Here is a 115,343-nt window from a genome sequence, read left to right on the forward strand (position 1 = left end):
TTTTCGTATGGCGCGCATATTTTTCGTATGGCGCGCATATTTTTCGTATGGCGCGCATATTTTTCGTATGGCGCGCATATTTTTCGTATGGCGCGTTCAGCGAGTATAAATCTCGCTGAACACGCAGCCATTAACAGAAAAAGGACCCGAGATAGCGCATCATTTGCACTTTCCTGAATCCTTTTACTAAAATTTTTATTCTTTTACAACATTACCGCCAGCCGATTTTTCAAGCCGGTTCATAATCGCCACGCCAACTCCGGTTTTCGGAAAAACTTCCCCAAAAATCTTATCCACACCTGCCTCGTTAAACGAACGCAATGCTTCATATAGATGCTGGGCAACTGTTTCTGGCTGCGATCGCTTTCCAGATGGGATAATGGTATCGGCTTTATAAACAGACATCCGTTCCTCTGTTGTTAATATCCCGATTTTCTTTCCTGCTCGTCTCTCGTTATCCACAAGCTGCTGAATAAACTCCGCAGATCCGTCTACTAAAACAAACGGTGCATCAGGTGCATAATGTGTATATTTCATACCGGGGGACTTCGGGGCTAGCTCCTTGTTTTCGATTCCCGGATCAACTTTTACATTCCCGCTTCCGACGATTTTTTCTAAATCTTCTTGTGTAACGCCGCCAGGTCTTAAGATCGTTACCACATTCCTTGTGCATTCCACAACAGTCGACTCTACCCCTACTCCTGTAGAACCGCCATCCACAATTCCTGGAATTCTGCCTTTTAAGTCCTCATAAACGTGGTCTGCTGTTGTTGGGCTAGGCTTCCCTGAAAGGTTGGCACTTGGGGCTGCAAGAGGTACACCAGATGCTTCGATTAATGCGAGTGCCACGGGATGATCGGGCATTCTAACCGCAACTGTGGATAAACCTGCTGTCACTTTTTCGCTCACTTGCTCGCCTTTAGGCAACACGATGGTCAGGGGTCCCGGCCAAAAGGCGTTCATCAGCTTTTTCGCTGATTCAGATACAGAAGAAACTAGTCCTTCTAATTGTTCATGGTTGGATATGTGGACAATTAACGGATTATCGCTCGGTCTTCCTTTTGATTCGAAAATCCGTGAAATCGCTTGGTCGCTCTGGGCATTTCCTGCTAATCCATATACGGTTTCTGTCGGCAATGCTATTACTTCATCTTTTTTTATCCACAGAGATGCTTGGATAACCTGTGGATGATTAGTTAAATTCTTTTCGTTTTTATCCACAAACCAACGTACAGTTTGGAAAGTTTTCATGATTATAACCCTTTCTATTGCTCAGGTTAGCCTTATTTCTAAATGGTCTATGCACAAAACTTTTATATCCACAGAGTTATGCACAATTTGTCTTGGATTGTGGACAAGTTGTTGAAAACTCATCATGAATCTAATGCATATGCTAAAAGCTCTGCTCCTGACGCTGCATTATTTTTTACATGTTCCGCATTTTCGATATGTGAAGGCACTTGATCTTTTGGAACAATTTGAAAGGACAAGGCTTCAAACATATGAACAGCTTTTGTAAGCAAGTATAAAGTCTCGACTCCTTTATCTTTTGAGTATACCAAAATTTTATCGATCAGTTTAAGGAGTAGTGTTTCTGATGAATACTTCTGCTTTAATACGAAAGACCGCAGCAGTCCATCATTTCCGATCCGTTCAAGGCCCACTGTTCCTATTGTTTCTCCTTCACCGCTCACGACAACTAAATAATTTTCGATGCTGTCTGTAATCCCTTCTGACTGAAGCCCCGCCTTTCCTACGAGCTGCAGCAGATCTTTCGCTTCATGCCTCATCGCTTGCCTTAAAATAATTGTCATAATAACCTCTCCCTTACTTTACTATAGTAGCAGTCAACCGACTGTTTTCTTATTTTTTAAACGCTCTTTTCTAGAAGATTGTTGCTTTAGAACATTTTGTTACTTCTCTCCATTGACAAGTTGATTGGAGTGCAAGGTGTGAGACTCCTGCGGGATCAGTGTGACAGGTGAGACCATTCAATGTCGCATGCGACGAGTGGGCTCACCGCGCGCCCCGCGGAAAGCGAGCATCCTGAAACGGAAATCAACCACTTACAAGACCATCAATGCGAAAACAGCTCTATTTGCAAGAAAAGAAGGTATACCTCCAGCTAAGGCTTACCTTCTTTTTTTATAATCTATGAAAATAGGGAGGAAGTTATGCAGAGTTTTAAGAGAATAGCGATCCGACAGCTTTTACTAGGCTGCTGAAGAGTTCTAATACGAAGAACTTCGTTTCGATTTGGTCTGTTCCTTGATCTGGCTGGTCTTGCGTTTGATCGATGGAAGCCGTGGCAGTATGATCTGCTTTCCCGTCTTTGTCTTCCTTAACCGCATCGCCATTTTCAAAGTCTAAGAAACATAGCGGCGGAAAAAGCACACACCACCAATTCTTGCCTTCACCTTCACCAAGCTTGATCAGGACAGCTTCATACTTACCAGCAGGGTAAATATATTCACCATAAATTTTAGTAGGAAAAGCTACTTGTCCGAGTTCAACTGAAAACTTTTTATTCACACCTGACTTCTTGAGCTCGTTTTGTACGATTTGTTCAATAGCCGGAAGCTGTTTACGGATGATTTTACGCGCTTCCTTGATATCAGTAAGCTCACCGACCCAAGTTGTGATCTGTGCGTTCACTTCGTCTCTGATTTTGCGCTTTAGCTGCTGATCAGCAACTGTGTCGCTGTTTGCAAGGATGCGCAGTCTGATAGATTCATCGGGAATCTTTACAGAACCGTTCATGACTGACTCACTCATTGATGCGTTGGCTACTTTTGTCTGTGTTTCAAAAAACAAAAATAAAATAGCTAATGGAATAAACAAGAATATAACGATATAATTGCGTTTCTTCATTTGATTTTTCATTTGTATTTCCTCCCCTTCGCCTCTAACCACAGTTTGGACAGAGGGGGGAAAAAACATACTAGCAAACTACTAAATTATTTTCTGTCTGATTCGACAGAAACTCTTGGGAAATAAAACGGGAAATGGGGTCAGACCCCATTTCCCGATTATTTCCCAATGACAGCAAACACCATTCGGTCCTTGCCATTTATGTCTTCTTTTACGTATACATAAGCTCCCGGGAAGGTGACTCTCAGCATTTCAGCTACAGTCGAACCTTGTCCTGCACCTACTTCAAAACCAACAAGTGCTTTCTCTTTTAAGACGAGAGGCAGTTCCTTCATAAACCTTCTATAAAAGTCGTATCCATCCTTACCGCCGCTTAATGCTCTCATCGGTTCTCTGTCTTTTACAATCGTATCGAGCACAGCAATCTCCTCGTCCGGAATATAAGGAGGGTTTGAAACGACAACGTCCAATTTCTCTCCCTGTTCGATAAATGGCTGAAGAAGGTCGCCATGAACGAACTGGACGCTTGCACCTAGACGCTGCGCATTTTCTTTCGCTACTTCGATCGACGCTTCTGCGATATCTACAGTATATACATCAAGACGCTGATTTTCGAGTGCGAGTGTCACTGAAATGGCGCCGCTACCTGTTCCGATGTCAGCAAGCTTGATCTCATTGTCCAAAGGAAAGTGCTCCTGAATAAGCATCAGCGTATGCTCTACCAATTCTTCGGTTTCAGGTCTTGGAATAAGAACCTCTTTGTTCACGATGAACGGCCTGCCGTAAAAATCTTCTTTTCCGATAATGTACTGAACGGGTTCGCCTTCAACATGCCTCTCAACTGCTGATTTCAGCTGTTCCATCTCGTCAGCTGTTATCACATCATGCATGCGCATCATCATGTCTGTCCGGCTGATCCCGCCTAATACATGTCTTACTAACAGTTCTGCCGCAAATGACTCTCGTTTATTTTCAGCTAAAAAAGAAGAAGCCCAAGAGAGGGCTTCGTGTACTTTAAGACTCATTTTACGCGTCCGCCTGTGCTTTCATCTTGCTCGTCTGATCTTCTGTAATGAGTGCTTCAACAAACTCATCCATTTTACCAAGAAGAATTTGATCCAGCTTTTGAATAGTTAGGCCGATTCGGTGATCGGTAACACGGTTTTGCGGGAAATTGTACGTGCGGATACGCTCTGAACGGTCACCTGTACCAACTGCGCTCTTACGTGTTTCATCGTACTCTTTTTGCTTTTCTTGCTGAATCTTATCGTAAACACGCGCACGAAGAACCTTCATCGCTTTATCTTTGTTCTTGATCTGTGATTTTTCATCCTGACAGGATACAACTGTACCCGTCGGAATGTGTGTTAAACGAACCGCAGACTGAGTCGTGTTAACAGACTGCCCCCCAGGACCAGATGATGTAAACGTATCAACACGAACATCTTTTTCGTGGATCTCTACTTCTACTTCTTCCGCTTCTGGAAGCACAGCTACTGTAGCGGTTGACGTATGAATACGTCCGCCTGATTCTGTTGAAGGAACACGCTGAACACGGTGTGCCCCGTTTTCATATTTAAGCTTCGAATAAGCGCCGGCTCCGTTTATCATAAAGATGATCTCTTTATAGCCGCCAAGCTCTGTGTAAGAAGCTTCAATAACTTCAGACTTCCATCCTTGCATTTCCGCATAACGACTGTACATGCGGTATAGGTCGCCTGCAAACAGTGCTGCTTCATCTCCGCCGGCAGCACCGCGAACTTCCACGATAACGTTTTTGTCATCGTTCGGGTCTTTTGGAAGCAATAAAATCTTCAACTGGGCTGTAAACTCTTCGATTTGATCAGAAAGACCGGAAATCTCTTCTTTTACCATCGCCGTCATTTCAGCATCAAGCTTTTCTTCGAGCATCATTTTGGCTTCGTCCAGCTGTTCTTTCGCTTCCTTATACTCACGGTAAACCGTTACGATATCTTGAAGTGCGGATTGTTCTTTCGAATACTCACGCAGCTTGTTTGTATCATTTATTACTTCAGGATCACTTAATAATTCGTTCAATTTGTCATAACGAACTTCAATTGTCTCTAACCGTTCTAACATGGTTTTTCACCTCTGTTTTTGATGCATAACATGATAATTATAGTCGTAACAGGCGAAACTCTCAATGACTTTCAAGAGAATAATTGCCGCATATACATTCTAACTAATTTTCAGCAGTTTAATTCCACTTTCTCAACATGATTTCTTCCCCACTCACTCATGAGGTTTAAAGTGGACTCTAGTTCCTCTCCGTACTCTGTTAATGAATACTCTACCCTCAGAGGAACTTCCGCGTATACTTGCCGGTGGATCAGTCCATCAGCTTCTAATTCTCTTAGTTGAAGAGTTAACGTTTTCTGTGACACTTTTGGGATCAGCTTTTTTAACTCACCAAACCTTAAGATTTTATTTTGCTGCAAATGGCAGAGTATGACCCCTTTCCATTTTCCGCAAACGACTTTCAACGTGATTTCAATTGGATGAGAATAATCTTTTTCCACCCTAAAACTCCCCTTAGTTTCATTTGGTTACCTATGTAACATTATTGTACCTTCTTGCGTATGGAAACTATATCTTATTATAATAATTAATACATGAATTGACTATAAAAAAATATTGGGGACCTGCCGATGTCTAAAACGATTCGAATCGTAAAGAACGGAGAAAACCGGAAAGTACATCCCGAAGACTTGCCCTGGGTCATACATCAATTAGAAAAAGGCAAAGATAAAGGTCTGATTGAAACGATCGAACATACTCCTGCGATAATGGCATACCGCAAAATCGGTTACGTTTTTGGTTCTACAATCTTCAGCTGGAATCAGCAAAACGAAGGCCAAATCTATTTCGATTATTATCAATTCAAGGTTTTCTGTGAGGATCTGGATTTACGGGTTTATTATACAGAAGTAAAGTAACTTGAACTGCCTCAAAGAGCACATTTTACATACGAAAAAGCAGATTTCCCGTTTGGGAACCTGCTCTTTTTTAGTTTTCACTTTTTTTCAATAATGACTGTCTCATATCTTCTGCGAGTTCTTTTACTTCAATTAATCGTTTTATTTTCTCTGGATCTTTTTCAAAGCCGTATTTAATCTGGTTCGATTCAGTTAGTGTTATATCTATCGGATGCTTTTCGATCAGAACGATCTCATCATCTGCTCTAACCAGTCCTTCTTGAAGAACTCGAAGATAATAGCCGGTTCTCCCTGTCTGAACGACTTTCTTGATCATATCTGGCCGGTTTAAAATGCAGGCAAGGGTATGGCAAGGCTGGCGAGGCTGTGTGATCTGAACGACCGCTTGCCCCATCTGCAAAATGTCTCCTATGCAAACCACATCCTCTAAAAAACCTGATGGCGTGATGTTCTCTCCAAAAGAAGGAACGGCTAGAGGGCTCCTAAGCTGAAATTCGTTGTTCCACTTTTCATAATGCTCAAAAGGATAGACACAAACAGCCTGATCCAGGCCTCCGTGGTGAACGATATCACCTTGTCCATCGCCTTCAAAATGCGTTTTATGTAAAAATACAGGCTCTTGCTGCGGTTTTTTATTATAGCCGGTAAAAAAAGTATGGCCGGAAGCTTCAACGTGTACGGGAAGACTGACGTTTAACGAAACCACTTTCCCTCTCATATCAATCACCTCTTCCAAAGCATAGCACATCAGAAAAGGAAATTAATAGGAATAAATGTTTCGGCGCAATGTTTCGTAATCCAATCGTTCCTGATTCATTCTTATCGCTTTCGTAAGCTCTTCAATAATCACTTTTTCATCCGTAATCACGCTGAACACATAAGGAGTTGTAGCGAAATGCCCCAAAAAGTGCGTGCATCCAATATAGCGCCGGTTATCCACTTGTCTTTCACTTTTGTATTTAATAATAAAATTACCCATGTTCTCATAAACAGGGTCTAATGGTTTTTGACCGAGTTTCTTCAGCAATGTTTGTATCGGTTGGACAGGTGAATTCCAGTCTGTTCCGTTTGATTTAATTTCTAGCACAGGTCAACACCTCTTTCTACTATCATATTTCGTTTTCGAGACCTGCTTCTTGTTGGTCACACTTAAAGATCACACTCATTTCTTTAAACAAATCGTTACATTTTTGTTTATGATGGGAATACTATATCGTTAGAAGCAAGAGAAGGAGGCTGATCAGATGAAATATTGCATTATTGGAGGAGACGCGGCCGGAATGAGCGCTGCGATGCAGATTGTGAGGAATACTGAAATGGCGGAGATCACCGTCTTGGAAAAGGGCGGAATCTATTCCTATGGCCAATGCGGCCTTCCTTATGTTATCGGCGGACTCATCCCTTCTACTGATAAACTAATCGCGAGAAGCATTGAGACATTTCGCGAAAAATACGGTATAGATGCGCGAACCTATCATGAAGTTACGGCTGTGGACACGGCTGCTAAAACTGTTTCAGGTGTCCAAACGAAAACAGGAGAATCCTTTGAAGTTACATATGACAAACTGCTCGTTGCAACAGGTGTAAGAGCGGTCATGCCAAAAAACTGGACGGGTGTTCATTTAAAAGGAATCTATTCTCTAAAAACGATTCCAGATGCAGATGATCTGATGGCCGGTTTAAAAAAAGACGTTCAAAACGTCACGATCATAGGAGGCGGCTATATCGGTCTTGAGATGGCGGAGAACGTAAAAAGACTCGGAAAGAGTGTCCGCATCATCCAGCGCAGCAAACAGATCGGCAATCTCTTTGATGAAGATTTGGGCATGTTTATACATGAAGAAGCTATCAAACAGGGAATCGAGCTTTGTTTAGAAGAGGAAGTGCTGGGCTTTAAAGGCGATGACCAAGTGCAATTTGTAAAAACGGCCAAAAAAGATTATCCGACAGACCTTGTCATTGTAGCGGTAGGGGTAACACCGAATACAGACTTTCTTAAAAATACGGAAATTTCACTAACAGAAAATGACGTTATCATCGTAAACGAACAAATGGAAACTAACGTAAAAGATGTTTATGCGGCAGGAGACTGTGCGACACATTACCATCGGATCAAAAAACAAAATGATCATATTCCATTAGGAACTACAGCGAACAAACAAGGACGAATCGCAGGGTTGAACATGGCTGGCTTCGAAAAACCGTTTAAAGGAATCGTCGGTTCATCAATCATTCAGTTTATGGATGTAACGCTCGGTAAAACAGGACTTTCCAATAAAGAAGCGGAGAAACTCAAGATTCCTTTTGATGAAATAAAAATAACGGCCAAAAATCACGCAGGCTACTACCCAGACGCTCAAAAATTAGAAATCAAATTAACATACCATAAAGAAACCAAACAATTGTTAGGCGGCCAAATCATTGGCGGAGAAGGTGTCGATAAACGCATCGATGTGCTCGCCACTGCCCTTTTCCACGAAATGAAAGTCGATGAATTGGAAGATTTGGATTTGTGCTACTCCCCGCCTTATAACGGTTCATGGGACCCCATTCAGCAGGCCGCAAGAAGAATCGGGAAATAATTTGGGAAATGGGGTCTGACCCCATTTCCCGTTTTATTTCCCACTAATGATCGATTTTGATAGAATAGTTATACCTCGGAACAGTCGTTTCTACCGCATCCAAAATCTTGCGGTACATAGCTGCCCGTTCCTTTTTCGATACATCACTTGGCACGTTCACGTGTATATGCGCATAATTCCCGTTAATGGTAACCATTTGCGGATTAATTCCCGATGCATCTTTAACAGCCTTACGAATCATATCCTGATCATCGCCTAAATCAAAGCGTGTTTGATTCATGGTTCTATAATCACTCGGATTCATATTGGTATCAAAGCTGTAATTATAATGGGGTTCATTTTTGGTCAGATGATAATTAATAACACCATGCCCAAACAGGTTATCCCGAACATTCCGCTGGTTTTCATAAGCGGCTGGCTCCGTTTTCCCCTTTAAAGATTGCATCGGAGAACATGCAGTAATCGTGAGCGCCAAAAGTGGAAACAGGAAAGCTTTTTTCATATAAAACCCCTCCCATATGCTTAGAATTTCCGATAAGGGAGCGGATTATTAAAAATGAGACCGTTTCGGATGACCGAAACTTACAATATTACGGGCTAAAACCACTCTCGATCAATTAATCCACCGAGTTTTGCTCTTAATCCACCGGAATTTACTCATAATCCACCGAGTTTTTACCATAATTCACCGAAAAAACAGCATATACTCCCGAGTTTACAAAATTCCCCTGGTTTCGACACCCGCGTCAGGATATCGAAACCCAAAAAAGCCCGAAAGCATCGCTGCTCCCGGACCTTTCATCTACATTAGTTCCGTCCTTCTTGGCCCTCTACGCCTGAAAGGAGGTTTCGTTTTTTGCCTGGTACTTCATGGCAATGACGGCAGCGGGGCTCGTACGATTCAGAAGCACCCACTAAGATAACCGGATCATCATAAGATGCAGGCTTGCCGTTGATTAAACGCTGTGTACGGCTCGCTGGTGATCCGCAAGACATGCAGATCGCCTGAAGTTTTGTTACGTGTTCCGCAAGAGCCATCAATTTTGGAACAGGTCCAAAAGGCTCTCCTTTAAAGTCTTGGTCCAGTCCTGCTACGATTACACGCAGACCTTGATCTGCAAGCTCTTGAGCAACTGGAATAACGTCTTCATCAAAAAATTGTACTTCATCTATAGCAACCACTTCTGTTTCAGGTGATACATTTTTCAATATTTCAACAGATCGTCCAACAGGCTCAGCCAATACGGCTGTTCCATTATGGGAAACAACTGATTCTTCGCTGTATCGGTCATCAATTGCCGGCTTGAACACCTGTACTTTTTGTTTCGCATAGGTCGCTCTTCTTACACGGCGAATCAATTCCTCCGACTTACCAGAGAACATGCTGCCGCAGATCAATTCAACCCAGCCATTTTGTTTCATCACATACATGGCTTGATCCCCCTTCGTTACAATCTTTCTGTTAGTATGTACGTTTTTTGCCTTTACTCAAGGTTCTGTACTGGAGTCTTTAACTCCTTTTATGCTTTTTCGGCGTATAAAAAACCCGGTCCATCAACATACATTTACCGAGTTTGAAAATTTGTTTTTTATAAAATAAAAGAAAAAAAAGAGCAAGAAAGACCTTGCCCTTTTGCTTGCAACAAATTACTTAAGATTGTATTTCTTCTTAAAGCGATCCACACGTCCACCAACATCAGAGAACTTCTGACGTCCAGTGTAGAACGGGTGAGTATCAGAACTTACATCCACTTTGATTACTGGATATTCGTTACCGTCTTCCCATTTCATAGTCTCGTTTGAGTGCAACGTAGAACCTGAAAGGAAGCTGAATCCGCTTTGAGCATCAACAAAAACAACCTTTTTATAATTCGGATGAATTCCTTGTTTCATGTCAATTTCACTCCTTCTGCCCTGATTCCTTAAGAAACAGAGTTAAATAAACACATAAAGACAGTATAACAGGGACAAACCCCATTTGCAACCACTGTTTAACGCGATTATTCCGTTAGTTTGTAACGGTTTTAACGCGCTTCGTGGTTCCCTTTTTTTCTGACTCAAACAGCTCGAAAAACTCTTCGTTATTTTCTGTTTTACGCATACGTTTCATAAATTTATCGACGAAATCAAATGAGTCATCCATCGTTTTACGAATAGACCATAGTGCCTCAAGATGATCTTTGGCGATAAGCATTTCTTCTTTTCGCGTTCCAGACCGGCGAATATCGATCGCCGGGAAGATACGGCGTTCAGCAAGCTTGCGGTCTAAGTGAAGCTCCATGTTCCCTGTACCTTTGAACTCTTCATAAATGACATCATCCATACGTGAACCTGTATCTACTAATGCTGTTGCTAAAATCGTTAAGCTGCCGCCTTCTTCAATGTTACGGGCAGCACCGAAGAATCGCTTCGGGCGATGGAAAGCTGCCGGGTCGATACCACCGGAAAGAGTACGTCCGCTTGGTGGAATCACCAAGTTATAGGCACGAGCAAGACGTGTGATGCTGTCGAGCAGAATAACAACGTCTTTCTTATGTTCAACAAGTCTCATCGCACGCTCTAGCACCAACTCCGCCACTTTAATATGGTTTTCAGGTACTTCGTCAAATGTGGAACTTACTACGTCCCCTTTTACAGAGCGTTCGATGTCCGTTACTTCCTCTGGACGCTCATCGATTAAAAGAACGATCAGTTCAACTTGCGGATTGTTCGTTGTTACACTGTGTGCGATTTCTTTTAAAAGACTCGTCTTACCTGCTTTTGGCGGGGCAACGATCAATCCACGCTGACCAAAACCAACTGGAGCCATCATATCGATGATTCGCGTTGAAATATTGTTGCTCGTCGTTTCCATTACCATTTTCTTTTCTGGATAAAGAGCTGTTAATGCAGGAAAGTGAACACGTTCCTTCGCTGTTTCCGGGTCTTCACCGTTTACAGCATTAACTTGTAAAAGGCCGTAATAACGCTCATTTTCTTTTGGCGGACGAACTTTACCCGAAACTTTGTCCCCGTTTCTTAGATCGAATCTGCGGATTTGTGACGCAGATATGTAAATATCCTGAGAGCTCGGTGAATAGTTGATCGGTCTTAAAAAACCGAATCCTTCATTAGGAATGATTTCTAAAACACCTTCCATGAACGAATAACCGTCCAGTTCTGCCTGTGCTTTTAAAATCGAAAACATTAATTCCCGTTTTGTTAATTTACCGTAATACTGGATATTGAACTGTCTAGCAAGTTCATATAGCTCTTTTAATTTCTTTGTTTCTAAAGTTGCTAAATCTATCCCCATAGTGACACCACGCTTTTCTATTTTTACTATTTATTTATGATTAATAATGAATTGGGATTCAATGTGTTTGTTTATTGGAAGGAGACGTTAAGTTAAGGGTTGTTAGTGGGTTTGAAGAAAATGAATCATGTAATCATACTTCTTATTTTAACCACAAAAATAGCGTTTAATCAAGTTACATCTTTCTCTGTAAAAGAGTGGAAAGACCGAACAGAATGTCCGGCCCTTCTACTTATTTATTGGCTGTTTCCTTAAGCTTTGTTGCTCTTTGGAGTGGTTGATTTTTGCTCCAGGCTGCTCGCTTTCCGCGGGGCGTCCGGTGAGCCCATTCGTCGCTTTGCGACATTGAATGGGCTCTCCTGTCCCACTGATCCCGCAGGAGTCTCACACCTTGCACTTCAATCAACTTGCCAAGAAGCTTTTACCAAAAAGATTCAAAAGAAACTACCTTTTAGAAACAAGCTACTTATTTAAGGTTTAATAACAAGATCTGGCTTCTTTTGCAGGCTGTGTCTACCGTCAATAAAACGAACTGTTCCTGACTTCGCGCGCATGACGACTGATTGTGTAGTTCCGATTGAACCGTTGAAACGAACACCTTTCAATAGCTCACCGTCTGTTACCCCAGTTGCAGCAAAAATGGCGTCGTCCCCTTTTACAAGGTCGTCCATGTATAATACGCGGTTCACATCTGTGATGCCCATTCGCTTGCAGCGCTCTAATTCCTCATCGTTTTGAGGAAGCAGTTTCCCCTGGAGCTCTCCTCCAAGACATTTTAAAGCAACGGCTGCGATTACGCCTTCAGGTGCACCGCCAGATCCGAATAAAATATCAACACCTGTGTCATCGAACGCTGTGTTAATGGCTGCCGCAACATCGCCATCAGAAATGAGTTTGATTCTTGCACCCGCTTCACGGATATCTTGAATGATTTGCGCATGGCGCGGACGGTCTAGAATAACCGCAACTAAGTCTTCAATATTTTTGTTTTTCGCTTCTGCTACCGCTTTTAAGTTATCAATGACTGGTGCATTGATATCTACTTTCCCGACACTTTCACGGCCGACAGCAAGCTTATCCATATACATATCAGGCGCATGAAGCAAGTTTCCATGGTCAGCGATCGCTAATACGGCAAGTGCGTTCCAAGTCCCAGAAGCAACGATATTTGTTCCTTCTAATGGATCAACGGCAACGTCCACGCGCGGCCCGTAGCCTGTACCTAATTTTTCGCCGATATAGAGCATAGGAGCTTCATCCATTTCTCCTTCACCAATGACAACTGTTCCTTTCATTGGTACTGTATCAAAAACATTTCTCATAGCGGTTGTTGCTGCATCATCCGCCTCATCTTTCTTGCCTCTTCCCATCCATCTTGCTGAAGCCAAAGCTGCCGCTTCTGTTACACGAACAAGCTCCATTGATAAACTTCTTTCCATAACTTGGTCCCCCTTCCAAATCTAAACCGCTTACAATTATTCTCAAGAAAAATCACCTTTAACAGGTGATTTCTTTTTAGGCTTTTTTCGCAAACTTTGTCGCTCTTGGAAGTGGCTGATTTCCGCTTCAGGATGCTCGTTTTCCGCGGGGCGTGCGGTGAGCCCACTCGTTGCTATGCAACATTGAATGGTCTCACCTGTCCCGCTGATCCCGCAGGAGTCTCGCACCTTACACTCCAATCACCTTGTCATTGGAGTTAAATTACAGAATTTCACCATTAGCAACAAGCGCTTAGAAAAATAGAGCCTTTTTTCATTATGAATTCTTTAATTCTTCCATTTCTTCTACGTCCATATTTTCACGCCACACTTTAGCACCAAGCCCTTTTAACTTGTCTACTAAAGATTCGTAGCCGCGGTCGATATGTTCAAGACCAGAGATTTCTGTGACGCCTTCAGCCATCAGTCCTGCGACAACTAGTGCTGCTCCTGCTCGAAGATCGGAAGCTTTCACTTTCGCTCCTTCGAGCTTTGCAGGTCCGTTGATAATTGCTGATCGGCCTTCGACTTTCACGTTCGCACCCATGCGGCGAAGTTCGTCAATATGCTTAAAACGTGCACTGTAGATTGTATCTGTCACAATGCTCGTTCCTTCTGAATTCGTTAACAGCGATGTAAATGGCTGCTGAAGATCTGTTGGGAATCCTGGATATACGAGTGTTTTAATATCGACACTCTTTAGCGGATCTTTTCCGCGGTAAACAAGAACTTGGTCATCCTTTGTTTCAATGAAAACGCCCATTTCTCTTAATTTCGCGATAAGAGACTCCAAATGAAGCGGGATAACGTTATCCAGCAAAACTTGCTGACCCATTGAAGCGGCTAAAATCATATATGTTCCTGCTTCAATACGATCTGGGATGATCGAGTGACGGCACCCATGTAAACTTTCGACACCATCGATTCTGATTACGTCCGTACCCGCACCCTTAATTCTTGCACCCATGCTTGTTAATAATGTTGCTACATCAATGATTTCCGGCTCTTTCGCGGCATTTTCAATGATAGTCTGCCCTTTTGCTCTTACTGCAGCAAGCATGATATTGATCGTCGCTCCAACACTTACAACGTCCAGGTAGATTCGTGCTCCAACAAGTTCATCGGCACGTAGATAGATCGCACCTTGCTCGTTCGTTACTTTTGCACCAAGCGCCTCAAAGCCTTTAATGTGCTGGTCGATCGGACGCGGTCCAAGGTTGCAGCCCCCAGGCAAGCCGATTACAGCTTTTTTGAATCGGCCAAGCATTGCACCCATCAAGTAATAAGAAGCACGAAGCTTTTTCACCTTTCCGTTTGGAAGCGGCATTGCGATCATTTTTTCAGGATTAACCGTGAGAGACTGATTTTCATCAAGGTAAGCTTCCCCTCCGATTTCCTCTAACAAATCACGTAAAATTCGCACGTCAGATATGTTAGGTAAACCATCAATGGTAACGGTTGATTCCGCTAGTATCGTTGCGGGGATTAGCGCCACCGCACTATTTTTTGCTCCACTAATTTGGACCGTTCCTTCGAGAGGATAGCCCCCCTCAATCATCAGTTTTTCCATGGTAAACTCCTTTCAGTAAGAGTCACAAATGACATATATAAAGTAATTTAGAATTATTATTTACCAAATTTTTCTTGTCATGTATGAGATTTATTCATTAAGCTGTTTTCGTATTCATTGTCGCTTTTGAAGAGGTTAATTTCTGCTACAGTGGCTCGCTTTCCGCAGGGTGTGCGGTGAGCCCCTCTGCACTGCGTGCCTTGAGTGGTCTCACCTGTCCCACTAATCCTGCAGGAGTCTCGCCCTTTCGCTCCAATTAACTATCTAAGAAGAAAAGGCAACAATCTTTTACGAAAACAATTATTTATTATTTGCTTGCGTTATAATCAGCAAGGAATTTCTCGATCCCTTGGTCCGTTAAGGGATGCTTCACAAGACCTTTAATGACGTTTGGCGGAATCGTTGCGATATGAGCTCCGCGGATCGCTGCTTCTGTCACATGAATAGGGTGACGAATAGATGCCGCAATAATTTCAGTCGGAATTTCATGGATCGCAAAAATTTGAGCGACTTGTGAAATGAGCTCTAATCCATCTTGGCCAATATCGTCTAATCTTCCTAAGAATGGAGAAACATACGTTGCACCAGCACGAGCAGCTAATAACGCTTGATTCGCATTGAAAATAAGCGTTACATTCGTTTTAATGCCTTCGTCAGAGAATGTTTTTACGGCTTTTAGTCCGTCAAGAGTCATAGGAACTTTAACCGTAATGTTAGATGCGATTTTTGCAAGTTCGCGTCCTTCTTTTACCATATCTTCATAAGAAGTTCCAATCACCTCGGCACTTACTGAACCCGAAACAAGGCTTGTTATTTCTTTTAATCGCTCTGGAAAATCAACGCCTTTTTCTTTTGCAACAAGCGAAGGGTTCGTTGTTACTCCTGATAAAATGCCCAGGTCATAGGCTTCCTTAATATCATCAATGTTAGCTGTATCAATAAAGAATTTCAAAATAATCACTCCTGTTTTTTTAGGTTATCTCGATCTTTATTATTCTTTTATAAGATGTACTCTTTCATTCACTTGTCGAGTACCTATTTGCAAACACAATACTACATTACACTTGTTTTTTAAAGTAAAGCAGGCTGACTTGACGTACTAAATTCAGCAGACTGCAAAATTCACACTCCTATAGTGTAAAGGAAACCGCCTATAATGTATAGGCGGTTTCAAAGAAAGGTCTATTTTTTTGGTGTAACAATGGAGTTTATTACGCCTTGTTTGAAGAACCAAATTCACGCATTTTGCCTTGTACTGTTGTTTGGATCGCATCGCGAGCAGCAGTAAGGTATTTACGCGGATCGTATTGATCCGGATTAGCTGAGATATATTCTTTTACAGCTTTTTGTGAAGAAATTTGGTTTTCAGTATTTACGTTGATTTTAGCAGTTCCTAAAGAGATCGCTTTTTGGATATCTTTCGTTGGAATGCCCGTACCACCGTGAAGAACTAAAGGTACACCAGTTAGCTCCATTACTTCTTTCATGCGGTCAAAGCCAAGGTTTGGTTCACCTTTGTATGGCCCGTGAACAGAACCTAAAGCAGGTGCAAAGCAATCTACTCCAGTTTCACGAACAAGCTGATCGCACTCAGATGGAACCGCGTAAGCAGCTTCTGCATCGTCAACGACTAAATCATCTTCTTGTCCACCGATACGGCCAAGTTCTGCCTCTACAGAAACACCGTGGATGTGAGCAAGCTCAACAACTTTTTTCGTTAACTCAATGTTTTCTTCTAACGGATGATGAGAACCATCGATCATTACTGATGTAAAACCAGCGTGAATCGCTTCGGCACATTTTTGGAAGCTTGAACCATGGTCTAAGTGAATAGCTACAGGAACCGTTACTTTGTACTCTTCCATAAGTGCTTTTACCATAGCAACAGTCAGCTTAAATCCACCCATGTAACGAGCAGCACCTTCAGAAACCCCAAGAATTACAGGAGAGTTTTCTTCTTGTGCAGCTTTCAAGATCGCTTGAGTGAACTCAAGGTTGTTCAAGTTAAATTGACCAACTGCATAATTTTCCGCTTTTGCTTTTTCAAGCATTTCCTTCATTGAAACTAAAGGCATGTTACAGTCCTCCTTATGATTTGGCACGAGCAAACCAACTACATTTGTATATTTTTGAAACGTTGTACAGCAAAAAGAAGCCACTTTAGTTTTCCTTTCATGGCGACTTGCTAAACATTTCATTTTGCTCATTTTCATTCCTAGTATAGCATACCAATATCACCGGAAAACCGCAACAAATCAACGTTTCGGAGGTGTAACCGCTATCATTGGCGACATGACTGACTTTTTCTTTTTTTCTTACGAAGGAGTATTTAATGGAAGTTCTTTCCTGACAGCTGCACGTATTTCGTCAATGTCAAAAGGTTTAGCAAAATGAGTAATTGCTCCAAGATTCATGGCTTCATGAATCATGTCTAACTCACCATACGCAGTCATAATGATGACCTGGATCGTCTCGTCGTGCTTTTTAACACGGCGCAAAATTTCAAGCCCATCCATTCCAGGTATCTTCATATCCAAAATAACAAGATCCGGACGGTCCTTCTCTACAATTGATAACGCCTGTACGCCATTTGCTGCTTGATACGTTTTATAGCCTTCTTTTTGAAAAATTTCGTTCAAAAGAATCCTTATGCCATATTGATCGTCGACAATTAAAATTTTCGCGCTCATTATTGCTCACCTCATTAAGTTCATTTGTGTATGTAATACTTTTCGCTATATTCTAGGATTTTCCTGCTTCTTCCCGTGAAATGGTTTGTTAAATTCAGTATACTAAATTAAAGTAACATTACAGAAAAATAATTGTCTGTATTTCATGTAAGGGAGCAGCAGCATGTTAAAAATATTTTCTACGCAAGTTTCAGGATTGTTAAAATCCATTTCCGATAAAGAAGAACAGCAGATCGAAGAAAGTTCACGCCTTCTTGCACAAACCATTTTGTCTGACGGGACGGTTTATTTTAAAGGATTTGGTGAAATGGAGGCTGTGGTAAGTGAGGCGCTTCACGGTGAGAACCCGTTTAAAAAAGCCGAGAGATTTCGTGATGATTCCTTGGATGAGCTGCTTCCAGTCGACAGTGTTGTTATAGCATCTCGATTTCAAACTGACGAAGGAGCGTTCGCTTTTTGCGAAAGAATTAAAGAAGCTGCCGATTGCCATGTCATTTTGATTGGCGGCCACAAAAAAGAGGAAGAAAATTCGGATATAAAAGCTGATATCATGATCGACACGAAGGCTGTTCGCGGTTTAGTGCCGCTGGATGACGGCTCACGAGTAGGTTTTCCCTCAGGATTAGCTGGATTGTTTGTTTATTACGCCTTATTTTTGACGACGGAAGAAATTCTTGAAGAATATGTATTGGATAAGGAATAAGCTTGGCAGCGGGCCAAGCTTTTTTCTTTATAGAAGAAAGTTGACAGCAGGAATCCTCTTGAGACATACAATTTACTTGAAAATGTATTGATGAGAAGAACACTAGAAGTTGTCATATTAAATATCGATAAAAAAACAATGTATATCGAGACTTTTCTGTTAGATATCCACCTTTTAAATGGGATATCGCCAAAAAACAATATAAAATCGACGAGATACAAAAAACCGGCACATGCACATAACGCGCACGGCCGGTCTCTACATCAATTCTTTAATTGTGTTACCGCACCGATAAAGTCACGGAACAGTGCTTGCGGGCGTGTAGGTCTTGATGTGAATTCCGGGTGGAACTGAGACGCTACAAACCAAGGGTGATCTTCTAATTCGACGATCTCAACAAGACGTCCGTCTGGTGAAGTTCCGGAGAAGATGAATCCTGCTTTCTCCATTTGTTCACGGTACTCATTGTTGAACTCGTAGCGGTGACGGTGTCTTTCATAAACCACTTCGTCTTGATAAGCATCGAACGCTTTTGTATCCTCTTTAATTTTACAAGGATAAAGACCAAGTCGAAGTGTTCCTCCTAGATCTTCAATATCCTTTTGTTCAGGAAGAAGATCGATGACAGGGAATGGTGTTTCAGGCATAAGTTCAGAAGAATGTGCACCTTCTAATCCAAGAACATTACGTGCAAATTCAACAGATGCAAGCTGCATGCCTAAGCAAATTCCCAAGAAAGGGACTTTATTTACACGTGCATATTGAGTCGCTAAAATTTTGCCTTCTACTCCTCTGTCGCCAAATCCGCCTGGTACTAAAATACCGTCCGCGTCTTTCAGCAGTTCAGTTACGTTTTCAGGTGTAACTGTTTCAGAGTTGATCCAGTCGATTTCGATATCTGTATCAAAGTTGTAGCCCGCATGACGAAGTGCTTCAACAACAGAAATATAAGCATCTTGAAGAGCTACATATTTACCGACCAATGCGATCTTCACTTTTCCAGAAAGGTTCGTAACACGCTTGATCAGCGCTTTCCACTCGTCCATGTCAGGTTCGTGAGTTTCTAATTTCAAGTGCTTGCATACAAGCTCGTCCATCTTTTGTTCTTGAAGGTCGATCGGCACTTGGTAAAGTGTTTCCGCATCACGTGCTTCGATAACTGCTTTCGGATCGATGTCACAGAACAAGCCGATTTTATCCTTCATATCTTGTGGAACAGGGAACTCCGTACGTACAACGATGATGTTCGGCTGAATTCCTAGGCTGCGAAGTTCTTTAACACTATGCTGTGTCGGCTTCGTCTTCAATTCACCCGCTGCACGGATATACGGAATCAATGTACAGTGAATGTACATCACATTCTCAGACCCAACATCACTCTTGATCTGACGGATCGCTTCTAAGAATGGCAAGCTTTCGATGTCACCAACTGTACCGCCGATTTCCGTAATCACAACATCTGCATTCGTTTCACGGCCAGCACGAAATACACGCTCTTTGATTTCGTTCGTAATATGCGGGATAACTTGAACCGTTCCGCCAAGATATTCACCGCGGCGCTCTTTTCTAAGTACAGTAGAATAAATCTTACCTGTTGTTACAGAGCTGTATTTGTTTAAGTTGATATCGATAAAACGCTCATAATGACCTAAGTCCAAATCCGTTTCAGCGCCATCATCTGTAACAAAAACCTCACCATGCTGATAAGGACTCATTGTCCCTGGATCGACATTGATGTAAGGATCGAACTTTTGTGTCGTTACTTTTAGTCCGCGGTTTTTAAGCAAGCGTCCAAGAGATGCTGCTGTGATCCCTTTTCCTAACGAAGATACAACCCCGCCAGTTACAAAAATGTATTTTGCCATGATTTATTCCCCCTAATTTTTCTAAAATAAGTATGTGCCTTTAAACCTTTTTCTACTATCGGGAGTGGCCTGATGCACAAATTCTGTAAAAATAAAAAGCAAAAGTGACACTTCCCCTATGGTTAGGGGGCACTTTTGCTCAGTTCATCATATAATTTAAATCTTTATTTAAAATAAGATACAGGAATAGCCCAAAAATGATATTACCGGACTCCACTCACTGTGTCAAGATGCTTTAAGTAGTGAGAATATTTTTACAGCCTGTATTTCGGCGGTACTGCCAGAGATTGAACATTTTCCTGATTCCCAAATAAAAAAACCGGCAATCTGTAATTACCGGTCTTTACCAATCTTAGAGCTCTTCTTCTTCCTCGTCTGCATCCTCATCGTCTTCGTCATCGAAGTCTTCATCATCGTCTTCGAATTCTAGCTCTTCATCGTCATCGTCGTCATCACTGTCATCATCTGCTAAGTCGTCGTCTTCTTGTACGAACTCGTCCTCAACATCTAATTCATCGAAGTCTTCATCATCGAAGTCCTCTTCGAAATCATAATCGTCTTCAGAAGCTTTTTTACGTTTTGTCGGTTTATTTGTAGCCCCCAGCTCTTCTTCACTGCTTTCTACAGGGTACCACGTTTTTAATCCCCATTGGTTGTCTCCTAAGGAAACGAAACGTCCATCAATATTCATATCTGTGTAAAAGTAAGCAATACGAGCTTCTACTGCTGTTTTAGTTAATCCTTTAATTTCAGTAATTTGTTTTACTAAATCATAGAATTGAACAGGTTTCTTTTGATCTTGTAAAATTTCGAATGCGATTTCTACCATAGACATTTCAGAAACTTGCTCTTTCGTATACGTCTTTAAAATAGCCACAGCGGCACTTCCTTTCCTTCTTCTCAACACTCATTTATATCAACACATTGTGCTCATTCTCTAGAAGAATCATACTCTTCATTATAAACAAATCTATAACCGATATGCCAGTAGTAATCTATCTTTTTTCCATAAAAGGTTAAAAGAATGGTTATTATCGTATACTTTGTTGCTCCTGAAAGTGGTTGATTTCCGCTGCAGGATGCTCCCTTTCCGCGGGGCAGGCGGTGAGCCACATTCGTACGTTTCACTTTTAAGTGTCTCACCTGCCTACCTGTCCCGCAGGAGTCTCGCACCTTCCACTTCTATCAACTTTTCAATGATGTCTCTTTATGCTCTTTACGAAAACGACCTACATATAACAATCTTTTAGAGTAAACTTCATAGCTTTTGAAGGATGTTAATTTCCGTTTCAGGGCTCGCTTTCCGCAGGGTGTGCGGTGAGCCCCTTCTGTACTGTGTACCATGAAAGGTCTCACCTATCCCACTCATCCTGCAGGAGTCTCGCCTTTCCACTCCAATTAACAATTCAATGAAGAACCTCTTGAAAATCCTTTTATAGCAACAATTGTTTAGATTAAAGCTGTTTTCGTAAACCTTGTAGCTTTTGTAAGTGGTTGATTTCCGCTACAGGCTCCTCGCTTTCCGAGAGGCGTGCGGTGATCCTCAGGAGTCTCTCGCACCTCGCTCTCCAATCAACTTGCCAATAATGAAAATGAAAATTACGTGACCAAAGTAAAGAAAAGAACCGCCTAAACGGTTCTTCTCATGATAAAACTACATATTTCTGCGATACTTGCCACCTACTTCATAAAGGGCGCCTGTGATCTGGCCTAGACTAGCGTATTTAACAGTTTCCATGAGTTCTTCGAAAATATTTCCGCCGTTTAGCGCGACCGTTTTCAGTCGTTTGATCGCCTCTACAGATTGATCTTTGTTCGAATCTTGGAACGCGTTCAGGTTCGTGATCTGCTGTTCTTTCTCTTCTTTTGTTGCACGTGCGAGTTCCATGTTGAACTCTTCGTCTGAAGGCTGGTTCGGATTCAAGTACGTATTAACACCGATGATCGGAAGTGATCCATCATGCTTCTTCATTTCGTAATACATTGACTCTTCTTGAATCTTTCCGCGCTGGTACTGTGTTTCCATCGCACCGAGCACGCCGCCTCTTGTGTTCATTCTTTCAAACTCTTGAAGAACCATTTCTTCGACAAGGTCTGTTAATTCTTCAATGATGAACGACCCTTGAAGAGAGTTTTCATTACGAGCAAGGCCAAGCTCTTTCGTAATGATCATCTGGATCGCCATCGCGCGGCGAACCGATTCTTCTGTTGGTGTCGTGATTGCTTCATCATAAGAGTTCGTATGAAGTGAATTACAGTTATCCTGCAGAGCCATCAGTGCTTGAAGCGTCGTTCTAATGTCATTAAAATCAATCTCTTGTGCGTGAAGAGAACGGCCTGACGTTTGAATATGATACTTCAGCTTCTGGCTTCGCTCATTCGCTTTATATTTATCACGCATAACGGTTGCCCAAATTCTTCTTGCCACACGGCCGATCACACTGTATTCCGGATCCAGTCCATTCGAGAAGAAGAACGATAAATTCGGAGCAAATGCATTAATATCCATGCCGCGGCTCAAGTAATATTCAACATACGTAAACCCGTTTGCCAGTGTAAACGCCAGCTGAGTAATTGGATTCGCTCCCGCTTCTGCAATATGGTAGCCAGAAATGGAAACGGAATAGTAGTTGCGCACTTCATGATCGATAAAGTACTGCTGAATGTCACCCATCATGCGCAGTGCAAATTCAGTAGAGAAGATACACGTATTTTGACCTTGATCTTCTTTTAAAATATCAGCCTGAACCGTTCCGCGAACAGATGCCAGCGTTTTAGCCTTAATGTCAGCAGTCTCTGCTTCATTCGGCTGTCTGCCATTTGTTTCATCAAATACCTTCAATTGCTGTTCGATCGCCGTGTTCATAAACATCGCTAGAATGATTGGCGCAGGTCCGTTAATCGTCATCGAAACAGACGTAGAAGGCGCAATCAGGTCAAAGCCGTCATATAGTTTTTTCATATCATCAAGCGTACAGATGCTTACGCCGGATTCTCCAACTTTCCCGTAAATATCAGGGCGGTGGTCTGGATCCTCACCATAAAGCGTTACAGAGTCAAACGCTGTACTCAAGCGTTTCGCGTCATCGTCCTTAGAAAGATAATGAAAACGGCGGTTCGTTCTTTCAGGTGTTCCTTCACCCGCGAACTGACGCTTCGGATCTTCTCCCTTACGTTTGAACGGGAAAACACCAGCTGTATAAGGAAATGAGCCGGGAACGTTTTCTTTCATGACCCATTTCACGATTTCTCCCCAGTCCTCGAACTTAGGCAGAGCCACTTTCGGGATGTCGAGACCGGAAAGACTTTTCGTCGTCAATTCCGTTACGATTTCTTTGTCACGGATTTTCGTTACAAACTCTTTTCCGCTGTACATTTGTTTCAGCTTCGGCCATTCTTTTAGCAATTTTGAAGTCAACGGATGGATTTGTTCTTCTACCTTTTCAAGTGCTCTGTTTAATGAAGACTCAACTTCTTCACCTGCTGCGTTATATTCCTTTACCGTTTCAAGTGTTCCTTTCAGCTGGAATGCTTTACGCGCGAGCGTTGATTGCTCCTCGACCGTTTCGTGATATTTACGAACGGTTTGTGAGATTTCATTCAAGTATTGTGCACGGTCACCCGGGATAATGACGTTCTTTTTCGCTGTCATCGCTTCAGCAGCAGACTGGATTCCCCAATTCACACCGCTCTTCTCTTCAATCGTTTTCATTAAATGATAGAAAAGAACATTCGTACCAGCGTCGTTAAATTGACTCGCAATCGTTCCGTACACAGGCATTTCATTCAAATCTTTGTCAAACCAGTTACGAGAACGCTGGTATTGCTTTTTCACATCGCGAAGCGCATCTTCAGAACCTTTACGCTCGAATTTGTTGATGGCAATCAGGTCTGCATAATCGATCATATCGATCTTTTCCAGCTGTGATGGAGCACCAAATTCACTCGTCATCACATATAAAGCAACATCAGAGATCTCAGCAATTCCCGCATCCCCTTGACCGATCCCACTTGTTTCAACAATGATCAAGTCAAAATTAGCGGCTTTCGTTACAGCGATTGCATCTTTGATCGCATCTGACAATTCAGAACGTGAACCACGTGTCGCCAAGCTTCTCATATAAACACGCGGATGATAGATTGCGTTCATACGGATCCGGTCACCTAAAAGAGCTCCGCCTGTCTTTTGCTTCGTCGGATCGATTGAGATAATCGCGATCGTCTTATCATCACATTCATTTAAGAAACGGCGTACAAGCTCATCTGTTAGTGAACTTTTCCCCGCTCCCCCAGTCCCGGTAATCCCTAAAATCGGCACTTTTTTCTCGAGTCCTTTTAAGGCCGAAAGTGTTTGTTCTGCTGTTGCTGCAATTTCTTCAGGTGCTTGTTTAAGGTTTTCAGCTAGTGTGATTAGACGTGATACTGAACGCACGTCACGCTCTTGAATTTTTTCCACTTCATCTGTTAATGAAGTAACTGTCTGAAAATCACATTCTTCCACCATCAAGTTAATCATACCTTGAAGACCTAACAGGCGCCCGTCTTCCGGTGAAAAAATTCTCGTCACGCCATATGCGTGAAGTTCTTTGATTTCAGGCGGGATGATAACTCCGCCACCGCCGCCAAACACTTTAATGTGGCCAGCTCCGCGTTCTTTTAAAAGATCAATCATGTATTTAAAATATTCTACGTGTCCGCCTTGGTAGGAAGAGATTGCTATACCTTGCACATCCTCCTGAATCGCAGCACTCACGACTTCGTCAACCGAACGATTATGTCCGAGATGAATGACTTCACATCCATTGGACTGAATGATTCTTCTCATGATATTGATGGAAGCATCGTGTCCATCAAACAAGCTGGAAGCGGTTACAAAACGCACCGGATTTTTCGGTCGGTAAATGTCTGTCTGGCTCATCGTTTTCATCCTTTCGTTACGCTCCTTTTATGCCGTGCATCAATTGTTGGAGCTGTAATTGTGTATATTCTTCAATCGTGTACATTTTTTGAAGGGCCCACCGTCTGAACGTCCACATCTGACCAATGATCAAAATGTTATGTGCAGCAGCCTGAATCTCTTTATCGCTTAAATCCAGCTCACCTTCTAAAACCGATTTAGCTAAAAGCTTTTCAAAAATCGCCGTCATCTCAAGCTCTTTTTTCAGCACATATGGCAATGCTTCGGCAGAAAGGGATTTTGCTTCCTGATACATGACAAGCACTTCATCCTGCATGTCGTCCATCACTTTAAAATAAGCCGTGATCGCTCTTTCCACGCCTCTTATCCCGCTGTCATCTGCGTTAATATCCTGCTGTAGCCGTAATTTTACGCCGTCATAAATGCTGTCACAGACGAGATACAAAATATCTTCCTTGGAGCGGATATACTCGTATAATGTTCCAATGCTGAAGCCTGAAGCTTTTGCAATCTCACGGGTCGTTGTCCGGTGAAATCCGTTCTTTTTAAAAAGGGATACCGCCGCTTTCACCATCTCTTCACGGCGTTTTTGTATTAACTTTTCGTCTTTAACAAGTGAAGGTACTTCTTTTTTCAATGGCCTCCCTCATTTCTCACTCTTTTCTCCCTTTTTGTCTGCCGGCTGATTTCGCAGTGACAGGATTTGTTCTGCGGCTGTATAAGGGTCTGTTGTGCCGTCTTGTAAGTCGGCCAGCCAGGAGAATCCGTTTTTTTGTTCTTGTGTCCAAATTTGCTGGAAAAGTTCATGCTGAACTACTTCCATCACTTCGGTTTTCAAATTGGCAAGCTTCCGTTCTGTTCCTTCTCCACTATCTATTAAATACGTTTTGTGAGCTAAAAGTGCCTCCCACATTTCTTTTAATCCTATATTTTCGGTAGAAATGGTCTGAACGACAGGCGGACGATACGGGCTGTCATGCTTCACGAGATCGAGCATTGCCTCAATTTCTGCTAATAGCTTCGGTACGCCTGGCATATCCGCTTTATTAACGACAAAAAGATCTGCGATTTCCATGATCCCCGCTTTGAACACTTGAACGACATCCCCGCTCCCCGGATTCAGTACAACTGCTACCGAGTCTGCGAGTTTCATAATGTCGAGTTCAGATTGGCCGACTCCGACCGTTTCAATCAATATCACGTCAAAACCATACGCATCCATCACCCTTACCGTTTCCTTCGTCGAACGGGACAGACCCCCGAGACTTCCCCGTGTTCCCATACTTCGGATGAACACACCCGGATCTGTAAAATGGTCAGCCATCCGCACACGATCCCCAAGGATGGAGCCTCCGCTAAAAGGACTCGTTGGGTCGACAGCTACGACTGCTATTGTTAATCCTTTTTGGCGAAGGAAGGTAATAAGGCGGTTGACGAGAGAGCTTTTTCCGGCGCCAGGAGATCCAGTAATCCCAATCCAGTGTGCTCCTTTTTGCATCGGATAAATGCTTTTTAAAAGCTCTAGCCGATCAGGGCCGTTGTTTTCGGCGAGTGTGATTGCTTTCGCGAGTGCCCTGACATCATTTTTCTCGAATCTTGCGGCTAATGGATGCATGGTTTCCTCCTACTGAACATTAAATCGATTTGGGAGCATTTGATTTCCGAGGACAAACCGAAAAACTCTTGCTCGTTCCTCATAAAGGTGTTTCGACAGCCTTGTATCTCAGATTCCCTTGAAATCATGTCGCCAAAATCCTTCTTAATCTTTTAAAAGCATTTTCGAAATGACGAGACGCTGAATTTCTTGTGTGCCTTCGTAGATTTGTGTGATTTTCGCGTCACGCATGTAACGTTCTACTGGATATTCTTTTGTATACCCGTATCCGCCGAATACTTGCACGGCATCTGTCGTTACTTCCATTGCAATGTCTCCAGCAAAAAGCTTCGACATCGCTGATTCTTTTCCGTATGGAAGGCCTTCTGACTCTCTCCAAGCTGCTTGATAAGTCAGTAGTCTTGCTGCTTCTACTTTAGTCGCCATATCGGCAAGCTTGAATCCGATTCCTTGGTTCGCACCGATTGCTTTCCCGAACTGTTTGCGTTCTTTCGCATACGTTACGGATGCATCGAGTGCTCCTTGCGCGATCCCTACAGCTTGAGCCGCGATTCCGTTACGGCCGCCATCAAGTGTCATCATCGCGATTTTAAAGCCTTCCCCTTCTTTACCTAAAAGGTTTTCAGCAGGCACACGGCAATCTTCGAAAATAATTTCTAATGTTGGTGATGAACGAATGCCTAGTTTCTTTTCTTTTTTACCAAACGAAAATCCAGGTGTCCCTTTTTCAACGATGAATGCTGAAACGCCTCTTGATCCCGCTTCAATATCTGTACGAGCAAACACGACATAGATCTCAGCGTCGCCAGCGTTTGTGATAAAGATTTTTGATCCATTGATAATGTAGTGATCTCCGTCTTTTTTCGCTGTCGTCTTCATGTTTCCAGCATCAGAACCTGAACCCGGCTCTGTTAAACCGTAAGCTCCGATTTTCTTTCCTTCTGCCATCGGACGAAGGAACTTTTGCTTTTGTTCTTCATTCCCGAATTTGAAGATCGGCCATCCAGCTAGTGATGTATGTGCAGAAAGCGTTACTCCTACTGACGCACAAACGCGTGAAAGCTCTTCTACTGCGATTACGTAACCAAGATAATCTCCGCCGATTCCGCCGTATTCTTCTGGCCAAGGAATTCCGCAAAGTCCAAGCTCACCCATTTGATCAAAGATCGCGCGGTCAAAACGCTCTTCCTCGTCACGTTCTGCTGCTGTCGGCTCTACTTCGTTCTTTGCAAAATCACGCACCATCTTGCGGATCATTTCATGTTCTTCTGATAATAAAAATTGCATCTCTATTCTCTCCCTCTTACCCTAGTAGGTGTTTGCTGAGTACCATACGCTGAATTTCACTTGTTCCTTCGTAGATCTGACACACTTTTGCGTCTCGGAACAGTCTTTCCACCGGATATTCCTTCGTGTAGCCATATCCGCCATAAATTTGTACAGCTTCAATCGCTGATTTCATTGCCGTTTCTGAAGCATATAATTTTGCCATCGATGCTTCTTTTCCGCATGATAAGTTATTGGTTTTCAAATCTGCTGCACGATATGTTAAAAGTTTAGCCGCTTCTACTGCTGTCGCCATATCTGCCAGCTTAAATGCTAATCCTTGGTTCGCCCCGATCGGCTTCCCAAATTGTTTTCTCTCTTTTGCATATTTTGTCGCATATTCAAGAGCAGCTTCTGCAATTCCGAGTGATTGTGCCGCGATTCCGATTCGGCCCGTATCCAAGTTGCTCATCGCGATTCTAAAGCCTTCCCCTTCATTGCCCAGCAAGTTTTCAGCAGGTACACGTGCATCTTCAAAAACGATTTCGCACGTATTCGATCCGTACAGCCCCATTTTTTTCTCTTTTTTTCCTACTGAAAAGCCTGGTGTATCTTTGTCTACAATAAAGGCGGAAATGCCATAGCTTCCTTTATCGGGTGCGGTCGAAGCAAACACGATATACACATCTGCTTCACCGGCATTTGTTATAAAGATTTTTGAACCGTTCAACACGTAATGATCACCATGCTTTACCGCTCTTGTTTTTAAGCTTGCTGCATCAGAACCTGAACTAGGCTCTGTTAATCCGAACGCACCAAGGTATTCTCCACTCGCTAACTTAGGAATGTATTTTCTCTTTTGTTCTTCATTCCCAAAATAAAGAATCGGATTCGTTCCAACGCTTGTATGAACAGATAAAATGACACCAACTGTCGCACTGACCTTCGATAACTCGTTGATCGCGATGATGTAGGAGGTGAAATCCATCCCTGCTCCGCCGTACTCTTCGGGAATCGGGATTCCCATAAGTCCAAGCTCTGCCATCTTATTGATCAGATGACGCGGAAACTTTTCCGTCTCTTCCATTTCTTCGATGGCCGGTCTAATCTCTTTTTCTGCAAAATCCCGTACCATCTTTTGCATCATCTTTTGTTCTTCCGTAAACACGAGGTTCATGGACTCTCCCCATTTCTATCAAACTTTCTTTCCCCTTTTTCCATTAAAGCTGTACTCATAATCTTTGTTGTTTTTGGAAGTAGTTGATCTCCGCTCCAGGATGCTCGCTTTCCACGGGGTGTGCGGTGAGCCCATTCGTCGCAATTGCTACTTTGAATGGTCTCACCTGTCCCACTCATCCCGCAGGAGTCTCGCACCTTCCGCTCCAATCACCTTGACAATGAAGGCTCTTTAAAAACTTTGTAAAACTAGGAGACGCGAGAAGTTCGAGGCGGCAAAGTTCCGAGGAGCGGATTGTAGATTACCTACATGAGCACCGGAGGAACGAAGACAACGACGAAATTCGATGTGTATACTAGTTTTTAAGCATAAGTGTAGAAACCTTTGCCGGACTTCTTACCCAGCCACCCAGCTTTAACGTATTTACGAAGAAGCGGACATGGACGGTACTTATCGTCACCGAAGCCTTCTTGCAGTGTTTCCATAATGTACAGACATGTGTCGAGTCCGATAAAGTCTGCGAGTGTCAGCGGCCCCATCGGGTGGTTCATTCCTAGTTTCATAATTTCATCGACCGCTTCTGGAGTTGCCACCCCTTCATACACAGCGAAAATCGCTTCGTTGATCATCGGCATTAAGATTCGGTTTGAGATAAACCCTGGGAAGTCGTTTACTTCTACAGGTACTTTTTTCAACTTTTTCGAAACCGCCTCGATCGTTTCGTACACATCATCTGCTGTTTGCAGACCGCGGATGATTTCTACAAGTTTCATAACCGGAACCGGGTTCATAAAATGCATGCCGATTACTTTTTCTGGACGAGCTGTCGCTGCTGCGATTTCTGTAATCGGAAGTGATGAAGTATTGGAAGCCAGAATCGCATGGTCTGGTGCAAATTGATCCAGCATCTTAAACAGCTGTGTCTTCACATCCATGTTTTCAACGATTGCTTCGATAACAAGGTCTGCCTTTGAAGCATTTTCTAACGAAATAGAAGAAGTCAGGCGAGAAAGGATATCTTCTTTCTCCACTTCCTCCATCCGTCCTTTTTCAACTTGACGGTTTAAGTTTTTTTGGATGGTTCCGATCCCTTTTTCTACAAATTCATCCTTAATATCATGCAAAATAACGTCATAGCCTGCCATCGCACATACTTGGGCGATCCCTGAACCCATTTGTCCTGCGCCGATCACCATAATGTTTTGAATGCTCATTGTGTTTGCCTCCCTTATGCTTTTACTTCAACCAAGATCGCGTCACCTTGACCGCCGCCTGAACAGATCGATGCGATTCCAAGTCCACCGCCGCGTCTTTTCAATTCATGTATTAATGTAAGTACGATACGTGTGCCGCTTGCACCGATCGGATGACCGAGCGCAACTGCACCGCCGTTTACGTTTACTTTTTCGAGGTCAAGTCCGGCAAGTTCTGCACTTGTTAAAGCAACTGCAGCAAATGCCTCATTGATTTCAAAAAGATCGATTTCTTCAAGTGTTTTTCCTGTTTTCTTCAAAAGCTCTGTGATTACAAGGCCTGGCGTTTTCGGAAAATCCTTCGCTTCTACTGCAATGGCCGTATGACCTAAAATCGTCGCCATCACGTCCTTTCCTTCTTTCGCTGCTCGTTCCTCACTCATTACGACAACCGCTGCCGCTCCATCATTTACGCCGGGGGCATTACCTGCTGTAATCGTGCCATCCTGCGAAAATACCGGACGTAATTTTGCTAAAGATTCTACTGATGTGTCTTTTCGCGGTGATTCATCTTTAGATATAACAATCGGATCACCTTTGCGCTGCGGCACTTCTACCGGAACGATTTCTTCTGCAAAAACACCGTTTTCGATCGCTTTATTCGCTAAATCATGGCTGCGATATGCCCACTCATCTTGACGCTCACGGGAAATCTCCATCTCTTTTGCTACATCGTTACCGTAGATTCCCATATGAACACCCGTAAAGGTACACGTTAATCCGTCATGTACCATCAAGTCTTTTACTGAGCTGTCACCCATTCGAAGACCCCAGCGTGCTTTCGGCATAATGTATGGCGCATTGCTCATTGATTCCATTCCGCCCGCAACGATTACTTCTTCATCACCTGCACGGATGATCTGGTCAGCCAGTGTGATCGAACGAAGTCCTGAAGCACAGACTTTGTTGATTGTTTCCGTTTTTGTCTCCCACGGCAATCCTGCTTTTTGTGCGGCTTGTCGAGAAGGGATCTGACCTTGGCCGCCTTGAAGCACACAGCCTAAAATCACTTCATCCACCGCTTCTGGTGCAACATTTGCGCGTTGAAGGGCTTCTTTAATCGCGATTCCGCCAAGATCTGAGGCTGTTAATGTACTTAATCCACCGCCGAACTTTCCAACTGGTGTACGTGCACCGCTGACGATTACTGATTTTGCCATATAAAAAACCTCCTTTTATTAAAAACACCTAAAAATTTTATTGATATTTTTGAAAGGGATTGCTCTTAGAGGTGGTTGATTTCCGTTTCAGGATGCTCGCTTTCCGCGGGGCGTGCGCTGAGCCCCCTCGCCGCTGCGCGACTTTTAGTGGTCTCAGCTGTCCCGCTTATCCCGCTGGAGTCTCGCACCTTACTCTCCAATCAACTTGTCAATGAAGAGGCTTTAAGAAAACGATACTTTAGCAGTCTGTTTTCGAAATAAAGTAACCGCTTTCAATTTGTGTATAAGACAAACCGAGCGAACGCTCAGTCGACTCCTGTTCAATAGGGAAGTCACCGTCATTTTAAAACGGTGACTTTATTCATTTACTGAACCACTTCTTGCTTTTGTGTTCCAAATAATGATTTTTCTAAAATTTCTACTACGTCTAATGTTTGAACTTGATCTTCTACTTCTTTCGCTTTTGTTCCATCGCTCAGCATCGTTAAGCAATAAGGACATCCGCTTCCAATCATGGTTGGATTAACAGCAAGCGCCTGCTCTGTTCGAGCTACGTTCACGCGCGAACCTGCTTTTTCTTCCATCCACATCATTCCGCCACCAGCTCCACAGCACATACCGTTTTGACGGTTACGGTCCATTTCCACAACTTTTACGCCCGGAATCGCTTTTAGAATATCGCGCGGCGGTTCATAAACCTCGTTGTATCGGCCTAAGTAGCATGAATCATGGTACGTGATCGTTTCATTTACTTCATGCTTCGGCTGAATCTTCCCTTCTTTGATCCACTCGGCAAGAAGTTCTGTATGATGATACACTTCAGCTTCCAGACCAAATTCAGGATATTCATTTTTAAATGTATTGTAAGCATGCGGATCAATCGTAATAATTTTCTTCACTTCATGCTTTTTAAACAATTCGATATTGGCATTCGCCATCTCCTGGAACATGAACTCGTTTCCAAGACGACGAGCTGTATCACCGGAGTTTTTCTCTTTGTTCCCTAAGATTGCGAACGTAATTCCTGCTTCGTTCATAATCTTTGCTAATGAAAGAGCAATCTTTTGCGAACGGTTATCGTAAGCACCCATGGAGCTTACCCAGAACAGATACTCGAATTCTTCTCCCGCTTTTTCCTTCTCTTTAACAGTCGGGATGACGATATCTTCTTTAAGTTCACGCCAGTTTTCACGCTCTTTTTTCGAGATTCCCCAAGGGTTTCCTTGCTTCTCGATATTTTTGATTGCACGCTGTGCCTCAGGATCCATCTTTCCTTCTGTCAGCACAAGGTAACGGCGCATATCGATGATTTTATCAACGTGTTCGTTCATAACTGGACATTGATCTTCACAGTTACGGCAAGTTGTACACGCCCAAATTTCTTCTTCTGTCATCACTTCGCCGATCATTGCCACATCATATGAAAGGGCAGATGAACCATCAACGCCAGCCGCTGTTTCCTGTGCTCCCTGTCCTCTGGCTGCAAAAGCAATCTGGTTGCCTTTTGTGTTTGAAAAAGCAAAGGCAGGCATCCAAGGTGTACGGGAAGTAACAGCCGCACCCTTCTCTGTTAAGTGATCGCGCAATTTTACGATCATGTCCATCGGAGACAGCATTTTCCCTGTTCCAGTTGCGGGACATACATTTGTACAGCGTCCGCATTCTACGCAAGCATACAGATCAACGAGCTGCTTTTGGTTAAAGTCCTCTATTTTGTTAACTCCAAAGACTTCTTGTGTTTCATCTTCAAAATTAATCGATGAAAGTTTTCCGACCTTATCTTTTCGGCCAAGCCATACATTCAGCGGCCCGGCGATTAAATGTGCATGCTTCGATTGAGGCACATACACAAGGAATGTTAGCAAGAACAATAAGTGAATCCACCAAGAGATGTAGAACAGGACGATCGATCCGGTTTTCCCTATAAATCCAAGGACAAATGCAAGTCCTGATGCGATAGGTGCTGTCCATTCATACGGCATGTCGTGCCAGATGATCTCAGACGCATTTCCTAACAAGACGGAAAGCATGAGACCGCCAATGAATAATAAAACCATCCCCGCTTTAAAACCGCGCTTCAGACGGACGAGCTTTTCGACATATCTTCTATAGAAAGCCCAAACCACTGCGACCAAAATCATTAACGTGATGATTTCCTGAAAAAACGTGAACCCAGGGTAAAGCGGTCCTAGAGGCAAATGAGATCCTGGATTGAGCCCTTTCCAGATAAAATCAATCGCTCCAAATTGGACAAGAATAAATCCGTAAAAAAACATGACGTGAATGATTCCGCTTTTTTTGTCTTTTAAAAGCTTCTTTTGTCCAAATACGTTCACTAACACAGCTTTAATTCTTTCTTGTACCGTGTTATCAAACTCTACTTTTTTCCCCAGCTTGATATATTCGTATCTTGTTTTAACCACATATGCGAATAAAAAAAGTGCGTAAGCGGTTACAAAAAGAAATGCAAGCCAGTTCGCTATCATTAAGCCGTTCATCCCTTATCTCTCCCTTCCCATCGCTGCAAACCTTATTCTTTCTCTTCCCATTATTCAAAAAGAAATTAATTTTCTGACATCATTATATCACAAAAAATAAATGAATGAGCATTCAGTCGACATCATCTTAAAAATTTTTTTCAAGGCTGCGGGTATACTAAAACAAAGTGATGTAATGAGGAGGGGCTTACTATGTGGATCGTGCTGATGCTGGCACTCTTAGTCATTTTAGTGGGGATTGATTTTTATTATGGACATAAAAGAATGATCAGCTTGGAGAAGCCTCCATTCCGGGCAAAAGGTGATATGCAATTTCTATCGACCGGGTATCATTTGTTCGATGCCCTGTTTGAAGACGTAAAAAACGCCGAGCATTATATACATATGCAATTTTATATTTTCCGGGATGACGAGTTAGGTACTGAACTTTGCCAGCTTTTACGAAAAAAAGCCCAAGAAGGTGTCGAAGTCCGTTTACTCGTTGACTATTTAGGGAGCAGAACGATAAATAAACAAACAATCGCTGACCTCACACAAGCCGGCGTTCACTTTCAATACAGCAATAAGCCCGGATTCCCCTTCTTCTTATACCGGATTAATCACCGAAACCATCGTAAAATAACTGTGGTTGACGGTGTTTTAGGTTTTATCGGCGGCTATAATGTCGGCAATGAATATCTCGGTAAAAACACGAAGTTCGGAGACTGGCGGGATTATCACCTTCGACTGGAAGGTCCGATTGTGTCCGGTTTAGAAAATGCTTTTATAGCCGATTGGAACCTTGCATCAGGAGAAGAAATACAACCGACGTGCTGGACAAATAAAGAAACAGCAACCTCTCATAATAAAGATTTTATGCTTGTTGGTTCGAACGGAAAAACAGCTTATCGGTTTTTTTATGAAAAAATACAGCGCTCACGAAAAAGTATATTTATTGGTTCACCATACTTCATTCCGGGTAAAAAGATGAATGGTGCTTTGCTTCGCGCACTCCAAAGAGGCGTATCTGTAACACTTCTCGTTCCGATGCATCCCGATCACCCTTTTGTACAGGAAGCTTCTTATCGTTATTTAGAACCGCTGCTTCAAGCGGGTGCTGTTATTTATCAATTTCACGAAGGATTTTATCATTCGAAAGTTCTCATTTTTGATGAAGCGTGGTGCGATATCGGGACAGCAAACTTCGACTTCCGCAGCTTCTTTTTTAACGATGAAATCAACTGCATCATAACTGATAAAAACGATATCCAAGAAGTAAAAAAGGGAATTGAATCAGACCTTGCCCGCTCAGAAAAATTAACAATTCAGCGGTTGGAAAAGACTCAGACACTTTGGGTGCGGCTGAAAGAAGGAATCGCTTTTATCCTTTCACCCATGTTGTAGCACAGAGATTAGAGGGGGACATACATGATTGTATCATTTGGATTTGTTTCGACCGCGTTGAATTTATATGAAGCTTCACCAGCCAAAACGATGACCTTTGCGACGTATCAAAAGCGTGAAAAAGAGGAAAGAGAAGCACAGCTCCTTTCCATCACAAAAAACAACCTGCAGCGCACGTTGCGGGTTCTTCATTATTGTGTCGCACACGAACTTCCCCTTTATCGTATGTCATCATCCATTGTCCCATTAGCCACACATCCGGAAGCGGGTTGGGATTTTTTGAAGGATACCGTTGATGAACGGAAAGAAATTGAACACCTCGTAAAAAAATACAACTTACGAACGAGCATGCATCCTAATCAGTTCACACTATTTACGAGTCCGCGCAAAGAAGTAACGTTAAACGCCGTAAAAGACATGCAATATCATTATGACCTTCTAAAAGGAATGGGGATTGAAGACCGAAGCTATATCAACATTCATGTTGGCGGTGCTTACGGAGATAAAGAATCTGCGTTGAAGCGATTTTATGAAAATATTACATTGCTGCCGGCTGATGTTAAAAAACGCATTACACTCGAGAACGATGATAAGACATTTACAACGGAAGAAACTTTGGCAGTATGCGAAAAAGAAAATATTCCGCTCATGTTTGATTATCATCATTACAAAGCAAACCCTGGAGAGACGCCATTAGAAGAATTATTGCCGCGATTTGTTGAAACATGGAAAAATACGGGCAGACCGCCAAAAGTACACCTTTCCTCACCTAAAGACGAAAAAGCGTACAGAAGTCATCACGATTATGTGAGCCCTGATTATGTTCTGCCGTTTTTTAAAATGATTTCTGATTTCACAGACGAGCTGGACGTTATGATCGAAGCGAAACAAAAAGACCGCGCAGCACTGAAACTCATCGAAGAGCTTTCAGGCGTACGCGGTTTTAAGAGATTAAATGGCGGTACGATTTTGATGTGAGGCTGTTTTTGCATACTTAGTTGCTCTAGTAAGTGGTGATTTCCGTTACAGGATGCTCGCTTTCCGCGGGGCAGGCGGTGAGCCACATTCGTACGTTTTACTTTTAAGTGTCTCACCTGCCCGCCTGTCCCGCAGGAGTCTCGCACCTTACACTCCAATCAACTTTTCAATGATGAGAAAGAGCTATACGAGCCAAAAGCAACAATCTTTTAGAAAAGAGCATGTTAATATACTCCCTTAGCTCTAAAGTGGGGATCAACCAATCCTCTCTTTGGTTACGAAAACAGCTTTATTTTAAAATATTTGCCGCGATCCAAAGGTAAAACTGATAGCCTAAATAAATACCGATAATTCCCATAATACCCGGAAGAGCTGGAGGAGCTGGAATCGGCAGTTTAAACAAGGCGAATACAAAACCGACGACTGCACCTGTAATTAAAGATAAAAGAATAATTTTCAAAAGAAATAGCCCCCATAACTCATTAAATTAGCAATCTTACATTATTAATATGGCACGGGCGGATAAGTTTATCCCTATTACCTCTTTGTTTCCTGTGATAGCTTGTAGTATTTCTTAAGTAAACGGATCTGTCCGCAATGTGCGATTTCATCTTCAAATACATGAAACCACTTAAAGTAATTATTGCTGGGCAGCTCCTCCCACCAAGGTGTTGTCTCATATAGCCACGAATCTGGAAGCTCCTGAAAAAGGCTTAACGTTTTTTCGCGCGTCTTTTTCAAATCTTCTATGTAAAAATCAGCTGTGTTTCCTGAGATGACTGTGGCAGCTTCCCCCAAACTTATTGCAGGTTCAAGTGTGTCTGCATATCGGTCGATCTCTTCTTCAGAGAGATGTGCGCCTTCAATACTTAAAAATTGATAGATCTTCTCGACCGCATTGAAATGAGCTAACAGCATCCCGATGGAGTTGCCTATTCCATTGATTCTGTAGTCCAGAGCTTCAGTGGATAAATCCTGAACGTGTCTTATTGTCATTTCTCTCGCATAGTTCATCATACTGATTAAAATGGAAAAGTCTTTCGAATAACCTTCGATCTCATCGATGATATATCGGTTTTTGTCAGATAGCTGCATAAAAAACCCCTCCTTTACTCTCTACTACTGAATTCAAGATAGTGGAGGGTTTTCCTTTTTCAGTTTTGTATGTGTTTCTCATATTTCGCATACTTTGTTGCTTTTGTAAGTAGTTGATTTTCTTTCCAGGTCTCGCACCCTCCCCTTCAATCAACTTCACAATGAAGGACTTCAAAAAAACCTCTCTGTAGCGACAATCTTATAGAAAGGCTGTTTTCGTATTCATTGTTGCTTTTGAAAGTAGTTGATTTCCGTTACAGGTTGCTCGCTTTCCACGGGGCAGGCGATGAGCCACATTCGTACGTTTCACTCTTAAGTGTCTCACCTGCCAGCCTGTCCCGTAGGAGTCTCGCTACCTTCCACTCCAATCAACTAGCAAAGAAGACTTTAAAAATGAGTTATGAAGCAACAATCTTTTAGAAAAAGTGCCTTAGAAAAGAGCCTCAAATAAAGAAAAAAACCTGCCAAATGACAGGTTTATCATCACTTTGTTTTGTTGATTCAGAAGCAAGAAGGTCTAGGAAGTAAAGTTTCGAGGAGCGGATAGTATTTTATATACTTGAGTACCGCAGAAACAATGCACCTGCGATTACTCGGTGCAACTCGTAGTTTTCGTGCAAGCTTTGCTCGTCACTGACGACGAGATTCGCAGCTTATCAATCAACAAATATTACATACGCTCAGGTGCTTCTACTCCAACAAGTTTCAACGCATTTTGAATCGTAATTTGTGTGGCTTTCATCAACGCGAAACGCGCTTCTGATTTTGTTTTGTTTTCTGGATCAAGTACACGCTCTGCGTTGTAGAAGCTGTGAAGTGCAGATGCGAGCTCGAATACATAGTTTGTTACACGGTGTGTAAGAAGCTTTTCTGCCGCCTCGTTAATCACCGCAGGGAATTCACCGATTTTCTTCAGCAATTCGAACTCTTTTTCAGAGTCGATCTGTGATAGATCAAGATTTCCCGTATAAGAAAGACCCATTTCCTCACCTTGGCGAAGCATGCTGCAAACGCGGGCATGCGCGTATTGTACGTAGAATACTGGGTTTTCGTTCGATTTCGAAACCGCTAAGTCCATATCGAAATCAAGATGTGTATCATTGGAACGCATCGCAAAGAAATAACGAGTTGCATCGATTCCTACTTCTTCCATCAGTTCACGCAACGTTACAGCTTTACCTGTACGTTTACTCATACGAACTTTTTCACCGTTTTGGAATAGTGAAACAAGTTGAATGATCATGACATCCAGCTGTTCTTTTTCATAGCCTAGTGCTTGAATAGCTGCTTTCATACGCGGAATATAACCGTGATGATCCGCTCCCCAAATATTGATCAGCTTGTCGAATCCGCGGTCAAACTTATCATTATGATACGCAATGTCAGGAGTTAAGTAAGTGAAAGAGCCGTCATTTTTGATGAGAACCCGGTTTTTATCATCACCATAGTCAGTCGTGCGGAACCATGTTGCTCCTTCTTCTTCATACACTACGCCTTTTGCTTTTAATTTTTCTAAAGCAGCATCGATTTTACCGTTTTGGTAAAGAGAAGTTTCAGAGAACCACACGTCAAAAGGAACACGGAATTCCGCTAGATCGTTCTTGATCTTTTCCAGTTCACGTTTCAAACCGTACTCACGGAAAAAGCTGATACGTTCGCTCTCTTCTTTTTCTAATAAAGAATCTCCGTACTCTGCAGCCAGGTCTTTTCCGAACTGAATAATATCCGCTCCGTGGTAGCCGTCTTCCGGCATTTCTTTATCTTGGCCAAGTGCTTGAAGGTAACGTGCTTCAATAGAGAAAGCCATGTTGTTGATCTGGTTTCCTGCATCGTTAATATAAAACTCACGGGATACTTCATAGCCTGCAAAATCTAAAATGTTGCAGATTGAGTCACCTACCGCTGCACCGCGGGCATGACCTAAATGAAGCGTTCCTGTTGGGTTCGCGGAAACGAACTCGACTTGGATCTTTTTATTGTTGCCATGCTCTGTACGGCCATAGTCTTTGTCCGCCTTAATAACCGTTGGAACCAGGTCTGTTAAATAAGCATTGTCCATATAAAAGTTAATAAAACCAGGGCCAGCGATCTCAACTTTTGCAATAGAGGCTTTGGATTTATCAAAGTTCGCAACCAATTCCTCTGCAATCGTACGAGGTGCTTTTTTTGCGATACGTGCAAGCTGCATCGCCATGTTCGTTGCATAATCACCGTGAGCTTTCTCTTTTGGTACTTCAAGAACAACTTCTGGAAGCTCTTCTTTTTTAGCAAGTTCTGCTTTTACTGCTGCATTTTCGATTTCGTCTTTTAAAAGCTGCTTGACCTGGTCAAGAATATTCATTTATTCTGCCTCCTGAAAATTTATTTTTATCCGATGTTTCCCTGTATGTTCACCTTGAAGAACCAGTTCATACGCAAGGTTCAGTTCCCCTGTCTGTTTTTGCTGGTTCCAGCGGAAATTCATTTGATGTGTGGTCGTTTCCATCCAAAGCTGGCCATATGGGCTGTCATACATCCCTTTAGTTGTCTGGCCAATCAAATATTTCTGTTTCATAGATACACTGCCTGAGCGGATGATCAGAATACCAGCGTGCGTGATTTTAATCACGTTGTTAACCATTCCTGCACCTTCGATCTCTTCTTTATACTGCAGGTATGTGACGTCGCCTTTTTTATAAAGTTTCCCGTCTGTCTTTGTGTGATGCTTTTCTTTCTCGCCGCTAAAATGGACTTCTGAGCTTATGGAAAGCGCAACAGACAATTCTGTATCTTGATCCATGCAAACAACACTTCCTTTTTTGTGTATAACCTTGTCTATAACCTATCCATTATAAAAGATTTAACCCGCATGCTTCAACCTTCTGAGGCTTTTTTGAAAAAACTCTTTAAATTATTGCCTTTAAACGAATGCTTTTACGATAAGATGAGTGCTTTTTTTTGGATTAGGGCCAAATTAAGCGTATGATAACAACGTGAAGATGAATTTAGATTTGAGGAGGATGAAGATGAATAACGAACGAATTTTACTTGTGAGCAGACCAAAAGGAACACCAGCGATGAGTGATTTCCGATACGAAGAAGCTGCAGTCCCAGAGCTTAAAGGTGATCAAGTACTCGTAAAAACAATCTATTTATCTGTTGACCCTTATATGAGAGGGCGCATGAATGACACAAAATCATACGTACCTCCCTTTGAATTAAACGAAGTCATTTCCGGCGGTATTGTTGGACAAGTCGTACAGTCTCTTTCAAGTGACTTAGCTGAAGGGGATTTTGTTATAGGCAACCTTCCTTGGCAAAAATATAATGTTGTAAACGATATTTCAGTACGAAAACTCGATTCAAATATCGCGCCGCTTTCGGCTAATCTTGGCGTCCTTGGCATGACAGGCTTAACGGCTTATTTCGGATTATTGGATATCGGGAAACCTCAAGAAGGTGAAACGGTAGTTGTGAGCGGTGCTGCAGGTGCAGTTGGCACGATTGTCGGTCAAATCGCTAAAATAAAAGGTGCCCGTGTTGTTGGAATCGCAGGTTCTGAAGAAAAAACGGCTTATTTAAAAAATGAATTAGGCTTTGATGAAGTGATTAACTATAAAACAGACAATGTTTTTGAGGCCTTGAAGGCTGCATGTCCTGGTGGCGTAGACGTTTATTTTGATAATGTCGGCGGGGAAATCTCTGACGCTGTCCTTCGCCTCCTTAATCATGGCGCTCGTATTCCAGTCTGCGGACAAATTGCTCTTTATAATCTTGAAAAAATGGACGTTGGTCCACGCATCCAAAGTCAGTTGTTAATTAACTCTGCTTTGATGAAAGGATTTATCGTGAGTGATTATGCGGCTCATTTTGAAGAAGGCGCGATGGAGCTCGCAAAATGGCTCATGGAAGGCAAGCTTTCATACAAAGAAAACATCGTTGAAGGTTTTGAGAACACAATTGATGCATTCCTCGGACTATTTAAAGGCGAGAATACAGGCAAGCAGCTAGTGAAAGTGGCTGAACCTGAGAATGTTTAAGATTGATTTTTAGTCAGGATTAACAAAAAAAGACTATGCAGGCGCTCAAGTGAGCAGCCTGCATAGTCTTTTTTCTTTATATTTCAAAAAGGGAAATAATCTTGATTAATACCAAGCACAAAAAGGAAAGCAGGCTTGAATATGCTGTGAAACCAAGTAAAATCACTTAGGCAGATCGGTAATAACAGGAAGGGAAATAAATTGTTTGGGGTCAGACCCCTACGTTAGTGGAAGGATCATCCTTACCGTCGTTCCTTCTCCCTCGACACTATCAAACTCAAGGTTTCCTCTATGCTCTTTCATAATCTTTGTGCTGACCATTAGACCAAGCCCAGTACCTTTTTCTTTCGTTGTGTAAAAAGGTTCTCCGATTCTTTTGAGACATTCAGCTGGAATTCCGCAGCCCTCGTCTTTTATTGAAAGCTGAATTTTGTTATCCTGTACTTCACCTTTAATATGAATAGTGCCTCCATCTTCCATGGCATCCATCGCATTTTTTACGAGGTTGATCAGCACTTGTTTCAGTTCATTTTCTTCTACTTTTATTAAAGGCAGTTCTTCACTTAAATCCGTTTCGATTTTAATATTTTGTACCACGGCCTCTGGCTGAAGAAGCGTTTCTACAAAAAGAAGAAGGTCATTTATTGATGTTTCTTTAAACAATTTAGCCTGTGGTTTTGCAAGCAATAGCAGCTGACTCATGATTTGATCGATTCGGTTTAATTCTTTATCCATGATCTTGTAAAATTGTGAAGCATCGAGGTGCTCGTTTTCTTGTATGAACTGGATAAATCCTTTAAGTGATGTTAAAGGATTACGGATTTCATGCGCAACAGAGGCAGCGAGCTGGCCGACGATCGAAAGTTTATCCGATTGTCTAAGAATCTCTTCTGATTTTTTCCGCTCCGTTATATCCCGGGTTACCCCAATGATCTCAGTTACTTGCCCCTCTTCATCAGTAATACTATTACAGGAAGTTTCGAGCCATACGTAATGTCCTTCTTTATGCTTCAGCCTGAACTGAACAATACAAGATGATGGCCCTGACATTAGTTGTTCATGACCTTTTAAAGAAGCTTCTTTATCATCTGGATGCAAAATACCATAACCCGTTTTTCCTATCATTTCTTCTGGATCTCTGCCTAAAAGAGCTATGCAAGCAGGCGAAACATACGTGTACGTTCCATCAGGCTTATGTGTTGTGATCATATCCATAGAATGTTCGGCTAACAGTCTGTATCTCGCTTCACTTTCTTCCAGGAGGACCCTCGATTCAATTTTTTCAGTTACTTCCCTGCCAAATACGAGTAGGTTTTTCCGTGTACCGTCCGGATTAAAGACCGGAATTTTATACACATCAAAAAAACGAAGCCCTCCGTCTTTTGCCGGAACATATTCATCACAGCGAACGATTTCTTTCGTTTGCCAAACTTGTTCATCTGTTTCGATACAATACTCAAAAACTTCACGATAGAACGGCCGGATCACCGCTAAGTCCGCATCTGTCTTACCTGTAAATGAATATCCTTTCAAATCAAACAGTTCGCCTACAAAGTCGTTCGCAAACACAAAACGCCCATCCCCGTCCTTTATTCCTATAAAGTCGGGTACGAGGTTCATTATTGTTTTTAACAAGGGCTCTTGTGTGGAAGGAATAATCGCAGGTTGCTGCTGGAATACAAAATAATGATACATTTCCTCATAAACAGGTAAGGCTCCCCTTTTTATTTCTACGGGCATTACGCCATTATTCGTGATCAGTGTACCTTCATTTCTTTCATGATGAAGCATTAAAAGGTCCGTAACCGAACGTCCTGCTTGAACATGTTCAAAACCGTACAATAACTTAAATTTTTCATTCACAGCTGTAATTTTGTTATCTGAATCTGCAAGAATGACAGCATCTGATAAATGATTAATGAAATCATAAACAAATTGCATTTCTTTTGTATCCGCTCCCAAGGTCGATTTCCCTCCTTTTTCTTTTTATTCTCATAATTTTACTATAGCAAAAAAGTCGCAATGGGATAACATAATTCGACAATAACCGATAAACACTTTACACATTTTATACATTTCGGTCTATTTTATCTGAACTTTCCATTGCTTTCTTTTGAAGCATTCGATATATTTATTGTTTGTAGGAGGTCTGACCTCTCTATCATGCATAAAACTACTTAACCTATTTAGTGAGGGATTTATATATGGGTGCTATTGGATTATTATTCTCAGGCGCAGCGTTATTTTTAAACAGTTTAATGCTGCTCGGAAAAGCGGAAGAAAAAAGTGTAGCGTTTTTTAATATATTGGTCGGAGCCCTTCAAGTGGTTACGCCGGTTTATCTCATTATGATTTCAGATCAATCAAACTGGTCTATGTTTAACAATGGGGCTGTTTTTTTATTTGGATTTACGTATCTTTATTTAGGAGCAACGATTCTAAAAGGATTCGATTCTAGCGGACTCGGCTGGTATTCATTATGGGTGGCCATGATGGCGCTCGTTTATGCAGCTGTTTATTACATTCAGGAAAATGATGTTTTGAACACGTTTATCTGGGTCATGTGGGCATTTTTATGGTTCCTATTCTATCTATCATCCGCTCTTAAAAAGCCGTATGAAGCATATATTGGAAAAGTCGCTTTTGTACAATCTTGGGTAACCTTAACGCTGCCATCCCTATTCATGCTGCTTGATCTTTGGCAGATTGAAAAACTTCAGCAGATTTGGATCTATGTATGTGCGGCATCTTGTTTTTATTTTGCCGTAACAGCCGTGTTGTTTTTCAGAACACAGCAAAAAGAAGAAGTGCTTCAGGAAGAAATCGCATAATAAAAGGACCGATCTCCATGCAGATCGGTTTTTTTGTGTTTTGAGGAGTTTTAAATTCAAATATGCAAATTAAGTGGTGATATAAGATGAAAATCGATATATTCGTCATTCAACAAAAAAATCCCGGACACAGCTGATAAACTGCGTCCGGGATTTTAATCAATCAACCGAAATTATTTCACCCAGCCAAGCAAAATTTCACGAAGGAACTTGCTCGCTGCGATTGGTGTTTGTTCGGATGAGTCGTAAATGGGAGCAACTTCAACTAAATCCGCTCCAATGATGTTAATGTCCGCTTGTGCGATCGATTGAATCGCTTCAAGAAGCTCTTTCGATGTGATACCGCCTGCTTCAGCCGTTCCTGTTCCAGGTGCTGCAGAAGGATCAAGTACATCAATATCGATCGTAACGTAAACATTATGGCCTTTTAATGTTGGAAGCACTTTTTTCAATGGTTCAGCCACATCAAACTTGAACATGTGCATGCCGCTTGTTTTTGCGAATTCAAACTCTTCTCGCATACCAGAACGGATACCGAATGAATATACATTTTCTGCTCCGATCAGGTCACACACTTTACGGATCGGTGTTGAGTGAGAAAGCACTTCTCCTTCATATTGCTCACGAAGGTCAGCATGTGCATCAATATGAATAACCACATAATCATCATATTTTTGCTTTAACGCTTTAAATACCGGCCAAGTTACAAGATGCTCTCCACCCATGCCAAGAGGGAACTTGTTGTCGTTCAATAATGTTGAAACGTACTCTTCGATCATATCTAGAGAACGCTGCGGGTTACCAAACGGCAATGGAATATCCCCTGCATCAAAATAGTTTACTTCTTCAAGATGCTTGTCCATGTAAGGGCTGTACTCTTCCAGGCCAAGAGAAGCTTCACGAATTCTAGCAGGTCCAAAACGGCTCCCCGGACGGAATGATACAGTCCAGTCCATTGGCATACCGTAAATAACAGCGTCCGCACTTTTATAATCAGGCTTACTTAAAATAAATACATTTCCAGAATAAGCTTCATCAAAACGCATATTCAAACACTCCTTTATAGGTAAAAAATTAAAATGCGGGGAGCTTCAAACAAAGCCCCCCTCACTAATTATTTCAATAGGTCACTTACAAACTTCGGCAGTGCAAATGCTGCTGTGTGAAGCTGTGGTGTCCAATATTTTGTTTCGATATCATGGAAACGCTCAGCAGGTACTTCTAATGGATCGTGTTTCTTTGATCCGATCGTAAACGTCCAAAGTCCGCTTGGGTATGTTGGAATGTTCGCTGTGTAAAGACGCGTGATTGGGAAGATCTCGCTAACATCACTGAAAACTTGAGAAATCAACTCAGGTGTGAACCATGGGTTGTCCGTTTGAGCAACAAAGATTCCGTCTTCTTTTAACGCCTTAGAGATTCCTTCATAAAATCCTTTTTCAAAAAGCTTAGCTGCCGGTCCAACAGGCTCTGTTGAGTCAACCATGATAACATCATACTCGTTTTGGCTTGTTGCGATGTGCATGAAGCCGTCGTCTACTTTTACATCAACGCGCGGGTTCTCTAATTCACCTGCGATTTCAGGCAAGTACTTTTTAGAGTACTCGATTACTTTTCCGTCGATTTCAACAAGTACTGCTTTTTCAACCGATGGGTGCTTCAGAACTTCACGGATAACTCCGCCGTCTCCACCGCCAACGACTAATACGTTTTTCGGGTTTGGATGTGTGAAAAGAGGTACGTGTGCTACCATCTCATGGTATACAAACTCGTCTTTTTGCGTTGTCATAACCATGCCATCCAGGATCAGCATGTTTCCGAATTCTTCTGTTTCTACCATATCCAGCTTTTGAAATTCTGTTTGCTCAGATACATACGTTTTGTTGATTTTCATTGTAATTCCAAAATTCTTCGTTTGTTTTTCAGTAAACCAAATACTCATATTGGTCTCACTCCTAATCTATATTTGAAATGCCAGGCATCGTTGTTTCAACTTTTTACAAACAAAATGATTATAGCATTCTCACCCTTAGATTCCAATTTAATTTTTGTAAAAGATGTCTTTATAATGTTCGGTGCCTTTGAAGGCGGTTAATTTCCGTTGCAGTGACTCGCTTTCCGCGGGGTGTGCGGTGAGCTCCCTTATCGCTTTGCAATAGAGTGATCTCACCTGCCCACTCATCCCGCAGGAGTCTCGCCACTTCCACTCCAATCAACTTTTCAAAGAAGCAATTCATAAAATCTTTTAGTAAGAACCTTACAGAAACTCCACAATGCATGTACAAGCTCCACAATAACGGTACCCTTTTGCGTCGATCAATATTCTTTATCTTTAAAATTAGGCATTTTACCCTGTTTCTTTAGTCAGGCTTATAAGGCTTCCAAAAAGTGCTATAATGATAGTAGCGCCAGAAGGACAGCGGCCGGCGCATTCCCTTTTTAAAACTGGAGCTGGACATCTCGCGGATATCCGCAGCTTTACAGTTAAGGGGGGGTGATGCCTCTGACGATTTTTGAGGCGTTGATGTTTGCGGTCGCTTTTAGCTCGCTTATCGTTACTGTCCTTACGTCTAAAAATAAATAGGCCTCTGTCATACTCGTAAAGGCGCCCTAAGTCTCTTCAGGCTTTGCGGTTAGCTTTTCCGGCTCGTGTGTTTTCTGGCGCAAAAATGCCCGTGTTTTTATGCACGGGCGTTTTCTTTTATTCTCCATAATTCTATTTTCGTTGCAAAAAATTATAGTCTCTCAACATTCAAAAAACAGCCGGCGGTACCCCGCTTCCGGCTGCTTTTCCACTCAATAATTGGAACTTACTTTAATGATCCATTCTATGACCGTGTCCCAATCTTCTATATGAATTTCATGTCCCGTTCCTTCAAGTTTTACGAATTCGGCATGCGGAATAGCTTTGGCAAGCGCCTGGCCATGCTCTATTGAAAGGGCAGGATCTTCTGTTCCGTGAATGATGACTGCCGGCACGCTGATTTCACCCATACGGTCCAGGTATTCTTCACCGCCGCCCAAGAATATATAGTTGAAACGGCTTTGAATTTGTCTGGAGCGATTGTACTCTTTTTCAGCAAGCTGGTACATTCTTTTCTTTTCAAAAGGCTTAGAACCTGATAGCGTTTCCCATCCGCCGGCCAGGTAAGCGATAGACGATGCTGAATCTGACCAATCGATCGCAGCACTTTTTGCATGATAAGCTAAGATCCTTTGATCCATCTGCGGCAGTTCAGCCTGTGCTTTTCCAAATACACTTGATGCGATAATCGTTAGGCTATGAATACGTTCAGGATACTTAACCGCTATAATTTGTCCTAACATCCCGCCAAGTGACATGCCTGCGATATGAGCTTTCTCAATCGAATAGGCGTCCAGAACTCCAATTGCATCATCTGCTAAATCCGTGATTGTATAGTTGGATGTACCTGGTTCATAAACTGTAGACATCCCCAAATCACGATGGTCATAACGAATTACGAATCTCCCTTGTTCAGCAAGGCGTTTACAAAATTTTTCATCCCACCAATCCAGTGAGGACATTGCTCCCATTATGAGCAGTACAGCTGGATCTTTAGAGTCTCCGAAGCTTTCAGTATAAATTTCTACTTTATTTGATATTAATAGTTGTTGTTTCATCTGTTAATCCTCCGTGATTTTATTTTCATATCGCTTTTTTACAGCGCAGAACAAATCATCTCTCAACGGAGTTTATTGGCCTGCACTTAGAATTATCGATGTTTGATCCACTTGATAATCATTTGCGTGGCCTCCTTCTTTATATTGTGCTGAGGGATTACTCACACAAAATAAATTTTAACATATTTTTCTAAATCCAAGCCTGACTATTTCCAAATTCATACAAATTGACTAGAAAAAAAGGACTTTATCCAAGTCCTTTTCAGCTTATGTTTCTCTATTTTTCTACTAAACACGTGCCAAAAGCTGTTTCGTCCGGTCTTTCGCTTCTGCCATTACTTTTTCTTCATCGATCATCGTCAGTTCACGGCCGCGCATTACCATTTTCCCATCAATGATGACCGTGTCCACATCTTGTCCTGTTGCTGAATAGACGAGCAGATTAGCAGGTTCATGACTCGGGGTTAAGTGAAGCTTATTCATGTCCATCAAGATGATATCTGCTTTTTTCCCTATCGTTAACGAGCCGACATCTTCCCCGATTCCTAAAATATCCGCTCCGTTTTGGGTTGCCATTGTCAGTACATCATGTGCACTTAAACTAGCAGCATCCTCATACTTCAGCTTCTGGAACCAGCTTGCGGCTTTCATCTCGAAAAATAGATCAAGAGAGCTTGCACTCGCAGGCCCGTCCGTTCCGAGACCTACTTTTACGCCAGCCTCTATTAGTCTTTTAACATCGCTGATCCCGCAGCCTAACTTCGCGTTGCTCACTGGGTTATGAATGATTCCGCCCTGTACTTTTTCTAACGTTTTAAAGTCTTCATCATTAAAATGAACCCCATGGGCCAGCAGTACCGGACGCTCAAAAACTCCAGCACTCTTCAAATACTCGACAGGCCGCATCTTATATTTTTCTAAAATCATGCGCTCTTCGTCTTTCGTTTCAGCGAGATGAATGTGCATCGGAACATTTTTCGCTTCAGAAAGCTTCACCGCTGCTTTTAAAAATTCAGGCGGACACATATACGGTGAATGCGGCGCAATCATCGTCGTAATCCTTCCGTTACCTTTTCCGTGCCAGCGATCCACTACATCTGACGCTTCTTTCAAACGTCCTTCATAATCGTCATCCATCGCGATCAACCCTCGTGCAATTACTGCGCGAATCCCTGTGGTTACAGCCGCTTCCCCTATTGTATCCATCCCGATGTACATATCCGCGTAAGACGTCGTACCGCTTTTGATCATTTCAGCCATTGAGATCATAGCACCTGAGTAGCGGTCCTCATCATTCATCTTCATTTCTACCGGAAGCATTTTTTTGTTCAGCCATGTCATTAGGGGAACGTCATCACTATAACAACGCAACAGTGACATTGGCGTATGCTGATGCCCGTTCACGAGGCCGGGTAACGCCAGCATCCCTTTGCCATCCACCGTCTCTTCCGGTTCATCATGAGAAAAATCTCCAATGTTCTCGATTCGATTTTCACGAACCAAAATATCGCCAGACTTCACTTGCCACTTACCGTTTTCACCGATCGTCATATATTGAATGTTTTGTATAAGCATTACCGTACCTCCTGTCTACCTGCCATTATAGCATTTCATTCCTTGCTTACGTTTAAGAGCCGCACTTTTTCACCATACTATCTAATAAAAAAACGGCTAATAAAAAGCGTTCGGATGATAAGGAGGGTCGGAAGGTGAAGTTTTGGAAGATCTTAAAGGAAGCGACGAAAGAACAAAAAATACGCTGGATCAAAAAATGGGGAGCCATCACCTTTGGAAGTTTTGTTTTAGGATTCATAGGATTGTTACTGCTTGCTAAACTCATGGGTCCGCCAGAGCTGCTCGTTCCGCAGACAACGACCCTTTACGCAGCAGACGGCTCGAAAATCGGTGAGATCAATAACAAAGCACAAAACCGGTATTGGGTTCCACTGAAAAAAATAGATAAAGACGTGATAGATGCAACGATTTCCATTGAGGATAAAAGCTTCCGCAAGCACCATGGGTTTGATCCAAAAAGGATCGCAGGCGCTCTATTAGCGGATGTTAAAGCTGGCGCTAAGGTACAAGGTGCAAGTACGATTTCTCAGCAATATGCGCGGAATCTTTTTTTAACACACGAAAAAACGTGGCGAAGAAAGTTGCAAGAAGCTTTTTACACGATGCGTCTGGAGATGAGCTATTCGAAGGATGAGATTTTAGAAGGCTATTTAAATACGATCTACTACGGCCACGGCTCTTATGGCATTCAGTCCGCTGCCCGCTATTATTATGGCAAAAACGCCGATGACCTGACACTTGGAGAAGCAACCATGCTCGCAGGCATCCCGAAAGGCCCGAGCTACTACTCTCCTATCTACAACGAGGATCATGCAAAAAAGCGACAAGATATCATCCTCACTTCTATGGTAGATGATGGACTGATTAAAAAAGAAACGGCCCTACAAGCTGAAAAGGAAAAATTACATTATGTAAGAGAAGAGAAGGAGAAAGTCACTGCAATCGCTCCTTATTTTCAGGATGCGGTTATGCGCACTTTGAAAAGCGAGCTCAACATCAACGCCAATTCCCTTCAATTCGGCGGATTGAACATTTATACAACGCTCGATCCTAACATGCAGGCAGTTGCCGAACACACGATTGAGAACCGAATTATCGATAATGAAAAAATTCAAACCGCACTTGTTGCCATGGATCCGCGTACTGGAAACGTAAAAGCACTTGTAGGAGGAAGAGATTTTGAAAAAAGTTCGTTCAACCGCGCTATCCAAGCAAAACGGGCACCAGGTTCAACATTCAAGCCCTTCCTATATTACACAGCACTCGAACACGGCTACACACCATCGACACCCATCAAGTCAGAACCAACAACGTTCGCAATGGCAGACGGGGTAACAGAATACAAACCGAAAAACTTTAAAAACCGCTACGCCAACGATTTTATCACGATGGCCCAGGCTTTAGCACTATCCGACAACATCTATGCGGTAAAAACAAATCTTTATCTCGGTCCTGAAAAGCTCGTCAAAACCGCAAAGAAATTCGGCATTAAAAGCCCGCTCGCAAGCATCCCTTCCCTTGCACTCGGTTCAAAAAGCGTAGGGGTGATGGAGCTGACGAACGCATATGGTGTTTTCGCCAATGGCGGCAAGAAAGTAGATCCCGTATTTATCACAAAAATCACAGACTCTAAAGGAAAAGTACTTTATAAAAAAGAGTACAAAAGCGACCAAGTTATCGATGAAAACAAAGCCTTTGTGATGACCGACCTCATGACCGGTACATTCGATGAGAAACTAAATGACTATACGAGCGTTACCGGGTCGAGCATCAATCAGTACTTAACACGGCCGATGGCTGGAAAATCCGGATCAACCCCGACCGACAGCTGGATGGTCGGTTACACTCCGCAGCTCGTAACAGGCGTTTGGGTGGGGTACGACGAAGGCAAAGAGTTGCATGATATTAATGACACTGGCTACTCCAAGCGAATCTGGGCGTATTTTATGGAAGGAGCATTAAAAAATAAACCGATTCTGTCCTTCCATCAGCCAAAAGGAGTCGTTGCTGTCACAATCGACCCGACAGACGGCAAGCTGGCAACCGACAGCTGTCCGGTTACACGCATCTCCTATTATGAAAAAGGAACCGAACCCGTCGATTATTGTGACGAACATGGCGTTTCAAAGAAAGTGAAAGAAAAATTGAAGAAAACCGAAGAGAAAAAAGGGTTTTTTAACCGGATTTTCTCTTGGTAAGCCAAAAACCCCCTGCCAGATGCTGATTTGCAGGGGGTTTATCATGTATAAGTTTCGATAAATTCAACATTATTTTCGATAAATCCAAATTATTTTCGATAAATTACACTTTAACTTCGATAATGCCACACTTTTGGTACATATAACCACGCGTCCGCATCAATCGACAACCGCCAAACTTCAAATTTAAAAGACAAAATAAAATGCCCGGAAGCTCACTGCGTAGCCCCGGGCACTTTATTGTCCTAGCACATTGTGTGTACAATGCTAACCTTAGTTTAATGGAAGTGCTTTCTTGTCACAAGTTTTTAAAAAAATGTTCAAAAAAGGTTCATAATTTTGCCATTTTTATTCCACTAATGATTTGATTTCATCACTCGAACGGTTGAACATTTCTTCATCATGCTCTTTTAAGAAATGACCAAGAATGCGTCTTGCATGATCATCCATGTTCTCAACCATTACACGGCCTTTCATGGATTTGTCCATGCGGTTTACGTGCTCTGGCAAACTTTTATAGCCCCGGCGCGCTTCCTTATCCACCTGCATCTCGCAAGCTGTCAATCCAAAATAATACGGACCATGAGCCCCGCGGTTGATCGTTACCCAAACGAGCCAATACAATCTTGGGTTTGGCGTATCTTCACGATTTGGAGTGAACTTCACTCTTTTTTCAACTTCACTTCGTGCATGCATCGCACCCATATCGATATAAGCAACCGCATCCTCCACGTCAACGATTACCGGAGTAACATGATCGAGTGTTAAACTTCCGACACCATAGCCGCCATGCCCATCTGTTGAATCACCGCTGATGATAGTGAACCCCATACCTTTTTTCTTTTTATCGCCGTCTTTGGCGTTATCATTGGAATTGAAAAAATCTTTCATACTTCCAGCTCCTCTAAACATTCATTATTAACACGTATTGTATCACAAATTGAAAGAATCTCTCAGTAAGATACATTCTAAAAGGGTGGTTCATATGCTTTGTTGCTCTTATAAGTGGTTGATTTTCGTACACGCCGATCAACCTGTCATTGGAGTCCAATTACAAAAATCCCAATCTTTTGGAAAAGAGAGTTTAGAAAAGTGCATTCGAAAATAGGTTGAACATTTCCTTAAAAACGAATATTATATAACATGTACTTATAAATCGTTCGTATTTCGGAGGTTAATACCATGCTTTCATCCTTTTTTAAGTTAAAAGAACTTGGTACAAATGTAAAAACGGAACTAATTGCCGGCCTTACAACATTTTTAACGATGGTCTACATCGTGATCGTAAATCCAATCATTCTTCATTCAGCCGGTGTACCCTTTAATATCGTATTCATTGCGACCATTATCTCAACCGTTGTTGGGACGCTTTGGATGGCCCTTTTTGCCAACTATCCGATTGCCATTGCACCTGGAATGGGGTTAAACGCGTATTTTGCGTTTTCTGTCGTCGGAAACCATACAAACATTAACTATCAAACTGCCTTTGGGGCTGTTTTTGTTGCTGGTATCTTATTTGTCATTTTATCTTTAACCCCTTTTCGTTCAAAACTAATCGAGTCAATCCCAGCTAACCTGAAACACGGGATCACAGCGGGGATCGGACTTTTTATTGCCTTTATCGGTATGCGTTTGTCAAAAATTATCGTGGCACATCCCGTGAACTTAGTTGCTCTTGGTGATTTGCATTCTCCAACCGTAATGCTTGCTCTCGCAGGTCTTGCTATCACATTAATCTTAATGGCACTTAACGTAAATGGCGCATTGTTCTTTGGAATGATCATCACAGGAGCAATCGCATACTTCACACATATTTTAAAATTTAAAGAAATCGTGGCAGCACCTAAAATGCCAACAGAATTTTTTATTTTTGGTGACCCAATCACTGCATTTGCCGATGTGTTCCACTATGGATTATACGCCGTTGTCTTCTCATTCTTGCTTGTTACGATTTTTGACACAACGGGAACGATGGTCGGTGTAGCAGAACAAGCAGGCTTAATGAAAGGAAACAAAATGCCTCGTGCACGCCAAGCGCTTCTAGCTGACTCTATCGCAACGACAGTCGGTGCTGCTTTCGGTACGAGCCCGACAAGTGCGTACATCGAGTCTTCGTCAGGGGTTGCCGCTGGCGGACGTTCAGGATTAACTTCTGTTGTTGTTGCCCTGTTGTTTGTTGTATCAGCCTTTTTCGCACCGCTCGTAGGCACGATTTCAGACCTTGCAGCAATCACAGCTCCAACATTAATTATCGTCGGAAGCTTGATGCTCGGTTCACTTAGCAAGATCAACTGGAGCGAACTTGACGAAGCGTTCCCTGCATTCCTTATTATTTTAACGATGCCGCTCACGTCCAGTATCGCAACTGGAATCGCGCTCGGATTCATTTCTTATCCGATTTTAAAAATCGTAAAAGGCAAGTGGCGTGAAGTTCCATTCCTCGTTTACTTGTTTGCTGTATTATTCTTGTATCAATTAGCGTTCTTGCCGCATTAAAAAAGGCGTTTTCGTAAACTTTGTTGCTTTTGAATGAGGTTAATTTACTCTGCAGCGGCTCGCTTTCCTCAGGGTGTGCGGTGAGCCCATTCGTCGCTTTGCGACATTTAATGGTCTCACCTGTCCCACTCATCCTGTAGGAGTCTCGCCCTTCCGCTCCAATTAACTTTTCAAAGAAGAACTGCTAAAGCAACAATCTTTAAGAAAAGAACGTTGAGAAATGAGCCAATAAAAAGACCGGACGCCCCACATCAAATTGGGTGCTCCCGGTCTTTTTTTCATTCTCTTTACTTCTTATCAAACACAACAGCAATATCATGCTTTTTTTCGTCTTCAAAAAATGTTTTCGTGATGCGGTAGGTTCCTGCTTCTTTTTCTTTTAATTCAACCGGCTGTTCATAAGCTTCTCCAGCTTTTACTTCGATCATCTGCTCGGTAAACATTTGATCGGTATTCACTTTTTCCCATTTGCCGTCCGTCCATTTTTCAATCTTATAAGCCGTTCCAGTACCGACGTTCTTTTCTGAACTGTTTTTCAAAATTAATTTTCCTTGGTTCTTGCCTTCTTCTCGTTTCCATTCCGCTTTCACACCCGCTTGTTCGGCAGGAATTTCGTTTTTCACTCCAGGTGCACCGCTATTCTTATCTTTTATAGGCTCTGGTTTATTTCCACAGGCCGCCAAAAGGACCATTAGACACGACATAATAATTAACCAATTTTTTCTCATCATGATGCCTCCTTTGTCCATTAGTCGCAAACTTCCATACAAAGGTTTCAATTTACACGCCGTTTATCTTTTATGATGAGTGGATATGCTGAATAAAGAAGGGGTGCACTCATGAAACTATGGCTTGCTGTATATCTCATTTCGCTATGTTTACTAGCTCTTGGAATTGGTTTTTATGCAACGAAACTCTATGAAAAAAATATATCATTAGGCTTTATCACTACGTTGCTCGCGATCATCTTTCCTTTTAGTATTTTCATATTCAGTGTGTATCTTTATGGCCTATACAACCATGGACACCCGCTGCAGTTTAGATGGTAAACAAAAAACCTGTCCTCTAGCAGACCGTGGATCGCTATCAAACAGGTTGATTTTCTATTGAATTTGGGTCTTTAAGTCAGCAATATAACCGAAAGCCTCTTCCATTTCTTCTTCCGTATACTTTTGCTTCGCTTTTACCGTCTGAACTTTTTCTTTGATTTCTTCTTTTTCCAGCTTATCAAAATACATAATCGTCGAAACGAGTTCCAAAAAACGTGAAGACTGTTCATTCATTGAACGAACACACGTCCCGAGCATCTCAATGGCAGTTCCGTAAGTCGAAAGAAGTTTGTTGCCTTCTTCGTTCACCTCATAGCGATATTGATAATACCCGCTCACTTTTTCTTTCACTTCATGTATGTATCCCATGTTGCAAAGCTCTTCAATTTTCAGTGTCAGCTCTTCTGAATACGGTCCGTAAAAGTGAAATTGATACTTTTCTTGAAAAGGAAAATTCAGCTTTTTTGCGATGTACACCATCTTTTGAAGCTTCTTACGTCCAATTACTTCTCCGGCTTCTTGTATCAGTGTGACAACCTTTAAATGATCCTCAAACACAGCACTTCCCCCTAACATCCTTTTTCGTTCTATTTATTTTGCTGTTTTCGTTAACTTTGGTGCACTTGTAAGCAGTTGATTTCCGTACCAGTTTGCTCGCTTTCCTAGGGGTGTGCGGTGAGCCCACTCGTCGCCTTGCGACATTGAATGGTCTCACCTGTCACACTAATCCCTAAGGAGTCTCGCAACTTCCTCTCCAATCAACTTAAACATACATGCACGTTAGTCTTTTTATTTATATAAAATCTCTTTTATCTGCTCTTTCAGTGTTTCGTCTTTGATTTGTTCAATTAAGTCAAGCGGATAATACAGCTTGTGATCTGTACGCCTCTTGCCCGAGATCGCTTCTACCACATCGGATTCCCGCGACAGCTCACGAATCTCACCGTTCGGCTTCAGCAGGTTGATCGGCAATCGTTCTTCTTTTTCACCCGGTCTATAAAAATCGTACGGGAGATCAGATGATGAATCGATGACTAAATAATATTTCGGGTTGATACCCGCCTGGTCAAAATAACCCGATAACAGATGGCCGTCTGTAAAAGAAACCATCTCTCTATATTTAAAAAGCTTGCGATTAATAAATCGGTGACATAAATCTTTTAAAATGGAATCTTCTTCGTCCATCCACGCCTGAAAATAAAAATGAATGGTCCCTTCGTCTAACGAAATATAATCTTCTAATGAAACATTTCCTTCAAAGAGCGTTTTAAAATGGGTAATCTCTCTTTTAAAGGTATACCTTGTTTCATAGAGCTCTTTCGCTCGATGCAAGATTTTACTTAAAATCACTTCTGCACTTCGAGTAACCGGATGAAAGTATACTTGCCAGTACATTTGATAGCGGCTCATAATATAATCCTCTACCGCATGCATACCACTGGATTTAATGACGACACCATCCTCAGTCGGCCTCATCACACGCAAAATCCGTTCAATATCAAAATTCCCATAGCTGACACCTGTAAAATAAGCATCACGAAGCAAATAATCCATTCTGTCTGCATCGATCTGACTCGAGATCAGACTCACGATCAGCTTGTCCGGATGTGTTTTCGCAATCACTTCGGCTACTTGCTTCGGAAAATCGTCTCCCATTTGCATAAGGATCTCATTTACTTCTGTATCGCCTAAAATAATCTCGCGGCTGAATTCCTCATGGTCCACGCCAAACACTTTTTCAAACGAATGAGAAAACGGTCCATGTCCCACATCATGAAGGAGTGCTGCGGATAAAACAAGCAATCGCTGTTCGGGATCCCATGTTTGTTTTTCCTGAAAAATATCAATGATTCGCCTTGTAATCTCGTAAACACCAAGAGAATGGCTAAAGCGACTATGTTCTGCTCCATGAAACGTTAAATAGGTCGTGCCAAGCTGCCTGATTCTGCGCAGTCTCTGAAACTCTCTTGTACCGATCAAACGCCAGATCAGTTCGTCACGAACGTGGATATAGCGGTGAACGGGATCTTTAAACACTTTCTCTTCGTGCATCTTTCCTAATGGTTTAGCCATTGAATTTTTCCCTGCTCCTTCTTACTGCATTTATAGGTAAGAGTTCTAGTAAAAAAGAAAAATCCCTTCCTCAATCATTTTGTTAAAGAAGGTATTTTCTGCTCGAAATTTGTCATAGATTCTATTAGAGTATACCCATTGTATCGTTTTACTAACTCGTAAAACAACCACTATTTTTTCTAGGACCACCGAGTTTATATCGGCAAAAAAAGCACAAAATCCACATTTTCTTACACTTTGAATTTGGGTTATACTAGATATTGCTTAATACGGAAATGATAGATTTATATAGATATGGCAGGAGGAACATTCGATGGATCAGGAAAGAAGAGAACGAAATGGACAAGCGTGGAGCAACAGTTCTTATCAGGCATGGGTCAACCGTTTTGGCGCGCCTGAAAAAGCAGTGACACGCATACAAAAAGATCCAAAGCGCCGTCTGCAGCCCTTAGATTCCTATATTGGTGATGTGTCAGGAAAAAAGATCGTGAATTTACTAGGTTCGCACGGCAGTAAAGCTGTTGCGCTAGCCATGCTGGGAGCGGATGCGACGGTTATTGATATTTCAGAATCAAATGCCGCATACGCCCGTGAGCTGGCCGAGGCTGCAAATGTAGACGTAAGATATGTGGTGAAAGATATTTTAAAACTGCCTGAAGAAGAAATGACGGGCGATTATGATATGGCTTTTATGGAAAACGGCATCCTTCATTATTTTACAGATTTAAATCCGTTTTTCGAGGTAGTTGCAGGACTGTTAAAGCCAGGCGGGAAACTGATTCTGCAAGATTTCCACCCTGTATCAACAAAGCTCATCGAATCACAAGGCAAGAGCCAGGCCGTTCGAAAACATAAAGTAGCCGGAGATTATTTTAGTAAAGAACTAGTTACAACTGATGTCGCTTATTCAAAATTTTTGCCTGAACTGCAATATGCAACGACGGAAGAACGAGCTCCTTTTCAAGTCCAGATCCGCCAGTGGACACTCGGTGAGATTGTAACGGCAATCGGCAGTCAAAATTTATGGATCAGACAGCTCGTTGAAGAACCACACCCTGATGAGCTCGACCGCGGCATCCCAAAATCGTTTATACTCGTTGCGGAGAAGCTGTGATGGCAGACCATCTTTTACACCAGCCAGCCTGGCGTCTGATTGACCAGTCGACCCTCGGCCCATCCTTTGATGCGAGGCAGTCATTTGCAACAGACGATACCCTCTGCACATCGATCGGCGGAGGAAACTCACCAGCAACAGCACGCACATGGGTGCATCACGATACGATTGTGCTTGGTATTCAGGACACGCGCCTTCCCCGATTGGCCGATGGCATTCAGTATTTGGAGGAGCAAGGATACCGCGTAATCGTTCGGAACTCTGGCGGACTCGCGGTTGTTTTAGATGAAGGAGTTCTTAATATCTCGCTCATTTTGCCTGAAAAAGAAGGGACAATCGATATTAACCAAGGGTATGACACGATGAAAGTACTTGTAGAGCAGCTTCTTGAGCCTTATGGCGCTGCCTTTGAAGCCTATGAAATCGTCGGATCCTATTGTCCCGGCAGCTATGACCTTAGTATCGGCGGACAAAAATTTGCCGGTATCTCACAACGGCGCATGCGCGGCGGTGTTGCGGTACAAATCTATTTATGTGTAGACGGCAGCGGTTCACAGCGCGCGTCACTCATCGGTGAATTTTATAAAAGAGGCCTCGCTGGGGAGACAACGAAGTTTCAATATCCTGAAATTAAGCCAGAAGTGATGGCGAGTCTCGCCGAACTATTGGGGATTCCGCTTACTGTTGCTGATATACATGTACAGCTCATGAAGGTATTGCATAAAAACAGTGAATTATTTTACAGTGGACAGCTTTCTACTGAAGAAAGCGAGCTGCTTCCCGGTAATATAAAAAGAATGTGGGATCGGAATGAGAAAGCACTAAACATGTAAACGCTCAGAATTAAATCCGAGCGTTTTTTTGATTGTGTCCACTCCACATGCACACTTTCTGAAGAAAAATAATTTTTCCAGGATTATCGTTTCTTTTTCCAGGATTAGACGATTTTTTTCCGGGATTATCTCTCATCTTTTTGGGATTATTAATATTTTTTCCGGGATTGTGTCCTTCTTATAAAAAAAACAGCTCCCAAACGAGAGCTGGTTTCCATTTTGCTATTTTACAGAGCTTGCATTGCTGTAATCAGAGCTAATTTGTATACATCTTCTGCGTTACAGCCTCGTGATAAGTCGTTTACAGGCATGTTCAATCCTTGGAGGATCGGACCGATTGCTTCAAAACCGCCAAGGCGCTGAACCATCTTGTAGCCGATGTTCCCCGTTTCTAAACTCGGGAAGATAAATACGTTCGCTTCCCCTTTTAATGGAGATTCAGGTGCTTTCTTGCTCGCAACCGACGGCACGAACGCTGCATCGAACTGAAGCTCTCCATCATAAGCAAAATCAGGGTTCATTCCTTTTAATACTTCCAATGCTTCTACTACTTTTTCAGTCTCAGGAGATACCGCAGATCCTTTTGTAGAGAAAGAAAGCAGCGCTACTTTTGGGTCGATTCCAAACACGCGTGCTGTCTCTGCACTCGCCATAGCAGATTCCGCTAAATCTTGTGCTGACGGTGCAATATTGATCGCGCAGTCTGCAAACACATATTTTTCTTCTCCGCGAACCATAATGAACGCGCCAGACGTTTTCTTTACGCCTTCTTTTGTTTTGATGATTTGAAGTGCAGGGCGAACAGTATCAGCTGTTGAGTGTGCCGCACCGCTTACAAGTCCATGTGCTTTTCCTGTGTAAACAAGCATCGTTCCGAAATAGTTGCCATCAAGCAATACTTTGCGCGCTTGTTCTTCCGTTGTCTTTCCTTTACGTCGCTCGACAAGTGCCTCAACTAAAGCATCAAACTCCGCATACTCTGATGGGTTGATTACTTCAACGCCGTCAAGAGAAACGCCAGCTGCTTTCGCTTTTGCTGCAACCTCTTCTTTATTTCCGATCAAGATCGGCTTTACGATTTTTTCCGCTGCCAGACGGCTTGTAGCCTCTAGGATTCTTTCATCTGTTCCTTCTGGAAAAACTATTGCTGGGTTTTGCTGCTGAACTTTATTTTTCAAATCTATAAATAAATCACTCATGATCCATCCTCCTAAAAACTAATTTATACACTGCATTTTGCATTCCCTACTAGGTTACTCCTTTTCTAGCACCTTTTAAACCTATCGATGCAGTTGTAAGCGCTCTATGAAAAAAGTTCTTTTATTTTGAATTTTTCAACGTTACTCGGTATTTTCATCTTAGCCGTTTAAATTTTTTACAGACTTTGAATCTTTTCTTTCTATGTATCGTAATGAATAGCAGAAAATCCTGAGGAGGAATGAATATGTCATTGGTAAATCGAATGTTGGCAAGTGTTGGAATTGGTGCTGCAAAAGTGGATACGATTTTAGACAAAGATACGTACTCACCTGGTGAGAAAATTTCCGGGATCATTAAGATAGAAGGCGGAAAAGTTGATCAAAACATCGATCACATTTCTTTATATGTCATGACTGAATTTTACCGGGAAGTGGATGATAAAAAAATTCGGGATACCGCAGCGATTGCGAAAGAAAATGTCGCTTCTTCTATTATAGTTGCAGCGGGAAGCTCGCAGGAAATCCCGTTTTCCGTCACGCTCCCTTATGACACACCTTATACACTTGGACACACTCCTGTTTGGATCAAGACCGGCCTCGATATTCAAATGGCTGTCGATCCAACGGACAATGATCAGATTCGTGTTCATCCTGATTCGGAAACGTCTGCTATTTTTGAATCGATCGAGCAGCTCGGTTTCCGCCTGCGCAAAGCAAACTGCGGATCAGCACCAAGGTACATGCGCCGCAGACTGCCGTTTTTGCAAGAGTTTGAGTACGTACCAACATCAGGTGCTTATGCTGGAAAACTTGATGAGCTTGAAGTCATTTTAGTTCCGCAAACGGATCAGATCGAACTTTTTATGGAGATCGACAAGCGTGGAAGAGGATTATTTGGCATGCTGGAAGAAGCGATGGATATGGATGAAACGAAAGTTCGAATGACATTGACTCGTGACGAACTTCGAAACACCGCACATGTCCGCAGCAAAATCGAGCAGACCCTCCGATCGTTCAGCTAATGTTCATTTTTTGATTCGTCCCTGTTGTGTTATATTGATAGGGACGTGTTAATATTTAGCAAGGAGTGAACATATACGATGAGTGAAGCAGCGATTACATTAGAGGGCTGGTATTGCCTGCACGATTTCCGTACGATGGACTGGGCCGCTTGGAAAACGCTTTCGAGTGATGCGAGAGAATATGCAATCAATGAGTTCTTAACGTTTCTTGAAAAGTGGGAAAATGTAGAGGCAAACAAAGCTGGAAGTCACGCACTATACAGCATTGTCGGTCAAAAAGCTGATTTTATGATGATGCTTTTGCGCCCTACGATGGAAGAATTAAACGAGATTGAGAATGCATTCAACAAAACCGCTTTTGCACAATATACAGTAAAAGCTCATTCTTACGTTTCTGTCGTTGAGCTTAGCACATATAACCCGCAAAATGAGAGCGGCGAAATGGATCCGATGATTAGAGCTCGTCTGTTCCCTGAACTGCCAAAGTGGAACCATGTATGTTTCTATCCGATGGATAAGCGCCGTGATGGTGACGACAACTGGTACATGCTTTCAATGGAAGAACGTAAAAAGATGATGTACTCTCACGGTATGATTGGCCGCGGATATGCAGGTAAAGTAAAGCAGATCATCACAGGGTCAGTCGGATTCGACGACTGGGAATGGGGCGTAACACTATTCGCGAACGATGTGCTTCAATTTAAAAAATTAGTTTACGAAATGCGCTTTGATGAAGTAAGTGCACGCTACGGCGAATTCGGATCTTTCTTTGTTGGAAACATCCTGAAAAAAGAAGCAGTGCCTTCTTTCTTACAAGTGTAATTTAAATAGAAATTAGGAAACCCACCAAATAATTGCGATTATTTGGTGGGTTTTTTTGTTGGATTTTAAATTGCTTGATTAAGTTATGATGAAATTGAGCAAATTCACAGGGCCTCATGCGTAAACGGCCAAGGGAAATAAATTGTTAGGGGTCAGTCCCCCCTTTTTTACTTTGGTGGTCTAGTTTTTGAAAACAGCTCATACACATATATCGAATGTTCTGTTTTCCCTGCTTGTACATCGAGAATCTCACATAGAGGGGGAAGAAATTTGGCAGTCATTAAAGTAAACAACAAAGATATTTCACTTCTTGCCCGTTTAATTCGGGCAGAAGCGGAAGGTGAAGGCGATCAAGGGATGCTCCTGGTAGGCAATGTTGGAGTTAACCGGATCCGCGGCAACTGCCTTGATTTCAAAAATATCCGGACGATGCAGCAGATGGTTTTTCAAAGACCAGGAGGATTTGAGGCAACAATCAAAGGCTATTTTTATCAAGGGGCTCGAGAAAATGAAAAAAGACTCGCCAGAAGAGTAATAAACGGTCAGCGCTTTCGTCCGGCACGGAATGCCTTATGGTTTTTTGATCCAAGCGGAGCTTGTCCTCCAACTTGGTATAATCAAGCGCATTCAGGAAGCTTTAAGGCTCACTGCTTTTACCAGCCGAAACAAAGTGATTGTCCGAGTGTGTATAACACCTTTTAGGGAGGATTGTTGATGAGCTATTATAATCCGTATTATCAGAATTACAGAGCACAAAATGGCATGGGCACGATGGGAAGTATGGGGGGCATGGCAGGTATGGGAGTGCCGCAGGATATGGCACAAAGCCAGCAAGCACCTGGAATGGGCGGCGGACCAATGGCCGATATCGGTGCACCTGGCCAGCTTCCAATCGAGCAATCGTATATCGAAAATATTCTACGAATGAACAAAGGGAAAGTCGCGACCGTCTATATGACATTTGAGAACAACGAGAAATGGAACGCGAAAGTATTTAAAGGAATTATTGAGGCAGCAGGTCGCGATCACATCATTTTAAGTGATCCGCAAACAGGAAAACGCTATTTGCTCCTTATGGTTTACGTAAACTACGTAACATTTGATGAAGAAATCAATTATAGCTATCCATACAACGGAACTCAGCAACAGCAGCAGTCCGGACAAGGACAATCCGGACAAATGGCACAATACAGTCCGCGTTGATAAATCATTTATTGTCTAGGATAGACAGCAATCATACTCATAAAAAAAAGGCACCTGGGTTCAGGCGCCTTTTTGCTATGCTTTTACAACCGAAATAATGAGCAGGATCCATCCAACGATGAATGCAAGACCTCCAAGTGGTGTAATCGGCCCGAAAAACTTCATACCCGTGTTGGAAAGAGCGTACAAACTTCCTGAGAACAAGATGATTCCGATAAAAAAAGACCAGCCTGCTCCGTTCAAAAGGGTTGAAGCTGGCCATTTTCCAAGCAAAACACCCACAGCCAATAATGCCAATGCATGATACATCTGATACTGAACACCAGTCTGATATACGTGCAGCATGTTTCGTTCTGTTAATTTCGCTTCCAAAGCATGTGCTCCAAATGCTCCTAATATGACAGCAAGCATTGCGTTAACCGCTCCTAAAATTAGAAAAAGCTTCATAGTTCCACTCCTGTTTTTCTTTTATCTTACCACTCTCAACTCCGAATCAAAAGAATGCCACAGGATTGTCAAAGAAAACTTGGTGGACGGCTGTCCATGATAAAAAGGCGAACGCTATCTTTTTTTCAATTCACGTTCGCTGTCCAGAACACGGACATATTGGTCAATCTTTCGTTCTAGTTCTTCTTTTTCAACAAGCTCTGAATGAAGTTCTCGAATAATCCCTTCCAAGCTTTGAATACGCTTTTCAAACTGAACGAGCAAATATCCCGCAATAACAATAGGAAAACCAACATTACCGAGGAGATTCACTATGTTTAACCATTCATTTGCTTGATTCATTTCTCATTCACCCCTCATTTTTATCGAACATATGTTCGTTTGTGTTCGTAAAAATAGTATAAAACGAAGGAGGAAAATTTACCATCATTCCTTTTACATATTTTAAAATTGAATCATTTGACCCATACAAATATTGGTTTTTTTGCTCTTTCCAAAATAATGGTTTAAAACTTACTTTTAAGTGGAAATAAACATACTAAGACAGAAACAGAAACTACAAAAGGAGGATCACCCAATGGAACTCTTTACTACAATGATTTATACAATTCTAGGACTAGCTGCTCTCAGTTTAATTGCAACCGCTACTGCAGTTTACTTTTCTAATAAAAAATTGAACGAAAAAATTGAAATCGAAAGACTTAAAGATGAAAGAATGGAAGAAAGAAATAGTTATGTTTCGATTTAACAGCGCCGATGAGGCGCTTTTTTTTTGCCTAAATGTAGAATTATGGAAATTTTAATATATAATTAAATAAGAAGATTGAAATGGTTATACAGAGGTAAAAGCGAAGTAATGAATACACGATAGAGGTGCAAGCTTGACTACAAGTCCATTTTATTTAATCGTCATTTTGATAGCCTGTCTTGTTTTATGGAGAAGAACAAGAAGTATGTACCGTCCAATCAAGGGAAAAGGCGGACGATTATTATTTCCTATTCTCTTTTTTATTCCTGCCATACAATTATTGGTTAGTTCTAAAGTTCACTTATCCCTATGGAGCGATCTCGGTGCCATTTTATTAGGATTGATCCTTTCCATCCCATTAATTTGGACGACAAGATATGAAGTGCGGGAAGACCAGTTGATTTATGCAAAAAAGGATTTTGTTTTTGTCGTCGCTTTTTTGGTCGTTCTAGCTATACGTTTCATACTCCGAAGACACTTTGGCTACATGGATGCGTACACTTTATCTGCCCTGTTTACGCTAGTTGCCATCAGTTACATTGTTCCTTGGAGAATTATTTCTTTTCTAAAGTTCAGGAAAATTTACAGAGCAGCTTATCAGGCAAATTATAAAGCATAGTGAAATAGGATAAGAGGCGCAGGGTCACTTCCCTATGCCTCCTCATTTATTTTCATTTAAGTTAAAAATCAAAAATAGAGTCGCCATTTCCATCTTCTTCGTCGTCATTTTGATCTTCCATATCAAAATCCATCATTGATTTTTTCGGTTTTGCAGGAGTCGAAGTCCCCATGCTTTTCGGCTTTTGTACCGGATATCCCGGAATCCATTCTTTCACTTCCAGATGATCCTCTTCCCCAGCTTCCAGCATTAATTCACATAAAGCATGAATCGCGGAGACGTGTTCACGAACTTTTGGAGAGTGTTCTCCGAGCTGCTTGATCTCCATCACGTGTTTTTCTATTTTTTTTGCAAACTGTCCAATAGGTATGTTCATATTCCATTCACCACGACTATCTTTTTTTCCTATTCTATCAAATGCGGTTCAATAAAGAAAACTTGGCTAATGGTTAGCCGCCTTATGTCTATACTTTTCACCTAAAATTCTTGATCTGCCGCTTTTGATTTGATTATTAAAGTTATATTCGTATAACGAAAGTGAAATAACGCAAAGAAGACAGCTCTGATTAGCTGCCTTCTTCCTTCAAAGTCCGCACATTAACCCCATTAACAAGCACACTTCCGGTGATCCAGGCCGCAAGCTGCGCAAGTGAATGTTTTTTATAAAGGCTGTTTATCCGTAATAGAAGTCCCCCTTTAAGCAAAATTTCTAAGTCTATACCTTTACACATGAAATACATTTATTTGGTTACGACGTATCAATCCAGCTGAATATCTGCTTGTTTTGGGTCTGCTTAACTGCCAGTGCTAACTCTATGACCTTCTCATTCTTTTTCTTCGTGCTAAATTTTAGAGTTGCCTTTTTGCGAGCCGCCGGCACAGCTTGTCCTGATTTAGGCGCAGAAATTAACAGAAGATGATTTTTCATGACAGACCCCACTAATAACAGCATCCAAAGAACGTACGTCATAACCTCCATTGCCCCTACCCCTTTCAAATTTAAAAGATAAAAGTCCCGATCTATTTAAAACCTACTGGCAAGTCTTTAAATTTCTTCCTCCTTTCGAACTTACCAATTTATGTGGTGTTAAGTGTGATTATACGTGCCTTATGATAAAATGTTTGTCACAATCTCGTTTTCTTTTAAAGTTTCTCTCAACAAAAACACAGTCTTACATACAAAATACTGCAGATTAATCACACTCTTTTGTATAATGGGATAATAGTGACTGAATAAGTTAGCGAGTTCAGGCTTATTATGAAAGAAAAAGACACATGTTTTAATACCATTTTATTTGTAGAAAATATTCTGTAGAAAAGCGGAGGAAAATCATGTCCATACTAAACGAAATCTTAGAGTATAATCATCAATTTGTTGAAAACAAAGAATATGAACCTTTCCAAACGACGAAATTCCCGGATAAAGGGCTCGTCATTGTATCTTGCATGGATACAAGATTAACGCAGCTATTGCCAAATGCGATGAACATCAAAAACGGAGATGTAAAAATTGTAAAATCTGCTGGGGCCGTCATCTCGCATCCGTTCGGCTCGATCATGAGAAGTATTTTAGTTGCGATTTATGAGCTTAAAGCTGAAGAGATCTGTGTTATCGGACATTATGATTGCGGGATGAGCAGTGTTGATCCTGACAAATTCATGGCTAAAATGAAGGATCGTGGAATTAGTGATGATACGCTCGATACACTGAAATATTCTGGACTCGATCTAAAAAACTGGTTAAAAGGATTTGACAATGTCAGTGATTCTGTACAAAAAAGTGTTGATCTAGTAAGGAATCATCCGCTTCTTCCTAAGGGAGTGCTTGTGCACGGACTTGTTATCGACCCTTCAACAGGTAAGCTTGATGTTGTAGATAAAGGCTAAAAATAAACAGCCGTTTTCGTAATCTTTGTTGTTTCTGAAAGTAGTTGTTTTCCGTTTCAGGATGCTCGCTTTCCGCGGGGTGTGCGGTGAGCCCACTCGTCGCCTTGCGACATTGAATGGTCTCACCTGTCCCCCTGTTCCCGCAGGAGTCTCGCACCTTACACTCCAATCAACTTGTCATTGGAGTTAAATTACATAATTACCTCATTAACAACAATCTAAAAAAGCGAAATAATAAAAGGCAAAGCAGAATTTTTTCTGCTTTGCCTTTTTCTTATTATTGATTGATTTTCGTAATACGGCCTTCGACTGCTCCTGTTACTTCATCACGTTTCTTAAAGTAATTTACGAGTGCATCGAGGTCAGTTACATTTATAGTTGGATTTTTTCCTTCTAATAAAACCGTATATCCGTCACCGCCGCCTGCCATGAAGTTGTTTACCGTTATCGTATATTCAGTTCCAGGCTCGATCGGTGTACCATCTGTTTTCGTCATTGAAACCGTACGTTCTCCCACAGGCTTTGCCATGTTATAAACCACTTTCAGGCCTGAAATCTGCAGGATCTTTTCTTCACTCGACCATTGTGATTCGAGCAATTGTTTGATTTGTGCACCTGTTAAAGACATTGTTACAAGGTCATTTCCGAAAGGCTGTACAGTGAAAAGTTCACCCCAGGTTACATCACCAGGTTCAATAACCGCTCGGATTCCGCCAGGGTTCATGAACGCAAAATCAGTTCCCGTTTGTTCCGTCATTGAATCAGCAATGATATTTCCTAATACAGTTTCTCCATTATAAGAACCTTCACCCGATAATAGTGCAGGGGCATGACCTACCACTTCATTAATGATTGGAGCTACTTGATCTTCTGCTTTTTTAATTAACGCCGAAACATTAGCATCTGGTGTGATACCGTTATGAAACGTCGTTACGATTTCTGCTTTTTTCTCAACGATATCTTTTGTACGGCGGTCAATCTTCAAATCTACATCCGAAAAAGCTGTTCCGTAAGAATAGGATTCTACTAAAAGCTTTCCATCCACGATTGCATTTGCACTTCTATGGTTGTGGCCGCCAAACATGACATCAACTTCATCATCAACGCCTTTAGCGATATCGACTAATTCACCAGATACTTGATCTCCGGTTTGATCAATTGGATTATGAGCGAGAACGACCATCGCTTTTACGCCTTTGTGTTTGAGTTCTTTTGCAGCTTTATTGATTGCTTCTGTTTCATCGGTAAACTCTACTCCTGCTGTTCCGCTCGGTGTAACAACATCAGGTGTATCAGATAAAGCGACTCCTATAAAACCAATCTTAACGCCATTTACCTTTTTGATTACATAAGGAGGCAGAATCGGTTTCTTCGTCTCTTTATCGATAACATTTGCTGCTATGTAAGGAAAGTCAGCACCTTCAAAGTAACCTGTTTTTGGATGCGATCCGCCATATATCAAACGTTTTAATTCATCCACACCTTCATCAAATTCATGATTTCCGAGTGTTCCTACATCAAATCCGATTTCGTTCATGATCTCAACAGTAGGTTCGTCCTGCAACAAAGCAGAAGAAGGTGTGCTCGCACCAACCATATCTCCAGCGTGAACAATTAATGTATTTTCATTTTCTGATTCTCTTTGCTTTAAATAAGCAGCCAAATAGTCTGCTCGTCCAACATCTTGTCCAGCTACTTTTCTAGTAACATCAATCTGACCGTGAAAATCATTCACACCGAGTAGCTGTACATTTAAATAGTGATTTCCTGTGTGTTTTGGTTTGTGCTCTTGATGCGTTTTTCCCTCTGCATTCACAACAGATCCCCATGGTGTCAAAGCCAATGATAACGCTAAAGCCGTTAACGTTTTTTTCATTTTCCCTACTCCCCTATCATTTTAATAATCACAAACTCAACCATTTCCATTATATAGATTCATTTTGTTATTTTTGTAAATTCACTGTGTTTTTCTTGTAAAAGAGTTATATATTCCTATAATAATTGCGCATATCAGTCGAATTAGTACTTTTGTCACACGCGATTGATGTTTAATGAACTGTCAAAGCGTGAATACATACTATAACTTCTTATAAGGGAGAGGATCTAACTAATGGGTAAACCAATAGTACATGAATTTAACTCTCAACAAGAATTAATTGCCGCGGCAAGTGATTTAAAGGCGAAAGGTATTCATGAAGACGATCTCTATGTTCTTTCACATGAAAGAGATGACACTCGTGATCTCGCGGATAACGCAGATGTAAACACGATTGGCTTAAAAGAAGAAGGACTTGGAACGGCAATATCCAATGTATTTGAGTCACGAGGCGATGAGCTCCGTAAAAAAATGACGGAGATGGGCTTATCCGATGTCGAAGCAGATCAATATGAGAAAAAATTAGACATGGGTAAAATTCTGTTAATCGTTCAAGATGGTGACAGAGTTACGAGTATTCCATAAGAAGATAAACAGAAAGAGCTGCTGAATCCTTTACTTCAAAAGGGCTGGCGGCTCTTTTTTTGTCGTTTCTCATTTTGATATTTACCAATATTTTTGTAAAAATATTATGTTCATACTGGTTTCTACTTCCTTTTTCCGGGGAAAGAATAGAGGACTAGGAGGAATGTAATATGAATTTGCACAACGGTGACCTATTTTGGCCAACCACATATACCAATGAACCCCAATATCCAATACTTGAAGAAAATATAAACTGTGATTGTTTAATTGTCGGAGGAGGAATGTCCGGAGCGTTGTGCGCTTATCTCTTAAGCAAAGAAACGGATTTGAATGTAGCATTGATCGACAGAAGAACCCCTGGTTATGGAAGTTCATCTGCTAATACCGGTCTTCTTCAATTTTCAAGTGATAAAATGCTTCATGAACTGATAGACGAAATCGGCGAACAAGATGCTGTTTACTTTTATAAATTGTGTCAAGATGCGCTTAAACAACTAACAGAAGCTGCTAATGACCTTTCCGAGGATGCAGAATTCAGACCCCAAAAGAGCCTCTACTATGCAAGCAGCAGTGACGACATTCCAAAACTTATAAAAGAATATGAAGCTTTAAAAAAGTATGATTTCCCTGTGGAGTTCTATGAACCCGAAGATATCTCCTCCCGCTTTCCCTTTTCAAAAAAGGCAGCTCTTTTAACAAGCGGAGATGCTGATGTAAATCCTTATAAATTCGTTCAGCTTCTCCTGAAAAAAGCAGCTGAATCAGGTGTGAAAATATATGAACAAACTCCTTTAATCCGGAAAACAAAAAATGTACATGGCTTTAACTGTAAATCGGAAAAAGGAACCATCCAAGCCCGGTATATCATTTTTGCAACCGGTTATGAAAATGATTTTCTCGCCCAGCAGTTAGGGGCAGATCTTAACCGCTCTTATGCCATTGCAACAAAGCCTCTTTCCCTCGAATCTTGGTACAAAGAATGGATGATTTGGGAAACAAAACGCCCTTATTTGTACATGAGAACAACAAAAGACGGAAGAATTATTGCCGGCGGTTTAGATGAAGAAAAATCTGAAGCCCCTTTAAATGAAGAGATCATAACCGAACGTGGAGAACGATTGATCGAAAAAATCAAAGAACATTTCCCAGATATGAATCCTGAAATTTCCCATTCCTGGTGCGCCACTTTTGGCGAATCTCACGACGGTATGCCATATATCGGTGAGCATCCAAATCGTCTTGGTGAATATTATTGTTTAGGGTTTGGCGGTAACGGAACTGTCTATAGCATGATGGGAGCTCAAATCATCAAAGACCTGATCACAAAAGGCTTCCACCCCGCTTCTAGATTGTTTACGATCGCACGGGCAGTAAATCTATAAAAGAATAAACCCCCTGTTCCAGACGAATGGACGGGGGGTTTTTGTGATTGATACAGGTTATACCACCATTTATTTTGTACATTCCCGAACTTTTGCTCATTTTAATTACCGGCCGACTCAATTCGGCAAAACTGAACAGAGCTAAATAAAAAAGCCCCCGCAAAGACAGGGACCTTAATATATCGTCTATGAAGCAGTTCGTGCTGCTTTTATTTGTTTTTGAATAAATTGAATCGACTTTTCATTAAAAATTTCCGGCTGATCTACATTGCAAACATGACCGCAATCTTTAATTGTCAAAAGCTTTGAATGTTTTTTGTTGCCGATAAACGCCTGAATCGGTGGCAAAAACATATAATCTTCCTCACCCATAATATAAAGAGTTGGAATCGGTATTTCTTTTTTTCGCAATGTTTGTAAAAACGGATTGATTTTCAGCGTTAACTTGAACCAGCGCTTGAACTCATTCTGACAGAGCTTCTTCGCCTCCCCAATAAAAAGAGAACGAGATGCTTCGTGCCTTTTCTTCGGCATGATCACCCAGGCAAACAAGCTATACAGCCACATATATGGAATAAATGATTTGCACAGATTTCCTGCGGCAATTAAAAATTGCGATCGGAAATTCATCTTCGTTACTGCCCCGCCAAGTGTCATTGAAGCAACACGTTCAGGCTTAAGTTCAGCAATCGTCTGGATCAAGATCGTTCCAAGTGAAATCCCTACAAAATGCGCTTGTTTAATTTTCAGATGATCCATAACTTCGAGAACATCCAAACTTACTTCTTTAAACGAATATTTTTTCAATAAAAATTTATCTGATTTCGATTTTCCATGCCCTCTTAAATCAACGAGCAATATATTAAAGTGCTGCTTATATTCTCTTAATTGTTTATACCAAATGGATGAACTGCCCCCTGCTCCATGGACAAAAATCACCCATTGATGATTTTTTTCGTTTTCATACGTCTTGTAATGAAGCAATCCGTACTCCTCCTAGTTGACAAGCATCTGTGAAATCCAGCCTTCATTTTATCATAAAATTTTAACTTTTGTACGCAATTCTCAGAGAAAAGAATGTGGACAAACTGGAAACAGAACTCGATAGTCTTTATACTATAATTATATAAACGTATATAACGCTAGGAGGTTTCAAAATATGAGTAAAGAAAGCTCTTTTGATATTGTTTCACAAGTGGATTTATCTGAAGTGGACAATGCAATCAACATTGCAACAAAAGAAATTACAACACGCTACGATTTTAAAGGCAGCAAAAGTGAGATCACGCTTGATAAATCAAGTGAAGAACTAGTTTTGGTTTCAGATGATGAATACAAGCTTGAGCAATTAAAAGATGTATTGATTACAAAGCTCATTAAACGCGGAGTTCCAACGAAAAACTTGGATTACGGCAAGATCGAGCAAGCATCAGGCGGCACAGTTCGTCAGCGTGCAAAGCTGGTGACGGGAATTGATAAGGACAACGCAAAGAAAATCAACACACTTATTAAAAATTCCGGGCTAAAAGTGAAAAGCCAAATTCAAGACGACCAAATTCGTGTTACCGGAAAAAACAGAGACGATCTGCAGCAAATCATCTCTGCTGTTCGTGAAGCAAACCTACCGATCGAAGTGCAATTCATCAATTACAGATAAAAAAACAAAAAGCCTCGCAATAAATGGAGGCTTTTTTATATGGACTTTTTTTGTTCAGCTGGATTCAATAACTTCATTTGTTCCAGCTCCAGCCTCATTTTTTGCGTTTCGATCACATAGTTGTCGTGTTTCAATCGTTCTAACTCTAATTCATCTTTAATCATTTTGTGTTTCAGCTTCGTCTGAGATTGAAAATGGCTTGTGATAATAGCGATGATGGGAATTGCGAAAACCATAATGACTGAAATTGTTCCTGTCATAGTGCTCCCCCTTGTCGAAATCAAAACTTTTTTTACCTATATAGAGATCATAACAAATATATCCATTTAAATATATGAAAAAAGCAACAAAGGTAATTCTCTACGTTATGTCTTTAGTTCTACATGTATGGCTACTTTATCTACATCTCGACATAATTTTACTCGCGATTCATAGACATCAAAATAAAAATCAGGAAAACAATCATCTTCCTGATTTTAATAAACCTCTTATATAAATTTCAATTCTCCAGAGTATCCACTGGGATCCTGCTCTAATTGATCTTCAGAAAAAATAAATGTCCATGGCATACTCGTTTGTGATGGAATTTCTAATGTATATTCTGATTCAAGTTTTGCGATCACTTTTCCACTTTCTACGTATACTGCTTTTTGATTCAAAAGTGAAAAAGACTCGTTCGAATAATTATTAACTAGTACCGTAACTAAGAATTGTAGTTTATGGTTAAACGCCGTTTTTAATAGGAAAGCATCTTGACCCTTTTTATTTTCATGATTCATTTCAGAGAATACTCGCTGTATCTCCAATCGGTCCTGATCCGCGATCGTTTTGTCCCAAGCTTGTTCAAATGCTAGTTTTTGCATGGACGTATCACCTCTTAGAACTATCATAACATATGAGCAATTATGCCAATTTCTACTCACAACACGTTGTTTTGAATGAAGTTGCTTTCCATTCCAGGTTGCTCGCTTTCCGCGGGGCAGGGAGCTTCACGTCAGCTATTTATTGTCATAAACCGAGCTGGCTGCTTTCAGAAGTTTTTCTTTTTCCTTCTTGCTGTCTGATCCTTCTCTAATTAAGTACTCCATCTTATGAAACAATCCATCTTCTTCCCATAATAATATAGGAAGATCGGCGTTTCCTGAAAAATAAGCCTCAGTGCCGTTTTCCAATTTCACTTTTGCCTTTGTCGTTTTTTCTTCCCCTTTAGGCAAAAAGTTAGAGACTCGGTAAGCTAAATACACATTCTTGCCTTCTTGCTTTGGATAAAAGACAGTATCGAGCAAAATATTTCTCTTTTCGCCCCAATCGGAAATTTGATATGTCGTCAATACCACTTTAAACGGCAGTTTTTTCGGCAGATTCATTGGAAAGGGAAGCGCTTTGCTTGCCGTTTCTTTAGAAACACGTTCATAATACCTCGGATAAGCACCTTTTGCATGGTCTTGCAGTTTCAATTTTTTATCATTTAATGTTCCGTTCGAACTGTTGCTTTGACAACTTACAAGAAAGACTATTGCTATGAAAAATAGAATCAGGCTTTTCCTGTTCAATCGCCCCACCCATTCTTTTATTTTTTAGAGGAAGATGGTACTATCACTTTCCAGTTATCATCACATGTTGCCTGTATTTTGCCTCGTTTTAACAAATAATTCGCCATTAATTCAGAAACATCGGTAGAGAGATCCTTGATGACGGGTTTTCCTTTAAACATTTGATAATCTCCGCCGCCCCCCGCACGGTAATTGTTCATGACAACGCGATATAATTCTGTTTCTCCAACTTCTTTCCCTTTATAGGACAATTCAATAACCCTTTCACCGAACGGCTTGGACAAATCAATCGTGTAGTGAATTCCTTCCCACATATCGTAGTTGTAATGCTGCGGCTTCGGAACAGAAAAATCCGGATTGACCGCAACCTCACCATCTTCTGTAATAACGAAATACGATGCAGACCGTTCTAATGCTTCTCTCATATTTTTTCCTGTTATCTCGACTACTTTTAGCGTGTTTGGGTAAATGTAGTTTGACACAATATCGCGCATCGTCACATGACTGCCGAACCCTTTTGAGCGGTTATCAAACAGTGCCGTGCTGGATATATCTGCACCGGCTGCATCCATCTGAACTTTGTTAATGAATTCGATCAGAGCACTATCTTTTAATCGTGTTTCCATCGGATTTGTAATTTCCATATTGCCTTCAATAAATCCAATTGGCTGATCCAGCCATGTTTGCGTTTTTTCCTCATAAGGAGCAATTAAATCCATGATTTTCTTATCTGGCTCATAACCCTTTGTAGAAAGCAATTTGGATTTCTTTTCAAACACTTTCCAAGTTGAATTTTCGCTCTTTATCTTTACTTCCACATGACCTACAGCAGTTCCTTGTGTTCCAGGCTGTACAACCGCAACACCATTCACTTCTAAACCCTCTATCAACCGATGCTGGTGTCCAGTCAGGAGGACATCAATACCTTCCACTTCCATACATAGCTGATATCCTTGGTTTTCACCCGTCAGCGTTTCAGTCGGCTTCCCTGTCTGTAAATCCCTTTCAAAACCGCCATGATAGGAAACAATAATCAAGTCTGCCTTCTCTTTTAAAAGAGGAACCCACTTCTTTGCCGTTTCGACCGCATCTAAAAACTGAATCCCTTCAATATGCTCAGGATTTTCCCAGTTCGGAATATAATGAGTCGTTAACCCCAGCACCGCGGTCTTTACTCCGTTCTCAAATGTTTTAATAAAGTAAGGCTGTCCGAATACCGGTTCTCCTGATTGCTGCCAGACAATATTAGCAGACAGCCATGGAAATCGCGATTGTCCTACTGTTTCCTGCAGCAGTGAAAATCCATAATTGAACTCATGGTTGCCGATCACCGCACCGTCGTACTCAAGCTCATTTAACAAAAGAATCATAGGGTTTGGCAAAGCATTGTCCAGCCTTGCGTAATGATAAGTGAGCGGCGTTCCTTGAATCAAATCGCCGTTATCCATCACCAAACAATTTTGATGTTTCTTTTTTTCTTCCTTTAATAAGGCTGCGGCTTTCGCAAGACCTAACTCTGCTTCTTCATTATTGCCGTATGTTAACGGGAGAACATTTCCATGCACATCACTCGTCACGTATATATGAATCGACTGTTCCACAAAAATCAACCTGCTTTCTCTTAAACTCTTATGTCAATTATACTAGTTTCCTATTGTTTTCTCCTTTACAAAAAATTTACTTTTAAAGTAAATAATTATGTTATTATGGAAAAGTAAGAAAATTTTACATATTCTATGGGGGTTCGACAATGTTTAAAAAATTAGCGACAGTCGGCATGTCCGTATTACTTGCCGGGTCAGTTTTAGCCGGATGCAGTTCCGACAAGAAAGAAACTTCTGGAAAGACTAGTGAAGGATACGCACCTAAAGAATTAACCGTACAATTTGTTCCATCTCAAAACGCGGATACACTTGAAGCAAAAGCAAAGCCGCTTGAGAAATTATTGAGTAAAGAGCTTGGAATCAACGTAAAAGTAAGTGTTTCTACTGATTACAATACAATTATTGAAGCAATGAAATCTAAAAAAGTGGATGTAGGGTTCCTTCCTCCAACAGCTTATGTATTAGCTAAAGAAAACAACGCAGCTGATGTAATTCTTCAAGCACAGCGTTATGGTGTAAATGAAAAAGACGGATCACCGACAGATGAGCTCGTTGATAGCTATAAATCTATGATCATCGTTAAAGCGAATTCCGATATTAAAGAACTTAAAGATCTTAAAGGCAAAAAAATGGGCTTCCAAAACGTAACTTCTTCTGCTGGATATGTATGGCCTGCAGTAGAAATGATGAAAGCTGGAGTTGACCCAATGTCTGATGTTGAAACAACAACATTAAAAGGACATGACCAAGCAGTTCTAGCTGTTCTAAACGGCGATGTAGATGCTGCTGCAGTATTTGAAGATGCTCGTAACATTGTAAAAGCCGATTATCCGAAAGTATTTGACGATGTTCGCGTACTTTACCGCACTGAACCAATCCCTAACGACACGATTTCTGTTCGTTCTGACATGACTGATAAATGGAAAACAAAAATCCAACAAGCATTCATCAACATCGCTAAAAGTGATGAAGGACACCAAATCGTGAAAGATATCTACTCTCACGAAGGCTATGTGAAATCAAAGGATAGCAACTTCGACATCGTTCGTGAATACGGTAAAAAAGTTTCTGAGTAATGTGAAGCCGTAAACCATAAAACCGCATGAGGCTACCTCCTCTTTGCGGTTTTTCTTTGCCTAATATTTTTCTTGAAAATGGCAGGGAACACATGTGATTTTGTCGAAATTTTCTATAATTACACGAATTTAGCAGAAAGTTGGTTACACATACATGATAGAGTTTAAAAATGTTTCAAAGGTATATCCAAACGGCACGATTGGTCTAAATGATATTAATCTCACAATCGAGCCTGGTGAATTTGTGGTGATTGTCGGTCTCTCAGGAGCTGGTAAGTCTACACTGCTCCGTTCAATCAACCGCCTCCATGAAATCACGGACGGTGAAATTGTTATCCATGGACAATCCATTACAAAAGCTGCAGGTAAAGAATTATTAAAAATCCGCCGCGACATCGGGATGATCTTTCAAAATTTCAACCTCGTAAAGCGTTCATCCGTATTAAAAAACGTTTTATCTGGACGTGTTGGTTATCATTCTACATTACGAACCGTACTAGGCATGTTTCCTAAAGAGGATATCGACCTTTCACTTCGCGCTTTGGAACGCGTAAATATTCTAGAAAAAGCCTATTCGCGTGCAGACGAGCTTTCAGGCGGACAACAGCAGCGTGTATCAATCGCACGCGCACTTGCCCAAGAAGCAAAAATCATTCTTGCCGATGAGCCTGTCGCATCATTGGATCCGCTGACAACCGTACAAGTAATGGACGACTTGCAGCGCATTAACCGCGAACTTGGCATTACTACAATTGTTAATCTTCACTTTATCGACCTCGCGAGACAATATGCAACACGCATTATTGGACTAAGAGCCGGTGAAGTTGTATTTGATGGTCCAGTTTCGGATGCAACAGACGAAAAATTCTCTGAAATTTACGGACGTGAAATCAGCAAAGATGAGTTATTAGGTGAACCTGTATGATCAACACAGAATTAAATTCCGGAAAACAGACACAAAAGCCTCTTGGCCATATCCCTTCACCGCCAAGCAAATTGAAACATTATTTAACGGTATTGATCGTTATCGGTCTTCTTTGGGCGAGTGCTTATAAAACGGACGCAACGTTTGAAGAATTAATTTTAGGGTTTCCAGAAATGGGAAAGCTTTTTAACGAAATGCTGCCGCCGGACTGGGCTTATTTTAAACCCATCATTGAGCCTATGCTTGAAACGATCCGCATGGCTGTCCTAGGAACAACATTTGGAGCAATATTAGCCATTCCGCTTTCATTGCTCGCAGCATCAAACGTTGTGAAGAGTAAAGTGCTTTTTTACCCGACTCGTATGCTATTGAATTTAAATCGTACTATTCCTGATCTACTGACCGCAGCGATATTCGTTTCCATCTTTGGACTTGGAGCGTTCCCAGGAATTCTGGCTTTAACTTTATTTTCTCTTGGACTTATTTCAAAGCTCTTATATGAAACAATCGAAGCGATTGATAAAGGGCCATTAGAAGCCATGACTGCTGTAGGTGCTAATAAAATGCAATGGATCTTTTTCGGTGTTGTGCCACAGATCTCAGCACATTTTATGTCATACACGCTGTATACTTTTGAGGTAAACGTCCGTGCAGCTGCAGTCCTAGGATTAGTTGGTGCCGGCGGGATTGGTCATTATTATGAAAAAACACTCGGCTTCCTTCAATATGACCGAGTTGCATCAATTATTATTTTCACACTCGTTATTGTTTTGATCATCGACTATACAAGCACGAAGATACGGGAGAAATTGCTATGAGTACGTATTCAGTTAAACGACCGCCTAGAAAAATCTTTTTCAAAATAACCATATTTGTATTATTGACCGCTCTTTATGTTTGGTCCTTTGCCGGTATTGATTTTAATGGATTTAAAGAAACAGCTGGTATTATCTCTCAGGCTATTATTAGAGGAATCTTCCATCCGGATTGGGATTATGTCTATTTACCAGAAGGAGAAGACCTTCTAAGAGGACTGCTCGACACACTTGCAATTGCAGTTCTAGGTACTTTCATATCAGCAATTCTTTGTGTTCCTTTTGCATTTTGGGCAGCAAACAACATCAGCAAGTTCAAACAAATTTCTGGCACAGGAAAATTCGCATTGAGTGTCGTTCGTACTTTTCCAGAGATCATTATGGCGATTATCTTTATTAAAGCTGTAGGACCTGGATCATTTGCAGGTGTATTGGCACTTGGACTTCATTCCATCGGTATGCTCGGCAAGCTTTTCTCTGAAGCGATCGAAAACATGGACCTTGGACCAACAGAAGCCTTGCTTGCAACGGGGGCAAACCGCTTTCAGGTTCTTTGGTTTGCTGTACTTCCGCAAGTATTTCCAGACTTCTTGTCCTATACGCTGTATCGCTTTGAGATTAACGTACGATCCGCAACGATATTAGGGGTTATTGGTGCAGGAGGTATCGGGACACCTCTAATTTTTGCTCTAACCTCTCGTGACTGGAACCGTGTAGGAATTATTCTGCTTGGTATTGTTGTCATGGTAACGCTGATTGATATGATTTCAGGATTTATCCGCAGAAAAATCGTTTAAAATAATAGATTTATTCGCAATTATTGTTGATCTTGAAGGCAGTTGTTCTACGTTTTAGGATGCTCGCTTTCCGTGTGGCTTGCGGTGTCAAATTATAAAATGCCTCAGAAGTAACAATCTATTAGAAAACAGCCAAAATAGTGAACCAGACAGATTTATAGGGCTGTCTGGTTTTTTTCGTCCAAATAACAGAAATTCCGACATTATTTCCAAGGGAATAATCCTATTTTTTGAGTGTTCATGATTCGTTGCTTGATAATTTAAAATAATTTTGAAACATTTTACAGGGATAATCGTCTAACCTATCGAATACTATAATCTTGTTCATTTTTAGAGAAAAAAGGGGGGCCTTTCTATGAACATTGATTCGAAACCAAAAAAGAAAAAGAAGAAAAGTTCGGATCGCAATCGCAAAGCAATGTTACTTCCAATTACAATTGTGATTTTGTTATTCGGTTTAGTTGTTTGGAATAATATTCGTCAAGAAACGAAACTTCCATCTGAAGAATGGAGCCGTTCCATCAGTGTACCAGTTGATTCTAATAGCACACAACCACTTGTATATAAGGAAAATAATCAATATGTCGTTTATACACATCAAAGCGATGGCATTAAAAAAGCCACATTAGATCAAAAGCTAAATGTGAAAGCAGAGAAAACGACTAAACTTCCAATTGATGAAAGAAGTCATTTTTGGTCGAATGGCGAAAAATATGCATTCATTTCAAGCAGCGGAGAGTTGATTTTATCTGATGGTAATAAGAATACGGTTATCGAAAAAAACGCTGATTATTTAGCAGCGGCAAAAGAACGTTTCGCTTATTCAAAAGGCAATGAAGTATATGTATATGATCCGAAGGCAAGTAAAAGCAAATTGATCTTTAAGGCACAAGAAAAACTAGCAGATCTAACCAGTCATCCTGATTCTTCCTCATTTGTTGCTATTGTTGGTGAAAAAGTTAATATGGAGTCCATTTATCTGCATGATGAGAACGGAAAGTATGAAGCTTCATCCATTTTAAGGTACGAGAAATCGAGTACAGATAAAATCTATAACTTCCGTTTTGCAGAATCAAAGGAAAAAGTTCATTTTCTCTATACTTTATACTCTTCCAAACAAGGAACGAAATCATTTAAAACTTATTATGGAGCTGTATCCATCTCAAATTTAAATAAACTATCATTTAATGAGATTTCATTTAAAGACAAAGCTTATCATTCTAATTTAGAAAATCCGAATTATCAGCAGCTGAATATCGAAAATGGCAAACCTGCTGTACTTTTTGCAGCGAGTGGGCCAATTTCAAATAAAAAAGAAGCAGGAAATATTTATAACGCTGTGTTGGAGAACGGAAAGTGGGAAACCAATAGAATCAGTACAACAAAAGATTATTCCACTTATCCATTAAAAGCTGATGATCAAACCGTTTTCTGGCTAAAGGCAAATTCGATAGCCGATTTTCAATTATATGCAGCAAGTAAGGACCCAGGAATCATTAAAAAAAGCCAGTCGATTCAAAAACAAGATGTTTCTAGCGCTGTATTTGATGCATGCACAGCTTCTGTCGTTTCCTTTATTGCGATGACCAACGCATTTGTATGGGTTGTACCGTCTATATTATTTTTAGGCATTTTATATTTTGTTAGAATCGATATGATTGAAGATGAAAAACCGTGGGTGAAGTGGCTATCCATTGCCCTTTTCATCCTTACTCAAATGTATGTGATTCAATCATTGTTCAATGCACAATTCTATACATTTGCACCGGACTACTTAACGTTTACAGGAAGCTCATTTGTCATACCGGTTGTGGTATCCGTTATTGCTTTATATGTCATGCACTTAGTAAAAAATAAAGACTGGGGACTCTTTGCACAAGTATCGTATTTTATAGGAGTCACTGTTTTATTTCAGTTGTTTGTAGTTGGAACTTACGTATATTAATGAAAAGCAGGGAGTCATTCCCCTGCTTTTTTTGATTCAATAGAAAAACCAGGGTGTTTATCCCTGGTTTTTTAAACGTTTATATAATGCGTGCGTGCCGCTGTTCTCTTCGCCCATTTCAGCAAGCTCTTCATAAAGCTTTTTCGTTAATGATAAGCCCGGTGTCGCCAATCCCATTTCTTCAGCAGAGTTTAGCGCAATCGTCATATCTTTTATAAAATGTTTCACATAAAACCCTGGCGCGAAATCGCCTTTTAGCATGCGTGGAGCCAAGTTGCTTAAAGACCAGCTTCCTGCCGCTCCAGATTCTATACTTTTCAGAACAGTCTCTGGGTCAAGCCCAGCTTTTTCTGCATAAAGAATAGCTTCACATACACCAATCATTCCAGATGCAATTGCGATTTGATTGCACATTTTTGTGTGCTGTCCTGAACCAGCTTTTCCTTGATACACAACGTTTGATCCCATTAAAGAGAATACAGGATTCAATTCTTCAAATGCCGATTGATCTCCTCCGACCATGATTGATAATCTTGCTTCTTTTGCCCCTATATCGCCACCCGATACAGGTGCATCCAGCGCCTTTATTCTTTTTTCTGCAGCTGCAGCTGTTATTTTTTTAGCAAGCTGCGGACTGGAAGTTGTCATATCAATCAAAAACGAACCTGGTTTTGCATGTTCGATTAATCCTTCGTCACTTAAGTAAACTTGTTCAACATCAGATGGATAACCGACCATCGTTATAATAATATCCGAATTTTGAGCAATTTCTGCAGGTGAAGAAGCCCAATTTGCTCCTTTTTCAATCATTTCCTCTGCTTTTTCCTTTGTTCTCGTGTAAACATTTAATGGATACCCAGCCTTCATAAGATGACCAGCCATACTCTTTCCCATTACACCTATTCCAATAAAACCGATTGTTTGCAAAACCTTCCCACTCCTTACTATGTATTTTTTTATTATGCTATTTTCGTATTCAATGTTGCTTTTGATAGTAATTGATTTCCGTTTCAGGTTACTCGCTTTCCGCGGGGCAGGAGTCTCACACATTGTACTCCAATCAACTGTCAAAGAAGACAATAAATAATAAGCAACAATCTTTTAGAAAACAGCCTTTTATTAAAATCTTCTTATATGTCCTCGTTAATACTATTGATGACCTTATACTATCCTAAATAAAGCCTTGAAGTCGAGCATAGGACGTTATTGAGACCCGATCTGTTTTCTATAAGTTTTGACAACATCCAAAAAAATAAAAGCCATCGCTGTTTAAGCAATGACTTCCCCCATCAAAATACGGTCAATTCTAGATAACGCTTGATCATAATCCATATTTAAACAGGTGAGCATGATTAGAACGTCGTCTTTCGTATATCTTTTTAGCATATAAAATAATTGCGGTTTTCTCTTTTTAAAAAGAGTCATCATCTCAATAGTCGGTAATGTTCTCCCTATCGGTTTAATTTTTAGAAAAGAACGGATGTGTGCTGTAAATACCGGGATGGAATCAGGATGATCTGGCTGCGTGTCTAGTAGCTCCTGAAATCTCAATAATGAATCGATCAGTTCCTTATTTCTTTCCACGAAAATTTTATCTTCCTTTCCCTGTCTGCTGTGATTAGATCCCCTATAAGAATATCGGCGTAATTTGACAAAGTTCTACAACTATTTTAAAGGGGGACAGTCCCGGGACTGTCCCCCAACAATTTATTTCCCTTGTTCATTTCTATTTATCTCTCAGGGGGTTTACTCAATTCCTCCCTATTAAAAGTAACCATTTAAAAAATCCATCCTATAATCAGATGGATTTTACGCTGTTTTTCTTTATTTTTAAGTAGTAAATGGTAACTGCTATACACAGCAGCATCACATAAAAAAGAAATACATTGCGGAAGACGACCGATAATTCCAATCCTTTTTGTCCTTGGATTAATAAACCGGCAACTGCCACTCCTAATGCACCGCCAAAAAATTGAATCAGCTGAAGCATGCCCATACCTGACCCTACTTCATCTTCGTCCAAAATCCTGGAATTTTCATTTGCTAGACTTGAAGTTAAACTCGAAAATCCGATACTCGTAAACATATAAAAGACAGCCGTTAAATAGTAAGCTTTTGTCGCAAAAAGAGAAAACAAGACGGCTGATACTAATAAAGAAAATAGCCCCATCCGCATAACGGGCAGATTACCGAACCTGTCAATCCAGCGCCCTACAAATATGGCAGCAAGGGCAGAAAGCATGGCACCCGGAAAGATTACAAAGCCGATGACTGCCGGTTCTTTATGAAACAAATTAGAAAGCATGACAGGCATCACAAACAAAAAAGCAAAGTGTGTCATAAACGCAAACAAACCAATAAAAAGAATTGAGACATATTTAACGTTTTTAAACAGATCGACACGGATAAAAGGGTCTTTCTTTTTCTTCGAATAAAATATAAGTCCTGTAAAAAACAGCACACTTAGACCGAGCAGCAAAAAAGAAAAGGAAGATAAATAAAGCAAAAAGCACGTTACTCCTCCGCCAGTTAACAATGCGCCAGCAAAATCAAACGAGCCAGGTCTTCTTGTTTCAAGAGGCAAATATTTTTTATAAACTGGGAGAAGCAACAACACAAGTCCTGTTACGATGAAAAGAACGTTCCATCCCATTAGCTGTGTCAGTCCTCCGCCTATTACTGGACCTAACCCAAAGCCAAGCGATGCGGCGGATGAAATCAATGACATGGCTTTACCCCGTCTTGAAATCGGAATATAACGGGTTGCGAGCACCATCCCAAGACCTGGTACAGCTCCCGCCCCCATTGCTTGGACGAGACGGCTCACTAAAACAAAGATAAAACTATTTGCAAAATACCCGGTGATTGAAGCTATCCCAAGTATAATAAGTCCAGTAAACAATAGCTGTTTTATAGGAATAAAATCAGATAGCCTGCTGAACGTAATGGTCGATAAGGCAAATACAATCGAATAACCAGATACAATCCAGGAACCCGCGGTAGGACTTAAATCAAATTGCGCAATAACACTCGGAAGGGCGACATTAAACATTGTCGTGTTCATAACCACGAGCCACACCGTTAAACTCCATAACGGAATTACTCTGTTTTCCTGTATCACCCCATACTGTTCTTCACTGCCAGACACACGGTCACCTCTTTTTAGCAAAATAATATCCCTATCTTACCACTGCCTCCAAAAATTTGGCACTTATTTTGCTTTATGTATTTTTCACCTTATTAAGAATGATCAAATAAAATCCCTATCCGAAAAAACGGGTATGGCAATGCAAGACATATGATGTTCATAAATATACCCAGCTAAAAGACTGCCTAGTAGAAATGATATGATGGATAAAGAATATTTCTTTGCGTGTGCACGATCTTTTAAATACAGATAGAAGGAGAATTCTTTCATGAAAATATTAATGCTTGGATTGACCGGAAGAGTGGGAAGTAAAATGGCAGAATACGTTTTGGAAGATGGGTTTTATCTACATGCACTCGTTCGTAGCCCTGAAAAAATACCGCCAAACTTAAATCAGCGAATCAGCTATACAAAAGGTGATGTATTGCATAAAAACGACGTTGTACAATCAATAAAAGAATGTGATCTCGTCGTAAGTGCACTTTCAACGGATGGAGCTAATGTGCTTTCAGAGAGCATTCCAATCCTTGTCGAGGCGATGAAAAAAGAAGGAATTTCGAGAATCATTACAATCGGAACTGCAGGCATTTTAGAAAGCCGTGCAGAACCTGGCGTATTGCGATACCAATCTTCTGAATCAAAGCGTACATTAACACGCGCAGCTGAAGACCATCATAAAGCTTTTACTATTTTAGAAGAAAGCGGACTGGATTGGACGATCGTCTGCCCAACCTATCTTCCGGATGGAGAAGCAACGGGTGTATACCGGATTGAAAAAGACTATTTACCAGAAGAAGGTTCACGCATCACAACAGGCGACACAGCCCATTTCACCTTTTCTCTCTTAAAAGAACCACGTTTCCTGCAATCACGAGTTGGATTAGCGTATTAAAATAAAAAGGCTTTTGCTAATAACTTCTTTAGCAATAAGCCTTTTCTTTTTATCACGTATAATAAGGTGAAATTAACAAGTATACAAGTACACCTGTTAAACTAACATACAGCCATAATGGCATTGTCCAGCGTGCGATCTTACGGTGTTTTTCCACCTGCATGTTCAGTCCGCGTGTCACGGTAATTAATGCAAGAGGCACGATAACGATTGCGAGCAGAATATGTGTGATCAAAATAAAGAAATAAATATACTTTAACGGACCTTCACCGCCATATTTCGTCGTCTCCGTTAAATAGTGATACGTTACATATGACACCAAAAAGAGCGTTGTGCTCGTAAATGCCGCAAAGATGAAGCGCTTATGAAGCGTTATGTTCTTCTGCTTAATAAAATAAAGCGCAGCTATTAAAAACACGAATGTAAAGCTGTTAAATATAGCATTCAAACGCGGAAGCAACGTTACATCAAATGTTATTTCTCCCTTATATTCGGGCAAGAAAAACAATACAGCTACTAAAACGTTAATCGCTATCGATAATCCGATAATTAAAGGTGTATAATTACGCTGTTTCGGTTCAGCCATGATTTCAAGACTCCTTTTCATCTCATAGTACAACTTATTTTACCACTCTGCCCACTATTCACAAACCCAATACGTCCTTCATTCTGCACTTACCAGCCAAGTGTCATGAATTCTTCAAAGTTAGAGCTGATGACAATCCATTTTTTAGCTCTTGATTAACAAATGGTACTGATGAATGTACTCTTTCCACACTTTTACTGTCCTTTTCCACACTTTTTGATTTTCATCCCACACTTTTGAGCTTTCATCCCACACTTTTTTATAACATACCCATGAGCCGACTGTATTCGACAATATTCAATCGTTAAAAAAGACCCTAAAAGCTGCAAGTTGCGCTTTTGGGTCTCCCTTATCAAAATAGTAAATCACGCTTTGACAAACTTCTTTTCATCAACTGTTTCAATAAACTTCTCTACTTCTCCAACAACCGATGCAACACAGCCTTTTTCAAACGGCGAGATCAGGCCGGCTTCTTCTACTAGTTTTGTAAATGGAAGACTTCCTCCCTTTTGGCAAAGTGCGAAATAATCTTCCCACGCCTGTTCTCGGTTCTCCACAGAACGCTTCCAGAACTGCAACGCGCAAATTTGAGCAAGCGTGTAATCGATATAATAAAAAGGTGAACGGAAAATATGACCTTGTCTGTGCCAGAAACCGCCGCTTTCCAAGTACTCCAAGTCATCATAATCACGGTGCGGCAAGTACGTTTTCTCTAACGTACTCCACATCTTGCGGCGCTCCGCCGGCGTCGCGTCCGGGTTATCATACACAAAGTGCTGGAACTCATCCACTGCTACACCGTAAGGAATGAATTCAACTGCTCCAGTAAGATGGGAATACAAATATTTTTCAGTATCTTGTTCAAACAGCTCCTTCATCCACGGATACGTTAAAAATTCCATGCTCATAGAATGAATCTCACAAGCTTCCAATGTTGGGAACTGATATTCAGGCACTTCGTAGCCACGGCTCGTGTACATTTGGAACGCATGACCGATCTCATGCAGCAGCACGCGAACATCATTATCTGACCCGTTAAAATTTGTGAAAATAAACGGTGCCTGATAATCGTGAATGAACGTGCAATATCCGCCAGGCGCTTTGCCTTTTTTGCTTTCTAAATCCATCAGCTCATCTACAGCCATATAGTTGAAAAAAGCTCCAGTTTCTGTCGCTAGTCCAGAGAACACTTTTTTTGCACGATCAACGATCCAGCTGGCATCCCCTTGTGGTTTTGGGTTGCCCGTCGTAAAACTGAACGGCTCATCATAAAACTTTAACTCATCAAGACCGATTCGCTTTTGCTGACGTTCTTTCAATTTGGTACAAAGCGGAACGATGATCTCCTTTACCTGGTCACGGAATACTTTTACATCTGACGCATTGTAATCCGTTCTTCCCATACGATCATAAGCGAGTTCAGTAAAATTGTTATAACCTAGCTTGTGCGCAATTTGTGTACGCAGCTTTACTAATTCATCGTAAATCATGTCGAATCTTTCTTCATTTGATTTTAAAAATCCATTCGCAGCAAAAGACGCCGCTTTTCGCGTTTCGCGGTCTGGTGACTGAACATACGGTGCTAACTGTGCCAGGTTCAGTTCTTTTCCGTCAAATTTGATTTTTGCCGACGCCATTACCTTCACATATTCAGAACTTAATTTATTTTCCTGCTTCAGATCTTCCAGCACATCTTCAGAATACGTTTTTACCTTTAATTCTGCTAATCGAAACAGCTGGCTGCCCCATTTTTGTTCCAGCTCATCTTTGTAAGGGGACGCAACAAGAGCTTCGTGAAAAGCTGTAACCACGCCTTGATAAACGGGAAGATTTTCATCCATAAATGCTTGTTCATCCTTATAAAACACATCTTCCGTATCGATTGTGTGTCGAATTTTCGCTAACCTTGCCATTGACTCAAAGCTGTTCCGCAGTGAAACGACTTTTTTCATCGCCTCATTTTGTTCGTCGGCGGAAGAAGCTTCACGAAAAATTTGTACTGCCGCTTCAAAAGCCGATTTCAATTCGTTAATATCCGGTCTTTCATATGTAAACTCACTAAACTTCATGGTTATTGCCTCCAAACATTATTTTGTATTTACAAATTCTACATATTGTTCACTAACCCCTTTTTATCCTGTTAAGTTTCCTATACTTTGTTAAAATAAACATAATAGAATGTGAGGCAGGAGATTCGTATGAAAGATTATCAAACAGACCCTTTTAAAGGGACCTTCGGAAGCCTTGAAAACCTGGCAGATAAAATAAGTGATGTTCTCTCTTGTCCTGTAACAATCGAGGACCATAACCACAGGCTGCTAGCATACAGTACACATGAAGACGGTACAGATCCGGCACGTATTGCGACGATCATTGGCAGACGAGTTCCTGAAAAAGTCGTGAACAGTCTTTGGAAAGATGGCGTCATTCCGAAATTGCAAGAAAGTGATGACCCTGTTCGTGTTACTTCTATACAAAAAGTAGGACTCGGAGACCGTGTAGCTGTTTCGATTCGAAAAAACAGCGAAGTCCTTGGGTATATTTGGGTTCTTGAAGTGGAGAAAAAACTTTCCCTAGACGAGATGGAGATGCTGAAGCTTGCAGCCGTTTCCGCCAAAAGCCAATTACTGCAAATGCAGATCGGTACAAAAAAGAAGGAAGAAAACCGCCAAGAGCTTTTTTGGAAAATGCTGACCGGCAATCTTCCAAAAGAAGAATTGATACTAGAAAAGCTGCACGAATTAAATATATTGCCTGTATTACCGGCATCTGTTTTTATTTTACAGCTGCAAGAAGAGATTTCACCGTCATTGGAAAAAGACATCTTATACATTGCGGCTGTTAACCAAAAGATAAACGTACTATTATCAGCAGCTGACAGCAATCAAATGCTAATGCTGGCTTCACCTGTTGGAAAAGAGCCTTCTTTGGATCTTGCAAAATCGTTTGTCGAATCTTTTTTTACTCATATGAAGGAACGGTTTTCCGTATCAGAAGTGAAAGCAGCATATGGCAGTCTCGTCACTTCGTTTTCACAAGTCGAGAAAAGCTATAAAGAAGCATCAACCGTATTAGCTGTTCAGGAAAAACTCGGCGGAGAAACTTTATCCCTCAACGGGTATCATGAACTCGGCATTTATCAATTTTTAGACAGCATTTATGAAAAACAACAAAGACAAGGCTACCAGAACGAAATGCTGGCAAAATTGCAGAACTATGACCGCCTCCATAAAACAGAGCTATATCACACACTCGAAACGTATTTAACGCTTGATGAAAACTTAAATAAAGCTGCCGAAGTGCTTCACATACACATGAACACACTCCTCTACCGTCTTAAGCGGATAAGTGAAATCACCAACATTGATTTAAAAAGCCCCCACCAAAAGATCATGATTTATCTTGATTTTAAGTTAAATAGGATATTTTAGGACTTGCATTTGTGAAACTTCACAAATGCTTTTTTTTACTTTTTGATTTCCTAACAATGAAATACATCTCTTCCCCTCTTATACTGAAATCACAATTGAAAACGCAATCAACAGTTTATTTATATAGGAGGATTCACAAATGATTATTGGAGTTCCAGCAGAAATTAAAAACAATGAAAACCGCGTCGCAATCACGCCATCTGGTGTTGTTACTTTAACAGCTTCAGGCCACAAAGTACTTGTAGAAAACAATGCAGGTGTTGGCAGCGGATTTATAAACGAAGATTACGCAGCAGCAGGAGCAGAAATCGTAGCAGAAGCGAAAGACGCTTGGGCAGCAGAAATGGTCATGAAGGTTAAAGAACCTTTAGAGTCTGAGTACAAATACTTCCGTTCAGATCTTATTCTTTTCACTTATCTTCATCTTGCAGCTGAACCGGCATTGGCGAAAGCTCTTACTGAAAGCGGCGTAACGGCAATCGCTTATGAAACAGTTGAGTTCAATCGCACACTTCCGCTTCTTACACCAATGAGTGAAGTAGCTGGACGTATGTCTGCACAAATCGGTGCACAGTTCCTTGAAAAGCCAAAAGGCGGAAAAGGAATCCTTCTTGCAGGAGTACCTGGTGTACGTCGTGGTAAAGTAACAATCATCGGAGGCGGTGTTGTAGGTACGAACGCTGCTAAAGTAGCAATCGGACTTGGCGCTGACGTTACGATCATCGACTTAAGCCCAGACCGTCTTCGTCAATTAGACGACATTTTCGGCAACAGCATCCAAACATTGATGTCTAACCCATTAAACATCGCGCAAGCAGTTGCTGAATCTGATCTAGTAATCGGTGCCGTTCTTATCCCAGGAGCAAAAGCACCTAAACTTGTAACTGAAGAAATGATCAAAGCAATGACACCTGGTTCTGTAATCGTTGACGTTGCAATCGACCAAGGCGGAATCTTTGAAACGGTTGACCGTATTACAACGCATGACAACCCAACTTATGACAAGCACGGTGTTGTTCACTATGCAGTAGCAAACATGCCTGGTGCAGTTCCGCGTACTTCTACAATCGCGCTGACAAATGCAACAGTACCATACGCACTTCAAATCGCTAACAAAGGTGCACAACTTGCTATCGCTCAAAACGCATCTCTAAAATCAGGTCTTAACACTGCCGGCGGATTTGTAACATATGAAGCTGTAGCAACAGACCTTGGATATGACTACGTAACAGCTGAAGAAGCTTTAGAAAAAGCGATTCAAACAGTATAATTACTCGATTTCTAACCTCCCTGTCTTTGATAGGGAGGTTTTTTTCTAAAGGCTGTATTCGTATTCATTGTTGCTTGTTTTGAAAGTAGTTGATTTCCCGTTCCAGGTGCTCGCTTTCCGCGGGGCAGGCGGTGAGCCACATTCGTATGTTTCACGTATAAGTGTCTCACCTGCCCGCCTGTCCCGCAGGAGTCTCACACCTTCCACTCTTATCAACTGTCAAAGAAGTTAATAAAGCAAGAAAATAGCCTTTCTATAGAGTGATTTTTTAGTCGTACGGAGAGGGCTCACCGCACACCCTGCGGAAAGCGAGCATCTGTAGCGTAAATTAATCATTTTCAAGATCAGCAAAGCTTATCGAAATACTCTTTCTTATAAATTTTGTAAGCGCATACAAATAATGATTGCCAACTAAATAGAATTGTTTTATTATTATAAATAATCAAATAATTTACAGGACATTATTGTCTTGGGGTAGAGATGCGGAGAACCCTGTGATCAATAAAGTGTATTACGTTGTGTAATACGTTTTATTGTTCATGGGGATTTATTTATTTTATTTATAAAACCACTTTTAAGGAGGAGTTATGGATGAAAAAGTTGTTCTCATTGTTAACTGCTTTGCTGCTCGTATTTCTAGCAGCCTGCAGCAGCGGTACAAGTAATGGCGATGGAGGATCTAAAAAGGGAACTACCGAAATAGACTTCTACTTCCCTGTTGCTGTCGGTGGGGATGTTGCTAAAATTGTGGACAATTTAGTGGCAGACTTTGAAAAGGAAAACCCTGATATTAAAGTGAATGCCAGGTACGGAGGCAGTTACTCAGAAACAATGACACAGGTAATGGCTGCAGTCCAAGGCGGAAATCCTCCTGAGTTAGCCGTTTTATTTTCTATCGATCTTTTTACCTTAAGAGAAAACGATGTCATCGAAGAAATGACTCCATTATTTGATAAAAAGTATTTTGATGATTTTTATGGGGCTTTTATGGCGAATTCAAAGGTTGGCGATAAGGTTTGGAGCCTTCCGTTCCAAAGAAGTACCATCGTCCTTTACTACAATAAAGATGCTTTCAAAAAAGCAGGACTTAATCCTGATGCTCCGCCAAAAACGTGGGATGAGCTAGTCGATTATGGCAAGAAATTAACGGTCAATGGCGGCAAAGATCAATGGGGTCTGGAAATCCCGAGTACCGGCTATCAATATTGGATGACTCAAGCGCTTGCTTTACAAACTGAGAAAAACATCATGTCTGAAGATGGTAAGAAAACGTATTTTAATGCGCCGTATACAAAGGAAGCTTTGCAATTTTATTTGGATTTAAGCAAAAAGCACAAAGTGATGCCTGAAGGAACGATTGAATGGGCTACTGTCCCATCTGATTTCTTAAGTGGAAGAACAGCCATGATGTATCATACGACTGGAAACTTAACAAACGTTAAAACGAATGCTAATTTTGATTTTGGAGTAGCTTACTTGCCGGCAAACAATCAGTATGGTTCACCTACTGGCGGCGGAAATATTTATATGTTTAAAGGTGTGCCAAAAGAAAATAAAAAAGCAGCGATTAAATTCATGAAATTCTTAACAGAACCTGAGCGTGTAGCACAATGGTCGATCGATACAGGCTATGTAGCTACGAGAAAGTCTGCATATGAAACAGATAAACTAAAAAAATATGTAAGTGATTTCCCTCAAGCTGTTATTGCGCGCGAGCAGCTGGAATACGCCGACAGCGAACTGGCAACCTATCAAAACGGTGAAGTCCAAAAAATATTCAATGATGCAATCCAGGCTGTATTAACAGGAAAAAGCAGTGTAGATGAGAGCTTAGATAAAGCCCAGAAAGACGCTGAAAAAGTTTTAAAACCATTTCAAGACTAAATAACAATATGCGGAGCTCAAGTTAATATAGAAATTAATTTGAGCTTCTTTCTTCACAAAGGATAGGGGGTTGTTATAACCATTATGAATAACACACCAGAAACATATAAAAAAGCTGCCATGCTAAACCATGCACCCGTAACAAAAAACAGAAAAAAGTTACGTTCTGGATCCAATCAGAATATGTTTGCTTATTTTTTGTTACTGCCTTCTTTTATCTTCCTGTCATTATTTACATTTTATCCAACGCTAAAATCCGTTTATTTAAGCTTTTACAGCGGTCCGATGACGAGACTTGAATTTTCTGGCTTGGATCAGTACAAAGACGTTTTATCAGATGAAATCTTTAGAAAAGTAATCTTGAATAACATCCTTTTTATCATCGGAACTGTTCCCGCAAGTTTATTTTTAGCTATGTATCTAGCGATTTGGCTTAATAAAAAAATGGCAGGCAGCGCATTGCTTAGAACCTCTTTCTTTTATCCAACAATCATTCCATTGATTGCAGTGGCCAACATTTGGCTGTTCATCTATACACCACAATACGGTCTTCTCGCAAAATTCCTGCAGGGAATAGGGGCACATGGTCCAAACTGGCTAGGCAGTCAAAGTACAGTCATGATCGCCATGATACTAATGATCATTTGGAAAGATACAGGGTTCTATATGATTTTTTATTTAGCTGGATTGCAAAATTTGCCGAAAGACGTTTATGAGTCTGCCATGATTGAAGGAGCTAAACCTTTTCAGATGTTCCGTTATATCACTTTTCCTTTATTAATGCCGACTACTCTTTTCGTCATGATTGTAGCCATCACAAATGCGTTTAAAAACGTAGATCATTTATACATTATGACAAAAGGCGGACCTGATAATGCCAGTAACCTTTTGCTTTATCATATTTATGAAGCAGCGTTTACAAATTGGGACCTAGGTAAAGCAGCTGTTTTAACGGTCGTCTTAATCGCCGTTCTATTAAGTATTACCGCATTCAATTACTTGTTCTTAGATAAGAAAATCCATTACTAGGAAGGGAGGGATTTCATTGTACAAAAAACTTAATTACTTCTTCATCATCCTTTTAGGAATCATATTCTTTATTCCTTTGTTTTGGGTACTCATCACTTCTTTTTCAACGAGTAAAGAAGTGATTGGAAACTCCTTTCCGCTTTGGGTTTCCCATCCAACACTGCAAAACTATAAAGATGCCTGGCATGTCGCCCCGTTCCTAACCTATTATTTAAATACTTTTATTATTGTTTTCGGAATTTTAATCGTTCAATTATTTACGATTACTCTCGGTGCCTATGCTTTTGCAAGATTAAATTTCAAAGGAAAAAATGTGCTGTTTCTTTTATTTTTGCTTCAATTGATGATCCAGCCGGAAATCCTTCTCTTTCCAAACTATCAGATTATGAGTCAGTTGGGCTTAGTAAATACGAAGCTTGCCGTAATGCTCCCTTATTGGGCTTCAGCTTTTGGGGTGTTTTTATTAAGGCAAACATTTAAGCAAGTTCCTTACGACTTAGACGAAGCGTCAAAAATTGATGGCTCCAAATGGTGGCAGACCTTATGGCATGTCTATGTTCCATCTGCCCGGCCCACCTATCTTGCTTTTGCATTAGTGTCCGTCAGCCATCACTGGAGCAACTTTATGTGGCCGTTAATTATTACAAATTCTGATGAAAATCGGCCATTAACGGTCGGATTAGCTTTATTTGCCCAGTCATACGAAACAGGAGCTCAATGGGGCATGGTAACCGCCGGAACCGTAATGGTTATCTTCCCGTTGCTTATTGCATTTTTTATCTTCCAAAAACAGTTCGTATCCAGCTTCATGCATTCTGGAATTAAATAGGCGGTGGTTAAAATGAACTTACATTTCTTAGGTACGGGCAGTGCCTATCCTGGTGTTGAACGTGACAATACGTCTATTTGTATTTCTTATAACGGCTTTCATGTTCTCGTCGATGTAAGCGGAAATCCTTGCAGAAAGCTGAAACAATTCGACATTGATTTAGAAGAGCTTGATGTCATCATCTTCACCCATTTCCACATTGATCATATTTACGGACTTCCATCTTTATTGTGGGGAATGTTGCTGGAAAACAGGCATAAGCCTCTCACTATCTATTGTGATAAAAGGAATAAAGAAAAGCTCGACAGCTGGTTAGACACAATGGGCATCGAAGAATGGGGAATTAAATTTTCAATCCATACGAGAACGTTTAATGGTGATCGAAACGAAAAACTGCTGACAGATAGCGGAATGAGTATTTCCTGCTTCCCTGCGCTTCACTCCGTGCCTACTGTTGGACTGGAAATTAAGACTGATCAGCAACTGACGGTTTATTCGGCAGACAGTAAAATCAATGCACACATTCAGTCCTATCAGCATATTGATGTACTCATTCATGAAGCGACCACAGCAAAGAAGCATGATCCTAATCATTCCAGCTTAACTGAAATTGCCGAATCCTATGAACTAAACGCTATTGATAAAGTGATTTTAGTTCATTTAAGTGATCATGAGCCATATGATGAAGAACTTACTCGTTTAAATACAAAAGGTAAAATTCAAAAAGCAGAAGAAATGATGAGCATCAAACTATAACTAAATATGAACAAGGATAGAGAACAGGAGAATCCCTTGGGTAATGAATCATCCAATTAAGTTGGATTATTCGTCAAGCTCAAGGGATTATTTTTTTCCTGAGATGGAGGAAGAGATGAAGGATATCAAAGGCTATATTTTTGACTTGGATGGAACGATTTATCTCGGAAATCAATTAATCAAAGATGCTGATCTGGTGATCAAAAGTCTTCAAAATGCCAGAAAGCACATTTTGTTTTTGACGAATAAAACCATTGAATCCAGGCAGAAATACGTAGAAAAGCTCAGTAATTTTAATATTCATGTGACGTTAGACAATATCTTGAATCCAACGGTAACATTAACGAATTATTTAAAAGTAAATCATCCTCAATCTAAACTTTATGTAATCGGTGAGCAGATTATAAAGGATGAGATCATCAATGAAGGATTTCAAATGGCCATTAAACCTGAAGAGACAGATATTGTGATTATCTCTTGGGATCGTGGTTTTCATTATGACCATTTGAATTTTGCTTATCAGGCGGTTAAGAATGGAGCGATGACAATCGCAACGAACCCTGATCGAACATGTCCAGTAGAATTTGGGGAGATTCCAGATTGTGCAGGGATGATTGGAGCATTAGAAGGTGTTACCGGGAAAAAGATCGATATTCAAATTGGGAAGCCATCTATATTAACGGTAGAAGCCGCGATCAATATACTTAACCTCCCCCCCGGACAATGTATCATGATTGGGGACCGCCTTGAAACGGATATAAAAATGGGACTTGATGCAGGGATGAAAACCGCCCTCGTGTTATCAGGGGTTACAAAGACTGACGATGTTCTAACTTCTGAATGGCAGCCTGATTATGTCTTTTCCTCAGTCAAAGGCATACTGTTCAACAAAGTTGTTTAATGGGAGGCTGTTTTCGCAATCATTGTTGTTTTTGAGTGCAGTTGATCTCCGTTTCAGGATGCTCGCTTTCCGCGGGGCGTGCGTTGAGCCCACTCGTCGCTCTGCGACATTGAATGGTCTCACCTGTCCCGCTGCTCCCGCAGGAGTCTCGCACCTTACACTCCAATCGCCTTGTCATTGGTGTTAAATTACAGAAATACTCCATTAGCAACAATCTTTTAGAAAAGAGCCTTAATAAAAAACAATATAAGAGGAGAAGGGGATTTTTTAAACCGGGTGAGGTGCAAAATTTAATTCCACCATACATTCCAAGCGTGAATTCACACATGAATTCACGTTTTTTTATTGCCCTGGTATTACTTCACTTATACGTATAGACATATTGCAACACAATAATCATATAATATAAAACAATATTAATTTATTGTTAAACGATAAATTAATATGATAAAATCATCTTGTCATTAACTAAGTGAGGTGTTTTAAATGGATTTTAAACAATCTTCAACCACTTTCTTAAAGGTAATCATTTTTCTGATTGGAATTGCAGTGCTTGCCGTGTGTATCTATTTGTTGCCTGAAGCAGCCAGAAGAGACGCGATAGAACGGCCAGGTGATTATTCGCTATATCCACTTTTGGTATGTGCATATGGAATATGTATTACCTTTTCTGCAGCGTTGTACCAAATATTTAAACTTTTAACCTATATCGAAAAGAACAATGTTTTCTCTGAGTTATCTCTTCAATCTTTGAATGTAATAAAGAAATGCGCTTTTACTGTCATTTTCTTTATTTTGGCAGCAATCGTTTATTTAAGGGTGCATGCTCAATTCACAGGTGATGATGCAGCAGGTCCAATATCTCTGGGTCTAATGGGAGTCTTAGCAACAAGCGTCATTATAGCTTTTGTGGCAGTTCTTCAGAAACCAATAAAGAATATCTTGGACTCACAGCCAAAAAACAATTAACATTTATATGAGAGGTGTTTTTTTATGAAGATAGCAACCACATTATTTATGAAAATAGCTGTTATTCTCATTGGAATTCCGGTTCTCGCTTTGTGCATCTTTCTGGTTCCTGAACTGGCAGATGCGGCAGCAGATTACTTAGGGATTCATTCCATAAAATATATCATTTTCATCCTTTTATATGGAGGGGCATTCCCTTTTTACTTCGCCCTTTATCAAACATTTAAACTGTTAAGTTATATTGACAAGAACATCGCTTTCTCTGAATTGTCTGTTCGAGCTTTAATGAAAATCAAATTCTGCGCTATTTCTATTTGCAGTTTGCATGTCTTAGGTTTGCCGCTTTACTATCTCGTGGCAGAAAAAGACGATGCGCCAGGTCTCATATTTGTTGGAATGATCATTCCTTTTGCTTCGTTGGTTCTCGCCGTTTTTGCTGCTGTTCTCCAAAGACTTTTGCAAGAAGCGATTAACATAAAATCAGAAAATGATTTAACGGTCTGAGGTGGAGATTATGGCCATTATTATTAATATTGATGTGATGCTGGCAAAACGAAAAATGAGTGTAACAGAGCTTTCGGAGAGAGTTGGAATTACTATGGCGAATCTTTCCATTTTGAAAAATGGGAAAGCAAAAGCCGTTCGTTTTTCAACATTAGAAGCGATATGCAAGACTTTGGATTGTCAGCCGGGAGATATTTTGGAGTACAAAAGCGACGATGACGTACAATAAAAACAGTTACCAACTTGTATGATTAGATAATGAAATGAGATAAAGGGATAGCGATTAAGCTATCCCTTCTTTGCGTTTATTATGGTTATTTAATTCGAGAGCCTTTTTTCATGGTCAATCCATCTGCTTATCATCTTTCATTAACGTTTTTAGATCTATTTTTAGCATCCGTTCCGTTGGATAAGTGGTTGTAAAGCGATATTTATTTGCACCAGATTCAAACAGGACATACAGTTCTTTTTTCACCGTTACAATCCCCTCCGGCATCGGAATAGCTGTAATACTTGCTCGAGGTTTCGAGGCTGCACCATCAAGGAACCAAAGTGGTACCTCTTTTCCATTTACTACGACATTGCCATGAGGCTCTTCTTTTAACGGATGTTCATAGCGATATAGAACGCTGTCATTCCCTCTTCCATAAGAAGTGCTCAGCGCGATTCCCATTTTCTGAACAATGGCACCCTGAACTTTATCCGTCGTCGATAATACATAATCCGGTGTTGCGGTTTTTGTCGGATCCTCATTCCATTGATCCTTCGAAAGATTATCGTTATTTCGCTCAAGATCGTAGCCTACCATCCAAGCGTATTGCATAACACCATCCCGGTTTTCGATGTGATGAGATGGATCTGTAGGATAGTCGTTTGCTTCATAAAACTCACCAACCCAAAGGATTCCTTCATCATACACATTATAGGCAGCTTCTACCGGCAGCGGGATTTGGTTAATAAAATGAATTTCCGCATTGTTATCCCCATTCACAACATCACTGATTTTCAGCTGGTATAAGAATTGTTCAGAGGCAATCCAAATATGGTCTCTACTGACCGTAATCCCGCCAGCATGACCTGTGTAAGGTGTGCCGTCTTCGTTATATAACAAGACAGATTTAATTAATTTTTCACTAGTAGCATCCGTTATCGTCAGCGTTCCAGGTCTTCCGTCATCTAAATAATTTACGGTGATCAGCCAGTCCTTTTTCTTATAATACGTAATTCCCTGTGGTACAATATCTTGAATCAATCCTGGAATAACAGGTCCATCATCGCTTATATCCCAGAGGTCCTGATATTTTGGATCTTTGATGTGAGGCAATCTTTCCTCTTGCGTAATGAGTTGATGAGACGGACGCACTACAGCCGGGATTGATTTCTCAGATACATTTCCTGAACTATCTTCTGCCGACATTTGAATCACGTAATCCCTGTTCCCCATAAGACCAGAGATCATAAATTCATTTTTGGAAGGATCTACTGAATATTCCAGCACTCCATTCTTATAAATATGATAACGATAAATATCAGCGTCTTCATTTAAGTTCCACTTTACTAAAATCTCGCCTGCTCCAGCATTTGCTTGAATGTTAGAAGGAACTGCAGGAGACACATGATCTGTCACTGGCCTTGGGGGAGCTTGTCCCGGTATGATCCATCCTGGTGTTGGATTTGCTCCGCCACCTAGATTTCTCATCGTTGTGCTCCCATCTTGGGGATATCCGAATTCAACTGATTTTTTCAAAAGAACATCGGCACCCGTATAAACGACCTTTATTACTTCTTTACCTTGGGGATTCAATAGTTTAATTGTTTGGCCCCCATTCACAATTCCTGGAACATTCTCTAGCATTCTTATTTGGTTTTCATTAATATACTTACTTTTGTATGAAGCAAAATAGTTATGATTAAAAGCTTCTAAACTTATAGACTGGACATCATCTGTTCTTGTCCACATAAGGTTCGTAGACCACGGCTGAATAAGAAAAGAATCTTGGATAGCTGCGTTCATTTTACCGGACTGAACACGATAACCTTTTAAATCAATCGGCTGATTGCTATTGTTATAGATTTCTAAATACTCAAAAGCATCGCTGCCTGCATAGTTATCCGTGTTCGGTATTATTTCAGTTATGAGCAGCGACGGAACACCTTCTAAGGCGCTGATTTTTGGAGCTGGAGCTAAACAACATCCCAGTAGGACCACTAGCATCACGAAATACGTCATCAATTTTTGAATCCTTACCTTCATAGTCTTCCTCCTCAAATAAAATATTTAATATACTAAAACATCCCGTGAATCCTGTGTTTCTGTGATTACAAACAAATAAAACCCCATGACCATTAACTGCATTACTAAATAAGCAATACACATTAATGCCACAGGGTTCTCCGATTCTCTGCCTGAAGACAATATTCATTATGTAAATATAAGGATATTAATACTATACAATAGCTTTACCATTCTTTCAACTCATTTTTAGAATTTTCTGAATTTATAAGGAGGAATTGATTTTACTCTACAAATCCAAGTTCCACAATTTTGGATCACCGGATGAAATAGCGAGCGCTCCGGCTTCAAGTCCATTCAAAATTTCTTCTTTATTACTGATGAGTCCACCTGCAATGATAGGAAGGTTTGTTAATCCTGTCAGCTCATCAATAACCGAAGGCATCAAACCAGGCAACACTTCAATAGCATCTGGTTTACATTGATGAGCGATTTCGATCCCCTTTTTTAAAGCATTTCGATCAATAAGGAACAAGCGCTGAACGGTCATTAATCCTTCCTCTTTTGCATACTTAATCAGGTTGCTTTTTGTTGTAATAATCCCCATCGGTTTCCAGATTTTCGCTATATATGTAATGGCGCTTCTCGTATTTGAAAGTCCGTCAATAAAATCAAGATGTACGAATGTCATTTTTTCTGCCTTATTTAATTGCTCTATATACCCTTTCGTAGTGATAATATCTCCGGTCAAAAGAAACGTAATATTGGCATTGGATGCTATAGCTTGTTGGATGTCTTTCTCATTTTTAATGGAGGAAATTACTTGTGATTGTACAATATCGACAATGTTGGGCATTTTCATTCTCCTTCTAAATTAGACATACACCAAAAAGTTCCACAATTATTGCACATTCTCCTGCCATCCTTTTGCGTGCTATTTTGAAAGCACTTGAACTAGTCCATAATGTTCCCTCTTCTTGGATTGAGCTGCAGCTCACTTCGCACATTGCATCTGCAATGTCTCACCTGTTCTTTTTTTGTATTTTCCGGGAAATTTTTTGTCGAAATATTAGATGTACAACCGACTTATTATAAAATAGCATCATATGTCCTAGAGAAATCATTACATTTAATCAAACTTTCTGAGCCTCGCAACTTCATAAAATTTACATCATTTTAAGAATGTGTTCATAAAAGCGCTTTTTGTTAAAATTCATCCTCATAAAGACCCTTCATTCTTTAAAATAACCATGATGATCTGACCATTCCGTTTCCATTTGCCTTTGCTAGCATTATGGATGTGAATCCTGACTGTTTGCATGAGGCAGTCAGGATGACCACAGACCATTTAAAGGGGATGGAATTGATGATCATCAAGAATGCGGTTTTTACTTCGATCTTTTCAGTTGGTATTATGGGAACTTTATTTGCTAATCCAAGCGTTGCATATGAAGAACCATCTAGAAAGATAGAAACAGTAGCCCATCGTGGAGCTTCTGGCTATGCTCCAGAAAATACGATGGCATCTTTCCAAAAAAGTGTTGATATGAAAGCTGATTATATTGAACTTGATGTTCAGGAAACGAAAGATGGAAAATTAGTTGTCATGCATGATGTGACGTTAGACCGCACAACAAACGGCTCAGGGTACGTAAAAGATCATACGCTTGAAGAAATTCGCAGGCTTGATGCGGGGAGTTCTTTTTCAAAAAAATATGCTGGTGAAATAGTGCCTACATTTGAAGAGGTTCTCGATAGATTTAGAGGTAAAACAGGAATACTTGTTGAATTAAAGGCAACTTATTACTATCCTGACATCGAACAAAAAGTAGCCAAGGCATTGATAGACCGCCAAATGGATCACCCGAATAATGACAAGATTATCATCCAATCCTTTGAACCCGATGCCATTAAAAAAATGGACGAGCTCCTGCCTAAAGTTCCTGTTGCTCTTCTCACTGGTAATCAGGAAGATCTTACAAACGAAAAATTAAACGAGATCTCTAAGTATGCAGAGTATGTGAACCCCTATCAAGGTTTAATCAATCCGCCAGCAGTGAAAAAAATTCATGATCATGATATGGGTGTTATGGGCTGGACAGTCCGTCATAAAGAAGAAGTTCAGCCTCTTTTAGACGCAAATATAGATGCTATTATTACAAATTATCCAGATTACGTTCCTTCACATTAATGAAATAGTCTGTTTTTTATTCATTGTAGCTTTTGAAAGAGGTTAATTTCCGTTGCAGTGGCTCGCTTTCCTGTGGGGGTGTGCGGTGTGCCTCGGTAGATGATGGATGAAGATCACAATTCGGTGAAGCATGCTTGCTCCTGCGTCTGTAAGTAAATGCTATCGAAACGGGCTTCCTCGTCGCATGCCTTGCAAGAAGATTAATCAGGTGGCAGGCACGCACCTTGCACTTCAATCAACTTTCATATGAAGTTTACTAAAATATACTAAAAGCAAAATTCTTTCAGAAAAGCGCCTAATAAAATGCAAAAAAGTGTTCAAGCTTATATAAGAGCTTCAACACTTTTTTTGGTTTATTGATGTTGGGCTATAATCTCGTCTAACTTTGCCACTTTTTCTTTTAGCTTGTTATTGATTTTTTCATTGATTGCCAATGATTGCTGTATTTTTTCTGAGACAAGTTTCATATTTTTCGCCTTCATTGCTTCTCTCATGGCTTTTTTCGTTTCATGTGATTCTTTTCTCAATGCTCTTAAATCTTGATGGATTTGTTTCATATCTTGTCTGAACGCTGATCTTTCATTATTTTTGTTTGAAGCCTCGTTTTTATTTACTTTCATATGGAGGTCAAATAATTGATCTCGCTTTTGGACAATCTGTTTTTTCAGCTCCAACTGTTCGATTTTAAGCTGATTTGCTTTATGAACATTCTCCTGAAAGTTTTCTATGTTTTTGAATTTCATTTCTTTTTTCTCAGCGGCTATCTTCACATTCTGTTCTGTTTGTGCTGAAACGACGGCAGCACTACCAGTGATCACCACAAATGCAATCGCTGACAGCATTAGTTTTTTCATAACTTTCACTCCTTTTAGGTTTGATACTATCATTTGTAAAAGGTGTGAAAATCTTACGTTCACATATATGTAAATTCTTTGACATTTTAATTGAGCTTTTTCAAGACCCGATTGACAGTCTCTCTTCTCAGACCAATAAACTGTCCGATTTCCTCTTGTGTCAGTACCTTTTCTACAGGCACATCAGGAAAATAACTTGCGAACCATTCTTTGAGCTTTAACACTTTCCCCTCTGGAGTCAGTATGGACATTTGGTTGATTCTTTGCTGCATCATCCGAAGTTTATTTTCTAAAAGGTGAGCAACTTCTTTATACATTTTTGGATTTTCATCTAATGAACTGTACCACTTCACTGGATCTATTTTTTCAACTTCTGAAGCAAGCAATGCAATAGCTGAACCATTGTACTCTTTTGGACTCGTCAGCGAATGATGCGGTATGACTTCACCCGGTACGATTAAATTTAACAGCACTTGGCTCCCATCTTCATGAATGCGGACAATTTTTAACAGACCCTTTTCCAGCCTGAATAAAGGTCCTTCTTCTCCTTGACGAAATAATGTTTCCCCTTTTGTTAAATACACGAAGATTCTCTCCCTTTTTTCGACGTTCCACACCTATTTCCTTAAACCTCCATACTATTTAAAAAGGAGGCTGAGGGATATGGACCATTTTCTTTTCTTTATACAGGAATTATTTTTATTGTACAGTATCGCACTATTAGGTTATATCCTTCGAAAACAAAAAGTCTTACCAACACGTACTGAGAAGGTTTTAACAGCCATTATTTTAAATGTGACCCTCCCAGCTCTTATACTGTTCGGGATGGATGTTTCTTTTTCCGTGGAAAATTTAAAACAATTCGGATGGCTTTCTTTTTTATCCGCTTTTGTACTTTTATTATCCAGTTTCATTGCTTCCATCTCTGTAAAAAAAATAAAACCTCCTAAGCTGCAGAGGAATGCTTTAGAAGGAATCATGATATTTGGTAATCAAGGATTCTTAGGGATTGCCGTTTGTCTTCTTTTATTCGGAAAAGAAGGCGTTTTGTATGGAACATTTTATAATTTTGTTTATTTACTGATCATCTGGTCATATGCCATATATCTTTTTGCGCGAGATTCAGATGCATTGAAATGGCGCAATATTTTTCTAAACTCAGGCATATTAGCTACTTTAACAGGTTTTATATTTATGCTTCTTCCTGGAACCCTTCCCCCGGGTCTATCAAGTACATTAGAGATGGTCGGGAAACCTACAGTTCCCCTTTCCATGTTGTTGATCGGTTCATTGTTAGGTACTTTATCCGTAAGAGAAATCAAACATTTTCTGCAAAACAAATGGTTATGGCTTGCTTCATTTTATAAATTAATTCTCTTTCCGTTGCTTTTGATTCCATTCACTATATTTTCTATTCCTTTTCCGATTCTTGCAGCAGCCATATTAATCGCAGGTATGCCTTCTGCTCCAACGATCTCCATGTATGCTGAACGCTATGGAGAAGATGCAGCATTTGCAGCAGCTGGTGCTGCACTCAGTACGCTGCTCTCTTGCTTTACGATACCAGCTCTATATGGATTGCTGCTAGTAATCTCTTCCCTTTCCTGAATCCGATATTTCTAAAAGTATTTCGGGATACGGCCGAAAAAAGGTTTGCTTTAGTAATTTTTTGTCATCAAAACGTACTGCATGTGCCTTTAAAAGAGTCGTAATACTCGAGAAAGGCTCTTTTTTGTCACTGTATTTTTGCATTAATTCATGAAAAAAGCTGATTTCGTTAGGTGACAGATTTGACTCAAACCTCTTAAAAATCTCTCTTGCCACATTCCGGTTCGAATCATTTCGAGCAGCACGATTAAAGACTTTGTGCAGTGCTTTAGAATAAAGTTCAATGGTTAACCGTTCGCCATTTTCCTGTGCTTTAATTAATATACGATCCATCACCTTTAAAGTCGGCCTGCTGTATGCCATCAATAAATAATAATTATTATCGTGAAACGCCATTATCGCATCTAACCCTTTTGGCAGCACTCTTCGAAACGAAGCGAGTGTAAAGAGCTTTGTATAAAACCGGTCCCGAATCGTAAAATTGTTTAATCGTCCCTCTTCCTCAACAGCTAAATGGGAAAAACGGTCTGCCACTTTCCCGCCGAACAAACCGCTGGCATTCCCGATCGCTGGTCCTTTTTCAGTCGAAGCATATACTTTTACTTCTTTTACACCGCATGATGGAGAGCGTGTTTTTAAAATGAATCCATCAGTATCGGTTACCGTGGATAAATAATTATCGGTAAATGAATGCATATCGGCCGTTACATCTCGCCCTGTAGATGGCTGAATCAATAAGTGTTCATGCACTTTTTTTACGATACGTATCGTTTCCCGAGGTGTACCGAGCCCTATTTCTACTTCAGGACAAACAGGTACAAAATCTACATAATCCATGAGTTTTTTGATTACATTATTGTATATCACATCGCCGTTATATCGGCATGCTTCAAACTCCAAACATTTACTGACAACTACTCGCGGTCTAGCGTATGCTTCCATTTCTATACTCCCTTTAATGATTGTTTTTACCATTCTTCCCCTATTTAAATGAATTTTTATCACGAATTCTGTAAAATGTTGGGTAGCGAGAGGAGAGATCAAGTGGCCTATTATGAAGATTTACGAAAACATGTCGGAAGTGCACCGCTCATTTTACCTGGTTCGGTTGTTATCATTACAAACGACAAAGATGAGATTTTATTACAGCACCGCCGTGATGGAGGCTGGGGACTCCCGGGGGGATTGATGGAGCTGGGCGAAAGTTTTGAAGAAACAGCAATACGCGAAGTAAAAGAAGAGACGGGATTTGATATTGCCGGCTTAACACAACTTCATGTTTACTCTGGAGCTGATCATTATTTACAAGTTCCAAATGGTGATGAAATGTATTGTGTAACCGCTCTTTATACGGCTAGCGAAGTAACTGGAGAGTTATGTATTGATGAAGATGAATCTTATGAGTTTCGTTATTTTGCTGCAGATCGGCTTCCAGAAGGATTGTTAAAAGGTGCAACAAAATACATAGCCTTATTTCTCGAACATAAAGAAAAGAACAGAGCGAACCGGTGATTAAGCCGGCGTTTCTGTTCTTTTTTGATTAAACTTCAGTTCGATATAGTCGCATACAGGAACATAACCGATGTTTTGATAGATTTTATTAGACGTCGGGTTAGCGAGATCAGTGTACAGGGTACAAAATTCATACCCTTCTTTCAAAAGGTGTTCACTCAATGCCGCTACGAGTGAGCTTGCATACCCTTTTCCTCTCCACTCTTTTGGCGTATAAACGAGATTCACAGATACCCCTTTAACATTGGGTCTCGTTTTGGATGCCATGGATATGGCACGGCCGTCTTCTTCCCAAATAAAAAGAGAGCCGCTTTCCAATTTCGTTTTTGCCAGCTCCTCCGCTTCACTTTTTGTTACCAATTGATTCGTTTCTTCTGTCATCCCTCGTACCCAATTTGGTAAAAACGACATGTCTTCAGCTCTTGCTTGACGCAGTTTCCCAGGACGTGCCGCTGGTTGTATGACCGACTTCAATGTATAAAGTCTAAGGTCCATCAGCACTTTTTCTTCTAACCTATTCTTTTTTGTCCATTGTTCAGAAAAAACTTTTCCTACTGCTTTCGGTGACATAATCTTATGGATCGCGTAATCTTCTTTTATTAAATATGCAACGAGATGAGGAACAGCAGTGATTCCATCTGCTTCTTCTTTTTCTAGCAGCAGCAGCGCGTACGGCGGAACGAGCATAGCCGCCAGCATTATTTTTCCGTTTTCTTTCACCGTGGCTAAGAATGGTTTTTCTTCTTCCCATTCTTTATCTCTAAAACTTATACAGTTTCCAAGCATGATCCCCGCTCTGTCTTCTTGACTGAGTAAAAAGGATTCCACTTCCTCATAAAAGGCAGGAATGGTTGAATACCGTGTAACTTCCATAAAAATGACCCTCTCTTTTTTTTCTATCTATAGATTGATATATTTCAATTTTTTACAAATTGATTCCTTCTTTTCATATAATCTTAATGTCTTTATTTGAATAAAGTGAGGGGATTTCTGCTATAATGGCGTTAACGTAAAGGAAGGTGTTCGGTATGGGTACACATGTATTTTCAAAGCGTGAAGAAATTGCAAATGCCATCACACATGGACTCGGTGTTTTATTAAGTGTTGCTGTAACTTCTATTTTGCTCGTGTTTGCCGTCTGGAAAGGAACAGCTGTTCATATTGTAAGTTTTGCTGTTTTTGGCGGGACGATGCTTTTACTCTATACAGCTTCAACACTCGTACATGCTTTTCCACAAGGCAAGGTGAAGGATCTATTCGAGATCATGGATCATGCCGCGATCTATCTATTTATCGCAGGAACGTACACACCGATCGTGCTGATTGTTGTTGGCGGTGTGTTAGGCTGGACTTTGTTTGGCATCGTTTGGGGATTGGCTCTCTTTGGAGTTGTCTTTAAAGCATTTTTTACGAAAAAATTCGTTGTATTGTCCACTCTTGGTTATGTCGCAATGGGCTGGCTGATTACATTTGCTCTCCATGATATTTCAGCGAACATGCCGTCAGCAGGCATACATTTACTTATAGCAGGCGGAATTATTTACACAATCGGCAGTATTTTTTATGTATGGCGAAGCTTTCCATTTCATCATGCGGTTTGGCACGTATTCGTATTAGCGGGAAGCATCGCTCATTTCCTCATGATGTTTTATGTATTGCCTCTTTCCTAGAATAACAAGGGGTGATGTTAGATGAAAATTATTTTACGAATTATGTTTTCGATTGCGTTCTTGCTGGTAGCATTCTTTGGACTCGGACCCGTACTATTTGCAGATGGAACAGCGGGAGAGCGAATTGTGACATTGGTTGTTGTTATAATGATTTTTATTTTGTTGTACATCCTTTATAAATGGGCGATTAAGAAGAGCAGAAATTAAAATCATTCAAACGTAAAACTCCTTAATGAGGAGTTTTTTCTTTTTTTTTATCATGTAAGTGTGTCTAAACTTGTCGACTCGGGAGTATCTGATCAAAACTCGGTGGATTATTGCTATTTCTCGGTGGATTATCGTCATTTCTCGGTGGATTATCGTCATTTCTCGGTGGATTATCACCCAGGAGATCTTCATTCAGAGCATCAACCATATAAATCTCAACTAAATACTGCAAAAATAAAAACGAACTTCCCAAAAATATAGGAAGTTCGCTCATCATCACTATTTTTTATTTAATAATCTGCAGTTCTTTTGGATATTTCGTCAATGTTTCGTATCCATTCTCTGTTACGACTACATCGTCTTCAATCCGTACGCCGCCGATGTCATCGATATAGATGCCTGGCTCAATCGTATACGTCATGCCTGGACGAAGAATTCCGTCGTTGTTATCACTCATAGATGGGAATTCGTGAACATCGATTCCAAGACCATGACCGATTCTGTGCGGGAAGTTGTCACCGTATCCTGCTTCTGTAATGTGGTTACGAGCGATCACATCAAGGTCACCGATACGTGTTCCTGGCTTAGATGCTTCCAGCGCTTTCAACTGTGCCTGCAGCACCGTATCGTATATTTCACGGCGTTTTTCATCCAGATCGCCAAACGCTACAGTACGAGTGATGTCTGAGCAATAACCATCTAAAACGACACCTAAGTCAAACAGAACAAAATCTCCGTGCTGGAGTTTTCTTAAACCAGGCTTACCGTGTGGCTGTCCTGCCTTCTCACCAAACAATACCATTGTTGAAAACGACATTTGGCTGATCCCTTTTTTCTTCAGTTCGTACTCAATCTTCGCAAGTACTTCCATCTCCGTTACGCCTTCTTTAAGTGCCGAAACACCTACTTCAACACCATAGTCTGCAAGACGTGCTGCTTCACGCAATGTTTCTAGCTCGCTTTCTTCTTTAATCAAGCGGAGCTCGTTCATCAGCTCTTCGGCACCAACTAGCTTAGCACCTTCAAACATACCAGCTAGTTTTTCTCCGCGTGCATATGGAAGTGTTTCTTTTTCAACGGCAACGGACGAAGCAGTAGTCACTCCTCGGCTAGCTAGTGCCTCTTGCACCTTTAGCCACGGATCTTCAGAATCACTGTATCCTACGATATCGTACGTCCAGCCGGCACCCTTCGCTTGAGAGCGTTCCATCCCTGGACAGAACATGAACGGCTCCCCTTCAGGAAGTACAACTACTCCTAACACACGTTCATGCGGATCTGTGAATAGACCTGACAAATAGAATACGTTTGCCGTCGTGTGAATGAACGCAAATGTATGTCCTTCTTGCTTTAGCCAATCCTTAACCTTTTGAATACGTCCTTCGTTCATATGTATACCTCCAATAAAAGCCCGCAGGCTAATAAATTAATCTCTCACTGTCTATTGTAAAATAAACGCCAAAGAAAAAACAGAAGCACACATCGCAAGTAGCATATGTGTGCTTATTTTTAAATTAGGCATTTCCCCAAAAATTCCTCATTTTCCCCTCATGACAAGTTGATTGTAGTGCAAGGTGCGAGACTCCTGGGGGATTAGCGGGACAGGTGAGACACTTCAGGTGCAAAGTGCCAAGGTGGCTCACCGCACGCCCCCGGAAAGCGAGCATCCTGGAACGAAAATCAACTACTCACACAAGCAACAAAGATTGTGAAAACAGCCTTTAATTAGAATTGTACTTTTTCTTCAATAAAGCTCTTCAGTTCTGCAATCTTCACACGCGTTTGTTCCATCGTGTCACGGTCACGAACTGTAACCATGCCATCTTCTTTTGAATCAAAGTCGTATGTGATACAGAACGGTGTACCGATTTCATCCTGACGGCGGTAACGTTTACCGATTGATCCCGTTTCATCGTAATCTACCATAAAGTCTTTCGCTAGTGAACCGAATACTTCTGTTGCTTCTTCAGAAAGCTTTTTAGATAATGGCAGGATTGCTGCTTTATATGGAGCAAGTGCCGGGTGCAAGTGCATTACCGTTCTGCTCGTGCCGTCTTCTAGCTCTTCGTCTTCATAAGCATCAATCAAGAATGCTAATGTTACGCGGTCAGCACCTAATGAAGGCTCGATGCAATAAGGAACATAACGGTCGTTCGTTTCTTGATCAATATAGTTAAAGTCCTCACCAGAGAATTCCATGTGACGCTTCAAGTCAAAGTCAGTTCGGGATGCTACACCCCAAAGCTCGCCCCAGCCGAACGGGAATTTGTATTCAAAGTCAGTCGTTGCATTTGAGTAGTGAGAAAGCTCATCTTCATTATGGTCACGAAGACGAAGATTTTCATCTGTCATACCGAGAGACTTCAGCCATTTTTCAGCTGTATCTTTCCAATAGTTGAACCATTGGATCTCTTCACCTGGCTTACAGAAAAACTCAAGCTCCATTTGTTCGAATTCACGTGTACGGAACGTGAAGTTACCTGGCGTGATTTCGTTACGGAAGCTTTTACCGATTTGTGCAATACCGAACGGAAGTTTCTTACGCATCGTACGCTGAACATTTTTAAAGTTAACGAAAATCCCTTGTGCTGTTTCAGGACGCATATAGATTTCGTTTGAGCTGGATTCTGTAACACCTTGATGTGTTTTAAACATTAAGTTGAACTGACGGATGCTTGTGAAGTCATGGCTGCCGCATTCAGGACAAGCAATGTTGTACTCTTTTACAAGCTCTTCCATCTTTTCGAACGGAAGACCGTCTACGATGATTTCTTTACCTTCTTTTTCAGCCGCATCTTCAATCAATTTATCTGCACGATGACGCGCTTTACAGTTTTTGCAGTCCATCATCGGATCATTGAAGTTTCCGATATGACCGGATGCTTCCCACGTGCGGGGATTCATCAGGATTGCTGCGTCAAGACCTACGTTATATGGAGATTCTTGAACAAACTTCTTCCACCAAGCTTTTTTTACGTTGTTCTTTAACTCAACACCTAGAGGACCGTAATCCCACGTGTTTGCCAAACCGCCGTAAATTTCAGAACCCGGAAATACAAAACCGCGGTGTTTCGCATGATTTGTGATGGTTTCCATGTTTTTAGACATTTTTTATTCCTCCCATTTTGGTTTTTGCCTTATATGGAAAGGACTTTTTTATAAAAAATAAAAAACTCCCGTCCCAAGGCGCTATGCCCAGGGACGAGAGTTATAGCTCCCGCGGTTCCACCCTAGTTGATCCGTTAGAAAAAATAACGAATCCTCTTTTCATAAAGCAACTCCGGACTGCCGTTTCACTAATGCCTCTTACCAGGCTTGCACCGCCCCTGGCTCGCTAAAAAGAAAATCAATTAGTTACTATTTATCCTTCATGGCTGCATATTCGTTTATATAATAAAGTAATATTACCAAAAAACAAAAACGTTAGTCAAAAGATTTTCGTATTATATGTGTAAATCTTTATTTTGGTGCAAGCTCTTGCTGAATTTGTTCCAAAGTTGGAAGAGCTGTCATCGCGCCTTTCACGGATACAGCGAGCCCGCCGGATATGCTTGCAAACTGTGCCAGCTCACACGCTTTTTCCAGAGATAAGTCATTGAGTTCACCATTATACGCGTTCAATCCATATAATATGCCAGAAACGTAAGCATCCCCGGCACCTGTAGTATCAACGGCTGCTGTTGCTTTTGCAGGGATGTACTCACCGCCTTCCTTTGTGACCACATAGCTTCCGTCTTCGCCTAAAGTGATGAAAAGAAGCGGAATATCGTATTGCTGAAGGATTTTTATCCCTTCCTCCACCTTTTTAAGACCAGTTATAAACTCCAGTTCTTCTTCTGAAATTTTAACAATATCCGCATGTGGCAGCATGGAAAGAATTCTTTCACGTGCTAATGCAGGTGTTTTCCAAAGAGAAACCCTTAAGTTAGGATCGTATGAAACCCACATACCGTTATCGCGGGCTAGTTTTACCGATTTTTCAGTAGCGCTTTTAGAAGGTTCATCGATGAGCGAAATCGATCCAAAATGAAAAATTTTATGCTCTTGGAACAAGCTCGGCTGCACGTCTTTTTCATCTAAAAAGCGGTCAGCACTCGGATTGATGTAGAAATCAAACTCTCGCTCGCCCTTTTCAGATAATGTCACAAAGACAGCCCCTGTCCGTACATGTTCTGTTTTGTACATATGAAACGTATTCACACCATATCCCTTGAGCGTGTCGATCATGAAACGGCCAAGAACATCATCCCCGACCTTGCCTAAAAAAGTAGATGGACAGCCGAGTCTTGCCAGTCCGACTGCCACGTTAGCTGGTGCACCGCCTGGACTTTTTTGATACGTCATATTCGTTTCATCTGTCGGGATAAAATCAACGAGGGCTTCACCTAGCGAAATGACTCCCTGCTTCATACCACTCCCCCCTTTTTGAAAAGCCGATTTGAATTATTTCATTTTCAGCTGCAACAGAGACGTTTCACCTTTAACAGCTTCAGAAGCTGCTCGCTTGTCCAATGATTCAACTTCATCACCGTTTGTGATCACGATCGGCGTAATCGTGCTGGATGCCTTCTCTTTGATCAAATCGATATCAAAACTTAAAAGTTTATCTCCCGCTTTGACTTTGTCACCTACATTTACATATCCTTCAAAGCCCTCGCCGTTCATGCTTACAGTCTCTAAGCCAACATGGATCAAAATTTCGGCACCGGTTTCAGATTTGATGCCGATTGCATGTTTCGTATGAAAGAACTGCACGATTTCCCCATCAACAGGCGATACAACTAAGCCTTCAGAAGGCTCAATCGCAATTCCGTCTCCCATCATTTTTTGTGCAAAGGTTGGATCGGGTACTTCCTCTATCGGAACAATTTTTCCCGTTACTGGAGCAACAACTGTTTCTTCTTTTTTCACTTCTTTTTTACCAAATAATTTATTAAACATCGTATATCACTCACCTTTCTCACTCTATACTTGTATAATTTACACCTGTCTGATTGCTTTAAAACATTTTTAATTAAAAGTAATGCAAGCGTAATCATAAAGTCAAACAGAAAGGTTGTTTTCGTAAAACTGTTTTCGTATTCATTGTTGCTTTTGAAAGTTGTTGATTTCCGTTCCAGGTTGCTCGCTTTCCGCGGGGCAGGCGGTGAGCCACATTCGTACGTTTCACGTATAAGTGTCTCACCTGCCCGCCTGTCCCGCAGGAGTCTCGCACCTTCTACTCCAATCAACTGTCAAAGAACACAATAAAAAGATAAAAAAAGCAACACTATTTAAGAAAAGAGCCTTTCGTAAACAATGTTGCTTTTAGGTGAGGTTAATTTCCGCTCTTTGTGGCTCGCTTCAATTAACCAGTCACTGAAGAACTTCAAAATCTATTTTTAGCAACAACCTATTTAAAAAACGAGAGTTAAGAAAGAGCATCCTATAAAGACAAAAAGAAAATAATACTTGTAAATGTAACCGTTTTATTTTACAATCACTTCATGCAAACGATTGCACCATACATGTCTATACAAATTTGTAAACGTTTAAAACATTTATCTCGCAATCTAATGAATGCGATTTCAAAACATCAAAGAAAGATATATACTTAAAGGAGGAAATCGTTTTGAAACAACGTAAAAAACTCATTTCGTTTGATTTCTGGCAAAAGCTTGGTAAAGCACTGCTTGTAGTAGTTGCGGTTATGCCAGCTGCCGGTTTAATGATATCACTAGGTAAGGTAATCGCCATGACGGCTGATGACATCGCATTTGTGCAAGCGCTTGCCCGTGTTATGGAAGATATCGGCTGGGCCATCATTACAAATCTCCATATCTTGTTTGCGGTGGCCATTGGTGGTTCGTGGGCAAAAGAACGTGCTGGCGGTGCGTTTGCTGCAGTTATTGCTTTTATACTTATCAACCGCATTACAGGTGCCATTTTTGGTGTGAACAGTGCAATGATGCTCGAAGAAGGAGCTAAGGTAAAATCTCTATTTGGTGAAAAATTGATCGTTGGAGATTACTTTACATCCATACTCGGTGCACCTGCTCTAAACATGGGTGTTTTTATCGGGATTATCTCCGGTTTCCTTGGAGCTGTACTTTTTAATAAATACTATAACTACAACAAGCTTCCAAACGCGTTAGCGTTTTTTAACGGAAAGCGTTTTGTTCCTTTTGCCGTTATTTTATGGTCTGTGCTTACAGCTTTAGTACTTGCTATTGTTTGGCCTTTTATCCAGTCTGCTCTGAATGATTTCGGGCGCTGGATCGCAACATCACGCAATACAGCTCCAGTTATCGCGCCGTTTGTTTTCGGTACGTTAGAGCGTTTACTATTGCCGTTCGGACTTCACCATATGCTGACAGTGCCGATCAACTACACAGAACTTGGCGGAACGTATAAAATTATGACGGGTTCAGGCGCTGGATCGTCTGTAGCTGGACAAGATCCGTTATGGCTCGCTTGGATCAATGACTTGAACAACTTCCGCGCATCAGGAGACACAGCTTCTTATAACACACTATTAAATGATGTTGTACCTGCCCGCTTTAAAATGGGACAAGTCGTTCTTTCAACCGCTTCACTTGTTGCGATCGCTCTTGCCATGTACATGAACGTTGATAAAGACAAGCGTACAAAATATAAGTCTATGTTTTTCTCTGCTGCACTTGCTGTTTTCTTGACAGGTGTGACAGAGCCGATCGAATTCATGTTCATGTTTGCAGCACCCCTTCTTTATGTGGTGTATGCAATCACAACTGGTCTTGCGTTTGCAGTAGCTGACTTGATTCATGTGCGTGTTCACGCATTTGGTTTTATCGAACTATTAACGCGTACACCATTACTCGTAAAAGCAGGACTGACACGCGACTTAATCAACTTTGCTTTCACATGTATCTTTTTCTTTGGACTGAACTTCTCCATTTTTTATGTATTGATCAAAAAGTTTAACTTGCCGACACCTGGCCGTGCAGGAAATTATATCGAAACAACAGAGGCTGATTCTACTGCAGCACCGGCTCAAACCGAAGCAGCTGCAGGACTAGATAACTCTCAAGCTTCAGCGATCATTGGCCTTTTAGGTGGATCAGCAAATATTGAAGACGTTGACGCATGTATGACTCGTCTTCGTGTAACCGTAAAAGATATCAATAATGTTGCAACCGAAAAAGAATGGAAAGAAAACGGCGCACTTGGTCTGATCCTTAAAGATAAAGGAGTTCAAGCAATTTACGGACCAAAAGCGGACGTATTAAAATCCGATATTCAAGATCGTTTGGGGATGTAATCCATGAAACTATTAACATTGAACGTCCACGGCTGGCAAGAAGAAAACCAGATGGAAAAGCTAGAGAGCCTGGCTCGCGACATTGCGAGTGAGCGTTACGATGTCATCGCGCTTCAGGAGGTCATGCAATCCATTGACGCTCCTTTTGTAAAGGGAAAAATCAAGCAAGATAACTATGCATTAGTGCTGATTCAGCTTTTACAGGAGCTCGGTATTCACGATTACGATTTTGTGTGGGATATGG

General features: G+C 41.0%; 112 protein-coding genes and 1 other annotated feature (1 of these 113 running past the window's edge). Of the genes, 45 read left to right on the forward strand and 67 right to left on the reverse strand.

Translation table 11 applies throughout. The features are described from left to right. Window positions 1-195 precede the first annotated feature (195 nt). The 6 genes from J2X07_RS13980 to J2X07_RS14005 all read right to left on the reverse strand — a co-directional run bounded on the left by J2X07_RS13980 (window position 196) and on the right by J2X07_RS14005 (window position 5,411). Window positions 196-1,251, reverse strand: a complete 1,056-nt coding sequence (locus tag J2X07_RS13980) for an L-threonylcarbamoyladenylate synthase (protein ID WP_310259850.1) — start codon at window positions 1,249-1,251, stop codon at window positions 196-198. A gap of 122 nt (window positions 1,252-1,373) precedes the next feature. Then, window positions 1,374-1,814, reverse strand: coding sequence for a hypothetical protein (locus tag J2X07_RS13985; RefSeq protein WP_310259852.1), 441 nt, complete (start codon window positions 1,812-1,814; stop codon window positions 1,374-1,376). A gap of 370 nt (window positions 1,815-2,184) precedes the next feature. Beyond that, window positions 2,185-2,871, reverse strand: coding sequence for a stage II sporulation protein R (gene spoIIR, locus J2X07_RS13990; RefSeq protein WP_396194358.1), 687 nt, complete (start codon window positions 2,869-2,871; stop codon window positions 2,185-2,187). A gap of 158 nt (window positions 2,872-3,029) precedes the next feature. Continuing rightward, window positions 3,030-3,896: a peptide chain release factor N(5)-glutamine methyltransferase gene (prmC, locus tag J2X07_RS13995; RefSeq protein WP_310259859.1), complete on the reverse strand. Its 867-nt coding sequence runs from the start codon at window positions 3,894-3,896 to the stop codon at window positions 3,030-3,032. A 1-nt stretch (window position 3,897) separates the two neighbouring features. After that, on the reverse strand, window positions 3,898-4,971 hold the full coding sequence (gene prfA, locus J2X07_RS14000; RefSeq protein ID WP_310259861.1) for a peptide chain release factor 1: 1,074 nt from the start codon (window positions 4,969-4,971) through the stop codon (window positions 3,898-3,900). Between the two features lie 110 nt (window positions 4,972-5,081). Continuing rightward, window positions 5,082-5,411: a winged helix-turn-helix transcriptional regulator gene (locus J2X07_RS14005; RefSeq protein WP_310259863.1), complete on the reverse strand. Its 330-nt coding sequence runs from the start codon at window positions 5,409-5,411 to the stop codon at window positions 5,082-5,084. A gap of 129 nt (window positions 5,412-5,540) precedes the next feature. Between J2X07_RS14005 and J2X07_RS14010 the strand changes: the two genes are divergently transcribed. After that, the gene (locus J2X07_RS14010) at window positions 5,541-5,828 is read left to right on the forward strand and encodes a hypothetical protein (protein ID WP_310259865.1); all 288 of its coding nucleotides are present in this window, start codon (window positions 5,541-5,543) and stop codon (window positions 5,826-5,828) included. A gap of 70 nt (window positions 5,829-5,898) precedes the next feature. On the opposite strand, the gene J2X07_RS14015 is transcribed toward J2X07_RS14010, so the two are convergent. Next, window positions 5,899-6,546 (reverse strand): MOSC domain-containing protein, encoded by a 648-nt coding sequence (locus tag J2X07_RS14015; RefSeq protein ID WP_310259868.1) that lies wholly within the window; start codon window positions 6,544-6,546, stop codon window positions 5,899-5,901. A 42-nt stretch (window positions 6,547-6,588) separates the two neighbouring features. Next, window positions 6,589-6,915 carry a hypothetical protein gene (locus tag J2X07_RS14020; protein ID WP_310259871.1) on the reverse strand — a complete coding sequence of 109 codons (327 nt, stop codon included), beginning with the start codon at window positions 6,913-6,915 and terminating at the stop codon, window positions 6,589-6,591. Window positions 6,916-7,072: 157 nt separating this feature from the next. On the opposite strand from J2X07_RS14020, the gene J2X07_RS14025 reads away from it, so the two are divergent. Beyond that, complete coding sequence (locus tag J2X07_RS14025; protein ID WP_310259874.1) at window positions 7,073-8,410, forward strand: CoA-disulfide reductase; 1,338 nt, start codon at window positions 7,073-7,075, stop codon at window positions 8,408-8,410. Window positions 8,411-8,453: 43 nt separating this feature from the next. On the opposite strand, the gene J2X07_RS14030 is transcribed toward J2X07_RS14025, so the two are convergent. From J2X07_RS14030 to J2X07_RS14070, 9 genes are all read right to left on the reverse strand, one after another. Further along, entirely contained in the window at window positions 8,454-8,912 is a 459-nt protein-coding gene (locus J2X07_RS14030; protein WP_310259877.1) for a hypothetical protein, read from the reverse strand. A 305-nt stretch (window positions 8,913-9,217) separates the two neighbouring features. Next, window positions 9,218-9,841: a thymidine kinase gene (locus tag J2X07_RS14035; RefSeq protein WP_310259880.1), complete on the reverse strand. Its 624-nt coding sequence runs from the start codon at window positions 9,839-9,841 to the stop codon at window positions 9,218-9,220. 216 nt (window positions 9,842-10,057) lie between these two features. Further along, window positions 10,058-10,303, reverse strand: a complete 246-nt coding sequence (locus tag J2X07_RS14040; RefSeq protein WP_310259883.1) for a type B 50S ribosomal protein L31 — start codon at window positions 10,301-10,303, stop codon at window positions 10,058-10,060. A 115-nt stretch (window positions 10,304-10,418) separates the two neighbouring features. Further along, window positions 10,419-11,705 carry a transcription termination factor Rho gene (gene rho, locus J2X07_RS14045; RefSeq protein ID WP_310259887.1) on the reverse strand — a complete coding sequence of 429 codons (1,287 nt, stop codon included), beginning with the start codon at window positions 11,703-11,705 and terminating at the stop codon, window positions 10,419-10,421. Window positions 11,706-12,175: 470 nt separating this feature from the next. Continuing rightward, window positions 12,176-13,144, reverse strand: coding sequence for a class II fructose-bisphosphatase (gene glpX / locus J2X07_RS14050; protein ID WP_310259891.1), 969 nt, complete (start codon window positions 13,142-13,144; stop codon window positions 12,176-12,178). 316 nt (window positions 13,145-13,460) lie between these two features. Beyond that, entirely contained in the window at window positions 13,461-14,753 is a 1,293-nt protein-coding gene (locus J2X07_RS14055; protein WP_310259894.1) for a UDP-N-acetylglucosamine 1-carboxyvinyltransferase, read from the reverse strand. Between the two features lie 307 nt (window positions 14,754-15,060). Further along, entirely contained in the window at window positions 15,061-15,705 is a 645-nt protein-coding gene (fsa, locus tag J2X07_RS14060) for a fructose-6-phosphate aldolase (RefSeq protein ID WP_310259897.1), read from the reverse strand. A gap of 259 nt (window positions 15,706-15,964) precedes the next feature. After that, on the reverse strand, window positions 15,965-16,828 hold the full coding sequence (fba, locus tag J2X07_RS14065; protein ID WP_310259900.1) for a class II fructose-1,6-bisphosphate aldolase: 864 nt from the start codon (window positions 16,826-16,828) through the stop codon (window positions 15,965-15,967). Between the two features lie 240 nt (window positions 16,829-17,068). Next, window positions 17,069-17,446, reverse strand: coding sequence for a response regulator (locus J2X07_RS14070; RefSeq protein ID WP_310260491.1), 378 nt, complete (start codon window positions 17,444-17,446; stop codon window positions 17,069-17,071). A 160-nt stretch (window positions 17,447-17,606) separates the two neighbouring features. On the opposite strand from J2X07_RS14070, the gene J2X07_RS14075 reads away from it, so the two are divergent. After that, window positions 17,607-18,146 (forward strand): DUF2529 family protein, encoded by a 540-nt coding sequence (locus tag J2X07_RS14075; RefSeq protein ID WP_310259903.1) that lies wholly within the window; start codon window positions 17,607-17,609, stop codon window positions 18,144-18,146. Window positions 18,147-18,409: 263 nt separating this feature from the next. Here the strand turns inward: J2X07_RS14075 and J2X07_RS14080 are convergent, their stop codons facing one another. The 11 genes from J2X07_RS14080 to J2X07_RS14130 all read right to left on the reverse strand — a co-directional run bounded on the left by J2X07_RS14080 (window position 18,410) and on the right by J2X07_RS14130 (window position 33,898). Further along, complete coding sequence (locus tag J2X07_RS14080; protein ID WP_310259905.1) at window positions 18,410-20,011, reverse strand: CTP synthase; 1,602 nt, start codon at window positions 20,009-20,011, stop codon at window positions 18,410-18,412. Window positions 20,012-20,363: 352 nt separating this feature from the next. Continuing rightward, window positions 20,364-20,888: a DNA-directed RNA polymerase subunit delta gene (rpoE, locus tag J2X07_RS14085; protein ID WP_310259908.1), complete on the reverse strand. Its 525-nt coding sequence runs from the start codon at window positions 20,886-20,888 to the stop codon at window positions 20,364-20,366. A 53-nt stretch (window positions 20,889-20,941) separates the two neighbouring features. Then, the gene (locus J2X07_RS14090; RefSeq protein WP_310259911.1) at window positions 20,942-21,139 is read right to left on the reverse strand and encodes a hypothetical protein; all 198 of its coding nucleotides are present in this window, start codon (window positions 21,137-21,139) and stop codon (window positions 20,942-20,944) included. Window positions 21,140-21,665: 526 nt separating this feature from the next. Then, on the reverse strand, window positions 21,666-24,929 hold the full coding sequence (icmF, locus tag J2X07_RS14095) for a fused isobutyryl-CoA mutase/GTPase IcmF (protein ID WP_310259913.1): 3,264 nt from the start codon (window positions 24,927-24,929) through the stop codon (window positions 21,666-21,668). 16 nt (window positions 24,930-24,945) lie between these two features. After that, on the reverse strand, window positions 24,946-25,566 hold the full coding sequence (locus J2X07_RS14100; RefSeq protein WP_310259916.1) for a TetR/AcrR family transcriptional regulator: 621 nt from the start codon (window positions 25,564-25,566) through the stop codon (window positions 24,946-24,948). 9 nt (window positions 25,567-25,575) lie between these two features. Beyond that, the gene (gene meaB, locus J2X07_RS14105; RefSeq protein WP_310259919.1) at window positions 25,576-26,544 is read right to left on the reverse strand and encodes a methylmalonyl Co-A mutase-associated GTPase MeaB; all 969 of its coding nucleotides are present in this window, start codon (window positions 26,542-26,544) and stop codon (window positions 25,576-25,578) included. Between the two features lie 144 nt (window positions 26,545-26,688). Then, on the reverse strand, window positions 26,689-27,831 hold the full coding sequence (locus J2X07_RS14110; RefSeq protein ID WP_310259923.1) for an acyl-CoA dehydrogenase: 1,143 nt from the start codon (window positions 27,829-27,831) through the stop codon (window positions 26,689-26,691). Window positions 27,832-27,847: 16 nt separating this feature from the next. Next, entirely contained in the window at window positions 27,848-28,987 is a 1,140-nt protein-coding gene (locus J2X07_RS14115) for an acyl-CoA dehydrogenase (protein WP_310259926.1), read from the reverse strand. A gap of 362 nt (window positions 28,988-29,349) precedes the next feature. Then, on the reverse strand, window positions 29,350-30,201 hold the full coding sequence (locus J2X07_RS14120; RefSeq protein ID WP_310259929.1) for a 3-hydroxybutyryl-CoA dehydrogenase: 852 nt from the start codon (window positions 30,199-30,201) through the stop codon (window positions 29,350-29,352). A 14-nt stretch (window positions 30,202-30,215) separates the two neighbouring features. Beyond that, window positions 30,216-31,400 carry an acetyl-CoA C-acetyltransferase gene (locus J2X07_RS14125; RefSeq protein WP_310259931.1) on the reverse strand — a complete coding sequence of 395 codons (1,185 nt, stop codon included), beginning with the start codon at window positions 31,398-31,400 and terminating at the stop codon, window positions 30,216-30,218. Window positions 31,401-31,765: 365 nt separating this feature from the next. Beyond that, window positions 31,766-33,898: a (Fe-S)-binding protein gene (locus J2X07_RS14130; protein ID WP_310259933.1), complete on the reverse strand. Its 2,133-nt coding sequence runs from the start codon at window positions 33,896-33,898 to the stop codon at window positions 31,766-31,768. 192 nt (window positions 33,899-34,090) lie between these two features. On the opposite strand from J2X07_RS14130, the gene cls reads away from it, so the two are divergent. Next, window positions 34,091-35,281: a cardiolipin synthase gene (cls, locus tag J2X07_RS14135; protein WP_310259935.1), complete on the forward strand. Its 1,191-nt coding sequence runs from the start codon at window positions 34,091-34,093 to the stop codon at window positions 35,279-35,281. 24 nt (window positions 35,282-35,305) lie between these two features. Then, entirely contained in the window at window positions 35,306-36,259 is a 954-nt protein-coding gene (uvsE, locus tag J2X07_RS14140; protein WP_310259938.1) for a UV DNA damage repair endonuclease UvsE, read from the forward strand. A gap of 289 nt (window positions 36,260-36,548) precedes the next feature. Here the strand turns inward: uvsE and J2X07_RS14145 are convergent, their stop codons facing one another. The 4 genes from J2X07_RS14145 to J2X07_RS14160 all read right to left on the reverse strand — a co-directional run bounded on the left by J2X07_RS14145 (window position 36,549) and on the right by J2X07_RS14160 (window position 40,133). Further along, window positions 36,549-36,719, reverse strand: coding sequence for a XapX domain-containing protein (locus tag J2X07_RS14145; protein ID WP_310259940.1), 171 nt, complete (start codon window positions 36,717-36,719; stop codon window positions 36,549-36,551). Window positions 36,720-36,796: 77 nt separating this feature from the next. Further along, window positions 36,797-37,354: a DinB family protein gene (locus tag J2X07_RS14150; protein WP_310259942.1), complete on the reverse strand. Its 558-nt coding sequence runs from the start codon at window positions 37,352-37,354 to the stop codon at window positions 36,797-36,799. Window positions 37,355-38,024: 670 nt separating this feature from the next. Then, complete coding sequence (gene argS, locus J2X07_RS14155) at window positions 38,025-39,695, reverse strand: arginine--tRNA ligase (protein WP_310259947.1); 1,671 nt, start codon at window positions 39,693-39,695, stop codon at window positions 38,025-38,027. After that, window positions 39,696-40,133 (reverse strand): DUF1934 domain-containing protein, encoded by a 438-nt coding sequence (locus J2X07_RS14160; RefSeq protein WP_310259950.1) that lies wholly within the window; start codon window positions 40,131-40,133, stop codon window positions 39,696-39,698. Window positions 40,134-40,353: 220 nt separating this feature from the next. On the opposite strand from J2X07_RS14160, the gene J2X07_RS14165 reads away from it, so the two are divergent. Next, window positions 40,354-41,373 carry an NADP-dependent oxidoreductase gene (locus J2X07_RS14165; RefSeq protein ID WP_310259952.1) on the forward strand — a complete coding sequence of 340 codons (1,020 nt, stop codon included), beginning with the start codon at window positions 40,354-40,356 and terminating at the stop codon, window positions 41,371-41,373. A 219-nt stretch (window positions 41,374-41,592) separates the two neighbouring features. On the opposite strand, the gene J2X07_RS14170 is transcribed toward J2X07_RS14165, so the two are convergent. Beyond that, window positions 41,593-43,335, reverse strand: a complete 1,743-nt coding sequence (locus J2X07_RS14170) for a PAS domain S-box protein (RefSeq protein ID WP_310259955.1) — start codon at window positions 43,333-43,335, stop codon at window positions 41,593-41,595. 242 nt (window positions 43,336-43,577) lie between these two features. Between J2X07_RS14170 and J2X07_RS14175 the strand changes: the two genes are divergently transcribed. Further along, window positions 43,578-44,204 (forward strand): AmiS/UreI family transporter, encoded by a 627-nt coding sequence (locus J2X07_RS14175; protein ID WP_310259958.1) that lies wholly within the window; start codon window positions 43,578-43,580, stop codon window positions 44,202-44,204. A gap of 173 nt (window positions 44,205-44,377) precedes the next feature. Here J2X07_RS14175 and speB read toward each other — a convergent pair whose 3' ends face one another. From speB to J2X07_RS14195, 4 genes are all read right to left on the reverse strand, one after another. Continuing rightward, window positions 44,378-45,250, reverse strand: a complete 873-nt coding sequence (speB, locus tag J2X07_RS14180) for an agmatinase (protein WP_310259961.1) — start codon at window positions 45,248-45,250, stop codon at window positions 44,378-44,380. Window positions 45,251-45,318: 68 nt separating this feature from the next. After that, window positions 45,319-46,146 (reverse strand): polyamine aminopropyltransferase, encoded by an 828-nt coding sequence (speE, locus tag J2X07_RS14185; protein ID WP_310259964.1) that lies wholly within the window; start codon window positions 46,144-46,146, stop codon window positions 45,319-45,321. Between the two features lie 854 nt (window positions 46,147-47,000). Continuing rightward, window positions 47,001-47,846 carry an alpha/beta fold hydrolase gene (locus J2X07_RS14190; RefSeq protein WP_310259967.1) on the reverse strand — a complete coding sequence of 282 codons (846 nt, stop codon included), beginning with the start codon at window positions 47,844-47,846 and terminating at the stop codon, window positions 47,001-47,003. A gap of 288 nt (window positions 47,847-48,134) precedes the next feature. After that, window positions 48,135-49,421 (reverse strand): amidohydrolase, encoded by a 1,287-nt coding sequence (locus J2X07_RS14195; protein WP_310259969.1) that lies wholly within the window; start codon window positions 49,419-49,421, stop codon window positions 48,135-48,137. 134 nt (window positions 49,422-49,555) lie between these two features. Between J2X07_RS14195 and J2X07_RS14200 the strand changes: the two genes are divergently transcribed. After that, window positions 49,556-51,619, forward strand: a complete 2,064-nt coding sequence (locus tag J2X07_RS14200) for a transglycosylase domain-containing protein (protein WP_310259972.1) — start codon at window positions 49,556-49,558, stop codon at window positions 51,617-51,619. Between the two features lie 348 nt (window positions 51,620-51,967). Here the strand turns inward: J2X07_RS14200 and J2X07_RS14205 are convergent, their stop codons facing one another. Then, window positions 51,968-52,510: a YwhD family protein gene (locus J2X07_RS14205; RefSeq protein ID WP_310259975.1), complete on the reverse strand. Its 543-nt coding sequence runs from the start codon at window positions 52,508-52,510 to the stop codon at window positions 51,968-51,970. Between the two features lie 291 nt (window positions 52,511-52,801). On the opposite strand from J2X07_RS14205, the gene J2X07_RS14210 reads away from it, so the two are divergent. After that, complete coding sequence (locus tag J2X07_RS14210) at window positions 52,802-54,115, forward strand: NCS2 family permease (RefSeq protein ID WP_310259977.1); 1,314 nt, start codon at window positions 52,802-52,804, stop codon at window positions 54,113-54,115. A 287-nt stretch (window positions 54,116-54,402) separates the two neighbouring features. Here the strand turns inward: J2X07_RS14210 and J2X07_RS14215 are convergent, their stop codons facing one another. Then, entirely contained in the window at window positions 54,403-54,846 is a 444-nt protein-coding gene (locus J2X07_RS14215; protein ID WP_310259981.1) for an immunoglobulin-like domain-containing protein, read from the reverse strand. A 108-nt stretch (window positions 54,847-54,954) separates the two neighbouring features. Between J2X07_RS14215 and J2X07_RS14220 the strand changes: the two genes are divergently transcribed. Beyond that, window positions 54,955-55,164 carry a hypothetical protein gene (locus J2X07_RS14220; RefSeq protein WP_310259984.1) on the forward strand — a complete coding sequence of 70 codons (210 nt, stop codon included), beginning with the start codon at window positions 54,955-54,957 and terminating at the stop codon, window positions 55,162-55,164. Window positions 55,165-55,218: 54 nt separating this feature from the next. Here the strand turns inward: J2X07_RS14220 and J2X07_RS14225 are convergent, their stop codons facing one another. Both J2X07_RS14225 and J2X07_RS14230 read right to left on the reverse strand, forming a co-directional pair. Next, window positions 55,219-55,722, reverse strand: coding sequence for a YwgA family protein (locus J2X07_RS14225; protein ID WP_310259987.1), 504 nt, complete (start codon window positions 55,720-55,722; stop codon window positions 55,219-55,221). A 231-nt stretch (window positions 55,723-55,953) separates the two neighbouring features. Further along, the gene (locus tag J2X07_RS14230) at window positions 55,954-57,237 is read right to left on the reverse strand and encodes an HD domain-containing protein (protein ID WP_310259990.1); all 1,284 of its coding nucleotides are present in this window, start codon (window positions 57,235-57,237) and stop codon (window positions 55,954-55,956) included. 313 nt (window positions 57,238-57,550) lie between these two features. Between J2X07_RS14230 and J2X07_RS14235 the strand changes: the two genes are divergently transcribed. Both J2X07_RS14235 and J2X07_RS14240 read left to right on the forward strand, forming a co-directional pair. Continuing rightward, a complete protein-coding gene (locus J2X07_RS14235; RefSeq protein ID WP_310259993.1) occupies window positions 57,551-58,351 on the forward strand; it encodes a class I SAM-dependent methyltransferase in 801 nt (266 codons plus the stop codon). Next, the gene (locus tag J2X07_RS14240) at window positions 58,351-59,184 is read left to right on the forward strand and encodes a lipoate--protein ligase family protein (protein ID WP_310259994.1); all 834 of its coding nucleotides are present in this window, start codon (window positions 58,351-58,353) and stop codon (window positions 59,182-59,184) included. Before J2X07_RS14235 ends, J2X07_RS14240 begins: the two co-directional genes overlap by 1 nt. A gap of 227 nt (window positions 59,185-59,411) precedes the next feature. Here the strand turns inward: J2X07_RS14240 and pta are convergent, their stop codons facing one another. Beyond that, window positions 59,412-60,383, reverse strand: a complete 972-nt coding sequence (gene pta / locus J2X07_RS14245) for a phosphate acetyltransferase (protein WP_310259996.1) — start codon at window positions 60,381-60,383, stop codon at window positions 59,412-59,414. A gap of 245 nt (window positions 60,384-60,628) precedes the next feature. Here pta and J2X07_RS14250 point away from each other — a divergent pair, with 245 nt between their 5' ends. The 4 genes from J2X07_RS14250 to gerQ all read left to right on the forward strand — a co-directional run bounded on the left by J2X07_RS14250 (window position 60,629) and on the right by gerQ (window position 63,430). Continuing rightward, window positions 60,629-61,405, forward strand: a complete 777-nt coding sequence (locus J2X07_RS14250; RefSeq protein ID WP_310259997.1) for a sporulation protein — start codon at window positions 60,629-60,631, stop codon at window positions 61,403-61,405. 78 nt (window positions 61,406-61,483) lie between these two features. After that, complete coding sequence (hemQ, locus tag J2X07_RS14255) at window positions 61,484-62,227, forward strand: hydrogen peroxide-dependent heme synthase (RefSeq protein WP_310259999.1); 744 nt, start codon at window positions 61,484-61,486, stop codon at window positions 62,225-62,227. A gap of 270 nt (window positions 62,228-62,497) precedes the next feature. After that, on the forward strand, window positions 62,498-62,929 hold the full coding sequence (locus J2X07_RS14260) for a cell wall hydrolase (RefSeq protein ID WP_310260001.1): 432 nt from the start codon (window positions 62,498-62,500) through the stop codon (window positions 62,927-62,929). Window positions 62,930-62,941: 12 nt separating this feature from the next. Then, on the forward strand, window positions 62,942-63,430 hold the full coding sequence (gene gerQ, locus J2X07_RS14265; protein WP_310260003.1) for a spore coat protein GerQ: 489 nt from the start codon (window positions 62,942-62,944) through the stop codon (window positions 63,428-63,430). Window positions 63,431-63,505: 75 nt separating this feature from the next. On the opposite strand, the gene J2X07_RS14270 is transcribed toward gerQ, so the two are convergent. Both J2X07_RS14270 and J2X07_RS14275 read right to left on the reverse strand, forming a co-directional pair. After that, a complete protein-coding gene (locus J2X07_RS14270) occupies window positions 63,506-63,877 on the reverse strand; it encodes a DUF423 domain-containing protein (RefSeq protein ID WP_310260007.1) in 372 nt (123 codons plus the stop codon). Window positions 63,878-63,991: 114 nt separating this feature from the next. Next, window positions 63,992-64,219 carry a YvrJ family protein gene (locus J2X07_RS14275; protein ID WP_310260010.1) on the reverse strand — a complete coding sequence of 76 codons (228 nt, stop codon included), beginning with the start codon at window positions 64,217-64,219 and terminating at the stop codon, window positions 63,992-63,994. Window positions 64,220-64,454: 235 nt separating this feature from the next. On the opposite strand from J2X07_RS14275, the gene J2X07_RS14280 reads away from it, so the two are divergent. Together J2X07_RS14280 and J2X07_RS14285 are read left to right on the forward strand one after the other, a co-directional pair. Further along, a complete protein-coding gene (locus J2X07_RS14280) occupies window positions 64,455-64,625 on the forward strand; it encodes a hypothetical protein (RefSeq protein ID WP_310260013.1) in 171 nt (56 codons plus the stop codon). 133 nt (window positions 64,626-64,758) lie between these two features. Then, on the forward strand, window positions 64,759-65,244 hold the full coding sequence (locus J2X07_RS14285) for a CcdC protein domain-containing protein (protein WP_310260016.1): 486 nt from the start codon (window positions 64,759-64,761) through the stop codon (window positions 65,242-65,244). A 61-nt stretch (window positions 65,245-65,305) separates the two neighbouring features. Here the strand turns inward: J2X07_RS14285 and J2X07_RS14290 are convergent, their stop codons facing one another. Continuing rightward, window positions 65,306-65,620 (reverse strand): YwdI family protein, encoded by a 315-nt coding sequence (locus tag J2X07_RS14290; protein ID WP_310260019.1) that lies wholly within the window; start codon window positions 65,618-65,620, stop codon window positions 65,306-65,308. A 372-nt stretch (window positions 65,621-65,992) separates the two neighbouring features. Further along, complete coding sequence (locus J2X07_RS14295) at window positions 65,993-66,223, reverse strand: hypothetical protein (protein WP_310260022.1); 231 nt, start codon at window positions 66,221-66,223, stop codon at window positions 65,993-65,995. A gap of 353 nt (window positions 66,224-66,576) precedes the next feature. On the opposite strand from J2X07_RS14295, the gene J2X07_RS14300 reads away from it, so the two are divergent. Beyond that, complete coding sequence (locus J2X07_RS14300) at window positions 66,577-67,131, forward strand: beta-class carbonic anhydrase (protein ID WP_310260025.1); 555 nt, start codon at window positions 66,577-66,579, stop codon at window positions 67,129-67,131. A gap of 277 nt (window positions 67,132-67,408) precedes the next feature. Here J2X07_RS14300 and J2X07_RS14305 read toward each other — a convergent pair whose 3' ends face one another. Beyond that, window positions 67,409-69,007 (reverse strand): bifunctional metallophosphatase/5'-nucleotidase, encoded by a 1,599-nt coding sequence (locus tag J2X07_RS14305; RefSeq protein ID WP_310260028.1) that lies wholly within the window; start codon window positions 69,005-69,007, stop codon window positions 67,409-67,411. Between the two features lie 234 nt (window positions 69,008-69,241). Here J2X07_RS14305 and J2X07_RS14310 point away from each other — a divergent pair, with 234 nt between their 5' ends. Together J2X07_RS14310 and J2X07_RS14315 are read left to right on the forward strand one after the other, a co-directional pair. Beyond that, a complete protein-coding gene (locus tag J2X07_RS14310) occupies window positions 69,242-69,592 on the forward strand; it encodes a general stress protein (protein WP_310260030.1) in 351 nt (116 codons plus the stop codon). A gap of 170 nt (window positions 69,593-69,762) precedes the next feature. Then, window positions 69,763-70,974, forward strand: coding sequence for an NAD(P)/FAD-dependent oxidoreductase (locus J2X07_RS14315; protein WP_310260033.1), 1,212 nt, complete (start codon window positions 69,763-69,765; stop codon window positions 70,972-70,974). A gap of 186 nt (window positions 70,975-71,160) precedes the next feature. Here J2X07_RS14315 and J2X07_RS14320 read toward each other — a convergent pair whose 3' ends face one another. Further along, entirely contained in the window at window positions 71,161-71,958 is a 798-nt protein-coding gene (locus J2X07_RS14320) for an alpha/beta fold hydrolase (protein WP_310260036.1), read from the reverse strand. Window positions 71,959-72,133: 175 nt separating this feature from the next. On the opposite strand from J2X07_RS14320, the gene J2X07_RS14325 reads away from it, so the two are divergent. Further along, entirely contained in the window at window positions 72,134-72,631 is a 498-nt protein-coding gene (locus tag J2X07_RS14325) for a YajQ family cyclic di-GMP-binding protein (protein WP_310260038.1), read from the forward strand. Window positions 72,632-72,666: 35 nt separating this feature from the next. Here J2X07_RS14325 and J2X07_RS14330 read toward each other — a convergent pair whose 3' ends face one another. The 4 genes from J2X07_RS14330 to J2X07_RS14345 all read right to left on the reverse strand — a co-directional run bounded on the left by J2X07_RS14330 (window position 72,667) and on the right by J2X07_RS14345 (window position 75,785). Next, the gene (locus tag J2X07_RS14330; protein WP_310260041.1) at window positions 72,667-72,891 is read right to left on the reverse strand and encodes a hypothetical protein; all 225 of its coding nucleotides are present in this window, start codon (window positions 72,889-72,891) and stop codon (window positions 72,667-72,669) included. Between the two features lie 228 nt (window positions 72,892-73,119). Beyond that, window positions 73,120-73,494, reverse strand: a complete 375-nt coding sequence (locus J2X07_RS14335) for an SLAP domain-containing protein (RefSeq protein WP_310260044.1) — start codon at window positions 73,492-73,494, stop codon at window positions 73,120-73,122. A 135-nt stretch (window positions 73,495-73,629) separates the two neighbouring features. Beyond that, complete coding sequence (locus J2X07_RS14340) at window positions 73,630-74,184, reverse strand: hypothetical protein (protein ID WP_310260047.1); 555 nt, start codon at window positions 74,182-74,184, stop codon at window positions 73,630-73,632. A gap of 17 nt (window positions 74,185-74,201) precedes the next feature. Beyond that, window positions 74,202-75,785 (reverse strand): bifunctional metallophosphatase/5'-nucleotidase, encoded by a 1,584-nt coding sequence (locus J2X07_RS14345; protein ID WP_310260050.1) that lies wholly within the window; start codon window positions 75,783-75,785, stop codon window positions 74,202-74,204. Between the two features lie 149 nt (window positions 75,786-75,934). On the opposite strand from J2X07_RS14345, the gene J2X07_RS14350 reads away from it, so the two are divergent. The 5 genes from J2X07_RS14350 (at window position 75,935) to J2X07_RS14370 (ending at window position 81,346) form a co-directional block, all read left to right on the forward strand. Further along, entirely contained in the window at window positions 75,935-76,864 is a 930-nt protein-coding gene (locus J2X07_RS14350; RefSeq protein WP_310260053.1) for a phosphate/phosphite/phosphonate ABC transporter substrate-binding protein, read from the forward strand. A 154-nt stretch (window positions 76,865-77,018) separates the two neighbouring features. Then, window positions 77,019-77,789 (forward strand): phosphonate ABC transporter ATP-binding protein, encoded by a 771-nt coding sequence (gene phnC / locus J2X07_RS14355; RefSeq protein ID WP_310260056.1) that lies wholly within the window; start codon window positions 77,019-77,021, stop codon window positions 77,787-77,789. Next, window positions 77,786-78,607, forward strand: coding sequence for a phosphonate ABC transporter, permease protein PhnE (gene phnE, locus J2X07_RS14360; protein WP_310260059.1), 822 nt, complete (start codon window positions 77,786-77,788; stop codon window positions 78,605-78,607). Before phnC ends, phnE (J2X07_RS14360) begins: the two co-directional genes overlap by 4 nt. Next, window positions 78,604-79,401, forward strand: coding sequence for a phosphonate ABC transporter, permease protein PhnE (gene phnE, locus J2X07_RS14365; protein ID WP_396194298.1), 798 nt, complete (start codon window positions 78,604-78,606; stop codon window positions 79,399-79,401). The genes phnE (J2X07_RS14360) and phnE (J2X07_RS14365) overlap by 4 nt, the downstream gene beginning before the upstream one ends. Before the next feature lie 355 nt (window positions 79,402-79,756). After that, complete coding sequence (locus tag J2X07_RS14370; RefSeq protein ID WP_310260062.1) at window positions 79,757-81,346, forward strand: hypothetical protein; 1,590 nt, start codon at window positions 79,757-79,759, stop codon at window positions 81,344-81,346. Between the two features lie 57 nt (window positions 81,347-81,403). Here the strand turns inward: J2X07_RS14370 and J2X07_RS14375 are convergent, their stop codons facing one another. The 3 genes from J2X07_RS14375 to J2X07_RS14385 all read right to left on the reverse strand — a co-directional run bounded on the left by J2X07_RS14375 (window position 81,404) and on the right by J2X07_RS14385 (window position 84,494). Then, complete coding sequence (locus tag J2X07_RS14375; protein ID WP_310260065.1) at window positions 81,404-82,273, reverse strand: NAD(P)-dependent oxidoreductase; 870 nt, start codon at window positions 82,271-82,273, stop codon at window positions 81,404-81,406. A 342-nt stretch (window positions 82,274-82,615) separates the two neighbouring features. Continuing rightward, complete coding sequence (locus J2X07_RS14380; protein WP_310260066.1) at window positions 82,616-82,930, reverse strand: hypothetical protein; 315 nt, start codon at window positions 82,928-82,930, stop codon at window positions 82,616-82,618. A gap of 214 nt (window positions 82,931-83,144) precedes the next feature. Next, window positions 83,145-84,494 (reverse strand): MFS transporter, encoded by a 1,350-nt coding sequence (locus J2X07_RS14385; RefSeq protein ID WP_310260069.1) that lies wholly within the window; start codon window positions 84,492-84,494, stop codon window positions 83,145-83,147. A gap of 268 nt (window positions 84,495-84,762) precedes the next feature. On the opposite strand from J2X07_RS14385, the gene J2X07_RS14390 reads away from it, so the two are divergent. Then, complete coding sequence (locus tag J2X07_RS14390; protein ID WP_310260073.1) at window positions 84,763-85,386, forward strand: NAD(P)-dependent oxidoreductase; 624 nt, start codon at window positions 84,763-84,765, stop codon at window positions 85,384-85,386. 52 nt (window positions 85,387-85,438) lie between these two features. On the opposite strand, the gene J2X07_RS14395 is transcribed toward J2X07_RS14390, so the two are convergent. Beyond that, the gene (locus J2X07_RS14395) at window positions 85,439-85,972 is read right to left on the reverse strand and encodes a DUF420 domain-containing protein (RefSeq protein ID WP_310260077.1); all 534 of its coding nucleotides are present in this window, start codon (window positions 85,970-85,972) and stop codon (window positions 85,439-85,441) included. Between the two features lie 365 nt (window positions 85,973-86,337). After that, the gene (locus J2X07_RS14400; protein ID WP_310260080.1) at window positions 86,338-88,041 is read right to left on the reverse strand and encodes a M3 family oligoendopeptidase; all 1,704 of its coding nucleotides are present in this window, start codon (window positions 88,039-88,041) and stop codon (window positions 86,338-86,340) included. Between the two features lie 129 nt (window positions 88,042-88,170). Here J2X07_RS14400 and J2X07_RS14405 point away from each other — a divergent pair, with 129 nt between their 5' ends. The 10 genes from J2X07_RS14405 (at window position 88,171) to J2X07_RS14450 (ending at window position 97,774) form a co-directional block, all read left to right on the forward strand. Next, complete coding sequence (locus J2X07_RS14405; protein ID WP_310260082.1) at window positions 88,171-89,403, forward strand: PucR family transcriptional regulator; 1,233 nt, start codon at window positions 88,171-88,173, stop codon at window positions 89,401-89,403. 139 nt (window positions 89,404-89,542) lie between these two features. Next, window positions 89,543-90,673: an alanine dehydrogenase gene (gene ald, locus J2X07_RS14410; RefSeq protein ID WP_310260085.1), complete on the forward strand. Its 1,131-nt coding sequence runs from the start codon at window positions 89,543-89,545 to the stop codon at window positions 90,671-90,673. 591 nt (window positions 90,674-91,264) lie between these two features. After that, window positions 91,265-92,557, forward strand: a complete 1,293-nt coding sequence (locus tag J2X07_RS14415) for an ABC transporter substrate-binding protein (RefSeq protein ID WP_310260087.1) — start codon at window positions 91,265-91,267, stop codon at window positions 92,555-92,557. Window positions 92,558-92,677: 120 nt separating this feature from the next. Beyond that, the gene (locus J2X07_RS14420; protein WP_396194361.1) at window positions 92,678-93,586 is read left to right on the forward strand and encodes a carbohydrate ABC transporter permease; all 909 of its coding nucleotides are present in this window, start codon (window positions 92,678-92,680) and stop codon (window positions 93,584-93,586) included. Between the two features lie 16 nt (window positions 93,587-93,602). Then, window positions 93,603-94,415 carry a carbohydrate ABC transporter permease gene (locus J2X07_RS14425; protein WP_310260089.1) on the forward strand — a complete coding sequence of 271 codons (813 nt, stop codon included), beginning with the start codon at window positions 93,603-93,605 and terminating at the stop codon, window positions 94,413-94,415. Between the two features lie 12 nt (window positions 94,416-94,427). Beyond that, window positions 94,428-95,171 carry an MBL fold metallo-hydrolase gene (locus tag J2X07_RS14430; protein WP_310260091.1) on the forward strand — a complete coding sequence of 248 codons (744 nt, stop codon included), beginning with the start codon at window positions 94,428-94,430 and terminating at the stop codon, window positions 95,169-95,171. Between the two features lie 115 nt (window positions 95,172-95,286). Then, window positions 95,287-96,072 (forward strand): HAD-IIA family hydrolase, encoded by a 786-nt coding sequence (locus tag J2X07_RS14435; RefSeq protein WP_310260094.1) that lies wholly within the window; start codon window positions 95,287-95,289, stop codon window positions 96,070-96,072. 486 nt (window positions 96,073-96,558) lie between these two features. Next, window positions 96,559-97,041, forward strand: a complete 483-nt coding sequence (locus J2X07_RS14440; protein ID WP_310260098.1) for a DUF2975 domain-containing protein — start codon at window positions 96,559-96,561, stop codon at window positions 97,039-97,041. Window positions 97,042-97,065: 24 nt separating this feature from the next. Continuing rightward, window positions 97,066-97,545 (forward strand): DUF2975 domain-containing protein, encoded by a 480-nt coding sequence (locus J2X07_RS14445; protein WP_310260101.1) that lies wholly within the window; start codon window positions 97,066-97,068, stop codon window positions 97,543-97,545. 10 nt (window positions 97,546-97,555) lie between these two features. Continuing rightward, window positions 97,556-97,774 (forward strand): helix-turn-helix domain-containing protein, encoded by a 219-nt coding sequence (locus J2X07_RS14450; RefSeq protein WP_310260104.1) that lies wholly within the window; start codon window positions 97,556-97,558, stop codon window positions 97,772-97,774. 114 nt (window positions 97,775-97,888) lie between these two features. Here the strand turns inward: J2X07_RS14450 and J2X07_RS14455 are convergent, their stop codons facing one another. Both J2X07_RS14455 and J2X07_RS14460 read right to left on the reverse strand, forming a co-directional pair. Next, window positions 97,889-99,799: a lamin tail domain-containing protein gene (locus J2X07_RS14455; protein ID WP_310260107.1), complete on the reverse strand. Its 1,911-nt coding sequence runs from the start codon at window positions 99,797-99,799 to the stop codon at window positions 97,889-97,891. A gap of 268 nt (window positions 99,800-100,067) precedes the next feature. Beyond that, the gene (locus J2X07_RS14460) at window positions 100,068-100,634 is read right to left on the reverse strand and encodes a glycerol-3-phosphate responsive antiterminator (RefSeq protein ID WP_310260110.1); all 567 of its coding nucleotides are present in this window, start codon (window positions 100,632-100,634) and stop codon (window positions 100,068-100,070) included. 477 nt (window positions 100,635-101,111) lie between these two features. Between J2X07_RS14460 and J2X07_RS14465 the strand changes: the two genes are divergently transcribed. Beyond that, a complete protein-coding gene (locus J2X07_RS14465; protein WP_310260113.1) occupies window positions 101,112-101,969 on the forward strand; it encodes a glycerophosphodiester phosphodiesterase in 858 nt (285 codons plus the stop codon). Window positions 101,970-102,322: 353 nt separating this feature from the next. Here the strand turns inward: J2X07_RS14465 and J2X07_RS14470 are convergent, their stop codons facing one another. Beyond that, window positions 102,323-102,823 (reverse strand): hypothetical protein, encoded by a 501-nt coding sequence (locus tag J2X07_RS14470; RefSeq protein WP_310260115.1) that lies wholly within the window; start codon window positions 102,821-102,823, stop codon window positions 102,323-102,325. Between the two features lie 86 nt (window positions 102,824-102,909). Further along, complete coding sequence (locus J2X07_RS14475) at window positions 102,910-103,407, reverse strand: Crp/Fnr family transcriptional regulator (protein ID WP_310260118.1); 498 nt, start codon at window positions 103,405-103,407, stop codon at window positions 102,910-102,912. 79 nt (window positions 103,408-103,486) lie between these two features. Between J2X07_RS14475 and J2X07_RS14480 the strand changes: the two genes are divergently transcribed. Next, window positions 103,487-104,431 carry an AEC family transporter gene (locus tag J2X07_RS14480; protein ID WP_310260121.1) on the forward strand — a complete coding sequence of 315 codons (945 nt, stop codon included), beginning with the start codon at window positions 103,487-103,489 and terminating at the stop codon, window positions 104,429-104,431. Here J2X07_RS14480 and J2X07_RS14485 read toward each other — a convergent pair. Next, complete coding sequence (locus J2X07_RS14485; RefSeq protein WP_310260123.1) at window positions 104,408-105,373, reverse strand: YbgA family protein; 966 nt, start codon at window positions 105,371-105,373, stop codon at window positions 104,408-104,410. The two genes, J2X07_RS14480 and J2X07_RS14485, sit on opposite strands and share 24 nt — an antisense overlap. A gap of 102 nt (window positions 105,374-105,475) precedes the next feature. Here J2X07_RS14485 and J2X07_RS14490 point away from each other — a divergent pair, with 102 nt between their 5' ends. Then, window positions 105,476-105,943 (forward strand): NUDIX hydrolase, encoded by a 468-nt coding sequence (locus tag J2X07_RS14490; protein WP_310260125.1) that lies wholly within the window; start codon window positions 105,476-105,478, stop codon window positions 105,941-105,943. Here the strand turns inward: J2X07_RS14490 and J2X07_RS14495 are convergent, their stop codons facing one another. After that, the gene (locus J2X07_RS14495) at window positions 105,944-106,816 is read right to left on the reverse strand and encodes a GNAT family N-acetyltransferase (protein ID WP_310260128.1); all 873 of its coding nucleotides are present in this window, start codon (window positions 106,814-106,816) and stop codon (window positions 105,944-105,946) included. A 155-nt stretch (window positions 106,817-106,971) separates the two neighbouring features. Between J2X07_RS14495 and trhA the strand changes: the two genes are divergently transcribed. Both trhA and J2X07_RS14505 read left to right on the forward strand, forming a co-directional pair. Then, complete coding sequence (gene trhA / locus J2X07_RS14500) at window positions 106,972-107,613, forward strand: PAQR family membrane homeostasis protein TrhA (protein WP_310260132.1); 642 nt, start codon at window positions 106,972-106,974, stop codon at window positions 107,611-107,613. 21 nt (window positions 107,614-107,634) lie between these two features. Beyond that, the gene (locus tag J2X07_RS14505) at window positions 107,635-107,820 is read left to right on the forward strand and encodes a DUF6954 family protein (RefSeq protein ID WP_310260134.1); all 186 of its coding nucleotides are present in this window, start codon (window positions 107,635-107,637) and stop codon (window positions 107,818-107,820) included. A 286-nt stretch (window positions 107,821-108,106) separates the two neighbouring features. Here the strand turns inward: J2X07_RS14505 and J2X07_RS14510 are convergent, their stop codons facing one another. From J2X07_RS14510 to J2X07_RS14525, 4 genes are all read right to left on the reverse strand, one after another. Further along, window positions 108,107-109,210: a M24 family metallopeptidase gene (locus tag J2X07_RS14510; protein ID WP_310260138.1), complete on the reverse strand. Its 1,104-nt coding sequence runs from the start codon at window positions 109,208-109,210 to the stop codon at window positions 108,107-108,109. 335 nt (window positions 109,211-109,545) lie between these two features. Continuing rightward, window positions 109,546-110,928, reverse strand: coding sequence for a glycine--tRNA ligase (locus J2X07_RS14515; RefSeq protein ID WP_310260140.1), 1,383 nt, complete (start codon window positions 110,926-110,928; stop codon window positions 109,546-109,548). 86 nt (window positions 110,929-111,014) lie between these two features. Next, window positions 111,015-111,201, reverse strand: a binding site (T-box leader). A gap of 78 nt (window positions 111,202-111,279) precedes the next feature. After that, complete coding sequence (locus J2X07_RS14520) at window positions 111,280-112,230, reverse strand: aminoimidazole riboside kinase (RefSeq protein WP_310260143.1); 951 nt, start codon at window positions 112,228-112,230, stop codon at window positions 111,280-111,282. Window positions 112,231-112,263: 33 nt separating this feature from the next. Beyond that, entirely contained in the window at window positions 112,264-112,761 is a 498-nt protein-coding gene (locus J2X07_RS14525) for a PTS sugar transporter subunit IIA (RefSeq protein WP_310260146.1), read from the reverse strand. 670 nt (window positions 112,762-113,431) lie between these two features. Here J2X07_RS14525 and J2X07_RS14530 point away from each other — a divergent pair. After that, window positions 113,432-115,099, forward strand: coding sequence for a PTS transporter subunit IIBC (locus J2X07_RS14530; RefSeq protein WP_310260148.1), 1,668 nt, complete (start codon window positions 113,432-113,434; stop codon window positions 115,097-115,099). Between the two features lie 3 nt (window positions 115,100-115,102). Beyond that, window positions 115,103-115,343 carry the 5' end (the start) of an endonuclease/exonuclease/phosphatase family protein gene (locus tag J2X07_RS14535; protein WP_310260151.1) on the forward strand. It continues 563 nt past the right edge of the window, so only the first 241 of its 804 coding nucleotides appear in the window; the start codon lies at window positions 115,103-115,105; its stop codon lies beyond the right edge, outside the window.

This window comes from Fictibacillus barbaricus, from assembly GCF_031457135.1.
GTDB classification, from domain to species: domain Bacteria; phylum Bacillota; class Bacilli; order Bacillales; family Fictibacillaceae; genus Fictibacillus; species Fictibacillus barbaricus_A.

Bases quoted from the DNA above. Each gene is read 5' to 3' on its own strand.
- J2X07_RS14230 (WP_310259990.1), bottom strand. From the start codon at position 57,237: ATGGCTAAACCATTAGGAAAGATGCACGAAGAGAAAGTGTTTAAAGAT.
- J2X07_RS14310 (WP_310260030.1), top strand. From the start codon at position 69,242: ATGGGTAAACCAATAGTACATGAATTTAACTCTCAACAAGAATTAATT.
- J2X07_RS14445 (WP_310260101.1), top strand. From the start codon at position 97,066: ATGAAGATAGCAACCACATTATTTATGAAAATAGCTGTTATTCTCATT.
- cls (WP_310259935.1), top strand. From the start codon at position 34,091: ATGTGGATCGTGCTGATGCTGGCACTCTTAGTCATTTTAGTGGGGATT.
- J2X07_RS13985 (WP_310259852.1), bottom strand. From the start codon at position 1,814: ATGACAATTATTTTAAGGCAAGCGATGAGGCATGAAGCGAAAGATCTG.
- J2X07_RS14280 (WP_310260013.1), top strand. From the start codon at position 64,455: ATGGAACTCTTTACTACAATGATTTATACAATTCTAGGACTAGCTGCT.
- gerQ (WP_310260003.1), top strand. From the start codon at position 62,942: ATGAGCTATTATAATCCGTATTATCAGAATTACAGAGCACAAAATGGC.
- rho (WP_310259887.1), bottom strand. From the start codon at position 11,705: ATGGGGATAGATTTAGCAACTTTAGAAACAAAGAAATTAAAAGAGCTA.
- J2X07_RS14160 (WP_310259950.1), bottom strand. From the start codon at position 40,133: ATGGATCAAGATACAGAATTGTCTGTTGCGCTTTCCATAAGCTCAGAA.
- J2X07_RS14250 (WP_310259997.1), top strand. From the start codon at position 60,629: ATGTCATTGGTAAATCGAATGTTGGCAAGTGTTGGAATTGGTGCTGCA.
- J2X07_RS14335 (WP_310260044.1), bottom strand. From the start codon at position 73,494: ATGCAAAAACTAGCATTTGAACAAGCTTGGGACAAAACGATCGCGGAT.
- J2X07_RS14415 (WP_310260087.1), top strand. From the start codon at position 91,265: ATGAAAAAGTTGTTCTCATTGTTAACTGCTTTGCTGCTCGTATTTCTA.
- J2X07_RS14485 (WP_310260123.1), bottom strand. From the start codon at position 105,373: ATGGAAGCATACGCTAGACCGCGAGTAGTTGTCAGTAAATGTTTGGAG.
- J2X07_RS14130 (WP_310259933.1), bottom strand. From the start codon at position 33,898: ATGAACGGCTTAATGATAGCGAACTGGCTTGCATTTCTTTTTGTAACC.
- J2X07_RS14165 (WP_310259952.1), top strand. From the start codon at position 40,354: ATGAAGATGAATAACGAACGAATTTTACTTGTGAGCAGACCAAAAGGA.
- pta (WP_310259996.1), bottom strand. From the start codon at position 60,383: ATGAGTGATTTATTTATAGATTTGAAAAATAAAGTTCAGCAGCAAAAC.
- uvsE (WP_310259938.1), top strand. From the start codon at position 35,306: ATGATTGTATCATTTGGATTTGTTTCGACCGCGTTGAATTTATATGAA.
- J2X07_RS14195 (WP_310259969.1), bottom strand. From the start codon at position 49,421: ATGCTTATACAAAACATTCAATATATGACGATCGGTGAAAACGGTAAG.
- J2X07_RS14420 (WP_396194361.1), top strand. From the start codon at position 92,678: ATGCTAAACCATGCACCCGTAACAAAAAACAGAAAAAAGTTACGTTCT.
- J2X07_RS14400 (WP_310260080.1), bottom strand. From the start codon at position 88,041: ATGAAGTTTAGTGAGTTTACATATGAAAGACCGGATATTAACGAATTG.
- J2X07_RS14190 (WP_310259967.1), bottom strand. From the start codon at position 47,846: ATGAAACAACAACTATTAATATCAAATAAAGTAGAAATTTATACTGAA.
- J2X07_RS14505 (WP_310260134.1), top strand. From the start codon at position 107,635: ATGAAAATTATTTTACGAATTATGTTTTCGATTGCGTTCTTGCTGGTA.
- J2X07_RS14035 (WP_310259880.1), bottom strand. From the start codon at position 9,841: ATGTATGTGATGAAACAAAATGGCTGGGTTGAATTGATCTGCGGCAGC.
- speB (WP_310259961.1), bottom strand. From the start codon at position 45,250: ATGCGTTTTGATGAAGCTTATTCTGGAAATGTATTTATTTTAAGTAAG.
- J2X07_RS14520 (WP_310260143.1), bottom strand. From the start codon at position 112,230: ATGAAGCAGGGAGTCATTTCGCTAGGTGAAGCCCTCGTTGATTTTATC.
- J2X07_RS14370 (WP_310260062.1), top strand. From the start codon at position 79,757: ATGAACATTGATTCGAAACCAAAAAAGAAAAAGAAGAAAAGTTCGGAT.
- J2X07_RS14300 (WP_310260025.1), top strand. From the start codon at position 66,577: ATGTCCATACTAAACGAAATCTTAGAGTATAATCATCAATTTGTTGAA.
- J2X07_RS14290 (WP_310260019.1), bottom strand. From the start codon at position 65,620: ATGAACATACCTATTGGACAGTTTGCAAAAAAAATAGAAAAACACGTG.
- J2X07_RS14080 (WP_310259905.1), bottom strand. From the start codon at position 20,011: ATGGCAAAATACATTTTTGTAACTGGCGGGGTTGTATCTTCGTTAGGA.
- J2X07_RS14270 (WP_310260007.1), bottom strand. From the start codon at position 63,877: ATGAAGCTTTTTCTAATTTTAGGAGCGGTTAACGCAATGCTTGCTGTC.
- J2X07_RS14150 (WP_310259942.1), bottom strand. From the start codon at position 37,354: ATGCAGCTATCTGACAAAAACCGATATATCATCGATGAGATCGAAGGT.
- icmF (WP_310259913.1), bottom strand. From the start codon at position 24,929: ATGAGCCAGACAGACATTTACCGACCGAAAAATCCGGTGCGTTTTGTA.
- J2X07_RS14075 (WP_310259903.1), top strand. From the start codon at position 17,607: ATGTTAAAAATATTTTCTACGCAAGTTTCAGGATTGTTAAAATCCATT.
- J2X07_RS14430 (WP_310260091.1), top strand. From the start codon at position 94,428: ATGAACTTACATTTCTTAGGTACGGGCAGTGCCTATCCTGGTGTTGAA.
- J2X07_RS14125 (WP_310259931.1), bottom strand. From the start codon at position 31,400: ATGGCAAAATCAGTAATCGTCAGCGGTGCACGTACACCAGTTGGAAAG.
- J2X07_RS14110 (WP_310259923.1), bottom strand. From the start codon at position 27,831: ATGCAATTTTTATTATCAGAAGAACATGAAATGATCCGCAAGATGGTG.
- J2X07_RS14315 (WP_310260033.1), top strand. From the start codon at position 69,763: ATGAATTTGCACAACGGTGACCTATTTTGGCCAACCACATATACCAAT.
- J2X07_RS14120 (WP_310259929.1), bottom strand. From the start codon at position 30,201: ATGAGCATTCAAAACATTATGGTGATCGGCGCAGGACAAATGGGTTCA.
- J2X07_RS14210 (WP_310259977.1), top strand. From the start codon at position 52,802: ATGCTTTCATCCTTTTTTAAGTTAAAAGAACTTGGTACAAATGTAAAA.
- J2X07_RS14205 (WP_310259975.1), bottom strand. From the start codon at position 52,510: ATGAAAGATTTTTTCAATTCCAATGATAACGCCAAAGACGGCGATAAA.
- J2X07_RS14435 (WP_310260094.1), top strand. From the start codon at position 95,287: ATGAAGGATATCAAAGGCTATATTTTTGACTTGGATGGAACGATTTAT.
- fba (WP_310259900.1), bottom strand. From the start codon at position 16,828: ATGCCTTTAGTTTCAATGAAGGAAATGCTTGAAAAAGCAAAAGCGGAA.
- J2X07_RS14455 (WP_310260107.1), bottom strand. From the start codon at position 99,799: ATGAAGGTAAGGATTCAAAAATTGATGACGTATTTCGTGATGCTAGTG.
- J2X07_RS14010 (WP_310259865.1), top strand. From the start codon at position 5,541: ATGTCTAAAACGATTCGAATCGTAAAGAACGGAGAAAACCGGAAAGTA.
- J2X07_RS14525 (WP_310260146.1), bottom strand. From the start codon at position 112,761: ATGTTTAATAAATTATTTGGTAAAAAAGAAGTGAAAAAAGAAGAAACA.
- J2X07_RS14030 (WP_310259877.1), bottom strand. From the start codon at position 8,912: ATGAAAAAAGCTTTCCTGTTTCCACTTTTGGCGCTCACGATTACTGCA.
- J2X07_RS13980 (WP_310259850.1), bottom strand. From the start codon at position 1,251: ATGAAAACTTTCCAAACTGTACGTTGGTTTGTGGATAAAAACGAAAAG.
- J2X07_RS14515 (WP_310260140.1), bottom strand. From the start codon at position 110,928: ATGTCTAAAAACATGGAAACCATCACAAATCATGCGAAACACCGCGGT.
- J2X07_RS14215 (WP_310259981.1), bottom strand. From the start codon at position 54,846: ATGATGAGAAAAAATTGGTTAATTATTATGTCGTGTCTAATGGTCCTT.
- glpX (WP_310259891.1), bottom strand. From the start codon at position 13,144: ATGGAAAGAAGTTTATCAATGGAGCTTGTTCGTGTAACAGAAGCGGCA.
- ald (WP_310260085.1), top strand. From the start codon at position 89,543: ATGATTATTGGAGTTCCAGCAGAAATTAAAAACAATGAAAACCGCGTC.
- phnE (WP_396194298.1), top strand. From the start codon at position 78,604: ATGAGTACGTATTCAGTTAAACGACCGCCTAGAAAAATCTTTTTCAAA.
- phnE (WP_310260059.1), top strand. From the start codon at position 77,786: ATGATCAACACAGAATTAAATTCCGGAAAACAGACACAAAAGCCTCTT.
- J2X07_RS14390 (WP_310260073.1), top strand. From the start codon at position 84,763: ATGAAAATATTAATGCTTGGATTGACCGGAAGAGTGGGAAGTAAAATG.
- meaB (WP_310259919.1), bottom strand. From the start codon at position 26,544: ATGCATCCATTAGCCGCAAGATTCGAGAAAAATGATGTCAGGGCACTC.
- J2X07_RS14305 (WP_310260028.1), bottom strand. From the start codon at position 69,007: ATGAAAAAAACGTTAACGGCTTTAGCGTTATCATTGGCTTTGACACCA.
- J2X07_RS14025 (WP_310259874.1), top strand. From the start codon at position 7,073: ATGAAATATTGCATTATTGGAGGAGACGCGGCCGGAATGAGCGCTGCG.
- prmC (WP_310259859.1), bottom strand. From the start codon at position 3,896: ATGAGTCTTAAAGTACACGAAGCCCTCTCTTGGGCTTCTTCTTTTTTA.
- J2X07_RS14055 (WP_310259894.1), bottom strand. From the start codon at position 14,753: ATGGAAAAACTGATGATTGAGGGGGGCTATCCTCTCGAAGGAACGGTC.
- J2X07_RS14015 (WP_310259868.1), bottom strand. From the start codon at position 6,546: ATGAGAGGGAAAGTGGTTTCGTTAAACGTCAGTCTTCCCGTACACGTT.
- J2X07_RS14450 (WP_310260104.1), top strand. From the start codon at position 97,556: ATGGCCATTATTATTAATATTGATGTGATGCTGGCAAAACGAAAAATG.
- trhA (WP_310260132.1), top strand. From the start codon at position 106,972: ATGGGTACACATGTATTTTCAAAGCGTGAAGAAATTGCAAATGCCATC.
- J2X07_RS14275 (WP_310260010.1), bottom strand. From the start codon at position 64,219: ATGAATCAAGCAAATGAATGGTTAAACATAGTGAATCTCCTCGGTAAT.
- J2X07_RS14470 (WP_310260115.1), bottom strand. From the start codon at position 102,823: ATGAAAAAACTAATGCTGTCAGCGATTGCATTTGTGGTGATCACTGGT.
- J2X07_RS14175 (WP_310259958.1), top strand. From the start codon at position 43,578: ATGGGTGCTATTGGATTATTATTCTCAGGCGCAGCGTTATTTTTAAAC.
- J2X07_RS14465 (WP_310260113.1), top strand. From the start codon at position 101,112: ATGACCACAGACCATTTAAAGGGGATGGAATTGATGATCATCAAGAAT.
- J2X07_RS14220 (WP_310259984.1), top strand. From the start codon at position 54,955: ATGAAACTATGGCTTGCTGTATATCTCATTTCGCTATGTTTACTAGCT.
- J2X07_RS14295 (WP_310260022.1), bottom strand. From the start codon at position 66,223: ATGGAGGTTATGACGTACGTTCTTTGGATGCTGTTATTAGTGGGGTCT.
- prfA (WP_310259861.1), bottom strand. From the start codon at position 4,971: ATGTTAGAACGGTTAGAGACAATTGAAGTTCGTTATGACAAATTGAAC.
- J2X07_RS14460 (WP_310260110.1), bottom strand. From the start codon at position 100,634: ATGCCCAACATTGTCGATATTGTACAATCACAAGTAATTTCCTCCATT.
- J2X07_RS14510 (WP_310260138.1), bottom strand. From the start codon at position 109,210: ATGAACGAAGGACGTATTCAAAAGGTTAAGGATTGGCTAAAGCAAGAA.
- J2X07_RS14395 (WP_310260077.1), bottom strand. From the start codon at position 85,972: ATGGCTGAACCGAAACAGCGTAATTATACACCTTTAATTATCGGATTA.
- J2X07_RS14350 (WP_310260053.1), top strand. From the start codon at position 75,935: ATGTTTAAAAAATTAGCGACAGTCGGCATGTCCGTATTACTTGCCGGG.
- J2X07_RS14040 (WP_310259883.1), bottom strand. From the start codon at position 10,303: ATGAAACAAGGAATTCATCCGAATTATAAAAAGGTTGTTTTTGTTGAT.
- J2X07_RS14495 (WP_310260128.1), bottom strand. From the start codon at position 106,816: ATGGAAGTTACACGGTATTCAACCATTCCTGCCTTTTATGAGGAAGTG.
- J2X07_RS14405 (WP_310260082.1), top strand. From the start codon at position 88,171: ATGAAAGATTATCAAACAGACCCTTTTAAAGGGACCTTCGGAAGCCTT.
- hemQ (WP_310259999.1), top strand. From the start codon at position 61,484: ATGAGTGAAGCAGCGATTACATTAGAGGGCTGGTATTGCCTGCACGAT.
- speE (WP_310259964.1), bottom strand. From the start codon at position 46,146: ATGAGTATTTGGTTTACTGAAAAACAAACGAAGAATTTTGGAATTACA.
- J2X07_RS14115 (WP_310259926.1), bottom strand. From the start codon at position 28,987: ATGAACCTCGTGTTTACGGAAGAACAAAAGATGATGCAAAAGATGGTA.
- J2X07_RS14325 (WP_310260038.1), top strand. From the start codon at position 72,134: ATGAGTAAAGAAAGCTCTTTTGATATTGTTTCACAAGTGGATTTATCT.
- argS (WP_310259947.1), bottom strand. From the start codon at position 39,695: ATGAATATTCTTGACCAGGTCAAGCAGCTTTTAAAAGACGAAATCGAA.
- J2X07_RS14235 (WP_310259993.1), top strand. From the start codon at position 57,551: ATGGATCAGGAAAGAAGAGAACGAAATGGACAAGCGTGGAGCAACAGT.
- J2X07_RS14240 (WP_310259994.1), top strand. From the start codon at position 58,351: ATGGCAGACCATCTTTTACACCAGCCAGCCTGGCGTCTGATTGACCAG.
- J2X07_RS14480 (WP_310260121.1), top strand. From the start codon at position 103,487: ATGGACCATTTTCTTTTCTTTATACAGGAATTATTTTTATTGTACAGT.
- J2X07_RS14330 (WP_310260041.1), bottom strand. From the start codon at position 72,891: ATGACAGGAACAATTTCAGTCATTATGGTTTTCGCAATTCCCATCATC.
- phnC (WP_310260056.1), top strand. From the start codon at position 77,019: ATGATAGAGTTTAAAAATGTTTCAAAGGTATATCCAAACGGCACGATT.
- J2X07_RS14440 (WP_310260098.1), top strand. From the start codon at position 96,559: ATGGATTTTAAACAATCTTCAACCACTTTCTTAAAGGTAATCATTTTT.
- spoIIR (WP_396194358.1), bottom strand. From the start codon at position 2,871: ATGAAGAAACGCAATTATATCGTTATATTCTTGTTTATTCCATTAGCT.